This is a genomic window from Rhizobium sp. SL86 (assembly GCF_026672545.1).
GTDB lineage: Bacteria > Pseudomonadota > Alphaproteobacteria > Rhizobiales > Rhizobiaceae > Neorhizobium.
Window position 1 is genome coordinate 57,174 of record NZ_JAPPRJ010000006.1, and the last position, 115,343, is coordinate 172,516.

The following is a 115,343-nucleotide window of genomic DNA, read 5'->3' on the forward strand; positions in this document are numbered from 1 at the left end:
GGACGCTATCGAATACTCCAGCCGCGGGCGGCGTAAAAGTAGGCCACCTATTTATCTTCTGCGACGATTGCAGGAGGGCTGGGGATCTATACCGTGGAACTATATCTGAAGGTCCGTCTGGCGTGCTCGGAAGGCATGAGCCGGCGTCAGGCTGCAAAGCATTTCAACATTTCGCGCGACAGCGTTTCCAAGATGCTGTCCTATTCGACACCTCCTGGCTATCAGCGACAATCACCGATCCGGCGGCCCAAGCTGGATGCGTTCGTCTCGACGATCGATCACTGGCTTGACGAGGACGTGAAGGTGCCGCGCAAGCAGCGCCATACGGCCAAGCGGGTGTTTGACCGGCTTCGTGACGAGCGCGGCTTCACCGGCGGCTATACGATCATCAAGGACTACATGCGCGAGCGGGATCAGCGTCGCCAGGAGGTGTTCGTGCCGCTGGCGCATCCGCCAGGACATGGGCAGGCCGACTTCGGCGAGGCGGTGGTGGTCATTGGCGGCGTGGAGCAGAAGGCGTATTTCTTCGTGCTCGATCTGCCCCACAGCGATGGCTGCTACGTCAGGGCCTATCCGGCGGCGGTGGCGGAGGCCTGGGTCGACGGCCACGTCCATGCGTTTTCCTTCTTCGGGGCCGTGCCGCAATCGATCGTCTACGACAATGATCGTTGCCTGGTGGCGAAGATCCTGCCCGATGGCACACGCAAGCGCGCGACACTGTTCAGCGGGTTTCTGTCCCACTACCTGATCCGGGATCGTTACGGCCGTCCCGGCAAGGGCAACGACAAGGGGAATGTCGAGGGTCTCGTCGGCTATGCCAGGCGCAACTTCATGGTGCCGATCCCGCAGTTTGCGACCTGGGAAGCCTTCAACACCTGGCTGGAAGAGCAATGCCGCAAACGCCAGCGCGACAGGTTGCGGGGCGAGAGCGAGACGATCGGAGAACGGCTGCAGCGCGATCTGGCCGCCATGCGCCGATTGCCCGCGTCGCCATTCGATGCCTGCGACCAGACGAATGCCAGAGTCACGGCCCAGTCGCTCGTTCGCTACAAGACCAACGACTATTCCGTGCCGGTCGCTTATGGCCATCAGGATGTCTGGGTCAGGGGCTATGTCGACGAGGTGGTGATCGGCTGCCTTGGCGCGATCATCGCCCGTCATCCCCGGAGCTGGGAACGGGAAGACGTCGTCTTCGATCCTGTGCATTACCTGCCGCTGATCGAGCGGAAGATCAATTCTCTGGATCAGGCGGCCCCTCTCCAGGGCTGGGATCTGCCGCAAGAGTTCGCCACGCTGCGCCGCCTGATGGAGGGCCGCATGGCCAAACATGGCCGGCGGGAATATGTGCAGATCCTGCGTCTGCTGGAGACTTTTGAGTTCGCCGACCTGCATGCGGCGGTGACGCAGGCCATCCAGCTAGGAGCCATCGGCTTCGATGCCGTCAAGCATCTGATCCTGTGCAGGGTGGAGCGCCGGCCGCCGCGACTGGACCTGTCCATCTACCCCTACCTGCCAAGGACGACGGTCGAGACGACGTCGGCGAAAGCCTACATGCGCCTTCTGTCGCCGGATGCTGGAGAAGCGGCATGAGCACCGAAGTCCCGGAGATCTTGCTCTCCCATTATCTCAAGACCCTGAAGCTGCCGACCTTCCAGCGCGAGTATGGAATACCGTCGGCCAGATCGTCACGCTATTCGAGCCACAAGAATGCACCAACTACTTCAAATCCTGCGGATATGACCCCGAGTAAAGTGGACGCGCTCTAGATACCCCGGTGGTCCTTGTCGTAGGGCCGCGCCGGGCAGGCAAGACTACTCTTGTCCGAAAGATGGGTGAGGCTGGCCGGACGTATGTCACGCTCGACGATCAGACGGCGCTTGACGCCGCACGATCCGACCCAGCTGGTTTCATTCGCGGCCTCGATCTCGCGATCATCGATGAGATCCAGCGTGCGCCCGATCTGTTGCTCGCAATCAAGAAGAGGGTGGACGAGGACTATCGTCCCGGCCGCTTTCTCCTGACCGGCTCAGCCAACGTGCTCACCTTACCGCGCGTTTCCGATAGCCTCGCGGGCCGGATGGAGACAGTTCGGATGCTGCCACTGGCGCGCGCTGAAATTGGCGGCCACTCTCCAACTTTCCTGGAGCGCGTGTTTGCTGGGAAACTTCAGGGGCACCGAGCGGCAATTGTTGGCGACGATCTGGTCCAGCTCTTGCTGCTCGGAGGCTTTCCCGAGGCGATTAGTCGTCAAAGCGAACGGCGGCGGCAGGATTGGGCGCGATCGTATCTGACTTCCATTCTGACCCGGGACCTCAGAGACATCGCCGAGATCGAGAAGCTGACCGAATTGCCGAAGTTCGTTCGGCTGCTGGCTGAGCATTCCGGGCAGCTGGTCAACTACTCGCAGTTCGGGTCCAGCATCAATGTCAGTCACAAGACAGGCCAGCGCTATGTGGCGCTGCTGGAACAGGTGTTCCTCGTCTCGACATTGGCGCCCTGGTACACGAACGCGCTGAAGCGCATCGCCAAGACACCGAAGCTGCATTTTCTCGATTCCGGTCTTCTTGCCACAGCGCGGGGATTGACCTTCGATCGGATCAAGGCGGACCGCGGCATGTTCGGTACCCTCCTGGAAAGCTTCGTGTTCGCTGAAATTCTGAAGTTGATGGACGCATCCGACCTGCGGCTGACGCCATACCATTTTCGTGACCAGCAGATGCATGAGGTCGATATTGTCCTGGAGCGAGACGATGGCATGATTGTGGGAATTGAAATCAAGGCGTCAGCAACCGTGAAGTCTGCCGACTTCGCCGGACTGCGGACCCTGTCGGCAGCATGCAAGGATCGTTTCGCATATGGCGTGGTACTCTATGACAGTACCGACGTTGTGCCTTTTGGAGAAAGGCTGGCCGCAGCGCCGTTGTCCGCCTTGTGGGGCTGATGCCGATCGGTCAAATGCATCCGGCGAAAGCCCACCCAGCATCGTAAACTTAACGAAGCGTGGATGGCTTTGTGGGATAAAGGGCCATGACAGACCGTGATCTCCTCTACCGCCGCCACTGCTTTCCCGCTGAGATCATTGCCCACGCCGTATGGCTCTATTTCCGTTTTCCTCTGAGCCTCCGGATGGTCGGTAATCCTCCCTGTTTTAACGGGGTTCAGCGGTAGAACTCACGTGGCCATCTTCAGTTTCTGGGCGGGTGTGATGCCGCCGATCCCCAATTGGGCCGTTCATTGTTGTAGGTCCACAGCCACTGCGTGGCGACTTCCTGCGCCTCCTCGATGCTTTCGATGATGTATTGGTCGAGCCATTCATGCCGGACTGTGCGGTTGTAGCGCTCGACATAGGCATTCTGCCGCGGCTTTCCGGGCTGGGTGCGGCTCAAGGCAATTCCTTGCGTTGCTGCCCACTCCATCAGTTTGCCACTGACATACTCGGATGTTTATGAGGTATAGCAAGGTTATCTATAGCTTATAAAGTGGAACTGGCAGAAAAGCCGAGTGGCTAAATTTCCGGTATGACGCCGCAAGCCTGCTGAAGAGCAGTTCGCAGTTTTATCCCTTCGTAGCGGAGAAAGTCGGCTCCGGCTTCTCTTCCTGCCTCCCCGCGAGTCACTTGTACGATGATATCATATGCGCTACAATGATATCATTGTTGTATTAGTGAGGTCATGAAGATGCCGGCGGTTACCATTCGCAATCTTTCTGATGAAACCCACCGCGCGTTGCGTGTGAGAGCAACTCATCATGGCCGGAGCACGGAGGCGGAAATTCGTGCCATCCTCGAGGCTGCTGTTCGTCCGTCTCAGCGCGTAAAGCTTGGGTCATTGCTTGTGGATATCGGTCGGGAGGCCGACTTGTCCGAGAGTGATGTTGAATCCCTGCAGCAGCGTGGAACGGTACCAGCTGAGCCAATGACTTTCGAATGATCTTGATAGACACCAATGTGATATCAGAGCCCTGGAAGCCGGCTCCTGCAGCAGAGGTTATAGCGTGGTTGGATGCCCAGGCAATCGAAACGCTCTTTATCTCCGCGATATCAGTCGCGGAGCTTCGGTTTGGGATAGTATCAATGCCTGTCGGGCGGCGCCAAGCCACTCTACACACCCGTCTTGAGGATGAGGTGCTGCCTCATTTTGTTTCGCGTATTCTCCCGTTCACTGAAGGAACGTCGCGGTTCTATTCTGAACTAATGGCGGGCGCGCGAGTATCCGGTAAAGCCATCGGTATGGCCGACGGGTTGATTGCGGCGACAGCTGCAGAGAAGGGTCTCGTGGTGGCAACGCGAGACACAAGCCCGTTTAAGGCAGCCGGACTGAAAGTTGTTAATCCGTGGGATGGTAAGGACTTCGATTAAGAGGCCCTCGGTTCGAAGCTCTTCAAGAGCGTTTGTTACTTTGCTTTAAACCCATCAGATCTTCGAGCCGCAAGAATGCGCCAACTACTTCAAATCCTGCGGATATGACCCCGAGTAAAGTGGACGCGCTCTAGACCTTGCACAGGACATCCCTCCAGTAGCTGAAGCGTTCCGTGGGCCTGATCTCCGCCAAATCAAAAGATCTCACGTGCATGACCTCCTGTTCCGATTGGGCGTGCCGATCACAACCAACGCAAAATCCATGCCAGCGGAGAGCGTTGCCGCTCACCCCACGATGTCCAAGCCGTCGGCGCGAGTTTCATGGCTGGTCTGCATTGACCCGGTATGCTGTCCGCTTCAGCCTGTTCCAGGCCAAGAGCCGACTGAATTTGTTATCCCCTGCTACTCGCCGCGCATTTCACTGCGGAATGCGTGCGGCGTCATGCCCGTCGAGTTCTTGAATGCGCGGGTGAAATTGGCGTGGGATGAGAAGCCGGCAGCGATGGCGACGTCCGCGACGTTCCAGTTCGCATCCAGCAGTCTTTGCTTGGCGAGAGCCATCCGCTTGTCATTGACATAGGCATGCGGGCCTTTTCCCGTTGCCTGTTTGAACGCGCGGGCAAAATGGGCAACGCTCATGCAGGCGACGGCCGCGAGGTCGGCCACCGAAAATTCGTCGTCGAGGTGGAATTCGATGTAGTCCGTCACGCGTTTCATCCGGCGCGTGTCGAGCGCGTTCTCACCGTTGCGCTTGCTCGTCTGGCGGGACGAGGCCGTCGAATACGAGCGAACAAGACGCGCGGACAGGGAGACGGCCAGGGTCTCGATCAGCAATCGGCCGGCAGCACTTTCGGTCGACATTTCCTGCAGGATCTGTCCTGCGGCAAATTCGATGAAGGGATCCTGATCGATACTCTCATAGCGCAGTTCGATGGCCGCAGAATCGAGGTCGAATTCCTGCAGGATTGTCGAGGAGAAGGGTTGTCCCGGCAGGAAGAGATGCAGGCAGTCGTCCATCCGCTCCGTCACCGATATGAACTCCTCCTCAATGCCGGCAGGACAGAGCCAGATGGTGCCGCGCCTGGCGACCGTGTGCTGCCGCATGCCGCCGCCACGGCGATCCACAATGCTGCGTCCGCGCAAGAGGATGGCGATCTCCGTATCGTGCGGCACCAATGACGGCAGTTCGCCCGCTTCATGGCGCCAGCGTTCCGCCAGTATGTTGCGCCAGCCGCTCGCGTTGGAGGTCTCCAGCATCGTTCCGGTAATGTATTTGTCGACGGAATGACCAAGCATGGTTTTGCTCCAAGTTCCATTGTCCTGAGCCGAGAAGAAGCAAAATCCGGACCAAACCCGCAGATCGGCCAGTTTAGCAGAAATTGAATACACAAACGCAGTTTTTGCTAACGCCAACGCCTGCCCGTCACTCCACAGTGCCTAAACGTTGAAGCACAGCTTCTCAAAAGGCAGATCCGGGAGTTGAAAATGGCTCGCACTACCATCGTCGGCGCATGTCCGCATGACTGTCCAGACACCTGCTCCATCCTGACGACGGTCGAGGACGGAAAGGCTGTCGCCGTTCGCGGCAATCCTGACCACCCGTTCACGCGGGGGCGTCTATGCGTGAAGGTCAACAATTATCAGGATCGGGTCTACAGCGACAAGCGTCTGCTCTATCCCATGCGGCGCACGGGCCCGAAGGGCAGCGGCCAGTTTGAGCGCATCAGCTGGGATGAAGCGATGGCGGAGATCGCGTCGCGTTTCAAGGACATCATCGCGACCGATGGTGCGCAGGCCATCCTGCCCTACAGCTATCTCGGCACGCAGGGCATCATCAACGGGCTCAATGTCGGCGACCCGCTGTTCAACAAGCTCGGCGCCAGCGTCTGCGAGCGCACCTTCTGCGATTCCGGTTCCTGCACCGCCTATATGATGACCATCGGTCACACGCCGGGTATTGATCCGGAAGCCTTCATTCATTCGAAATACATCATCCTTTGGGCCTGCAACACGATCAGCACCAATTCGCATCACTGGCCTTTCATCGAGCAGGCGCGGAAAAACGGCGCCAAGCTGGTGGTGATCGATCCGGGCGCACCCGCACCGCGCGGCTGGCGGATTGGCACATTCCCATCCGTCCCGGCACCGATTGTGCACTGGCGCTGGCGATGATCCACATCATCATCAAGGAAGGGCTCATCGATCGTGACTATATCGATGCGCACACGGTCGGTTTTGCGGAACTGAGCGAGCGGGTCGAGCAGTACACGCCGGAATTTGCCTCTGCCGAAACGGGCATTCCCGTGGAGGACATCTATGCGCTCACCCGGGAATATGCGTCGACGACGCCGGCGGTCGTGCGCATCGGCGTTGCTGTGGAACGCCACGCCGGCGGTGGGCAGACCGTGCGCGCCATTGCCTGCCTGCCGGCCCTGATCGGGGCCTGGAAACATGTCGGCGGCGGTCTGCTGCAACTGCCGATCTGGGCCTTCCCGGTCAATTGGGGCGGGATGATGCGTCCCGATCTCCAGCCCGAGACGATGCGCGTCATCAACTCGTGGCAACTCGGACCTGCGCTCACCGGCGATTTGCCACTCGATCCGCCGATCCGCTCGCTGTTTGTCTACAACGCCAATCCCATGGCGATGGTGAGCCAGCAGGACAAGCTGGAGCAGGGGCTTGCGCGCGACGACCTCTTCACCGTGGTCAGCGAGCATTTCATTACCGATACGGCCCGCTATGCCGATATTCTTCTGCCGGCAACCACCCAGCTGGAGCAGAAGGACATCATGTTCTCCTGGGGGCATCTCTACCTCTCCTATAACAACCCGGCGATCGAACCCCTGGGCGAAGCGGTGCCGAATACCGAACTGTTCCGCCGGCTTGCCCGCGCGCTCGATATCGATGACCCGTTCTTCTATCGCTCGGACGACGAGATGATTGAGCAGTCGATGGACTGGGCAAGCCCGGTGATGGAGGGCCTCACGCTCGAGGCGCTGAAGGAAAAGGGCTTCCTGCGTCTTCAGGTGCCGGCGGCCGGCGACTGGGCACCGCACCGCGACGGCAATTTTCCCACGCCGACCGGGAAATGCGAGTTCAAATCGACGTTGGCCGAGACCGGAAACTTCGTGGTTCCGCTGTTTCGCCAGGGCTATAATGGCGATCAGGCGGGAGAGCCCGTGGATCCCCTGCCGCATTACATCAGGCCGAACGAGAGCCCGGCCAGCGCACCGGCACTGGCCACGAAATATCCGCTCAGCCTGATCTCGCCCAAGAGCCACGCCTTCCTCAATTCCAACTATGGCAATCTGCCGGCTCAACTTGCCCAGGCGGGTGAGGAGCAGGCGGTGCTTCTCCATCCGGACGACGCCACCGACCGGGGCATCGAGGAGGGGACGCCCATTCGTGTCTTCAATGATCGCGGTGTGTTCGAAGCCTTTGCAACCGTTTCGCAGGATGTGATGCGCGGCGTGGTGGTTGCGCCTGCCGGTTATTGGCAGCGTTCCAACCGTCGAGGCCCCACGGTTCATGTGCTGACGCCGCCCGCTTTTGCCGATCTCGGCCGCGCGCCGACATTTTCGGATGTGCTGGTCGAGGTCGCCAGGTCCTGACGGACCCATCATGGCTTGCTGAAGAGGTTTATCGAGAATGCCCTATGTCGTTACCGACCATTGCACCGGATGCCGTTACACGGAATGCGTGACGGTGTGTCCCGTCGAGTGTTTTCACATCGACGATGACATGACCTATATCGATCCCGACAATTGCATCGATTGTGGCGGCTGTGTTCCTGCCTGCCCGGTTGGCGCGATCCAGCCATCCTACCTCCTGTCGCCCGATCAGCAGAAATGGATCGAGATCAACAGGCGTCGCTCCGCCGAGACGCCTGTTGTCACCATGCGCCTGACGCCACTTGCCGGTGCAGACGAGCGCAAGAGGGCGCTGGGCCTATGACGACGGTGCCGCGCTACCATGTCGCCATCGTCGGCGCCGGCCCCAGCGGTTTTTATGCGGCCGAGGCACTGCTTCGGTCGGATAAGAACATCGCGGTCGATCTGTTCGAACGTTTGCCGGTGCCCTATGGCCTGGTCCGCTTCGGAGTCGCCCCGGATCATGCGAAGCTGAAGCAGGTGACAGCCGTCTTCGAGCGGATCGCGCAGATGCCGGGCTTTCGCTTTGTCGGCGGGGTGGAGATCGGCGTCGATATCGGGATTGACGATCTTCGTAGATCCTATCATGCCGTGATCCTGGCCACAGGAGCGGCGCTGGGTCGTGAGATGGGCCTGACGGGCGAAAATCTGCCCGGTACGCATCAGGCCAGCGATTTCGTCGGCTGGTACAACGGCCACCCGGATTACCGGGACCTGACCTTCGATTTCGGCGGCGAACGCGCGGTCGTCATCGGCCATGGCAACGTCGCCCTCGACGTGGCCCGCATCCTTGTGAAGACGCCCGACGAACTGCGCCATACGGATATCGCCGGACATGCTCTCGAAGCGCTGGCCGAAAGCCGGATTCGCGAGGTGCATCTGGTCGGGCGGGGCGGTCCGGACGGGACACGCTTCTCGGCCAAGGAACTGCAGGAATTCGGCACGCTGGGAAACTGCGATCCGGGCGTGGAGATGGGTGATCTCGCTATCGATCCGTTTGTCCCGCCCCAGGGCGTGGACCCCGAACGAAAGATCGCCATTGGCCTTCTCGATGCGTTCTCCCGCCGCGCATGGGAAAAAAGCAGGCGCTGCCTTTTCCGCTTCCATCTCGCTCCCGTCGGTTTCGAAGGACACGAGCGGGTCAACCGAGCCGTATTCCGTTGGAGCGCACAAGGCGAGGGACTGGAGCAAGATGTCGGGATCGACACCAACCTTGTCTTCCTGAGTGTGGGCAGGCGCAGCGCGCCGGTTGCCGATGTTCCCTATGATGCAGGCCGTGGCGTCCATGCCAATGCCGGTGGCCGTATCGGTGTGGAGGGAGAGGAGGTTCCCGGCCTCTATGTGTGTGGCTGGAGCAAGCGCGGCCCGCAGGGAACGATCGGCACGAACCGCGCCTGCGCGCTCGATACGGTGGAGAAACTTCTGGCCGATCTCGGCTCGCTGCCATCTCCACCTTCAACCGCAGCCGACAGTGTCGTCTCCTCAATCTGGCAGCGCCAGGGGCTGCGCCTCGATTTCGAGGCCTGGCGTGCCATCGACTTGGCGGAGGTGGCGCGAGGCCGCGTACTCGGCAAGCCGCGGGAAAAATTCGTCTCCGTTGAAGCGATGATTGCCGCGGCCAAGGGGAAGGATATTGCATGCTGATGGAAACCTCTCCCACCTGTGCGCTTGTCGACAGCTTCGGCCGCCGGGTGAGCTATCTCCGGCTGTCGGTGACCGACCGCTGCGATCTGCGCTGCGTCTATTGCATGTCGGAGAAGATGACCTTCATGCCGCGGCGGGACATTCTTTCGCTGGACGAACTGGCGCGCGTCGCTCGCGCCTTCATCCGCATCGGTGTGCGCAAGATCCGCATCACCGGCGGCGAGCCGCTCGTGCGAAAGGGTGTCATCGATCTTTTCCAGGACCTCTCGGCCTGCCTGAAGGGCGGTTCCCTGCAGGAACTGACACTGACGACCAATGGCACCCGGCTTGCTCATCATGCCAGGGATCTGGCGCTTGCGGGTGTGCGGCGGGTGAACATTTCCCTGGATACGCTCGATCCGCACCGTTTCGTCGCTTTGACGCGTGGAGGGTCTCTCGCCACCGTGCTGGACGGGATCGACGCCGCGCAGGAGGCCGGCCTTGCGGTCAAGATCAACACGGTTGCGCTCAGCGGTAGCACGGAAGACGAGATCGATGACCTGATCTCCTTCACCCACACGCGCGGCATGGGGCTAACGCTGATTGAAACCATGCCTCTTGGAGAAACGGGAGAGGATCGGCTCGATCAGTATCTGCCGCTGGACCGACTGCGTCGCCAGATCGAGGCGCGCTGGTCGCTTAAAGATATCGGCCTGCGCACCGGCGGTCCGGCGCGCTATGCGAGGGTCGCCGAAACCGGCGGCGTCATCGGCTTCATCACGCCGATGACGCATAATTTCTGCGAAACCTGCAATCGCGTGCGCGTGACCGCCGCGGGCGTGCTCCACACCTGTCTCGGACAGAACGATGCGGCGGATCTGAAGGCGGTCCTGCGTGCATCCGAGGACAACACCCTGCTGCTGGAGACGATTGCCCATGCTCTCCAGCACAAGCCCAGGGGGCACGATTTCGTTTTGGACCGCGCGTCGGTTCCGCAGATCGCCCGCCATATGTCGGCTACAGGGGGCTGAGAGACTGGACGAAATGGCTCTGCGCCATCATGCTTCCAACTGATGTCTCACAAAACGGGATCTGCCGCCTGTCCTGCAGACGATCGTGGCCCTCGACGCCTGGAACGAGATCGCCGTGCTCCAGCATGCACCCTGGCTCGGTCGACTGCTGGCCGCCTCGATCCTTCGTGAGGGTGGCGTCACCGCCGGCTCCCATCTCGCGGCGATCAATCTCGGGCTGAAGCCCATCCCAGTCGACCGGCGCCGGCACCGTGATCGCGAGACGCGGTTGCTGGCGATATCAAGAGCGCTGATGGTTGCCGCGGAGACGGGGCTGAAGGAACACGAACGGCTGGTGCTGGCGCGGCAGATGATGCTGCGTAAACTGGAGGGACGGCGGACGTCATCTCGCTTGCCGGAGCTTGTCGACCTTGTCATGGCGCGGCCGCTGGTCTCCGCCGGCATGGTCGCCAAGACGCTCGACGTCACGCCGCAAGGAGCGCGGCGCATCGTTCAAGAGCTCGGTCTTCGCGAGATGACGGGCAGGGGGAGGTTTGGGGCGTGGGGTATCTTGTAAGGTTCCAAAGCTGAACGTGGACAAACGGCGGGAGAAAGTAATGCTATCTCGCTCATCGACCCGGTCGCATCCGCCTGCGGATACCGCAAACCCCACCTGGCGAAGCACTGACTGAACATTGCGTTTAGGCGCGAACAGGTTGCATTCGAGTCTCGACTCCTCGCTTGGTGGCAGTATCATCGGGTCCGAAGGGGCGATGCATGAGGAAAAGCGGATGGCCGGGTGGGGCGTTGCAGGCGTGTTGGCGCTTGCTTGGCTTGTGACGTGCCCCCAGTAAACTGAGCCATTCGGAACTGGAATTTTCCATTTATGATCCCTGCGGAGCATTGCGCCAGGAAAATGAAGGCGTTATATGTAGACACGTTGCTACAAGGAGGTCTATATGGCCATGTTCAGTTTGACCAGCCGTGAATTGAATCACGATGTCGGCAGAGCAAAAAAAGCTGCGGAAGCAGGACCTGTCGTCATCACTGATCGAGGTAGACCTTCGCATGTGTTAATGACGTATGTGGAGTTCGAGCGTCTGACAGGTAAGCGTCGCAATATCGTGGATGCACTTTCAATGCCTGGATTGTCGGATATCGATCTTGATCCGCCTCGATCAGTCATTGCAACTCGAGAAGTTGATCTGTCTTGAAGTATCTGCTCGATACGAACGTTGTCTCTGAGCTTCGCAAGGTTGGCGATGGCAAAGCCGATCTGAACGTAACGGCTTGGTTAAGCGCGCAGGATTCCCGTGATCTCTACATTTCCGCTATAACGATCCTGGAGCTTGAACGCGGGATACTCAGCATTCAGCGGCGCGACATTGACCAGGGCGCTCGCTTACGAACTTGGATGGATAGCCGAATTCGTCCGGAATTTGCTCAACGCATCATTCCTATCGATGAGGCAATCGCGACGCGATGCGCCCAATTGCATATTCCAGATCGCCGGAATGAAGCTGATGCACTCATCGCGGCTACAGCGGCCGTGCACGGGCTTGTGGTCGTAACACGCAATATCAGAGACTTCGAGGGAGCTGGCGTGGTCCTCTTGGATCCATGGCGCGCCTGAGGGAAGGCACGTAGAGTGTCTCGAAATTGTTTATGCGAACCGCGGCAGGAAGACATAGTCGAGCCAATTGAGATGCAGAGGTAGGCGTTGCAGACCCGGTCAAGCGGAGACGCCGGTCATATGGCTGGCTCGCTATGCTCTGTTTTTTCAACGACCGCTTCGCGCCTTCATTCCGGACGTTCGAGGGTTCTCGACTCGCTATGCAAAGTTGCCGTTCATTGCGGGTCGAGCGAATACCTGTAGAGGGCGGAAAGCGGATGTTCGAGGGTTCCATCGCTAGACCCGATCCAACCGGTGACAGCGGCGTCGCGTTTGACGTGGGTGGACCTCGTCGCTCACGAGCCAAAAAAGCCGTTGTCATAGGCCAGCGCGGCAAAGTCTTGCGTCGTGCTCAGCGCCGAGCCCGGCTCGCCGAGGGCTTTCTGCATCCGGCTGTATTATAGCTGGTCGAAGGAATTCCTCGAAGCAGGCAAGAAGCGCCTTGCAGGCGACACCGCCCGCTCGGCGACCAGCGACGAGGTGAAGGCACTGCGCAAGGAGAGCCACGACTTGAAGGAAGCGCTGGCCGACCTCACCCTTGAAAACCGTCTGCGCAAAAAAAGCATGATCGCGGATGGGGGCGACGACGAATGAGATACGCCGCCACAGAGAAGCTCGAGGTCATCCGGCTGGTCGAGCAGTCGCATCTATCGATCAGGCAGACCCTCGACAAGCTCGGCATTCCACGACCGGCCTTTTATCGCTGGTATGACCGGTTCCAGACCCACGGTGTCGAGGGACTGGAAGACAGGACGTCCGCGCCGTCACGGGTCTGGAACCGCATCCCCGACGATATCAGGGGCAGGATCATCGAGATGGCTCTCGACCATGCCGATCTGTCGCCGCGCGAGCTGGCGGTGAAGTTCACCGACACGGAAAGCTATTTTGTCTCAGAGGCTTCGGTCTACCGCCTGCTCAAGGCCACGGCCTGATCACGCCGCCAGCCTATATTGTCATCAAGGCCAACGACGAGTTCAAGGACAAGACCACGCGACCGAACGAGGTGTGGCAAACCGACTTCACCTATCTGAAGGTCATCGGCTGGGGATGGTTCTACCTATCGACCATTCTCGACGATTATTCCCGATACATCATCGCTCGGAAGCTATGCACCAGCATGAAAGTCGATGATGTCACCGACACGCTCGACCTGGCGCTGGCTGCCTCAGGCTGCGACAGGGTCAAGGTCGAACATCGGCCACGCCTGCTGTCGGACAACGGCCCGTGTTACGTCGCTTCCGATCTCGGTGAATGGCTGGAGACATACAAGACCAGCCAGGTCCACGGCGCTCCCGGCCACCTGCAAACCCAGGGCAAGATCGAGCGCTGGCACCAGACACTGAAGAACCGCATCCTGCTCGAAAATTACTTCTTCCGCGAGGACCTCGAAGCTCAGATCGCCGTCTTAATCGAGCACTACAACCATCGCCGATATCACGAGAGCCTCGATAATCTCACGCCCGCCGACGTCTACCTCGGACGCGGCCAGACCATCCTGCTCGAACGCCAAAGGATCAAACGAGAAACCATCAGACAGCGCCGCTTGAACCATCACGCCAAAGCGGCTTAAATCGAACAGCAAACCGAGCCGGAAACTCCATTCTTCCAGAGCCCAAAAAGTCTCAAATCATTCGACGACGGACCGTGTCCCCGAGCGCACAGCTGCGGAATCGATGGCAAGCTTGGAAAGAATCACGTTCGCCAGGCCGTATGGAAAAATGCTGAAGGGTCAGAGCGCCGCAGGAGGCGCACTCTACTCAAGGTTTTTGACACTTTTGCGAATGATTAACTGATGCGCGAAATACTCAACTTCCGTTGTTATCTCATGGCCCTCGATCATACGGAGCAGGCAATGCATGGCGCGCTCCCCCATTTCCTCGGCGGGCTGAGCGATCGTGGTCAGCGCAGGATTCCAGATTCTTGAATAGCGGGTGTTGTCGAACCCCGCGATGGAGAGGTCTTCTGGAGCTGACAGGCCGCGATGGGTCAGCTCTCCCATCGCACCGAGCGCCATTTCGTCATTTGCACAAATGAGGGCGGAGGGTCTGTCCTTCAATGCAAGCAAGTCTGCCACTGCCCGTTGTCCACCTTCAACCGTTAGATATCCGTCCACCAACCAAGCGGGGTCAACCTCAAGGCCTGCTGCCTGCATAGCAGTACGATATCCTGTCTCGCGCGCATTCATCTTTAGGAGTGGAATCTCACCTCTCATGAAGGCGATCTTCTTGTGTCCGCATCTGATCAGGTGCTCTGTTAATTCCATCGCGGCCGCGTGACCATCAATCTGAAACCGCGGATATTTTAGAAGTTGCGGATCAGTAACTTCACCGCACACCACAATGGGGAGGTTATGCTCCGGCGAACTCCTGGATACCGTAGAGGGAAAGCGACCTGCGTGGCCTAAGACGATTATACCGTCCGCTTGGCGTAAACCAGTCCCGGCGCTCGAGCACAAAGCTCTCTGAACCGATGTGGTCCCTGTTCTTCGAACTGCATCCCGGCCCGTGGCCAATCAGGCCACATCAAGAGGCCTGACACACGACCGATAGAATTCCTCGTCCGCAGACAGTCGTTAGAAAATTCCTCTTGCCAAACCGGGGGCATCTACACACGCCCCGGTTTTGCCGGATTGGGCGAAATGCCTGCTTCGCGTTCAAAGAGCACTTTACGCTACGAAGCGCTTTAGATCTTCACTAAGCTATGTCTTTAGAGCAAAATCTGTCCTTTTTTGTTTCCGCATTGCGCATATCTGAGGCCTTCATTTTAAGGACTATTACACGATCGCATGCGATGCTGCGCTTATTATAGCTTCCGACAGCACTCTAATGTTGCGATTTCCCCGAAATCAAGACGGTCTCGAGCTGATGTGCATTGGAAGCAAGGTGAGTGCATTCGCCTGTAACCGCCGCAGCAGAATGAGTTTGCATGCTGGCCCATTCCAATAGTCCGAGAGGACAGGGAGCCGAGATCGAAGTAACGATGTCAAGTTTTGGGGTTGCAACTGCTGCAGCTTTGTCCCGCGGTTTCGTTTCTGCCGCTCTGACTGCGGTCTCTGTTCCGGCCTCCATTAGTGCTTGGCCCCGGCCTTGACCGATGATTTTGACACCATGCTTCACTCCATGTGGTGGAGATCATGATCCGTGGGTGTCTAACAAGCATGCCACTTTGTGATGAAAAGTCTAGCATCGACCTGATCGGTGGCTACGTCGATCATGCCCTCAAGGATTCTGCCGGACCGCGATACGAGTTGTTCCGCAAACGATCAGGACTTAATTGCATCGATCTCAATCGACAAATCGGAGATGAAGAAGATCATGGTTTCCAGCAATCTCGTCTTCCAAAGCATGAGGACCACCATGGCGATGCGAAACGTGCCGGATTGACAGCCCATATGTCGCATATAGTGTTGACATTCCTTGGCGATCGGTCGGGGAATATTGCGATTATGTCCGCCGCCGTGCTCGTTCTGATGGCAGGCATGGCCGGGCTGGTGGTTGACGTAGGAATGGCACGACTGGAAACGAACCTGCTTCAAACGGCGGCAGAATCGTCGGCGATCGCGGCGGCCCACCTGGCAGCCGATGCAAAGTGGAGCGAGGCACGCGAGGCCGCCAAACTCTATGCAGCGAAGAACAGGCCCGGCGTCGCCAACCTCGTCACAGATACGGAGGTCGAATTCGGCAAGTGGGAGAGCGCCGTCTTCAAAGCAGGGCCCGATATCAACGCCGTGCGCGTTACCGCTTCGCGCACAATCGCCAAGTCGAACGCGGTGAACACGATATTCGCTCATATGTTCGGCACGGAACACTGGGACCTGCAGGCAAGCGCCATTGCCATACTAGGCAGAACGCCGGTGTGCATCCTGGTTCTCAATCCCACCAGATCCGACGCGTTCGACGTTGATCCGGATGCGAAGATCGACGCACCCGAATGCGGAGTGCAGGTAAACTCCGCGGCCCGTGGCGCATTGGAACTCGGTTCGAGGTCTATCGTGAACGTAAAGAGCATCAAGGTCGTTGGCGGGGTCGATAAGAGCCCAAGCGCAATGGTCAGCCCCACACCGATTGTAGGCGCCTCGCCTATGGCCGATCCGTACCTGGCGCTCACTCCGCCGGCCAACAACAACTGCGGTGGTGTCAAGACGATCACGAACTCCACCGTTACCATCACCGCGACCAAGGCTTTCTGCAGCGGCTTGACCATCTCCAACGCAACGGTGACGTTTTCTCCAGGCGTCTACGTCATCAAGGGAAAGTTCGTCCTTGGCACCAACGCCCATATCAAGGGTGACGGCGTCCTCATCTACCTCGAGGGACAGGGAAGCGACATCTTTTTCTACAGCGGGTCGAGCTTTAATCTGAAGGCGCCGACCGCCGGCTTGTATGCCGGCATGGTTCTCTGGTCGGACAGAAAAAACACGGCCGACCACGACATCTACTCGAAATTCGGAGCTTCGGCGGAGGGAACGATCTATGCGCCGTCAAGCCAGGTCGAGTTCGAGAACAACGTCGTTTGGGAAGCGCCCTGCATCCGAATTGTCGTCGATAGGCTCGAACTCGATAATGCATCGATATACAGATCGTCGGACCCTCAGACCGAGTGTACCAATAACATCACAGACTCTGTCCGACTGGTGCGATGACCGCGGGGGACACCCCTTCACTCGCTTCAGTTTCACTGCAAACACCTTAGTGCGGGGTTCATGAAACCGGTAAAGAATAATCTCAACTCACAGAATGTTTGGCTTCGAACGTGGGGGATACCATGAGCAACACAAGCGATGATGTGCAAAATCCGAGCAGAAAACAAGTGGTTCGTGCAGAAAGGAGACGAGTCCTTAAAGCCGCTTATGCGGCATTTAACGGACTACATAGCGCAGTACCATGCACAATACGAGACATAAGCGAAAGTGGTGCCAGACTCAGCTTTGAGGTGGGCTGGGTCGTGCCTAAGGTGTTCACCCTGTTCGTTGAGTTAGACGGCTACAAGGTGGACTGTGAGAAGATGTGGCACAAGGGCCGAATCTACGGAGTACGTTTCACGAGTGCCAAAGAAATTACTAAGATTCGCCGCAAGCAGGTTTTGGAGATGTACGAGGAAAAGAATTTAATAACTTCTGCAGAAGAACCGCTCTTGCAGAGTGGTCTAAGATGTGGGACACGGCGTATATCATTCGGTAAACTGGGGACTTGATGACGCTCAACGTATGCGGATCAGGGAAGTGAACCGTTCCGGGTTTTCCGGAGGCCGTTTAGCTTAAGTTATGCGGCCATGGCAGGTTCGTCCAGCATGGCGTAGTATCGTTCTTCGGCCTCGGCGGGCGGAATGTTTCCGATGGGCTCGAGAAGGCGGCGGTTGTTGAACCAGATGCCGTAATGGGGCTCCGAGCCAATCGTCACTGTTCAGGCTTGTAGCGAAGGCGGAGGCGAGTTGTCGTTGTCCTTGGCGCGCGTAGCGTCTCAGCGGGGTCTTGCCATGAGGCCCCCCAGCTTTGTTCAATAACGAAGGACATCGACATGGACTTTTTTATCGGCCTCGACGTTTCACTGGCGAGCACCGCCATCTGCGTTTGAATGTCCACGGTAAGGTAGTTCGCCCTGAACAATTCGGAAGCCATTGAATTTGCGCGGTGTGATGGTACTGGCAAAGTATTGGTTTATGCGGTTCTGGTTTCTGCGTTGCGGATGGTGAGCAGGATCAAGGCACACCAGAAGGCGATTGCCTTGAGGATGAGGCGCAGATTGTGGGCTGCGGCCACGAGGGTGGCGTTGGCGGCATCGCCATCCTGTCCGATGAGAAAGTTTCTGTCGAGGCGCCCATCGGTTTTCATGTGACCGATGGTGGCCTCGATGGCGGATCGTCGCTTGAGCTCACGACGGATGGTGGGGGTGAGCCCGCGCTTCTGTCCGGCAAGGAAGACGGTGGCAGGCCCTTGATAATCGTGGCCGCGATAGCCCTTGTCGACATAGATGCGCTCTGGATCGACACCGCCGATCTCAACCGCCTGGGCCACCGTCCGATTGAGCGTGTGTCCGTCATAGGGGTTGTTCTCGAATGCGACAGAGGCCAGCACGAGCCCCTCGCGGTTGGTTGTTGCAATCCCGACCTTGGCCCCGAACTCGTAAGGAGTACGCGCTTTGCCCTTGGAGATGCACACGACTTCGGGCGCATGCAGCGCGTAGAGCTTGTGTCTGTCCTTGGGCTTTTGCGCCAGCAGTCGCTCGACAAGACCAAAGAGCCGGGCAAAGCGGGCCTGAAGATCGAGGTTTCCGGCGATCTTGCGGCCGATATCGCGATAGACGCGGCCCAGATAGGTGCGCAGCTTCTTCAATTCCCGGCGCATGCGGCGAAACTGCCTGGCATGGGCATAGCGGCCAGCTCTCAGCGCAGCGGCTTTCGCAAGCCGGGTGTGGCTCTGGCGAAGCTCGATGCCGAAACGCTTGGCCAGGCGCACAAGGGCCATGAGCGCCTTCAGGTAAAGCCGCCCGTCGGTCGGATAGGCAATCGCCTTGGGCTGCACTGTCGTGTCCACCGTGATACGCTCCAGCGAAGACGGTTTAACCGTTCCGGTATCAAGGGCGGCATCGACACTGGCTTTCAACATCTCGCTCAACCCATCCGGACTGATGCGCTTGCGCCAGCGCGTCATGGTGCTGGGATCGATCGGAAACTCGGTCTGGAAGAACTCGAAGCCCCAAAAATACTGCCAATAGGGATTTTCCACCCAACGCTCGACCGTCTCCTCGTCCGACAGGTCGTGCACGTGCTTGAGATAATGCAGGCCGACCATCAGCCGTGTCGGCTTCGCCGGTCTACCAACGGGCCGATAAAAGCCACCGAACGCCACATCGAAGCGCGACCAGTCCATCACCTTCGACAGCTTCACCAAGGGGTGGCTCATGTTGATCATCGCATCCAGACGTTCGCGGAAGAGATCATGTCTGCCGGAAGAAGGGCGTGTCGGGCGCATCGCAAAAACCCCGGAAAATCGAGCATCGGAACCTGATTTCCTGCAGTTTCCTATACTTCAATCTCCTTGGGAATCCCTGAAAACAAAAGAGTTTTTGGATTTTTCAGGGCGAACTAAGGTAGCGAAAGAAAGCAAGGTTGAGACCGAGCCAGAGGCGTTAGCTTCGTTTCTGCGCAATTTGTCGGGGACCGTGGTCGTTGTGGGACTGGAAGCCGGTCCGTTGTCACAATGGCTTTATAAGCCCCTTACCGAGGCTGGCTTCGAGGTCGTGTTGATGGAAACGAGGCAAGTGAAGGGCGCTTTGAAGGCGATGCCGATCAAGACGGACCGCCGTGACGCTGAGGGTATAGCCCGACTTCTGCAAATGGGTTGGTTCCGCCCCGTGCATTGCAAATCTGTCTCGGCTCAGGAGATGCGGGCAATACTGACCGCGCGTAAAGCAATTCAACAGTCGGCCATCGATCTCGAACTGTCGCTGCGAGGCGTTCTACGCAACTTCGGGTTAAAGATTGGACAGGTCGGCAAAGGGGGCTTCGAGGCTCGTATCCGCGAGCTGATTGAGGGCAATCTGATGCTCGAAGCAGCGGCGGCTCCAATCCTGCGGGCTCGTATGGAGTTGCGTAATGAGTTGGCCAGACTGGAGAAACAGCTGCGCGATTTGGCTAAGGCCGATCCCATTTGTCGACTTATGATGAGCATGCCGGGTGTCGGAGCAATCGTTGCGCTGACTGTGCGCTGTGCCATTGATGATCCCGATCGCTTCCGCTCTTCGAAGGATGTCGGCCCCTGGGCGGGTTTGACACCGAGGCGCAACCAGTCCGGTGAGCGAGATGTCATCGGCCAGATCACGCTGGCCGGAGACGCCGGCCTCAGAACGGCTCTCTATCAGGCTGCCACGGTGATGCTGAACCGCGGCCAACCCAACTGGCTGACAGCCTGGGCGTGGAAGGTAGCCCAGCGCCGCGGAAAGAAGCGTGCGACGGTTGGACTGGCACGGCGTATCGGCGTGGTATTGCACCGGATGTGGAGAGACGGAAAGGTATTTTGCTTCACCCGCGAGGCTGCCGTGGCCGCCGCAGCGTAGTTGCTCTTCACCGTTAGAGTTCTACCAGGAAGATTTAACAGGCGGCGCGTGTAGCGCTGGGTCTTCGAGGTCCCTCGCCGGGACGCGGTACCCGATGACGCCGATGGGTCGACCGTAGCCGAGCATAGCTTCGAGCACGCGAACCAGATGGGCGCGCGGGAACCGCTCTTGGACCAGGCATGGTGTGGCGGCTATAGCGCCGACCACGGACGGAAGCACCATCCCGGCTAGGGAAGATGACTTGGAAACCAGCAACCCGCGCTCGCCGCAGCAGAGGATTCACTGGCCCGCGGGCGGTCAACCGCATCGTGTTGCATACGTATGAGATCAGGGTACTTGACACCACCGCCCCATTACGGAAGTCGGCCCATTCGAGGGTGGCGAACTCCACGGCTTCGAAGTTGCGCCATGGTCCCCGGCGATGGATGACCTCGGCCTTGTAAAGACCGTTGATCGTTTCTGCGAGAGCATGGTCGTAACTGTCGCCGACGCTTCCGACAGACGGCTCGATGCCCGCCTCCGCCAGCCGTTCGGAATAGCGAATGGACACATATTGCGAGCCACGATCGGAATGATGAACCAGCCCGCCACGTTTGACGGGCCGCCGATCATGAAGCGCTTGGTTGAGAGCATCGAGGACGAATCCCGCGTGCGCCGTTCGGCTGGCCCGCCAGCCAACGATACGGCGGGCGAAGGCATCGATTACAAAGGCCACATAGACGAAGCCCTGCCAGGTCGCCAGTGGAGTAAGAAGCGCGGATGCGCTTCTCCTCCCCGAACCGTACGTGCACCTTTCAGCGCATACGGCTCTCTATTCAAGTTTGGCCCATGGCCATAACAACGTCATGGTAGTGCGACGTGACGGTACTGCGGTCTTCAAGCCGGAAGATGTATGGGTTTCCCTCCGGATTGCGCCACCGCAATTGCGCCTTGGGGCTTGAGACAAGCCGTTGCAGCGCTTTCCCGACAGGGTCGCCGCGTTCATTGCGACCAAACACGAGCCAGGTTTTCGCCTTGCCCAATTCCGGGACCCTGAACCATTTCCGCATCAATGGTTTGATGCGGGATCGGTACTTGTGTCCCAGCCAATGCGCCATTTTCCAGAACACGACATGGTCGATGCGCCGGAAGACATACGCCGTGAAGTCGGTGAACTTGTAGAACGCCGCCCATCCCGCCAATTGGCGGTTTAGGCCGGCGATCATGTCGACCGTGCTGACACTATGATTGCCGGAAAGGGTTTCGGTGAGCTTGCGGACAAACCCCTTGGCCTTTTCCTTGGGTATCGTCGTGACGATGGACATCCGTCCATGCGCCCCACGCTTGCGGATGATCCGGTGCCCCAGAAAGACGAAGCCGTCATTGACGTGTGTGACATGGGTCTTTTCCATGTTCAGCGTCAACTTCAACTCACCTTCCAGAAACGCCCGGCATTCTTTGGACTTGCCTCGGAAAAGTGGAGAGGTTTTCTTGAGTTGAAAGGAAACCGGAATGCCGAAGCAGAAGAATTTTACGAAGGAATTTGAGACCGAAGCGGTGCGGCTGGCGCAGACGAGCGGGCGGACTCAGCGTGAGATCGCACAGGACCTGGGCGTCGGCCTATCGACGCTGGTGCGCTGGATCGGCCGTAGCCGTGATCGGGCGATGGATGCGCCGGCGGTATCCGCTGCCACCGAGGACATGGCGGTCGAGTTGAAACGGTTGCGCAGGGAGAACGAAATCCTTCGGCAGGAACGTGAGATACTGAAGCGTGCCGCGACTTTTTTCGCCAAGGAGGGAAGTCGATGAAGTTCCGTTTCATCGACGAGGCGAAAGATGAATTCCCCGCACACCGCCTCTGCAAAGTTTTGGGCGTCAGCCAGAGTGGCTATTTCGCTTGGAAAGACCGGGCAGCAAGTCGTCGGCAGCGCGAGGACATGGTGATGCTCGCGCATCTGCGCTCGGCCTATGCGCTGTCTCACGAGACCTATGGCAGCCCACGCATGACGCGGGAATTGCAGGACAGTGGCTTTGCCATTGGTCGGAGGCGCACAGCACGGCTGATGCGAGACAATCGCCTGCATGCCCGGCAGAAGCGTCGGTTCAAGCGCACGACCGACAGCCAGCATGCTGTCCCGATTGCACCCAACATCATCGATCAGGACTTCGCCGCAATCGGCCCCAATCAGAAATGGGGTGTTGATATTCCCTACGGTGCGCCTCGCCCCAATCGGGGAGGCATATGACTGGAATGCAAAGAGAAGGGAGGATGTGAAGACTTGCCTGCTCCCTGCTGCGAGGGGGGCATGAGCCCAAGCGGCGGTGACTTGCCGTCAACTGGCAGGGTGACGTAGCCCGCAGGTAAAGGGGATTGAGGCGAAGCCGTTACGCCGAGATGGTTCCCTAGGCTGAAGTATTGGAAGGTTGAGGAACACGAACCGGTTAACCCGCATCTGAGGGCTGAAATGTCGCCTTCGCCTACACGGCTTAACAGGCGGAATGCTGATGAAGCTGCCGGACACGTAAGTCGGCGGCATCCGAATACGGGCGTATATGTAGGTCGCCCGCATGGGGTCATGGGGAGAATGCAGCCAGACCATGGCATCGGCATCGACTTGCGGAACGCAAGGGAAAAGACTGCGACCGGCAACCTCACCAATACGCTGACGTCCAGCATATGAACGAGGGAAGGCATGATGGAATGATAACGAAGTATTGCGTCGCAAGGGAGTTGACCCTGATGTCCATCATGTTGGCGGAGTTCTCGTAGTAGTTCGGGATGGGGAAAGCCCATCACATGGCGAAGGGGAACAGTTCAAACTGCTTGAAGTGCAAACTATCTGACCAAGCGAGGTGAAGACCTTTGATAATCAGTGAAATGCAGCACAAGCTCGCAACATGGGCCGAGAGCGATCCAAACCGACGGTTTGATCGGCTTCTTCGGCTGATTGCCAATAGGGAATGGCTTGCCGAGGCTGCTCGGATGGTTCTGGCGTCAAGCGGCGCACGAACGCCGGGCATCGACGGAATGGATAAGCAAAGGCTTCAGGTCAAACTGGATCAGCATCTGGACGACCTGCGGACAAGCCTGCTGGAGGAGACCTATCGCCCCCAGCCGGTCAAGCGCATCTATATCCCGAAATCAAACGGCAAGCTACGACCACTGGGTATTCCGACCCTGACGGATCGCATTGTCCAACGCGCCATGCTGATGGCCATGGAGCCAATCTGGGAGAGCGATTTCCATCGTTTATCCTATGGCTTCCGGCCGGAACGGAGCGTGCATCATGCCGTCCGCACCGTGAGGATACAGCTTCAGGATGGTGCCGACACGACGAGGGGCCGCTGGATCATCGAAGGTGATTTGGCCAGCTACTTCGACACGGTCCATCACCGGCTGCTTCTGAAATGCGTGCGGCGACGTGTGCAGGACGGACGGTTCGTCGATCTACTCTATCGGTTCTTGAAAGCAGGCCACATCGACCGTGGCCTGTTTACGGCCTCAAGCGAGGGTGTCCCGCAAGGTGGCGTTCTGTCACCGCTCCTGTCCAACATCATGCTCCACGAGTTTGATATCTGGCTGGAGGCGAAATACCTGAACAAGAAGGCCCGCAAGGATCGCTGGGCATGGAACTTCGGCATCCAGCAGGGCCGCCCCATCACGGTTCGCGAGAACCGGCAATGGAAACCGGCTGTTGCCTATTGCCGATACGCTGACGACTTTGTCGTGATCGTAAAAGGAACCAGAGCTCAGGCAGAGGAAATCCGCGAAGAATGCCGGGCGTTTCTGGAAGGTGAGTTGAAGTTGACGCTGAACATGGAAAAGACCCATGTCACACACGTCAATGACGGCTTCGTCTTTCTGGGGCACCGGATCATCCGCAAGCGTGGGGCGCATGGACGGATGTCCATCGTCACGACGATACCCAAGGAAAAGGCCAAGGGGTTTGTCCGCAAGCTCACCGAAACCCTTTCCGGTAATCATAGTGTCAGCACGGTCGACATGATCGCCGACCTGAACCGCCAATTGGCGGGATGGGCGGCGTTCTACAAGTTCACCGACTTCACGGCGTACGTCTTCCGGCGCATCGACCATGTCGTGTTTTGGAAACTGGCGCATTGGCTGGGACACAAGTACCGATCTCGCATCAAACCCTTGATGCGGAAATGGTTCAGGGTCCCGGAATTGGGCAAGGCCAAAACCTGGCTCGTGTTTGGTCGCAATGAACGCGGCGACCCTGTCGGGAAAGCGCTGCAACGGCTTGTCTCAAGCCCCAAGGCGCAATTGCGGTGGCGCAATCCGGAGGGAAACCCATACATCTTCCGGCTTGAAGACCGCAGTACCGTTACGTCGCACTACCATGACGTTGCTATGGCCATGGGCCAAGCTTGAATAGAGAGCCGTATGCGCTGAAAGGTGCACGTACGGTTCGGGGAGGAGAAGCGCATCCGCGCTTCTTACTCCACTATGGACCCGCGAGGGTTGGCTGTATCTTTCCGTCGTCATCGACCTGTTCTCTCGCCGCGTCGTCGGCTGGGCTGTGGGTGACCGGCTGCACCGCGAACTGGCACTCAATGCTCTTCGCAAGGCCATTGTCATGCGGCGTCCAAAGCCTGGCCTGGTCCATCATTCCGATCGTGGTAGTCAATATTGTTCTATCGACTATCAGGCGCTCCTGCGCAGCAAAGGCATTTTGATCTCAATGTCGGGAAAGGGAAATTGCTATGATAACGCCATGGTCGAAACGTTCTTCAAGACGTTGAAATCATAGCTGATCTGGAGGACGATCTATCAAACCCGAAACCAGGCCGAAAATGCCATTGCCCGCTATATCGATGGCTTCTACAATCCCACCCGTCGGCACTCGGCGCTTAACTACCTAAGCCCCGCACAGTTCGAGAGACTGGCCGCTTGATCTGAAAATGCCTCTCCACTTTTCCGAGGCAAGTCCAACAGCCGCGCCACGCTTGTGTCCATAACCTCCGTAATGGACACAAGCCTGCTAAACCCATCTCTGCGGCAAGACCTGAAAATCGCGCTTAGTGCGGCTGCAAAGCCGATGAAAGATAGTTGATGAAAGTTCAACACGGAGAAGAAGTGGCGAATCACTCTGACCCCGAGTCATGCGGGGCACATCGCGAGGTGTGCGTCGAAGCGTTGACAGGGGAAACCGGCAGGCCGGCCATTGAGCCGCGAAATGATCAATTCGGGATGCCGACGCTGTTAAGCGAAGCGGAAGGCAACACGGTGCATGGCGTCAATCGCAAGCCATGCCCCGATCCCGCGCGGTCGGAGACCCTGTGCATGCCGGGAAGTCTTTCATACGGAAGCAGCGAGATCTCATCAGTGTCCAGTGCGAAAGGACTGGACGGGACTGGGAAGGTCGTTGACCACAATCCAGTCGTCAACGCTTATGAGAAGTCGGATACGTCCATAGTACCGCAGAAGTTGCCGAACAAAGGAGATGATCCTGCGGAGGCAATGGAGGGAAGGGGTGTAATCGGAGGGAACGCCTTTGAGACTCCAGCGTGCCGGACACAGAGCCGGTTAAAACACGCTTCGATGGGGATCGAAGGTGTACGGGAAGCCGCCAAGCGGAACCCGAAGATGCGTTTCACGGCGCTGATGCACCACATCACTCCGGCGCTATTGGTGAAGAGCTTCCATGCGCTTCGCAAGCAGGCGGCGAGCGGTGTGGATGGCGTGACGTGGTACGACTATGAGAAGACCCTCGACGGGCGTGTGCACGAACTGCACCGGGAGATACAATCCGGTGCATATCGTGCACAACCCTCTCGACGGGTCTACATTCCGAAGAATGACGGAAGACTCCGTCCACTCGGCATTGCAGCGCTGGAAGAAAAAGTCGTGCAGATGGCCGTTACCACGGTCCTGAACGCGATCTATGAGCAGGACTTCCTGGGCTTCTCATATGGGTTCCGACAAGGAAGGGGACAGCATGACGCGCTGGACGCCTTGTGGGTTGGGATCGACAAACGGAAGATCAACTGGATATTGGACGCGGATATTCGCTCGTTTTACGATGAAATCGATCACGAGTGGATGCTCCGTTTCCTGTCGCATCGAGTTGGTGACCGCCGGCTGATACGTCTGATCTACAAATGGTTGAAAGCGGGCACGATTGAGGATGGCCGCCGCGTGGCATCGACGCGAGGAACTCCCCAAGGATCTGTAATTAGCCCCGTGCTATCGAATATCTATCTGCATTACGCATTGGATTTATGGGTCCAGCAATGGCGTACTCGACATGCCAAAGGCGACGTGATCATTGTCCGTTATGCCGACGACAGCGTGACACGGGTTCCAGTACGAAGGAGAGGCGCAGCGCTTTCTGCAAGCATTGCGGGAGCGGCTCGCTCAGTTCGGCTTGCAACTACACCCGGAGAAGACGCGGCTGATTCGCTTCGGGCGGTATGCCGCGCGACAATGCCGGGAACGTGGTATCCGCAAGCCAGAGACCTTCGACTTTCTGGAATTCACGCACTGCTGCGGCAGGCGGCGCAATGATGGAGGCTTCAAGATTGTCCGTCTGACAATCAAGAAGCGAATGCGCACGACGCTGACGGCCATTCGGGAAACGCTAATGCGACGGCGCCATGAACCAGTGGCAATAGTAGGTCGGTGGCTAAGGCAAGTGTTGCAGGGGTATTTGAACTACCATGCGGTGCCCGACAATCTGAGAAGATTGGGAGGGCTCCGCTGGGAAGTTGGTCGCGCCTGGCGACACGCTTTGATGCGTCGAAGCCAGAGACACCGGCTGCCTTGGGATCGATTCCAAAGGCTGCTTCGCAAATACCTGCCGCCATGTCGTCTGTTGCACCCGCATCCAGATGCTCGGTTCACCGTCACAACATCCGATAGGAGCCGTATGCGGTAGTGCCGCACGTACGGATCTGGCCGGGGGGCGATGGGCAACCATCGTCCCTACCGGGACCATCGATCATGACGTGGATAGGCCCGTTCTCAGGGACACGATCACCTGGCCGCTTGTCCGGAACTCTCCGCTTACTGGCCCGACGGCTCAGTGTCGTGTGATCGGGAACGGCGAGATCCAGGCCCATCAGTTTCAGTAGCGATGTCAGCAAATCCTCCGTCTGGCGCAGCCGCAGGCCGAACATAAGTCCCAGGGTCAGGGCAGTCTCAATCGCCAGGTCGGAATAGCGGGGCTGTCCACCGCGCGTCATCCGCTTCGGCGCCTGCCATGATGACAACGCCTCCGGCGTCACCCAAAGTGTCAGGCTACCGCACCGACGAAGTCCTGCCTCATACTCCGCCCAATTCGTCACTTTGAACTTCATCTTGCCGATACGATGGCGGCGGGACGCGTTGTGTTTGAAAGGCATCGTTGTGGGAGAGACCAATAATTGCGATGGCCGATCGCCTACGACACCGCCATTAACGATCCGCGCACCAACGCTGAAGGACGCGATACGAACGCAGCAATGGCAGACACAACACTTTCTGCCTCTTGCAGCAGACGGCACGGCTGAATCACCGGAGTTGGTACGAAAACTCTTTCAAATTTGATGCCTTCAGAACAGAGTTCTCACTCTGTTCTGAAATGTCGGACAGATTGGATACTTTCGTGTCGTGACGCCAGGAAGCGAAGATGAGACAAAAATCTCCGGGCCACAGAAATCGACGGCCGAGAAGACGATCAAGGACATCCGCCGCCCCACGCGCAAGCATCATTCGGCCGAGGACAAAATCCGTATTGTGCTGGAGGGCCTTCGCGGCGAGGACAGCATTGCAGCAATCTGCCGCCGCGAAGGGATCGCCGAGAGCCTCCGCGTGGCGGCGCGATTATGTCTTTGTTTACCATACTCTCATATTCCTTGGTTGAAGAAGACGGCCGGAGGCTCTCGGCTGGCAGGCGTTGCCCAACCACGGTGGGGCGAGCGCAGGCCGTCAGTCAGCCTGCAAGACGGCCGGTCGCCAACCTGCGGAGCGTGTCCTCGCATGACCACCCTGATTGCCTGGCGCAATCTCGTGCATGAGCCGGTTCGCTTCATCGCGACCCTGATCGGCGTTGTCTTCGCCGTCGTGCTCATGGCGATCCAGATGGGCATGCTGCTCGGCTTCTCCGTTACCACGGCCGGGCTCGTCGACAATGCGCGCGCCGACATCTGGATGGTGCCGCGCGGCACGACGAATGTCGACCAGTCCTCGCTCCAGCCGCAGCGCAGTGTGTTCCGAGCGCTGAAGACCGACGGCGTGGAAACCGTCAGCCGCCATATCGTGCGCTTCGTTTCCTGGAGGCGTCCGCAAGGCGGCGCGCAGCTCGTCATCATCGTCGGCTTCGACCCGCAGACTCGCATGGCCGGCCCCTGGAACGTCGTCGAGGGGGATGTCGCGGACCTTTCCGCGCCGAGCGCGGTCATGATCGACCGCCTTTACGCCGGCAAACTCGGCGTGTCCAAGATCGGCGACCGGGTTGAGATCAACGGTCGCAAGGCTGTCGTCGCGGGCTTCACGGAAGGCGCACGCACCTTCACGCAGGCGCCCTACGTGTTCACGACCTACAACAATGCGCTGCGCTACACGGATGTGCAGGATGGCGATGCGAGCTATGTTTTGGTGAAGGCGGCGCCGGGCGTGGCGATCGGCGACCTCGTCGCGCGCCTGCAAGCAACCTCGCCCGATACCGACATCATGACCGCGAGCGCCTTTGCCGACAAGTCCCGCAATTACTGGATTTTCACCACCGGTGCCGGCACCGCCCTGCTCTTGGGCGCCTCGCTCGGCGCCGTGGTCGGCGTCGTCATTCTTGCCCAGACACTCTACGCCGCGACGCTGGAGCGGATCGGCGAATATGCGACGCTGGCGGCCATCGGGGCGGGCCATGGCTACCTCAATGCGATCGTGCTGAAGCAGGCGCTGATCTGCGGCGGCGTCGGTTATGCGATCGCCGCCGTCATTGCGAGCGTCGTTGCGTTACTTGCGCGCAATTCGCCGGCTGCCATTCTCCTGCCGCCCACCGCGCTGGTCGGGCTGGGAATTGCCGCCTTGGTGATGTGCTGCCTCTCCGCCCTCGTCGCCATCCGCAAGCTGATGACGATCGATCCGACGAGTGTGTTCCGATGACCGGTTTCGATCGCTCCATCCGCGTGGAAAACGCTCACCTCTGGTATGGCAAGGGCGAAACGGGCACATATGCGCTGCGCGGCGTGTCGCTCGTTGCCGAACCCGGCGAGGTGCTGATGGTGCGCGGCCCCTCCGGCAGCGGCAAGACCACCCTGCTTCAATTGATGGGTGCGCTCAAGGTGCCGGACAAGGGCCGGGTGACGATCTGCGGCGAGACGACGGAAAATGCGTCGGAGAAAGACTTGCGCCAGTTGCGTCTGTCGCGCATCGGCTTCGTCTTCCAGTTCTTCAATCTTTTCCCAACCCTCACGGCATGGGAAAACGTCGCCATTCCCCTTGATATTCGCGGCGTGGACCGCCGCAGCGCAGAGCGGCGCGCGCGCGATCTGCTCGCCGAAGTCGGCCTCGCCGACCGTGCCGAACACAAGCCGGGGCAGCTTTCCGGCGGCCAGCGCCAGCGTGTCGCGGTGGCGCGCGCACTGATGAACGAACCCGACGTCATCCTGGCGGACGAGCCGACGGCGGCGCTCGACGGGGTGACGGGGGCAATGGTTGTGGATGCTTTCCGCCGGCTGGCCCGGGAGAAGAATCGTGTGGTGGTGCTCGTCTCACACGACCAGCGCGTGGAAAACCTCGTCGATCGCGCGATCACGATAGAAGACGGTCTTGTCGTATCCGAAGCTGGAACGGTGCGCGCGGCGGCGCCGGGCGAGAGTAGGAGTTTGCGTTGATTTTCACTGCGTCCCGGACCTCGGCGAGCTTCGCCGTCTTCTTCGTCACCACGGCGACGGCGATCGCCCTCTTTCAGGACGCGCCGGCCAGGCCCGGCATCGCGATCAATCCCGTCGTCACCGGCACGACAGTACCGGTCGATCCGCTGTTCGCCCAGGGAGACGGCGAGGAAGCGGCGCGTATCGTCGCGGGCCTCGGTGTCGTCGAACCCCTGACGGGTGCGACGGACGTCGCGTCGGGTATGGTCGGCGTGCTCGCCTCCGTCCTCGCCGACGAAGGCGACCGCGTCAGGCGGGGGCAGGTGCTAGCAGAGCTTTTCAACGACGACCTTAAAGCCCGTGTTGCGCAGGCCGAAGCGACGCTGCAGATCAAACGCGCCCAGCTTGCCATGATCGAAAAGGGGCCGCGCCAGCAGGAAATCCTCCAGGCGGAGGCCCAGGTGCGGGAAGAGGAAAGCAATCTGAAGCTCCTCAACCTGCAGTTCGAACGTCGCCGCACCCTGGCAGCCCAGGGTGCCGTTTCGCGCGAGGAAGTGAACCAGGTGGCGAGCTCCCTATCGGCCAGCCGCGAGCGGCGGGCCTCCGCGATCCAGGCGCTGCTGATCCTGCGCGACGGCTCGCGGCCCGAAGAGGTCGATGCCGCGCGCGGCGAGGTGGCCCTTGCCGAAAACCAGCTTGCCGAAGCCCGCGCTGCCGTCGAGAAATCCTATGTGCGTGCGCCGATCGACGGCATCGTCCTGCGTCGCTACCGCGAACCGGGCGAAGCCATTACCTCGCAGGCGGCCGCTTCGGTCATGCAGATTGCCGACATATCCCGCCTAATCGTCCGAACCCAGATCGACGAGGCCGATATCGCGGCCCTCGCGGTCGGTCAGACGGCGACGATCTCGGCGGCGGCCTTTGGCGAACGCAAGCTCACCGGTACCGTGCAGCGGATCAGCCCCCGGCTCGGTGCCAAGACAATCACGGCGGAAGGTCCGACTGAAAAGCGCGACACGCGCGTCCTCGACGTCATCGTCGCGCTGCCGGAAAACATCGTAGTCCCTATCAACCTGCGGGTCGATGTGCTCATCGACGTCTCGTCGGCGCCGACGACGATTAAGCCGGAGCTGCGCGGCACCCTTCAGGCGTCGCCGGAGACCCTGGCACTTTTTCAGGATATCGACCCCATCGACATGATCGAAGAGGAAAGCTGCGTGCCGGGCCACAAGCCCGAAGACGCGGCCCGTACCTGCCCCTTCGCCTCCGCGCCCACCCTTGTCGATCCCACGCAGACGGGCGCCATCCGCAAGCTCGCACGCCGCGACGAATAGGGCATTCGACTATTGATGCCCGTCCGGCGCCCCGATTGTGGCCGGGTGCTCGCGGCGGTGTCCTCCTGACGTTTTTCATCGCCATCGGGTTTCAGAAAGCTGACGCCCGCTCACCAACATACTACACCTCTCCAATCGAGGGTAGAAGCCGCGTGCGTCGAGCCATCCGGCTCGTCAGGGAGGATGAGCCGCCCAGACCGAGGCAAAGGCTTTGCTCTCGAACAGGAGTGACGGTTATGGGATTCATCCCGATCACCATCACGCTTAAGATAGGGAAAACCCGTACGGGCTGGCGAGCTTACGCGCAGGTTCAATCCCTAGTCTGAGCGAAGAGCTTCCGGCGGTTTACGCCATCGTAAGGACTCCTGAAAAATAACGCCGTCGCTCGCAGAATTCAAGACCGTTGCATGGGCGACGCCCGTTCGCGTTCGCGCGCCAAGCCCTTCAATGGAAGAACCGAGCAAGCGTTGCGGCATTGTCGCGGTTCAGAACGGCGAAATGATCGACGTCCCACGGGGCCTGGAGATCGGGCCGAGCGGATTTCGTTGTCCAGTAGGCTTCGCGGGACGGGTCCGGCGGAAGCTCGCCACGGCGCACCCGCAGGTAGACGAGTGGGGTTTCGACCGGCTGCGGAGCATAGGAGTGGGAGAGCCGCATGTTGTTGGCGACGACAGCCGTCACCCGCTGCTCCTGAGCCGGGTCGATCGGGGCGTCGGAGCCGGCGCGGTCGCGTTCGAGGCGGACGATGCGGGCAGCGGTGTGCTCAGCCATCTCCATGTTCCAGGCTTCACCTGCGGGCGAGGTATCGATCATCACCAGACGCTCAACCGTCTCGCCCATGGCTTCCAGCCGGCGGGTGATCTCGAAGGCGAGGAGACCGCCGAAGGAATGGCCGATCAGCGCGTAAGGGCCTTGCGGCTGGCAGGTACGGATGGCCGCCATGTAGCTCTCAACCATCGCATCAAGGCTTTCGGCCACGCTCTCGCCGGCATCGAGACCGGTCGCCTGGATGCCGTAGACGGGACGTTTGCCGGACAGCAGGTCGGCGATCCCCAAGTAGCCGAAGGGCGCGCCGCCGACGGGATGGAAGCAGAACACGGGGCGGCCGGGGCCATCGCCGAGCTTGATCAGCGGCCCGCCCGCTTTCAGCGCCTTGCCCGAGCGGATGTCATCGGCAAGCGTCCTGACGGTCTGGGCGCGGTAGAGGGCCGCGACGGGGAGGTCGATGCCGAGGTTCTTCTTGACGCTGGCAGAAAGCCGGAGCGCCTGTAGCGAATGGCCGCCGGCGGCGAAGAAGTTGTGGTCGATGCCGAGACCATCAAGACCGAGCAGCTCGCGCCACAGGCCGAGCAGCGTAGCGTCGAGGTCGTCGCGTGGCGGTGTCGCGGGTTCGGCGTCCGACGCAAGGTCGGCAGCCGGCAGGGCGGCGACATCGAGCTTGCCGTTCACCGTCATCGGCAGGGCATCGACGGCAACCAGAGCCACGGGCACCATATAGGCCGGAAGGCGCGCGGCAAGATGCGCACGCCAGTTCGCAGTGGCCTCCGCTGAGCCATCCGTGACGGCATAGGCCACGAGAACCGTCTCCTGGCTGCGTTTCGCGGTCACGACGGCAGCGGATCGGACGGCGGGATAGGCGCGCAGGGCAGCGGCGATCTCGTCGAGTTCGATGCGATGGCCACGGATCTTCACCTGGCTGTCGGCGCGACCGATGAACTCGATGGCCCCGTCAGCGCTCCAGCGCGCGAGGTCGCCGGTCCGGTAGAATCGGTCGTCCGGTCCACCGAACGGGTCGGGCAGGAAGCGGGCGGCGGTTTCCTTCGCGCGGCCGAGATAGCCTTCAGCGACGCTCGCGCCGCCGATGTAGATCTCACCCGTGATGCCGTGTGGAACGGGTTCCAACGCCGCATCGAGGATCAGCACGCGGTAGTTGGGAAGCGGCCGACCGATCGGCAGCGTCGCTGCCGTCTCCGTGCCCCGGAAACGATAGGCGGTCGCATCGATCACGGTTTCCGAGGGACCGTACATGTTGAAGATCTCGACACCGGGCAGGGCAGCGGCAATGCGCCGCGCGACGGCCGTCTGGAAGGCCTCGCCCCCCAGCATCAGGCGCCTGAGCGCCAGACCCGGCGGCACGGGCGCCTCGACCGCCGCATCCAGGAAGGTGGGGCTGAAATTCATGTGCGTGACGCCGTCGCGGGCAAGCGCTGCCCAGAACTCCGCACCCGAAAGGCCGGCCGGGTCATCCATGACGACGACGGTGGCGCCCGCCAGCAGCGGCGTGACGATCTGGCCGATCGAGACGTCGAAGCCGATCGACAGCGTTGCGGCGACCCGGTCGCCGGACCCGATCGGGTCGTGCGCGAGACGGGCCTCTGCAAGGCTGACCAGCGCGCCATGGCTGACGACCACGCCCTTGGGGCGACCGGTCGAGCCGGAGGTGTGGATGATGTAGGCCGGGTCGGCGGCGGTGATGGCGATAAGTCCGGCGCTCTCGACCGGATCGTGATCCGGCCCGTCCTCCCAGTCGAAGGCGTCGAGGTCGATGACAGGGCGCGCGCTCGTCCCTGCTGACGGCAGATGGGTGGCGCTGGCCTTGTCCGTGATGATCGTGGCGGGATCGGCGGTCTCGAAGACGCCCGCTATGCGCTCGGCGGGATTGCCCGGATCGAGCGGCATATAGACGCCGCCGGCCTTCATGACCGCGAGGGCCGCAACCGGCAGGCGCTCGTTGCGCCCGACGATGACGGCGACGGGCTGACCGGGGGCGACACCGAGACTGATCAGCCGATGGGCGAGGCGATTGGCCTTTCGGTTCAGCGCCGCGAAGGTCAGCGAGCGAGAACCATGGATGACGGCTAAGGCATCCGGTTGTGCCGAGACATGGCGCGCGAAGAGTGCCGGTATCGGTAGGCGGTCCACGGTGCGACTTTCGCCGGTCCCAAGCGCTATGAGAGCGGCGCGCTCCTCCTGGCTCAGCAGCGGCAGGCGGTGGACGCTGACGTCCGGCGCCTTCAGCGCGGCGGACAGCAGAGTGACGTAATGCGCGGCCATGCGTGCGACCGTCGCGCGCTCGAAAATGTCCGTCGCATAGGCAATCGCGCCGGAGAAGCCGTTTTCTCTCTCCGTCAGCACCAGCGTGAGATCGAATTTTGCGGTCGCCTCGGGAAGCGGAACGGCATGTGCCGTCAGATCGCCGAAGGCGAAATGCGAGGGTATGGCAGGCTGGAGCGCCACCATGGTCTGGAACACCGGATGCAGGCCGGGCTGGCGCGGCGGGTTTAGCGCATCTACCAGCTTTTCGAAGGGCAGGTCGGTATGGGCGAAGGCCTCGCCCATGCGTGCCGTCAGCCGTTCGGCCAGCGTCTTGAGGCCTGGTGCGCCGGAAAGATCGGCGCGCAGGACCATGGTGTTGACGAGGAAGCCGACAATGCCTTCGAGTTCCGGCGCGCCGCGATTGGCGGCAGGCGCACCGAAGACGATGTCGTCCTGCCCGGACCAGCGGCCCATCAGCGCGCTCCAGGCTGCGGCGAGCACGATGAAGGGCGTCGTCCCGGCGGTGCGGGCAAATGTTGCGACGGCGGCGGCCGCTTCGGGCGGCAGGCTGAGCGGGATGCTGGCGCCCGCGCTGCGGCGCACGGCCGGGCGGGGCCGGTCGAGCGGAAGCGCAAGGGCATCCGGTGCACCGGCGAGCGCGCCGCGCCAATGCTCGGCTTCGCTGGCGACGGCTTCGTCGGTCAGTGTCTTGCGCTGCCACAGCACGTAGTCGGCATACTGGACGGGGAGTGCCGGCAGATCGGGTGTCTCGCCGCCTGCAAATGCAGCGTAGGCAGCCGAGAGCTCACGCATCAGGATGCCTGCCGAAAGGCCGTCCGAGACGATGTGATGGGTGACAAAGACGAGCAGGTGGCTCTGAGGGCCGGCGGTCAGCAGTCTGGCGCGGATCAGGCAATCGCGGCTGAGATCGAACGGCCGGATGGCTTCGGCCTCAATCGCTACGTGGATTGCGCCTGCATCGGCGGGCTCATCGATGGTGAGGCGCATGCGGCGGTCGTCGTGGATGACCTGAACGGGCATGCCATCTATCTCGGCAAAGCCGGTTCGCAGGCTCTCGTGCCGTGCCACGATCGTGTCGAAGGCGCTGGTAAGGGCCGCGACGTCGAGCGCTCCGTCCAGTCTGAGCACGACCGGGATGTTGTAGGCCGCGCTCATCGGTTCCAGCCGGTCGAGGAACCAGAGGCGTTCTTGTTCGAAGGATAGCGGCAGGGGGGACGGCCGCTCGGATGTCGCCAGAAGGCGTGCAGCGCCAGCGGCGGCTGCGGGTACGCCGAGCAGCGCATCAATTCGGGCCGCCAGATCGCCAAGCCGGGGCGATTCAAACAGCATGCGCAAGGAGAGATCAATCTGCATCGTCTCGCGCAGTTTCGTCGCCATCTGCGTCGCCATCAGAGAATGGCCGCCAAGGGCGAAGAAGTGGCTGGCGGTGGTGACGTCGCCGACGCCGAGCAGGTTGGCGTAGAGGCCCGCAATCATCATTTCCGTCGGTGTCGATGGCGGGGTGCCGCCCTCGCTTGCGGCGGCTGTCGGATCGGGCAGCGCGCGCTGGTCGAGCTTGCCGTTTGCGGTGAGCGGCAGAGCCGCGAGGAAAACCACGGCGCTCGGCACCATGTGGCTCGGCAGGTGCGCGGAAAGATGGGCGCGCAGGGCTTCGCCGTCCTGTTGCTCGACCATTGCGGGCACGACATAGGCGATGAGACGCGGCTCGGCGCCGCCCTTGCTGCGGGCGATGACGGCCGCCTGCGCCACATCGGAATGCTGGTGCAGCAAGGCCTCGATCTCGCCGAGCTCGATGCGGATACCACGGATCTTCACCTGCGCATCGCGCCGGCCGAGGAAGCCGAGCGTGCCGTCCTCGTTCCAGGCGGCCCTGTCGCCAGTGCGGTAGAGCCGCCCCAGCACGGGATGCTCGACAAAGACCGCGTGGGTCAGGTCCGGACGATCCAGATAGCCCTCTGCCAGACTCGCACCACCGATGTACAGTTCACCCTCGATGCCGATGCCGACCGGTGCCAGCGCCGTATCGAGCACATGACCGGTGTAGTTCGGGAGCGGCCGGCCGATCGGCAGGGCGCGTCCGTCGATTGCGTCGCGGGCTGGACCGGCATCCGGAAACCGCCATGCGGTCGCGTCGATGCAGGTCTCGGTCGGGCCGTACATGTTCCAGACGGGAATGCCGAGCCTGTCCGAAAGCCGTGCGGCAAGTGCCGAAGAGAGGGGTTCGCCGCCGAGCATCAACTGTTTCAGCGCCGTCTTCTCCGGAGCGTCTGCGAGCATGGCCTCGAAGAGGGAAGGCACGGAATTGACATGAGTAACGTCGTGGCGAACCAGGAACGACCAGAACGTCGCGGCGGAAATGCCTCTGATGTCTCCGGCGACCACGACGACCGCCCCATGCAGTAGCGGGGTGAGCAACTGGCCGAGCGACACGTCGAACCCGATGGAGATGGCCGCCAGCACCCGGTCGCCGGGACTGATGGGGTCATGGTCGACGCGGGCGAAGGCGAGATTGGCAAGCGCGCCGTGGCTGACGGCGACACCCTTTGGCGTGCCGGAGGAGCCGGAGGTGTAGATGACATAGGCGCGCGAGGCTGCGCTGAGGCCACTCCGGTCGGGGGCCGGTGTGGCGGGTCCTGACAGAGGCCAGCCATTGGCGAGCAGAAGGTGCGGGGTCTCTTCGGGCAGTACGGCTTCGCAGGCGGCGTCGGTCAGGACCGCCACGACGCGGGCTTCGGCGATCATGCCGGCGATCCGTTCGGCCGGGTAGGCGGGGTCGAGTGGCAGGTAGACGGCGCCGGCCTTCAGGATGCCGATGAGCGCGGCGATGCTCTCGATCGACCGCTCCAGGCACACGCCCACCGAATCGCCGGGGACGATGCCCTGTTCGCGAAGCCGTGCGGCAACGCGGTTGGCCGCCTGGTCGAGGCCGGCGAAATCCAGTTGGCCGGTGTCGCTGACAGCCGCGATTGCCGCGGGATTGGCCGCCACCTGGCGTTCGAAGAGGTCCGGCAGGGTTGCGGAGGGCACAGCGAGGCTCCGTCCGGCTGACCATGCCGCAAGGGCGGCGCGTTCTTCGGCGGCCAGACCGTCCAGCGTGTCGAGGCGGCGATCGGGGTCCTCCAGGAGGGTAGCGAAGACGTTGTCGAGCACGTCGCGCAGGCGGAGCATGTCGGCGCATGACAGGATGTCCGGATCGTAGCCGAAGCCGATCGTCAGGCCGGCGCTGCCCGGCTCCTCGTCCACGTAGATGCCGAGCGGCGAGCGTTCGCGTTCGCGGATCGGCGCTGATGTCACCGGCAGGCTTCCGATCGTTACGGCCGGCCGTCGCAGGCCCGGCATGATGGTGACGGCGACGTCGAAGAGGTTGCGCTCCGGGCGCTCGTCGAAGGCGCCGGTGGCGGCAAGGGCCCGGCCGATGGCATCGACGGGAAGGCGCTGGTGGCGCAGATCCGCCTCCGCGTCCGCAGCGAATGCCGTGATGGCCCGTCTGAGCGTCGCGCCATGATCGATGCGGCAGCGCACGGGCAGGATGCCGGCCAGCATGCCGATCGTGCAGCGCGTCGTCGCCTCGCGCCGGTGCAGCGCCATGCCGATGGTGAAATCCTCGCGGCGGAAACGGCGCGCAAGCGCGATCGCGATCACCGCCAGCAGCGTGCGGTGCGTCGTCGTGCCAAGCGCGCGGGCCAGAGCGTCGAGGGCCGCGTGTTCCGTTGCGCCGAAGCGCAGCGGCGGGATGAGGTCTGCCGCCTGTCGGTCGTCCGGCGACGTCGCCTGCACGGCGAGGCCGTCCAGTACGAGACCGGGAAGCGGCGAGAGCCGGGCGGTCCAGTAGGCGAGGTCTTCGGCATGCCGGGGCGAGGCGGCATAGGCCTCGTCATCGGCAACGACGTTGCGATAGGTGGAGCGCGGCATGACCGCGTCGGTGCCGCCGCCATCCTCCTCGCCTTCGCCGCTGAGCGTGCGGTAGGCGTTCAGCCAGTGGGCCTGCGCAATGCCGAGTGCCACGCCATCGGCCACGAGATGGTGGGCGAGAAGCATCAGCTGGAAACGGTTGTCCGAAAGCTTCAGGAGATCGACGCGAAACAGCGGCTCGTCGCCGAGCGCAAACCCTCGACGGTGCATCGCCTCGACATGGGCGCGGGCAGCGGCTTCCGTATCGGCTTCATCCGTGAGATCGACGAGGCGGAAGGGCGGGCGCCCCGCAGCCTCGATGCGCTGGCGCGGTTCGTCGCGGTCGATCCGCAGGCGCAGCGCCTCGTGCCGTCCCGCCATCATACGCACGGCCTGGCGTGCAAGGTCCGGATCGATGGCGCTTTCGAACGTCACGACGCAGCCGACCTGATAGGCAGAGGGATCGTCGATCAGGCGCATGTCGAGCCACACCGCGCGCTGGGCGTGGCTGAGCCCGAACCAGTCTGCGGCATCGGTTGCGGGAATGCGGGAAAGGTTCGGCTGAGCGGTCATTGCGGTCACGCGGGCAGGGTTTCGAGGGACGGGCGGGTGCCGAAGACGGCGATGAGGCGGGCAAACAGCAGGGTAAGCCGCAGCAGGCTGGTGATGATGATTGCCTGCATGAGGCCGAGCACGCCATGGTCGAGCTTGAAGGCGAAGGCGGCGGCGAGCAGGACGGTCAGCACCATGCAGCCGACCTGGATCAGCGTCGGCAGGCCGATATCCTTGCGGGCGCGAAGGGCGGCAAAGACACCGTAGCTCATGCCGTCGAGCATCAGTACCAGACCGCTGATCGGCAGGAGCGACGTCATCAGCCCGGCGAGGGTCTCGTCGGGTGTGAAGTGGGTGGCGATGGTGCCGGGGAGTAAGAAGAGGATAGCCGTGAAGGGTGCGAGAACGATGGCGAGCGCCGCGAGATCGCGCCAGAGCCGCTTCGTTGCCTGTCCGGGTGCCGCCGATGCGGCGCGCATGGAGATTGCATCGCCGATGCCGGCGGCAAGCAGCAGGCCGGGCAGGTTCAGCACCCAGCCGGAGGCAAACGCCGCAAGTGCAGCCGTGCCAAGCCAGCCGGCGAAGACGGTTAGCCAGACGCCAAGCGCATGCATGCCGGCGGCCGTGCTCGCAGCACCGAGACTGAGTTTCAGGTGATCCCGCCTGCCGGACGCGGCGCGTGCCTTGTCAGGTTGATGCGCCCTGCGGAAGGCTGCGGGTCCTTCGATGCGGCGCAGAGCCATGACAAGTGCCACGGCAAGCGCGATGCGCACAAGCGTTGTCGCTGTCGCCGATCCTGCCGTACCCAGCGCCGGGATCGGGTCGAAGCCGCCGATCAGCAGGGCGTTCAGCCCGGCATTGGCGAGATTGGCCGCGATCATCCACCGGGCCACGAGCCCGGCGCGGCCGATACCTTCCAGATGCACGGCAGCGGCAAGCGCCACGAGGCCGGCCGGCAGGCCAGCGGCAAGGATGAGGATGACGGTGCCGGAGCGGGCGGACAGTGCTGCCTCCTGACCCGAGGCGGCGAGCAGCACACCGGCGAACGGTGCCAGGGCCAGAACGACAAAGCCGGCGAGCAGGGCTGCGGCCGTCGCACGATGCCAGACGGCGATGCGTTCGGCGGTTCTCTCCGGCAGGCGCGCCGCAGCGGTCAGCACCAGTGCGGCATGCAGGCCAGAAATGCAGATATCCACGATGCGGCCGAAAGTGCCGTCGGCAAGCGTGGTGGCCGCCAGTTCGCTCGATCCGAGGCGTGCGACCATGAGTGCGTCGACGATCGCCATGGCGGCGATGCCGGCGCGCGACAGAACCATGGGGGCGGCCTGCCGCAACAGGCCGGGGCCGGCCTCGTTTCCGAGACCGCCCGAACCTGCGCTGGCCGACCCGATGATGTCGGACCGCTGGCTACCGTTGTCTGCCGTGTCGCCCCCCGCCTGCTGCATGCGTCAGGCGGCCTTTGCGGGCTCGGCAGGCGCCTGCGCTGCGGCAGGCGTCTCGCCGGTCCGGGCGCCGGCAAAGGCGCGCATCACCACCTCGACGACGCCTGAGACGGAGCCCGCCTGGATCATCTGCATGACCGACACCGGGCGGCCGACCGTCTGCTCCAGCGCTTCGGCGAGTTCGACGGCCATGAGGCTGTCGAGGCCGAGTTCGGAGAGGGGCTTGGCAGGTTCGACCTGCGAGGCCGGCAGGCCGACGACGCGAGCGACATTGTCGCTGACGATCGTCAGCAGGGCTGCACGACGGTCTTCTTCCACCATCGCGGTCAGGGCTTCCGCCATCGAATTTCCGCCTTCCGCCATCATCTGCATGCCCTCGGGGATCAGCATGGAGAAGCGCGGGGTGCGGGCGCCGGGCAGGCTCTGGCCGAGACGCAGCAGGTTGAACTGCGCGGCCGAGACCGCCGTCGCGCCGGCCGCCATGAGACGGCCGAGTTCGCCAAGCACGACGCGGGTCGGGCTCGCCTCCATGCCGGCGCGCTGTTCCAGCATTTCCTCGACCTGCTGGTTGCGGGTGAGGAAGCCGGCATCCTTGATGGCGCCCCAGCCGGTGGCCAGCGCCGGCAGCCCCTCGACGCGGCGGAGTTCCGCAAGCGCATTGAGGAAGGCGTTGGCGGCAACATAGGTGCCCTGTCCGGGATTGCCGACCATGGCGCTCGAGGACGAGTAGAGCACGAATGCTTCCAGCGGATCCTGCAGCGTCAGTTCGTGCAGGTGCCAGGCGCCGAGCATCTTTGCCGACATCACCCGGTGCATCAGGTCCCGATCGACCTTGATCAGCGGTGCATCCTCGATGAGCGCTGCCGAATGCACAATACCGACGAGCGGCGCCATGCTCGTGCGAACCTCGGCTAGAACCTTTTCGAGGCCGGAGCGATCGGAGACATCGACGGCGAAGGCGCGCACCTTGGCGCCGGCGGCGCGGATGCGGGCGAGGCCTGCCTGGGCCTCCTCAGTCTGGTCGCCGCGACGGCTGAGAAGGGCAAGGGAACGTGCGCCGCTCGCCACCAGCCATTCGGCCGTTGCGAGGCCGAAGCCGCCGAGACCGCCGGTGACCAGCCAGGTGCCGTCCTTGCGGGCGACATCCGTGCCGGCGGCGACGATCGGCAGCGTCTCGTGCGGTTCGGCGTCGAGGCCGATGACGAGCTTGCCGACATGGCGGGCCTGCTGCATGGCGCGGAAGGCTTCCTCGGCGCGCGAGATCGGCGTGACGAGATGCGGGAGCGGGCGAAGCGCGCCCGTCTCAAGCGCGGCGATCACCTCGCCGAAGACGCGGGCGGCGAGCTTCGGTCGTTCGACCAGCAGCGTATCGGCGTCGATGCCGAAATAGCTGAGGTTCTGGCGGAAGGGACGCAGGCCGATACGGCTGTTGGCGTAGAGGTCGCGCTTGCCGATTTCGAGGAAGCGGCCGAAGGGCTTCAGCACCTGAAGACCCTTGGTGATCGCCTCGCCGGCGAGCGAGTTCAGCACAACATCGACGCCCTTGCCGCCCGTCAGACGCATCACGTCGTCGGCAAATTTCAGCGAGCGGGACGAGAAGACATGGTCGGCGCCCATGGCGGTGACCAGCTTCTGCTTGTCGGCCGCGCCGGCCGTCGCGATGACCGTCGCACCCTTCAGCTTGGCGATCTGCAGCGCGGCCAAACCGACGCCGCCGGCCGCGCCATGAATGATGACAGTCTCGCCCGGCTCGATGCGGGCCAGATGATCGAGCGCATACCAGGCCGTCACGAAGGCGGTCGGGATGGTTGCCGCCTCGGAGAAGCTCAGCGTCTCAGGGATCAGCGCGGCGCTGCCGGCATCCGTCGTCACATGGCTTGCAAAGCAGGAGGAGGCAAAGGCGATGACGCGGTCGCCGGGTTTCAGGTGGGTGACGCCCGTACCGGTGCGAACGACCTCGCCGGCGCACTCCATGCCGATGGTCGGGCCGGAGAAGCCCTTTTCGACGGCCTCTTCCGGCAGCATGCCCATGGCCCAGAGCACGTCACGGAAGTTGAGGCCGGCGGCGCGGATACGAATTTCGATCTCGCCTTCGCCGGGCGCACGGCGTTCGATCTCGCGCAGATGCAGCGAGTCGAGGCCGCCCGAGGGCAGGAAGTCGAGGCGGAAGGGCCGCGCGCCAGCCGTCTCGGCGAAACTCGCGATGCGCGTCTGTTCGGCGATCGAGGATTCGCGGACCCGGTGAACGTAGCGGCGGCCATCGACGAGAAGCGTTTCGGTTTCCTCGTCGCGGGCCAGCAGCGCCTCGGCAAGCACGGCAGCGGCCGTGGTATCGTCGGCTGCGGCATGCACGTCGATGAGGCGCATGCCGACGGCGACCTGCTCATTGGCGATGACACGCGCCGTGCCGGCAATGGTCGCCTGGAAAGGATCGAGCGGCCCGACCCCGCCGGGCGTCGCGTAGGCACCGCGCGTGACGATGGTCAGTGTCGGGGAGGGTGAGTCATCCGCGTCCTCCAGCGGTCGAAGTTCGATGGCGCGCGACAATGCGATGGCCGAAAGGCAGCGCATATCCTGGCGATCGAGGATGGTTTCCAGATTGTCGGACGTCTCTGCAAATCCGGCCAAATGGATGAACTCGCTCGCACCCGTCTCCTCCTTGACCAGCGCGGCGAAGCGCTCGTCGGAAAGATCGGCCGGGTCGAGGCTGCGGAGCCTGACCGTCTGGCCGGCCGCTTCCAGACCCGCCTTCAGGGCGAGGATGAAAGGATTGCCGGCTTCGGACGGACCCGTGACGAGAACGCGCACGGCCGGTGCGGCCTGTGCTGCCGGGGCAGGGACTGCCTGCACGGCCTGGGGACGGCGGGCGATCAGCAGCGCGAAGGGCGTTTCGGCACCGCCGGCAAGTGCGGCGTCGGAGAGTTCCGGACCGACATCGAAGCCGGCGGCGGCAAGCGACGCCTTGACCGCTTCGACCGGACGATGCGTGCCCACCGGATCGAGGAGCCGTGCGACCCGGCCGGGACGCGCCACGAGACGGATGGCGATGCCGCCGGCCGCCAGCGTCGAAAACAGCGCTTCGGCCGGAACGTCGGTAGCCGCAAGGGCAATGTCGAAGCCTTTTTCTTCAAGGGCTTCCGGTGCGATGGCTGATGTGCGCAGGAAGTGGTAGGCGCCAAAGCGGTTGCCGGCGCGCGTCGTCGCCTGCTCCGAGGCATCGACGAACAGATAGTCGCTGCGCGATGGCGGCAGGACCGGAAGTACCGAGGCCGTGAGGCCACCGGTTGCGCCGCCGAGTTCGACGACGCGGATGCTACGGCCCTTCGGCCAGGCGGCGACGAGGCTGCGGAGCGTTTCGGCTGCCATGCGGTTGTAGACGAGGCGGCGGGGCGCCGTGTCCTCCATGGCCTCTGGCATCGCGACGGCGGGGAAATCCTCGATATCGCCCGAAAGCCAGGCACCAAGCGCGCCGCCGGCACGGCCGAGCGCCACGATTTCGGCACTGTAGGCCGGATGGGCGAGCATGAGGTCGCGCCGGAGCGCTTCCGGATCGGGCAGGCAGGCCTCGCTCGTCCAGGCGTAGAGCGGTGCTTCCGCCGTCGCGCTCTTCAGCAGATGACCGTCGGCGGCCACCATATCCACGAAGGCTTGCAGCGCTTCCGTGCGCGCGGCCGGAACGCCGGCCTCGCGGGCAAGGCCTGCCACGGTGAACGGCTTGCCACCCGAAGACAGGGCGCGGAGGGCCTGCGCCGCATAGGCGCCGGCCAGCGCGTCGAACTTTTCGGCAGGACCGGCATAGTGCGTGGCACGGCTTGTCGCGTCCAGCGCGGCTTGAAGTGCAGGTGCGGCGGCGACGATCTCTTCCGGGGCCGGAAGGGCGAGCGGCGTGCCGTGGCGGACGATCCAGTTCGGGTCCGGGCGCCAGTCCTCGGCGGTGATCGGCAGCGTGCCGGGGCGGAACTCTACCTTCTGGAAACGGCCTTCCGTCATGGTCATCAGCACGCGGCCGTCCACGTCGGTCACGATCATGTCGGCGACGCCGGTTCGGCTGTTTTCGTGGGTGACGACGACCTTGCAGAACACATGCGCCGGCAGCGGCGCGAGGCTGCGGATGCGGCCGACCTGCACCGGAATGGTGGCGCAGTCGCGCGGGTCTGTCTGGGCGATCATCGAGATCAGCAATTGCAGGCAATTGTCGAAGACGGCCGGATGCGAGCGGTAGCCATCGAGCTTGCCGTCGAGATCGGCAAGGCGGATTTCACCGAGGCCGACACGCTCGCCGCTTGTCGGATCCGACATCTTCAGCGAGACGACGCCCTGGAAGGCGGGGCCATAGGCCATGCCGCGCCTGATGCAGCCGGCATAATGCTCGGCAGCGTCGATCTCGAAGGGAAGCGTATCGGCGAGTGCAGAAAGGTCGAGGCGCTCGTTGTCTTCCTCCGGCTTGTCGAGACGGCTGACGCGGCCTCGGGCGTGGTCGGTCCAGGCGGTGGCCGCCGTGTCGGGACGTGAGCGGATGGCGATCGTGCCATCGGTGGAGTCCATCGACACCTGCACGATCGGCTCGGCGCCTTCGCCAAGAACCATGGGTTTCAGGATTTCGAAGTTTTCGAAATCGATGGCGCCTTCACCGGCCGACAGTGCTGCGGCGAAAGTGAGTTCCATGTAACCGGCCGCCGGGAAGATGGCCGAGCCCTGCACGACGTGGTCGAGCAGATAGCCGGTGTGAACGGCCTGCATGGTGTTGGTCCAGAGACCTTCGGCGGCCGGCGTGCGGTGGCCGAGCAGCACGTGATCGCGCACCATCGGCGCGCTGGTGTCCGGCAGGTCCCAGCCGCCGCGCCAGTGCACGATGCGGTTCCAGGGGTAGGCGGGAAGGCGCATCGGCCGGGCCGGGCGGGCATAGAGCAGCTCGGGCGAACCGCCGCTGGCCGCGTGGATGGCGCAGACGGCGTTCAACAGCGTCTCGATTTCCGGTGCCGGCGTTGTGTCGCTCGGGCGGCGCAGGGTCTGCAGGGCCGTCACCGTGCTGCGGTCGGTGGTCTTGGCGGTCTGCAGCACGTAGTCGCGCAGGACCGGGTGGGGCCCAAGCTCGACGAAGACGTCGATGTCATGCTCGGTGATCGCCTTGCGCACGGCTGGCTCGAAGGCGACGGGTGCGCGGATGTTTCGCCACCAGTAGTCGGCATCCAGCGTCTCGCCGGCGGCAACATCGCCGGTGACGGTGGAGATGAAGGGAATGGCGCTTTCGCCGGGGGTGAGGGCCGTAAGCGCGGCGCGCAGCGGCGCCTCGATGTCGTCCATGGCAGAGGTGTGGAAGGCGTAGTTGAGCGGCAGCATGCGGGCAAAGCGGCCGTCATCGGTCAGCTGGTCGCAGAGATCCTGCAACGCATCCGGATCGCCGGCGATGGTGACGGCCTTCGGGGCGTTGACGGCGGCAAGCTCGATCCAGCCGTTGGCGCCGGCAATCGCCGCCTTGACTTCGTCCGGGCCGAGCGCAACGGCGGCCATGCGGCCGCGACCGGCGGTGCGGGCCTGCATCTGGCTACGATGGTAGATCACCTGCACGGCCTGTTCGCGGCTGAGCGCGCCGGACACATGGGCGGCGGCGGCTTCACCCACGCTGTGGCCGAAAACGAGGCGCGGCACGATGCCGGCAGCCTTGAGGGCTGCGGCGAGCGCCACCTGCTGCGAAAACAGCAGCGGCTGGGCAATCTCGGTCCTGTCGATCTTCACCGCGTCCTTGGGGCGGCTCATCATCTCGATCAGCGACCAGCCGGCAAGCGGCGCGAAAATGGCGTCGATGGCTTCCATCTCGGCACGGAACACGGCGTTGCCGGCCAGAAGCTCGCGGCCCATGCCCCACCATTGCGGACCATTGCCCGAAAAGACGAAGCCAAGGCGGCCGGCGCCGGCGGCGCGCTGGACGGTGAGGCCGGACACGGTTTCGCCAACCAGGTGGCGGTCAAGCTTCTCGGCGGCTTCGGCCGGGGTCGCGGCGTCGAGCACCAGACGGTGCTGCTGATGGGCGCGGGCGCGGGCAGCACTGGCGCGCCAGGCCTGCCAGTCACTTTCGGGCAGGGTGGCGAGCTGTTCGGCATGGCGCGAGGCCAGCACGCCGAGACTTTCGGTTGATTGGGCCGACAGCATCAGCAGCTTGGTGAAGCCCTGCTCTGCGATCCCGCCGGCGGTTGCCTCCGATGCGCTGGATGCGGGCTTCCGGTATTCGCTGAGAATGCAGTGAGAATTGGTGCCGCCGAAGCCGAAGGAGTTGATGCCGAAGATCAGCGGCGTATCGCTTTGCGGCAGGGGAAGGGGCTTATCGACGACGCTGAGGCGTCCGGCCTCGAAGTCGATCTTCGGGTTGGGCGTATTGAAATGCAGGTTGGCCGGGATTTCGCGGTGGCGGATTGCCAGCAGGACCTTTGTGAGACCGGCCATGCCGGCGCCGGATTCCAGGTGGCCGATGTTGGATTTGACCGAGCCGATGTGGCAAACGGAGCCGTCCTCGCGCGGCGCACCGAGCACGCGGGAAATCGCGCCGCATTCGATCGGGTCGCCGGCTGCCGTGCCGGTGCCGTGGGCCTCGACGTAGAAGACGTCCTCGGCGCGCACGCCGCTATCGGTGTAGATCTGGCGCAGCAGGGCTTCCTGCGCCTCGCCGCTCGGCAGCGCCATGCCCATGGTCTTGCCGTCCGAATTGACGCTCGTGGCGCGGATCACGGCGAGGATCTCGTCGCCGTCGCGCTCGGCGTCAGCCAGCGGCTTCAGGATGACGATACCGCCGCCTTCGGCGCGCACGTAGCCCTTGCCATCGGCATCGAAGCTCTTGCAGCGGCCGTCCGGCGACAGCATTGATGCCTGGGCGAAGCCGGCAAAGGGGCGCATGCTGGCGAGGATGTTGACACCGCCGACAAGCGCCATGCCGCAATCGCCGGCCGCGATGCTGCGGCAGGCCTGGTGCAAGGCAACGAGGCTCGACGAGCAGGCCGTGTCTATCGACATGCTGGGGCCGTGCAGGTCGAAGATGTAGGAAATGCGGTTCGAGGCGATCGACAGCGCGCTGCCGATATTGGTGTAGGCATCTGGATGGTGGCCGACCAGTGTCGCATAATCGTTGGCGGAAATGCCGACGAAGACGCCTGTGCGGCTGCCGGCGAGATCGGCGGGCACGATTCCGGCCGCCTCGAAGGCTTCCCAGGTCAGTTCCAGGAGCAACCGGTGCTGCGGATCGACCTGGCGCGCCTCGCGCGGCGACATGCCGAAGAACTCGGCGTCGAAGGTGTCGATCCGGTCGAGGAAGCCGCCTGCGGGTGTATAAATGCGGGCCGGTGAATGGCTGCCCTTCAGGTGGAAGCCGAGATCCCAGCGGCTGCCGTCAACCTCGCCGACGCAATCGACGCCATCCGTCAGATTTTGCCACAGCGCGTCGAGGTCCGGCGACTTCGGGTAGCGTCCGCTGACCCCGATGATGGCGATGGACGATGGCGCGCGCACGGAGGCGATCTCTGTGGCGAGGGTGGTCGGTGCCTTTGTGCTGACCATGATACAAATCTCCATGTGAAAGGACGCACGCGATTGCTGTGAGCGACCACGCTTGGTTCAGAACGGACCATGCCTCTGGCTTGCTGTGTAAATGGTTCACGGGGCACCGAACGAGACGATTTAGCGCGGCTTACATGAGGGTTTTCTCACTTATCATTAATTGAATACTACCGCGCCGCACCAACGGTGGCTCGCTGCCTCACGCCGGGCTGCGTCAAAGGGCGCATCGGACGTCAAAGCCTGATGTCGACGACAGTTTCCAGGCTCCGTCTGCCATTTCGCAGGTTCATGCTGACGGCCTGCTGTTCGGCGGGGTTGAGGCGCCGGAACAGTCTATCGCGGCCATTGCCCGCATGGCCGGCAATGTAGAACTGGGTTGTCAGGACACGCTCGCCATGGATGACGCGCACATGGATATGCGGCGTCCGTCCCGGATAGACGACCGGCTCGATGGTGCGGAACGTATAGATCCCGCGACGATCCGTGACGTCGAAGCCGAAGCCCTGGAACCCGTGGTCGCGGCGCCGGAAGCTGAATTCGCCGGTATGGATATAGCGGCCGCGCGCATCGCATTGCCAGATCTCCACCCGCGCGCCGCTCACGGGCTGGCCGTTGGAGTCCAGAACCCGCCCCGTCAGCATGAGGATGTTTCCCTCCGCCGTGTGGCGTCGGCCCGAGATGCGCACGAGATCGTTATCGACATCCTTCAGGCGCATCGAGGGGATCGGATAATAGGGACCTTCCGTGGCCTCCGGGGTTCTGACGGCAGCCAGCGCCGACCGCTGAACGAGCGCAAGGGCCGGCAGCAGGAACGCGGCCTGGAGAAGGTGGCGGCGCGCAAGAAAGGTCTTGCCATCGCCTTGTATTTCGTTCTGCATCTCTGTCGTCTCCTCTGCCGGTGGTTTCGGCTGTGCGGCTCATGGCCCAAGCCGAACGGCACGCTGGCGTTGCCGTCAACAATTAGGTGTGGGCGCCGTCATCGTTTAGCAAGGGTTGTCGCGGGATCCGGCTTCACCGAGGCCGTCTGCTAGGTGTCGATTTCGACCGGTCTACCGCTCGGTCCCGGCAAGCCTTTGCCGACCGAGACGTTCAGCGTGATATACTGCAAGGCCAGGTTGCGTCGGGCGCCAGCAAGGTCGGCCTGGGCCTGCTTGAGCTTCCGGTCCGCGTCAAGCGTTTCGAAGAGCGAGGACAGTCCTTCGCGTTCGATGGCCCGTGCCAAAGCGAGCGCCTTGCCGGCCCGCGCCACGCGCGCCGACGTGGCGGCCATGGCCTGCGTCTGGCGATTGTAGGATACCAGCGCGTTTTCCACGTCCTCGACCGCCTTCAGGACCGCCGCGCGCCACGCCGCTTCCTTTTCTTCCGCCTGGGCCTGCGCGATGCGGACATTGGCGCGCAACCGGCCGCCGTCGAAGATCGGTAGGCGGAGTTGCGGGCCAAAAGACCAGGTTGTCAGGCTGCCGTTCTTGGCGTTGGTATTGACGTAGGTCGGCGTCACCGAGCCCGAGAGGGTGATCGACGGAAAGAGCTGGGACCACGCGTAGCCGATATCGGACACGGCCGCCTCGAAGTCCATCTCCGCCTTGCGGATATCCGGACGATTGCGCAAGAGGTCGGCCGGTACGCCGGCATCGGCGCTGTAGGCGGGCGTGGGCTGTCGGCCGCTTCCCGCGAGTTCCGGAACGATATCGGCCGCCGGGCGGCCCATGAGCGTTGCAATTCGATGGGCTGAGCGCCGGAAATTGGCATCGTGCAGGGGGATTTCGGCCGCCGCCGCCTCACTCGCCTCCTCCGCGCGCGCAAGGTCGAGATCGGACGCGTTCCCCTCGCGCATGCGGGCGCGGGTCAGTTCCTCTGTGCGGCGCGTCGAGGTGAGACGCGATTCGGCGATGCTCTTCAGCGACTGATGGTATCGGGCATCGACATAGGCGCCGGCAAGGTCGGAGGCGAGCGCCAGACGGGCGACCGCCGAACCGGCGACGGCGACCGCGCGGCTGGCCTCGGCCGATCCGACCTGGGAACGGACCTCGCCGAAGAGATCGATGAGCCAGTCAGCCGAAAGACTCGCCCCCGTCGTGTTCACGGTTCCATCGACCGTCCGCATCGAGCCATTCTCCCGCTCGACAAGATGCTCCGCGCCGAATGTCAGCGAAGGCAGGCCCCCTGCACCGGCCGCCGTAATGCCGGCATCGGCCGCGCGGATGCGGGCTTCGGCCTGCACCAGATCGAGGTTGCCGACTGTCCCCTCGGCTATCAGGCGATCGAGAAGGGGATCGCGGAAAGCCAGCCACCAATCGTCGCCGGCACGCGGGGCACCGCTCGCGATCGATCCGGTGGTCTCGGAATAGGCGACCGGCAGCGGCGCCGGAGCTTTCTCCGGGACGCGCGGTCCGACCGAGCAACCGGCTAGCAGGGCAGCGGTAAGAAGGCAGAGAGTGGGCTTCATGATCACGGTTTCCGGGCGGTCTTGCCGCTGCGCGCAGCAGGCTTCGGTTGTCTCCCGGAGTATTAGGACGAAGAGAAAAACAATTCGTTAACCACAAAATACGGAGTACCTGCTTCGCGGTCTCGCCGGCACTCTATGCTGGTTCGGGAGGTCGAACGCGTTGATCACGTCAGGTGGGCGGACGGGGCCGGAAGGCGAGGGCACCGGCATGCCCGTCACCACAGTCGATCGCCACAAGCGTCCAGCCGCCGCCGACGTCGTCCGGGTCGCTTCCGACGAACACGGGCCGGAAGCTGCCTGCGTCGCTCGGACGGATCTCCAGCCGGCGCGGGTCGTCGAGGAACCCCCTGCCGAGCGCCTTGATCAGTGCTTCCTTGAGTGTCCACTGCGCAAAGAAGGCCGCCACCGCGGCGGCGCCCGAGGCCGCGATCAGCCGCGTCTCCCACGGCGTGAAGACCTGTCGGCCAATCGCGCCAAAGTCGATGCCGGCCCTGTGCTGCTCCACGTCGATGCCGACGGAGAGGTCGCGTCCGATCGCGGCGACCACACGGTCGCCGGAATGGGAAAGGTTGATGTCGATGCGCCGGTCCTGCACCGCGCAGGGTCGGCCGTGGGCATCGCGCGCCAGGATGATGGCATTGAGAGGTAGGGCGGTCTCAGCGGCGATGATGTCGCGCAGCAGCAGGCGGCCGACAAGGAAGCGGTCCCGGTCGTCCGGCCGCAGATAGCGTGCCGCCTCCGCCTGCTCGGCGGCCGGCAGGAGGAGCACGCGCTTTGCGAGAGTTGGGCGCTCATCAGAGAGACTTCTAACGACGACACGCGGTTGTTCACCATGCCGCATGTCCGGCCTCACTCGGCCGCATTCGCGGACTGGACGTCACCCTTTTCCGTCTCCCATGCCCGAAGGCGCATCTTTCGGAAGCGGTCGATTTGCTCTGTTGCGGGACGCTCGGCGGTTGCCGCCATCAGAAGGCTGGTGGCCTCCGGTGCCACGAAACGCGCGCAGACATGCTTGTGGCTGGCGTAGACGGCGGACAATGAGGCGCCGATGCGCGCATGCAGGTCCGGATCCCGGCGCTGCAGGCTCTCGATGGCGGGACGCATCATCTTCATGCGCGACACGAGCTCGCGGTGGTCGCGCGAGAGCACGCCCGAAAAGCCGGTCGGGAAATAGGGGGCGTCCATGCTGACCCGGATGCTGGCATTGTATCGCGCTGCCGGAAAATCGCCCGTCAGTTCCAGCGCCGTCGCGCTCGCCGTCAGGAGCACGCAGACGAGTTCACCGGTCTGGCGCGCGGTTTCGCCGTCGCCATCCACTTCCGCGCGTTTGAGGGCCTTGAAGACGAAGACGAGGGACTGGCAGAGCCCGGCGAAGATCTGGTGGCCACGCACCCAGCGGCCCCCGGAACAATCGGCCTCGTTCTGCCCCAGGGCATAGGTGCGCACCGTCAGGGCTGTCGGTCCGACGGCATTCGAGCCGACGGCGAAGGCGATCGTGCCGCGAAGCGCGCCGGCGAGGCCTTGCAGCCGTTCGGGAGCAAGGCTCGTCGGAGCCGATTTCAGTTCCGTGGCGAGAATGTGCAAGGTCTGGATCTGACTGGAGAGGAAGGCAGCGGCGGCGTTCGTTGCGCTGCGCCGGATGCGGAAAAAATGGTCGTGGCTATCGATGTCGCAGGCCTGCCCGGTGTCGATCATGAAGTGGATCCGGCCTGCCTCCACCCCTCGTGCCGCCGGCAGCGAAGCCTTGATGGCGGCCATCGTCCGGTGGAAATCCGGCTGCCCGTGACCGGCTTCCTCGGCGCACTCCGCACGGACGGCCGCGGCAACGTCCGCCCAGAACTGGGGACGGTCCGGAATGTCCTCCGGCATTGGCATGTCAGCCGGCTGCACGGCCCTGCGGGCGGCATCAAGCGGCGAAACGGCACGACCTGTCCCCGCCCGACGCGCAGCCACCGGGGCGACGTCGTCCGTCTCTGCAAGATCCGATCGCGCAGGCGCTGGGTCGATTCGTCCCGTCAAGTGCATGCCCCCATGATTGAGGGCGTTTATGACAAGCATCACATTAAATTTGTCTAAATTTAGGATTTCCGCCAATAAGAAGGTAAACAAACACCATGCACGCGACAGCGGCTTCCGCTATCGCTTGACGTGACGCGGCTTCCGCCAAGGTGGGTGGACCGGAAGAGTTGACGCCGATCCTTCCGGCGCTCGCCCTTGAGAGCGGCGGTGCAAAAACCTACCACGGTAGATGGGGTTGTCTAATCGCAGCTTGGGCGTCAAGCGTAAAGTCGTTGAGGCGGTGCTGCCGGGTGCATGGTTGTCTTCGCGGTCGACATCAGGCGCCGCATGATGGAGCTTCGCGGGACGAGCCTTCAATGTGGACGACGCATTCAACCATGCACCCGGCAGCACCGCCTCAACGACTTTACGCTTGACGCCCAAGCTGCGATTAGACAACCCCATCAGTTCAGACCCAGCCAGGCCATGAACTGACGCGGATTGCTCAAGCGCCTGAAGTCGCCGATCTCCGATACCAAGGTCACCGCCGAGATCTGTGCGACCCCGCGCAGGGCCTGGATTGCTTCAACGACCGGGTTAAGCGACCAGTTCGGCAGGAGTTCCACCATCTGCCGGGTCAGCCTGTCGCGCCGTTCCTCGATCTGTTCGATGGAATGAATGTATTCTTCCATGGCAATCTGCTGCGCTCGGTGATCAAATCGCTGCGCCGCCAGCCTGTTACGGTGAGCCTTGCTCCAATGGGAGCGGCCTTCGAAGACCCGGCCGTGCTCGAGCAGGAACGACAAGAGATGCTGGCGTGCACGGCGCAAATCCGAGACCGTCGTCTCCCTGGCCCGGCAGAGATCGCGCATCGCCTCATGCATCTCGGCGGGAACCCAGATGGACGACAGTTCACCAGCGCGCAACAGCGCCGCAAGCACCACAGCATCGCGACGGTCTGTCTTTACCTGAAGTACCGGACGGACTGGAACCAGCGATGGCGCAACCACGAGGCATTCATGGCCGAGACCGGATAGCTGGCGATACAATCCATAGCCCGTCGGGCCCGCTTCATAACAAAAGCACAAGCGCCCGTGACACCCCGCCAGCTTCTCGGCCAACTTGCGCACCGCGTCAGCACGGTTGGCAGTTTCGCCGTAGTAGCGGACCTCTCCCTTGCGGCCCGCTTCCGCAAGACCGACCGCGATTTTTTCCTTGCTCACATCCAAACCAACGTAAATTGCGATATCATCGACCACGGCTCGTCTCCTATGTTTGAGGCTCTGGCTCTGCAGCTAACCCTCGTTCTGAACATATTGCGAGACGAGCCGCCCAGCCGATCAAGGACATGGGGTCTCACTGGGACATGTTGAAGAAACCAGCTTCCGAACAGACGGCTCTCGAGATGGTGACGCTCGACAGCCTGGTGCCGAAAGATCATCTGCTTCGCAAGATCGAAGCGGTGATCGATTTCTCCTTCATTCATGATCGTGTTGCCGGCCTTTACTGCGTCGACAATGGCCGCCTGCCACTTGATCCTACCTTGATGTTTAAAGCGCTGGGCGCGGAGTACTGCGAGGCTTGATCATATCGTCCATCATCTCGGGCTTGCTTAGTACTACAGTTGTGTTTTGGGGTAAATCATGATTCCCTTCCGCTGGTTGGCGAATAGGGAGATACGCAATGTCTGTTTCATCCTGGGCGGGCGGGCTTGTCGATTGGCGGCGTACACTGACGGAAATAAAGAGGTTCATTGCCCCCCGCATTCAAGCGCATTGAGCAGAGGCAGACCGCTGGAATTTTCATCGATGGGCTTTTATCCCGCGCTGAACGTAAGACGGGCTGGATGCTGGCGGAAGAAGCCGGCCTGGATCGCCCCTATCGTATCCAGTCATTATTGGGAAGGTCCTTGTGGTCTGCGGATGAGCTCTGTGAACGTGTTCGCCATTATGTGATCGAGGCGCTGGGGGACCCTGACGGAGTTCTTGTCGTTGATGAAACGGGGTTCTTGAAGAAAGGCGATCAATCTGTCGGTGTCGCACGACAATATTCCGGGACAGCAGGTCGGATTGAGAACTGTCAGGTAGGCGTATTTGCCGGCTATGCCAGTCGTTTTGGTCATGCTCTCATCGATAGGCAACTCTACCTTCCCAAGGAATGGGCCGAAGATCCGGAGCGTCTGCAAAAAGCGAGCGTTCCGGAGGATCTTGCCTTTGCGACCAAGCCTACGATCGCGCGCATGATGATTGAACGGATTCTTGACGAGGGCGTCCCATGCGCCTTCGTGCTGGCGGATGCTCTTTATGGCTCGGACAGCAAATTCAGGAGTGCACTGGAAAGGCGCAAACAGCCTTATGTCCTCGCGGTTCGCTCGAACCATACACTGCGGATCTTTCGCGAAGAACAGCTCATCCTCACGGATACGGAAACGATGATCGATGAGTTGGATGCACAGGCATGGCAGGCACTGTCTGCGGGAGAAGGAACCAAGGGGCCGCGCCTTTATGAATGGACACGTCTGCCAATTGCCCGACCCAATGAAGATGGCTTTCAGCGCTGGCTTCTTGCGCGGCGTAGTCTGCGTAATCCAGACGCTATCGCCTACTACTTCGCAAACGCTCCTGCTGAGACGACATTGGCTGAACTTGCGGCCGCTGCCGGATTGCGCTGGACAATCGAAGAATGCTTCCTGCGCGCCAAGGATGATCTAGGTCTCGACCATTGCGAGGCGCGCTCCTGGCATGGGTGGCATCGTCATATGAGCCTGGTGATGGTTGCAGCTGCATTTCTCGTGAAGATCAGTGCTCAGCAACGCCGCCACGCATTCGGGAAATGGAACGAAACGAGTCCAGACGATCAGGTGATGGCTGTGGCGTGATCCATAGGCTCAAGCAGTCCTACACGACTACGGAAATACTGCATCTGACGGCGATGATTTTATCGCGATCGGTTTCCGTTCCACTCATCTGGCAATGGTCCCGATGGCGAAGACGCCATCAGTTGAAAGCGGCGATAGCTCATCGAAAGGGATTGCAACAACAAAAAATCCAACTGTAGTATTAGAGCGTTTCCCTTTCATATAGGATCATAGCCACATGATGTGAAGAAGTTTCGGGCCTCTTGAGGCCCGATGAGGTCGATGAGTTTCCCGATTCTGTCCCAAAGCCGTTCATCTGGAAAGCAAACCCGGACGACATCATTGCTGCCGTCAGGCGCGGGCACCAAACGTTGGAATCAATCCACTAGGTTCCAAACAGATTGGCATCGCTCAAGCTTGCATGTAAGTTTAAGAAGTAGCCGCGCCACCTACCAAAGGTTTGGTGAAATAGACGCCCAAAGCGCTTTAAATGAATTTTAAATAATATATTCGAATATTATGTTAAGCAATTTGGAAAGACAATGTTTGCTCGTTATGGCATTCATCCTTGACAGGCGGAGGCCGGATCAGGTGCTGCTTCAATGCGATGGCACCGATGATGGGACCAGCATAATTCGGGCGGAAATCCACTTGGCGAAACGCCAAGAGCTGGTTAGGCAATTCTAACAAAGTCCTTTGTGAAAACACAACAATATTTATAATCTACAATTTTAACGTAAAATTAATAGAATTCGTGATTTAATATGCTGATGATGGAGAATTGGCCTTGAATGCAGATCGCTATTCAATTTGTTGGTTCCGACATGCGCACGTCTGAAGATGCTATCCATTCTTACTTGAGAAACGGCGACGGCTCAAGCGCTGTCGAGTTTGCGCTGATACTCCCTGTCTTCGTGCTTTTCATTGCTGTAACCTTCACAGGAGGGATGTTGCTGTATGCGCATAGCACGATCAGCACCTACGCCCGCGAAGCGGCGCGCGGTCTAGCGCTCGGTTACATGACGCAGGCGGAGGCTCAGCAGTTTGCACAGCTCAATGTTTATAGTTCCCTAGGAGTTGATGTAAAAGTGTCGATCGACCCGGCCGTTGCCGATGACGAAAACGATCAGGACGTAATCGTGTCGATCTCAATCGACAAATCGGAGATCAAAAAGATCATGGTCTTCGGTGATATGATCTTTCAAGGCATAAGCGCGACCGTGACGATGCGCAGCATGCCGGATTAACCGCCCAGCGTCGATATTGATGCCGTCGAGGACCCAGCGAAGCTGCATGGTCGAAAGCGACTGATATCAACCGTCATTGATCAGAACCCTTGCGCCCATTTGCGTCTTGCGATCGACATGATCTTCCACTGTCGGTCCTGCAGGGTTCTCCAAGCATAGCAGCAGTGGTCGACGATATCGTCGTAGACCGTATGTTCGCACGGTGAAGGCAGCCCGCCTTCGTAGTAAGCAAGAAACGGCGGTCGCACCGGACGGGCCGGTGCCGAGCCCCATGCTTAAGCGAGGACGGACCGTGGACATGGATAGTGAACTTTTCATCGGACTGGATACATCGAAATTGAAGATCTCAGTGGCGGTCGCCGACGGTGGGCGGAACGGTGAGGTGAGGTTTTACGGAGACATCTCGTCGGACCCGGGATCGGTCGCCTCGATGGTGGAGAAGCTGGCGAAGCGAGCGTCTCGGTTGCATTTCTGCTACGAAGCGGGGCCGACCGGATACGAGCTGTATCGGCAGATCATTGAGCTTGGCCATGCTTGCGAGGTTGTTGCGCCATCGCTTATTCCCAGGCGATCGGGCGATCGGGCGATCGGGTCAAGACCAACCGGCGCGACGCCGTGAGCCTGGCGCGATTGCACCGGGCGGGGGAACTGACGGGAGTTTGGGTTCCAGACGAGACCCATGAGGCGATCCGCGATCTGGTCCGGGCTCGTGAGGCTGCAAACGACGCCCTGAAGAAATCCCGCCAGCAATTGCAGGCTTTCCTGCTGCGTCGCGGTCATATTTAGTTCGCCCTGAACAATTCGGAAGCCATTGAATTTGCGCGGTGTGATGGTACTGGCAAAGTATTGGTTTATACGCGTCCTCATTGATCAGAACCCATTCGCCCATTCCCTGCGTCCGATGGACATAATGCGCCAGGGCTGGCTTTCGAGTTTGCGCCAGGCATCACAGCAGTGGGCGACAATATCGTCATAGGATTTGAAGATCCGGTTTGACAACCAGTTCTCGCGCATTAAGTGCCAGAGGTTTTCGACGGGGTTGAGTTCGGGCGATTTCGGCGGCAGGGGCAGGATCGAGATGTTGCCAGGGATGACGAGATTATTGGACATGTGTGTTGGTTTCCACGCGGAACTGAGCCGGTTTTTCCACCGAGAAGTGAGCCACCTCTGAGTATGGTTTTCTGATCAGGCTTTGGTCAAGGGATTGGCCTTTTCTCCTCTCTTCTGTGCCGCTGCGGCCGAGCTGGCCTTGAAGCGGAAGCTGTCGTTTCCTGTTTCCAGGATGTGGCAACGATGGGTCAGACGATCGAGCAGAGCGGTGGTCATCTTGGCGTCGCCGAAGACGGTAGCCCATTCGCTGAAGCTGAGGTTGGTGGTGATGATGACGCTGGTGCGCTCGTAAAGCTTGCTCAACAGATGGAAGAGCAATGCCCCGCCTGACGCGCTAAACGGAAGGTATCCGAGCTCATCAAGGATCAACAGGTCGAGACGGACCAGGGCTTCGGCGATCTGACCGGCCTTGCCCTTGGCCTTCTCCTGCTCAAGAGCGTTGACCAGTTCGATGGTCGAGAAGAAGCGGACCTTTCGGCGATGATGCTCGATAGCCTGGATGCCGAGAGCGGTCGCGATATGTGTTTTGCCTGTGCCAGGGCCTCCGACCAGGACAACGTTCTGGGCTCCGTCCAGGAACTCACACCGATGCAATTGGCGCACGGTGGCTTCGTTGATTTCGCTGGCGGCGAAGTCATATCCGGAGATGTCTTTGTAGGCCGGGAAGCGAGCAGCCTTCATGTGATAGGCGATGGAGCGGACCTCGCGCTCCGCCATCTCGGCTTTCAGCAACTGGGACAGGATTGGCACGGCCGCATCGAAGGCTGGCGCTCCCTGCTCGATCAGATCCAGCATCGCTTGAACGTTTCGCCATGCTGACTTTCTCGCGCACGCTGGTTGCCTGGTACGAGGATGCAGTGGGTGTCACCGGCCTTAACCACCGCTGTGCTGCTATCCGGGTGCCGGATGTCAGCTTCCAGTCTGTCTCTACGGTGCAATATGAACTGGAGAATGAGATCGTGGCACTGGCGGAAACCACCGTCAGGGAAAACGGTGCCGACGTGCTGATCCTTGCCGGCGCGCCGCTGACCGGGCTTGCCCAGCGCATCGCGCATCGGGTGTCCGTTCCGCTCGTCGATCCGCTGGCAGCAGCCGTCAGCCAGGCACAGACGCTGGCCCGGATGAAGCCGCGTGCAGCGAGCGCCGGTCGTTTCGCCCGGCCAGGACCCAAATCCGCCGAGGGCCTGTTTCCGCCGCTGGCGGCCTGGATCGAGCACAAGCCCGCGCTTGCCTCCAGTCTGGCGGGCGCTCCTCCGCGGCTCATGTCCTGAAGCGGGCGAAAACCAAGTATATGAAGAGCCGCATTGTTCTCTTTAATCCCAACACCAGTTCAACGGTTACGGCCGACATGGTCGCCATCGCCAAGGAAAGCGCCGGCGAGTGGGCAGATATCCACGGCCATACGGCCGAATTCGGGGCACCGATCATCGTTAACGCTTGCGACCTCGAGACGGCCGGCCAGGCGGTGGATGCCTTTGCGGAGCGGATGCTCGATGCCGGCTGGCCTGCCGATGGCATCGTGATTGGTGCCTTTGGCGACCCCGGACTTGCCGCAATCCGGTCACAAGCGCCCGTGCCTGTAGTGGGCTTCGGTGAAGCCGCCATTGCCGCCGCCGCCGCCGGCGGGCGAGCGTTTTCCATCGTCACGACGACACCGCAGCTCAAATCCTCGATCCGGCAACAGGTCGAACAGTTCGGCGTCAACGAGAACCTGCGGTCGATCCGGATGACGCCGGGAGTGCCGGAAGAGGTGATGGCGGACGCGGACCGGCTGGACCGGGAACTCGTGCAATTGATTGACAAGGTGATGGCCGAGGATGGAGCGAAGGCCGTTTTGGTTGCAGGCGGTCCGCTTTCGGCTTCCGCACGCCGCTTGAGGCAGCGCTTTGCGCTACCCATCATTGATCCCGTGACGGCATCATTGAAGCGGCTGGGGCAGATGTTGCGCCAGGCGCAAAGAGAGGACATGTGTGATGACATCGTATGACACCATCATCAGTGGCGGGACGATCGTCACTCCTGCCGATCGCTACAAGGCCGACATCGGCATCAAGGAAGGGCGGATCACGACGATTGCCGCGGAATTGAGTGGTGCCGGAACGGTGATCGATGCGGCAGGCCTGCTGGTCCTGCCTGGCGGGATAGACAGCCATGTGCATCTGTCGCAGCCTTCGTCCGATGCCTCTGTCATGGCCGACGATTTTGAAAGCGGAACCCGCGCGGCCGCCGCCGGCGGCACGACATCCGTTCTTCCCTTCGCGTTGCAGAAGAAGGGGCAGTCGCTACGTGAGGCGGTGGCCGCCTATCATGCCGAAGCCGAGGGCAAATGCCATGTCGATGTGAGCTTTCACCTTATCATCTCGGATCCGACGCCTCAGGTTCTGGGGCAGGAACTGCCTGCCCTGATCGAGGCCGGGTATCGTTCGTTCAAGGTCTTCATGACCTATAACGATCTGGTGCTGAACGATCGGCAACTGCTGGAGGTCTTTGCCGTTGCAGGCATGCATGGCGCAACCGTCATGGTTCACGCCGAAGGATATGATGCCATCCGCTTCCTGTCGGAAAAGCTCGAACGGGAAGGCCATGTCGCGCCCTATTATCACGCAATCTCTCGGCCGGAGATCGTTGAGCGGGAGGCAACACACCGGGCAATCAGTCATGCTGAGATCACCGGCATCCCGATCGTCATCGTGCATGTGTCGGGCCGCGAAGCTCTAGAGCAGATCCGATGGGCGCGCGCACGCGGTTTGAAGGTGACGGCGGAAACCTGCCCGCAATACATCACGCTGACGGCGGAGGATCTGCACGATCTCAACATGGATTTTGACGGCGCAAAATATGTGTGCTCGACGCCGCCACGCGATGCTGCCAGCCAAGCCGCTATATGGCAGGGCCTGACAGATGGTACGCTGGAATTGTTCTCATCCGACCACTGCCCGTTCTTCTTTCAGGATGCGCAAGGTCGCGGCAAGGACACGCCCAAGGCTCGAACCTCCTTCCGCTGGGTTCCGAACGGCATTCCAGGCGTCGAGACGCGCCTGCCGATCCTGTTCTCAGAAGGCGTCAGCAAGGGGCGCATTAGCCTTGAGACCTTTGTTGCCCTGACCGCGACCAATCATGCAAAAACCTATGGCCTCTACCCCCGCAAGGGAACGATTGCCATCGGCAGCGATGCCGATTTGGTTCTGTGGGACGCCAGACACCAGGAAACCATCCGACAGGCGAACCTGCATCATGGAAGCGAACACACCTTGGGAAGGTTTCAAGGTTACCGGCTGGCCGGTTGCGACGATCCTGCGGGGCGAGTTGATCATGAAAGACGGCCATATATTAAATCGCCCCGGCGACGGTCGTTATCTCAGCCGAACGGTGGAGGTGTAAGGGGGCGGTTATCGGACTTGCGTAGGTGCTGGCCTTGCGTCGAACATAATGTGCTCCCGCCGCGTCAATCACCGATGCTGCCTTGACCTTCGTTTCGGGCGCGCAGGAGTTTCCGTCCAGCCATAGACTGCCCGGTTCGAGATGGGGGGCGCATGCGATGGCAGCCGCAAGCGCTTCGTCTGCCGTCACCAGCCAAATCACGAGACCGGCACCCGCGAGAGCCGATTTGGCATGATCGCGTGGCTCGACCCCGGCTTCCTCGCACCGAGCGTGGATGAGGTAACGCCTTTCGGGGTTTCCCAGTCCGCGATCATAGGTGCGAAGGCCGGACCGGCCGTTGTGGCGCCAGCTCCCCGCGATGACATGTGCGGCCTCGCCAAATCCGATCATGGCGATGTCTGGAAAGGCCGTCGAGTACTCCATCATTTCATCCTCCTGGCAGGCAATTCAACTTGGCAAATCCGACGTTCGAATTTCATCCGTTATAGCTCCAGCTTATGGGTTTTCGCTGCCTTTCGATTTGATCTCGACTGTTGATTGCCATTGAGAACTGGCTCTGACGCACTTTTGCTGACGTCAGATCCTACAATGCACCGATCAATCGTGCCTGCAGCAGATCGAGTTTGGCTCGCCCGTACATTTGGCGTTTGATAAGCTTCAATCGTGTGATCTGACCTTCCGTTTGTCCGTTCGACCATGGTGAGATGATTGCGTTTCTCACGGCGTCGAGGTCTTTTTCAACGCCACCGGCAAACGAGCCGATCAGGCTGCCCTTCGCAGTTTCAAGCCAATCATCGAGCTTCCGTGCGGTCTTGGAGCGGATCATGGATTGGAAGTCACCAATGGCCCTGCGGGCAACTATCAGTTCCGGAACGTTCACTTCGATAGCTGCCACCAGGATCGCTTCGGATTTTGCGAGGTCGTCGCGTGCGGTTGTCATCAGCCGGGCGATGACCCGTGCCGATGGCGTTCGCGCAAGCCCGCTCTGGTTGGCCTTCTCCGCAAGACGCCGCCGCTGTGCCCATTGCGAGACGACCCCGCTCTGGCCCGGAAAGCCCTTCGCTTTCATCTCTCGCCAGAGCGCCAATGCGTTTCTTGCGCCTTCGTCCCAGCGGCTGTTGAGCCACGGCAGCCAGCTATCCAGTGAACTGGGCCGTGTTCGAAAGACATCGAGGCGCTGGCCCCTCAAAACATCGCGGACAATCTTCCGGCTATGGCCGGTTTGCCGGACAATCTGTCGAATTGACGCTCCCTTCTTCGACAGCTCTCGGATCGCCTCGTTCGTCTCCTGGCGGCGCAGATACCCCTCGTACTGCAGTTTCTCAGCGTAGGTTAAAAGCTTGGGATCGACGACATTGCTGCCGACCGCCTGCCTGATCTGGCGCATCGTCTTGCCGACTGCATCGAGAAACGCCCGGCTGGAGTTTTCCATCAGGTGCCAACGATCAGCGACCTGCTCAGCATCAGGCAAGGCCTTGGCGATGGCCTCACCATAGCCACCGCCTCGGTCGCGAGCGACGATTGATATCGACGGATGCTCAGCAAGCCATGTCCTAGACGTGTCCAGCGCACGGTCCGGCAACAGGGTGACAGGCCTCCGCCGCTCCAGATCGCAAACGATCGTTCCGTAGGTCTGGCCGCGCCTGAAGGCAAAATCATCAATTCCTATGACGTTAAGTTCATGGTTTTGATCCTCGATCCGTCGACGGACCACCCGGAGCAACGTGTCGTTGCTCACCGGGACCATCAAACGATTGGCGAAGGCCGCAGCAGGTCTGCCGCCGAGCGCCAAGCCAAGGTGGTGGACAATTGTCTCTAGCCGCTGGGTCCGCCGACCATAACGAGCCAGCACGCTGTCATCGAACTGTTCGATAGCGTCCGTCAATCTGGTGTAAATTCGGGCGCTGGACCGGGCCGTCATGATCAGGCGGCTTTTGGTGTCATCTGAAGGGGCTTTTCCTCCTCAATTCTTGGTGTGTTGAGCTCTGCCATGCCCTCGATCTGCATGTAGCGGTGCTGAAGCTGCCATTCGTCGTTGGCTTCGAGGAGCACGGCTCCGATGAGCCGGACAATGCTGTCCTCGTTGGGAAAGATGCCGACGACATCAGCGCGGCGCTTCACTTCCTTGTTCAAGCGCTCCAGAGGGTTCGTGCTGTGGAGCTTGGTGCGATGCTGGGACGGGAACGCCATGTAGGCAAGTACGTCAGTCTCTGCATCGTCCATGAAGGCTCCGAGCTTCGGCCATCTGGCGCGGAGCTGGTCAGCGACATGCCGCCAGGTCTGAACGGCTCCGTCATGGTCAGGCTGGATGAAGGCTTGGCGGATCGCGGCGGCCACCATGGTGTGCTGTCCCTTGGGCACATAGGCGAGTGCATTGCGCATGGCGTGAACCCGGCATCTCTGCCACGTCGCGCCGAGCACACGGGTGATGGCGGCCTTCAATCCCTCATGAGCATCGGAGATGACGAGCTTGACGCCCGTCAGCCCTCGGCGCACCAGATCACGCAGGAAGCTCGTCCAGAACGGTTCGGCTTCGGAAGGGCCGATATGCAGGCCGACGATTTCCCGCTTGCCGTCCGTGTCGACAGCCACCGCGATTATTGCCGCGACAGAGACGATGCGTCCGCCTTCGCGCATCTTCAGATAGGTCGCATCTAGCCAGAGATACGGCCAGGCGCCGGAAAGTGGGCGTCTGAGGAAGGCGTTCACACGCTCATCGATATCCTTGCACAGCTTGGAAACGGAGGATTTGGAGATACCGGTCATCCCCATGGCCTGCACCAGCTCATCGACCTTGCGGGTCGATACACCATTGATCCAGGCTTCTTGAATGACGGCCACCAGCGCCTTCTCCACCGTCTTCCTCGGCTCCAGAAAGCCGGGAAAATAGCTGCCGGAGCGCATCTTCGGGATCTTCAGGTTCAAGGTGCCGAGCCGCGTGTCGAGCGTCCGGTCGCGATAGCCGTTGCGCCAGGTCTGGCGGCTTTCGCCACGCTCGTAGCGTCCGGCTCCGATCAGGCCGTCCACATCGGCCTCCATGATCATTTGCAGCACGCTTTCGGCAATCAATCGAAGAAAATCCGGATCGCCGCTCTTCGCGGCAAGCTCGGCAAGAGGTAATCTGTCGTCGGTCATCGGGTCTTCCTTTCGGTCAGGTTGAAGTCTCGCAACTCCACCTTCTCCGACGGGCCCGGTGCCCACCTGACGTCTCGCGGAAAACCAAAGCGAAATCTCCACCGCTTTCTCCACGAAAATCGCCCCCGAAATTACACCAGCTGCGCGGACGTTATCAACTGTTCGCAGAAGATGCGCCGTCCGCACAGGACAGCATCGCACCATAATCGACGCGCCACGATCGTCAACTCTACTCGCCGACCGCCAAGAGGCAGATCAGCGGGGCGCCGCATATATCTGCTTTGAACCCTCCGGCTTGGCCGCCCGCAGCCTGGACAAGTTGATGAGGGATAGCGTGATCGAAGCCAAACTTGGACGCGATCCCCGACAACCTTCACTTCATCTGCTACAAACCCGGGCGGCGTGAGACCGGTGCGCTGAAATCGATGCTGCATTGCTGATCCTCCGGTGATTCAGCAAAAGCATGGTCGGCAACAGCAGCAAATGTGAGTCAGAGCCAATTATCGGTGGAAACGCTGGGTCAGTTCTCAGTGGCAATCAACACACCTGCCGGTCTTCGAGAAAAGCGGAGGCGGCATCGTTGAGGATATAGTCCTGATAGCTGCCGCGCAGCAGGGCCAGGAAGTTCAGTCGCGACTTCGAAGACGTCGTGCGAAAGGCGGTGAAATGCTCGCCGCCAATATGCGTCGTATGAAAATTGCGGTTGGCGTGACGGGCACCGGTGTCGTCGACCGTCACAAAGGGCGCCGAGACGAGGCCGGCGTGGAGGACGGCAGCATCCTCGGCGTGGAAACCGTCCAGCCTCTCTGTCAGGAACCGCACCACCTGGCGTTTGGAGATCTCGACACCAACGTCGTTGAGCAACGTCGTCATTCGCTGCGTGGTGACCTGGCCATGCGCATGCAGCATCAGACAAAACCGCCGCAGATTGGGCCCAAAGCCACCTCGTATCCCCGCAGGCAACGGCGCGATGATGGTGTCTCCCTCCGGCGTCACCCAGCATTCCCGACGATAACGAACCACCTCGACCCTGAGCACCAGATCCCGGACGAAGCAGTCCTTGTAGCCCTTGAAGCGCGATCCAACCGGCACGCTGAAAGGCAGCACCTCTTCACGCGTCACCCGCTTCGTGTCGTTCTTCGGCCCTCGCGGCCGGGGTGCCGGATCCTTGCCGGTGGGCGGCTTGTCACCCGTTGCCTTTTCCATACCCGAGGGTCTGAAGGGCGGGCGCGGCGGCAGGTTTTTCAGCCGCGCAATCTCGTCGCACAGAAGCTGGTTGTCGACCTTCAGCCGGGTGTTCTCGAGCCTGAGCTGATCGTTCTCATCCCGCAGCCTTTGGTTTTCAGCTTCGAGCTTCTCAATCCGGGCGTCTGCCTGATCAGCCCGCTCCACCAGACCGGTCACGAGCTCTCGCAGCGCTTTCAGCGAAAGCGTGTCGGCATACTCAACCATGGGAAGGTGCCGCTTCGTCATGAAAGAAGAATCTCATGATTTGCAGAAAACAGGAATCCCTGATGCCACCGGATTTGCTCCAGGTACCTGCTGCGGGGTAAGCGGGGCTGATTGGGTGGCAGTGCCCGAAAGCAAGCCGATCCATCGGCAGCTGGTTGTCTGCCGAAGTGGCGATTGGCATGGTGTTGTTGACGATCAACAGGACAGTGGGCCGGAGCAAATGCGGCAAATCGATATCGACAGCCTTGACGAGGCAACCCTCACCGAACTCAAAGCGCGCATCGTCGAGCGTCTGCAGTATTCGCATCACCAGCGAACCACCGCAGCCCTTCAAGAAATCAGGGTCGGAAGCGGCGTTGAGTTTGAAGGCCCTGGCGGAGTTCTGGTTCGTGGTGTCGTCATCTGCCGCAACAAGAATACGGTGACGGTGCATGCCGATGATAACCGTCAATGGAATGTATCGCCGACCCTGCTGAAACCCACCGGCGTCCACGTGCTCGACACCGCGGCTCAGATCCAGTCCGACGACGGCAAGGTCGTGTCCTTCCCAAAGCCAGAGCGTCGGTGATGCGCTCAGGACCTGGCAGCGATCATGGTGGCAAGTGGAGGAATGGCTGGGTGCGATGTGCCGATCCCCAGCCGATCGCCGAGATAGTGCCAGAACGACAGGCCGAGCTTCTGGCAGGTCTTCGAAAGGCCCTGCATGCTGTCACATGCCGCCAACAATCCCCTCGTTGCGACAGCTCATAGCCGTAACAGAAGCCAAAACCGCATGAACTGATACGGCGTCTTTCTGATGCCGACTCTTTTGGCTTCCCAAAGCGCGATGAATCTGAATCTCTGGTGCAAACCGGAGGTTTCGGATGCGAACAGGAATTTCATTGCGGCCAGATTTTGATGCTGAAGGTCTTCGACGTCTGGCGCGTCAGAGCAAGCATGCGGGTCAGGCGCGCCGTCTTTTGGCACTCGCCGCGATCTATGACGGAGGCTCGCGTTCGGATGCGGCGCGGCTAGGCAATGTCACGCTCCAGATCGTGCGCGACTGGGTCCTGCGGTTCAACGAACGTGGTCCTGAAGGACTGATCGACGGCAAGGCTCCTGGCCCCAAGTCACTGTTGAACGATGTTCAGCGGGCGGCCCTGGCAAAAGCCATTGAACGGGGGCCGACGCCTTATCTTGACGGTGTCGTCCGATGGCGTCTGTGCGATCTGGTCCAATGGCTGTGGGCGGAGTTCCGTGTCTCGGTGAGCGAACAGACGCTCAGCCGGGAGGTGCGCGCCATGGGTTACCGCAAGCTCGCTGCCCGCCCGAAGCATCATGCGCAGGACCCTCAAGCCATTGAGGAATTTAAAAAAACTTTCCCGCCGAAGTGGCAGAAATCGCCGGCGGGGCCGCTCAAGGAAAACGCATAGAGATTTGGTATCAAGATGAAGCCCGGATCGGTCAGAAGAACAAGATTACCCGTCGTTGGGCAAAGCGAGGCTCAAGGCCATCCGCTCCACACGACCAGCGAACCTGCTCGGCCTACATCTTCGGTGCCATCTGCCCCAAGCAGGCCAAAGCGGCGGCGTTGGTCATGCCATGGTGCGACACCTACGCGATGACGCAGCACCTGGCAGAAATCTCCCGACACGTGGCCGATGACGCGCATGCCATCCTCATCATGGACCAGGCGGGATAGCACATGTCGAACCACCTTGTCGTGCCCACCAACATCTCGATCTTGCCACTGCCGCCGAAGTCGCCGGAGCTCAACCCGGTTGAGAACCTCTGGCTATTCATGCGCGAGAACTGGCTCTCCAACCGCGTCTTCAAATCCTACGACGATATTGTCGCTCACTGCTGCGATGCTTGGCGAAAGCTCGAAAGCCAGCCTTGGCGCATCATGTCCATAGGGCGAAGAGAATGGGCAAATGGGTTCTAGTCAGTGAGGATGCGTATGATACATTGGCAACACGATCAGGCCGCACAAAACCAACGCCTTCCGAGTTGTTGACAGCGGACGAATTAAATATTCGTCAAATAAATAATGCTAAATCTAGTTCCGCAAACTAGGAAGCTTCAGATGAAAATCTCGCTGATAATTGGAATAGGAACAGCCATCGCAGTGGGCGTCTGTAGCCTGGTGGCTGGACGGTTCATCTATCAAGATACCGTTGCATACCGCAATATAGCCACAGCAGAGCAGGCAACCCATGTTGCATTTGGTATTTTCAAGTATTCGACCAGGATGTCGCTGGAGCGTGGCCCCACCAACGGTGCAATGGGAGCACCGCTGCCTTTGCCTGAACCTCAGAAAAAGGCGCTTGACGCCGCTCGTGCATCGACAAACGACGCGGTAGCCGCTGCAAGAAGCTCCGTAGAAGGTCTTGTTCCATTGCATGCAGAAGCGATCAGGTCATCGCTCTCGAATGCTTCCGCGCAGTTCGACGAGAGCCGGGTCAAGGCTGATCAACTGCTCGGTCGTCCGAAGGGCGATCGCAGTGGCGCCAGTGTCACCGAAGTGGTCGATGGCCTTATTGCAGCGATTCCGCACCTCAACACTGGTCTGAACGCAACCGAGGCGATTATCGCCGAGGGCGATCCGAAGGTGCTTTCTTGGATCACGATCGGTCGCAGCGCAACGGAACTGCGGGACTATGCGGGTCAGATCGGTTCTGTTTTTACAGCTGCGCTAGCAGCAAATCGGCCGTTAAACGCTGCCGAACAGGCACGTTATGAACGGCTGCTTGGGCGCACAGACGCCCTCCTGCAACAGATTACTCTGGCAAAAGACAAGTTGGGCGGCGATCCTGAATTGGCCGCTGCTTTTGATCAAATTCAAGCGCGCTATCTGAGCCTTGGCCGCAACATGGCTGCTGAGATTATCGACAAGGCGCGCAATGATCAGGCCGCCAACATCAGTCCGGCTGATTTCGCCAAACTCTATGTACCGGAAATGGCCTCCATTGTCGATTTCCGCGATAGGGTCATGGAGCGTGCTTTGGACGTGTTATCCACTTCCGTTCGTGAAATGTACGCCAATCTCTTGCTGAAGATTGGCGTTGCTGTTCTGCTTGTTTCGATGGTGTCGTCGATAGCCGTCGTGTTCCGCATGCGAGTGTCGCAACCGATCGGGCGGCTGACTGCATGTATGCGTGCTCTTGCGGACGGCGATCACCACGTCGACATCCCGGTTTCTCGCAAGCATGACGAGATTACAGAAATGACCCACGCTGTCGAAATTTTCCGACAGGCCGCGATTCGCAACAGTGAGTTGGAAGCGGAAGCCGAAGTCAGCCGCCGTCGAGCCGAAGCTGAGCGCGAGGCTGTTCAGCGGAAGGCCGAGGAGGAGGCGGAGGCACGCTTGATCCAGGCGACAAGTTCTTTGGCCGCAGGTTTGCGCGCGCTGGCGTCCGGCAATATGCTGTGTGAAATTCAAACAGAGTTCGATCCGAAATTCGAAGCCCTGCGGACTGACTTCAACTCTTCGGTTCGACAGCTTCGTGAGGCGCTTCTCGCTGTGCAAGGAGCGGTTTCTAATGTCGCAGGCGGTTCAACTGAAATATCCAGCGCTTCTGATGATCTCGCCAAACGTACGGAGCAGCAGGCAGCTTCGCTAGAAGAGACAGCCGCAGCACTCGATCAGGTGACCGTCAACATCAAGAACACGTCGAACCGAGCCAACGAAGCGCGCCAGGTAGTCCGGAAAGCCCGACACCGCGCAGAGCATTCCAGTACTGTCGTGAACAATGCCGTGTCCGCCATGGGTCGAATTGAACAGGCTTCACATCAGATCAACCAGACTATTGGTGTTATCGATGAAATCGCATTTCAGACCAACTTGCTCGCACTGAATGCGGGCGTTGAGGCAGCGCGAGCTGGAGAAGCAGGAAAGGGTTTCGCGGTGGTCGCACAGGAGGTGCGTGAACTCGCTCAACGGTCTGCGAAAGCTGCGAAAGAGATCAAGGACCTGATTGGGAATTCTACAGTGGCGGTCAGCGAAGGCGTCAAACTCGTAGATAATACCGGCGAGGACCTGAGGGAAATCTCGGAAATGGTCCTGATCATCGATACCCACATGGATGCCATCGCTGTTGCCGCGCATGAGCAGTCCACTGGCATGCATGAGATCAACACTGCAGTGAACTCTATGGATCAAGCGACCCAGAGAAATGCCGCTATGGTGGAGGAGATGAATGCGGCCAGTGCCGGTCTCGCAGACGAGGGCGAAAAACTGTCTGCTCTCCTGAAGCAGTTCCAGATAGACAGGACGGGAATCAGACAGCCAACTTCGGCCCTTGAACCGAGCGGACGGACGGCACATCGAGGGCAGCTTCAGGTTGTCAATCGATAATCATTGTTGCCGCCTTCCGCTAAGGACAAGGCGAATCCTCCTGACCAACAAGGCCGTCACCTCGCTCAACGCGACCTGCTTGCGGATACGCCAGCAGGTCGCGTTATCCAGCATGGTCTGTCAACAAACTTTGCAGACTGCATCCACTCGGTGTCAACAAGACGGACATGAGAAACATGTGGCTGCAATCAAAGACAGCCTATGTGTCGGCTGTAACAGGTAAACCATATGCGCCAAGTGCTTCCCATGGCCTTGACTGAATCGTTTCGGCGGATTGTCTCCGGTAGAAAGTGGCTCGCGACAGGCAGAATTGGACCCAGCCTGTTGGTCTATTCAGCGTTTGCCGTCATATGCACGCTTATCCTTTCCGTCTCCGCTATATCCCGAGCAGCCTCGTCGGCCAGTACGGCAAGCATGAATGCCGAGCAGATCCGCATCTTGGCAGTCGTGCTTGATGCAGCCAACGCCATCTCGGCAGAGCGGGGACCCGCTAATGTCTACATGGCAGGACAATCCAACGATGGAAGTCCGTCAGCAGACCGCTGGGCTGCGGCTCAAGCGACTACCGATGCCGCCTTGCGGGCCGCGGCACAGGTCGGGGTACCAGCGAACTCACTCGCCGCCGTGCACTCACAGTTGTCCGTCAGCCGAAAGGCTGTCACCAGCGCCGCGCAAAAACCTATGGATACTCGCCGCTCCGACGAAATCCAGTTTGCGATCGACGAGATGTTTATGGCGTGGGACACTTATCAAACGGAGATCCTCGTTCCTACGGCCTTTGAAATCTCATCGCGTGCTCCGGAAACCAATTCCTCAGTCCTGAGGGCTACTACTCTTAACGACATCCGGGACAAGGCGGGTCGTATCGGATCGTACCTGATTGGCGCCATGGCCACACAGGAGAAGCTCAGCGACGTCAACCTTGAGAAGATCCGCCTACTGCGCCATCAACTGGACCTTTACTCGCGCGCCTTGGCACCAGCTATGCTCCACGCCACTAGCGATTTTTCTGTTCGGCAGAAGGTGTTTCATGGACCGGAGCATTTTTTCGCCCTCGCAATTCAGCTGGTGGACAGTGAGATCGCCCAAAGTGTGGAGAAAGGCCGATTTGCAATGGACGTGGAGGGCTTTACTGCCCGCTATGCCGGACTTCTTGAGCCTCTGAGCGAGTTGCGAAACGCGGATCTGGCACTAACGGTTGCCACCTATGATGCCGACAAGAGGCAAGCACATCAGGCACTTCTACGTGACAGCATCATCACTCTGGCTTTGCTCGCGCTTCTGCTCGGATTATTCTTCAACCTGAGAACTCGGCTGCTACGACCGCTTTTGCTTGGTGTTGAGGATGTGGTCGCCTTGTCCCAGGGACGCAGGGTTCAGACACGATTGCATCAGACCCAATTCGATGAGGTAGCCGACCTTTTTAAGGCGATTTCAGTTCTGAGGGAAAAGATCGAGGAACGAGCCGAGCTGATGCGGCAGGTGGAGCAATCTGCCAAAACAGACCAATTGACTGGCGTGTTGAACCGGCGCGGGTTTGAACAGCACTGCCGGGATATGTGTCCCGACGATCTATCCCCGCTAATCTTAATTGACATCGATCACTTCAAGGCAGTCAACGATCAATATGGCCACCCTGTCGGCGATCAAGTCCTGCGCCAGTTTGCCCAGACGATGGTTCAGATTGCAGGAGAGGATGTAATCGTCGGTCGCCTTGGCGGAGAAGAGTTTGCCATCATGTGCAAAAACCGGACCGCAGGCAGCGCTGTTCGTTTGGCGCGAAACCTCAAGAAGCGGTTCGAGCGCTATCCCCTTGACGTCGATGAACACCAAAGACTGAGGATCACGGCAAGTTTTGGTGTTTCGACCGACGTCGGCTTGGCTCTTTCCGCAGCGATGAAATGCGCAGATGAAGCGCTGTATCGGGCCAAGAGAGATGGGCGTAACCGAGTGCGAATCTCACGATCAGCCACGCCTCGAAATGCCTGCCTTTGACATAATCCCTCGACTGGCGCTTCAGCGTCTCGCTGTCGGTGGCTGTTGAGAACCGCGCATATTTGGTGCCGAGACGGGATTACGGCGAATCTGGACGCGGCGGACAGGGCCCTGAGATTATTGCAAAGGTTTTGATGGGGGAGATGAGCGCGGGATGTGGCGTCAGGAGCCCGGAGGGCGACTGAGGCACATCCCGCGCTGCGTCCGTCAATGATAGACTGGCGGAGCGCCGCAAACAGACATCGACCAAAGCTACCAGGCCAATTCGATGTCCAATCCCTCAGGCATCTGTGAGATGACGTGGCTGTCATCACGCAGGACTGCCGACTGGTTCACGGTGAGCGTCATTATAATGGTATTGGCGCATTCCGTCGAGCTTCTCCGATCAATCCCGACGGCGCTTCGAAAGGTGCGCCGCCGCGATGCAAACTGCTCGTTTCTTCCTCTGCGGGCGGTGTCGCGCGCAGGTTCTGCTTTGCCGCCATTGCGATCGGGGTCAGCGCTATTGCGGTTCTGCCTGCGCCCATGCGGCGCGCCGTGACAGCCTGCGGGCAGCCGGACGGCGCTACCAGAGCACCCGGCCGGGGCGCTTTGCCCATGCCGATCGCTCCCGCCGATATCGGCAGGCTCGCAAAAACGTGACGCATCACTCTCCACCCGTCGTTCCAGAGGGTTCACGACTGAAGGCGTCCACAAACGGCGGCATCGTTGCACCGGGCGATGGCACCGCTGGCGTGGTGTCATCGATCGAGCCGTGGTGCCGGCGCTGCGGCAGCTCTGTGCCGCTGTTCTTTCGCCGCGGCTTCGTGCGTCGCCGGGGGACACACGTGCGTCCATTCGACCATGGAGATCGAACCGATGACCATATCTGCCGAGAAGGAAGCGATGATCCTGCGCCTGTACCACGTTGAGAAGTGGCGCTGCGGCACGATCGCCAAGCAATTGCATTGCCATCACACCACCGTCTTCAGGGTCCTGAAGGACGCGGGCTTGCCTCGACACAGGCCGGTGATCCGCCCCGCCGAGATCGACCTGTACCTGCCGTTTATCCAGCAGACGCTGACCAAATATCCTGACCTGACGTCCAGCCGCCTTTACGGGATGGTGCAGGAGCGCGGCTATAAGGGATCGCCCGACCACTTCCGGCACATGGTGGCGCTGCACCGACCACGGAAGGCGGCGGAAGCTTATCTACGACTACGCACCCTGCCGGGTGAGCAGGGCCAGGTCGACTGGGGTCATTTTGGCCACATCGAGATCGGCAGGGCCCGCCGCCCGCTGATGGCCTTCGTCATGGTGCTATCCTACTCGCGCGACATCTATCTGCGCTTCTTCCTTGATGCCCGCATGGAAAACTTCCTGCGCGGCCATGTCGGCGCATTCAACGACTGGAACAGCCTTCCCAGAGTGCTGCTCTACGACAATCTGAAGTCCGCCGTCCTTGAACGGCAGGGCGATGCCATCCGCTTCCATCCGACATTGTTGGCCTTCGCGGCTCATTATCGCTTCGAACCCCGTCCTGTCGCGGTAGCACGGGGCAACGAGAAAGGCCGTGTCGAGCGCGCCATTCGCCACATCCGGGAAGCCTTCTTCATCGCCCGCACCTTCAAGGACCTCGACGATCTCAATGCCCAGGCCGAACACTGGTGCCGGACCCAGGCTGCCGACAGGCCATGCCCGGAGGACCGGGCAATGACGGTGCGTGAGGCGTTCTCAAAAGAACAGCCCATGCTTCTGCCCTTGCCGGCCAATCCCTATCCCGTCGAGGAGCAGGTGGCCGTGAAGGTTGGCAAGACACCCTACGTGCGCTTCGATCTGAACGATTACTCGGTCCCTCATACGCATGTCCAACGAACACTCACCGTTCGCGCCGATCTCGTCCAGGTCAGGATATTCGACGCCGCCACGATGATCGCCAGCCACCGTCGCAGCTTCGATAGGGGCCAGCAGATCGAGGATCCTCAGCACCTGAAGGCACTCGTCGCCGTCAAGCGCGAGGCACGCCAGCATCGCGGCCTCAATAGCCTGACGCGGGCCGTGCCGGCTTGTCAGAAGCTGATGATGCATGCCGCAGAACGTGGCGCCAATATCGGCGCAATCACCAACGCCATGCTGACGTTGCTCGACCTCTACGGCGCCCAGGAACTCCAGGCGGCCGTCGAAGACGCTTTGCGCGCCGGCGCCTCGCATTCCAAGGCGGTTCGATCAGTGCTCGAACGCCGCCGGATTGCGCGGGGCGCTCCGCCCCCGGTCGAAACCAGGCTGCCCGAGCATGTCCGCAAGAAGGACACGACTGTCATTCCCCACAAGCTCGACCGTTACGATCAACTCACATTGAAAGGAAACGACGATGAATAAGATCGACACCCTGTTCAATCGCGCCAGACAATTGCGCCTTTATGGCCTGACGGCCCATTGGGACGAGATCGCCACACAGGACTGGGTGCCGACCGTGATCCGGTGGGAAGAAGACGAGCGCTCCGACCGCTCGCTGCTGCGACGCATGCGCACCGCCAGGCTCGGCCACTTCAAGCAAATGGCCGACTATGACTGGAAGTGGCCGCGCCGCATCGACCGCGCCACCGTCGAGGAACTGATGACGCTGGCATTCATGAAGGATGCCACCAACATCGTCTTCATCGGTCCGAACGGCGTCGGCAAATCGACGCTCGCCCTCAACATCGCCTACCAGGCACTCATCCGGGGCCATTCGGTCCTGTTCCGCACCGCCAGCGAAATGCTCGGCGAACTCGCCGCCATCGACAGCGATTCCCTGCTGCGCCGCAAGCTTCAGTACTATGCTTCCCATGACGTCCTGCTGATCGACGAGATCGGCTACCTATCCTATTCCAACCGCCATGCCGATCTGCTCTTCGAGCTCATCAGCCGCCGATACGAGAAACGCTCGACCATCGTCACCACCAATAAACCCTTTGCGCAATGGTCGGAGGTCTTTCCGAACGCCGCGTGCGTCGTCAGCCTGGTCGATCGTCTCGTCCACCACTGCGAAGTCGTCGCGATCGAAGGAGATTCCTATCGCTTCAAGGAAGCCAACGAGCGCTCCATAGCCCAGCGTCAGCAACGCGCCAGTCACCAATCCGGCGAAACAGAGCCCGCATCATGACCGAAAAGACGCACCACTCTTCAGGTCTCAAGCGTGGCCTGCCAATCCTCATCAGTGCCGAATGGACCCCCGAGCAGGCATGGGCCGTCTTCGAACTCCTCGATGATCTGCGCGACGCCATCTGGAACCATTACGCCCCTGACATCCAGCACATGGTCCAAAACCAACAAGCTTCCGACGATAATCAAGATTAGCAACACTGAAGGCGGCTTCTTCAGCCGCTTTCAAAGTTCTCAATCCTCGGCACCATTTATCCGCGCTTTTGGACAGCCGCCAACACCATCGCCTCTCTCATCGAAACCTGCACGTGGGGGTTCCTTGCAGCACGTTGATGGAGGCTAAGCTGAGGAAATGAGAAAAGAGAAAGAACGATGGATCGCGCATCAGTTGTTCAGCAGCGGCTCTTCCTCTTTGTCCTCATGAGCAAGCACGTGATGGCGGCTTAGACGGCGACTGCGGCCGCCGCCATGTTCTCGATGGCGGCCTGCACCTCTGCGTATAGTTCGGCTGGGATCGTGCCGGCGTCGATTTCTACGACTAGCGCAAAGCGCGCGATAAGGTCATGGGGATTGGGGATGCTCTTCGCTTTCCACCATCCGGTCACGGGATGGACTGCAATCAGATTACGACGTGCAAGGTCCGAGGCGGCACATGTCAGTTGATCAATCTGCAGCGATCCGACATCGCGCCGGTTCGGTCCAAACATCCAGCCATCCGGTTCCTCGATCGCCCCCTCGTCGGTCTGTTCGGCAATCTTGCTGATCCGCTTGATGAAGGCTCCCTCCTTCTCGTTTGCCCGGTTCAGCTTGAACCGCAGATTGTGCGAGGCATAGCGGTATTTATTGCCGCGGGCTGGTTCCGACGGGTTCGGTGACATGAAGGTGCTGAGGCTGACGCGCAGCGTGACCTCGGTGCTGCCGAGCCGGCGCAACTCCTGGATCGGCCAGGGAAGCTCGAACAGCTTCAGTTCGTTGTGGACATGCTCGGCATTTTTTGTGGCACTCTTCTTGTAGGGCTTGATCGTGTCCTCGACGATCAGCGTTAGCGCATTCGACGCGCTACGCCTTGCCCGCTCCATATCCGGTACACCATAGCCATAGCGCCTGAAGAGGATCCCGAGATCCGTCTTCGACGGCTGCACCGGGACGTGGGCCAACATCTGGTTGGTCCATCGAGCCGAGGACACGAAAATCGCCCTCACGGTTTCCGGCCAGAGCTCAGGGTAATCCGACCAGAGTGCGGTGATGTCGCGTGAGGCGAGCGCTGTTGCCGCACTGGTTTCGGCGCAGGTGGTGAAGGCTCGCTGCGGATATTGGTGATCGGTAGTGAGCAACGCAAGGGCTGTATGCTTCATTGGCGGCGGTGCACCATGCAGGAACCAGTTACCGCCTTCGTAGACAACGTCCGGCTTGATCGGCCAGTAGGATTGCCAGCTTGCGGTGCGTGATGAAGGCGCTAGATCGCCCAAGGGCGCGACGCAAACACCGGGCTCACCCGGCGGCAGGGTCACCTTCTGCGTATAGGCTCCGACACTGATTGCATTCCATGCTTGCGCAGGCGATTCCAGCTCATTGTCTGGATGATCCGAGACGGCGAGGTAATCGCCACCCGTGAACGCATTTTGATCGCTGTTTCCCGCCGAGACCAGAATAAGCCGCTGTCGTTTCTGCAAACCCGAAGCGCCTGACGTGAGTTGATCGATCTCACTCGACCAGGAAGTCGGCGCTCCGTCATGCGGCGTATCGTCTTCCGTTGTGCTCGCCAAGCAGAAGGTCCGCCGCCTAGCCGCGTTCGCTTCCGCTGCATTGATGCCCTTGCGCGTCACGGTCCCAAGCAGATGGTGGGGATTGTGGCCAGTATCCGGCATTATCTTCGCCGATTCGAGCCGGTGACCGATCGTAATCGGCAAGGTCGTCTGCAATGCCGTGCTCAGATCGCCGAAAAGCGCTAGGCCGGCCAGCTGCGTTCCATGCCCGACAAAATCGTTGACGTCCCATGCCGGTTCCGCCGCATGCCTATCGACTGCTGCTAATGCTGGCTGAATCAGCGGATGCGCACGGCTTACGCCGCGATCAAGAAGCGTGACATAGTTCGGGTCCGCGTTTTCGGTGAAGGTTGTCCGGCTTGTCAGATCATCTACCCATTGGTGCTGTTCCTCGATCGGCATGGCATCGAAATCGTCCGCCGTACGGGTCGGCGTCGCAAGCGCCCGCACGCCGCCAAGGTTTCGGATGGCCGCCGCCAGCTCGACAGCGGTCGCAACCGCGATCGCCACCAGATCTTCCGGGAACTCCAGTCTATCCGTCCCGACAGCAACACCATAATCCGCAGCGTTGGTTAGGAATCTGGCCGCGTCCGCTTTTCCGAGCCACACTTCCCAAGCCTGCTTCTCGGGTCCGGTTGAAAACCTATCGGCAGGACTGCGCCACAAGGCTCGAAGCCCAGCCTCCGAAATCGCACGAATGCTTTGTACCAGGTCGGCATTCTTCGGCGGCTTGAAGCTTCCGTCTGGGTTGACCGGGAGATCACCGCCAAAATCCGCAATCTTCTTGCGAAGTTTCTCAATCCCCTTTTCGGTCGCAAAGACCGTCGCCTCCGCCGGTGCCCCGGGCGGCTTTTCGACCTTGAGAAGCGTCAGCCCACTGGCGTTCAGGCTTTTGGTGATCATCACCTCGTGCGGCCGGCCCTCGATCGCAAGATAGACACCCGGAAGATTGTTGTCGGGAATATTTGGAAGGTGATCGAGTGCTGTCAGCAGCGCCTGTGCATGCGCCTCACGGTGGTTGAGATCACTTGGATGTTTTTTCGACCCGCCGGTTTTTGCTGCGAAGGGGCGTGCTTTTCCGATCCCGCTCAGTGTGAAGTGACGCCGATCTCGAACCATGCTTGTCTGTTCCTATGCCTTGCAGGGAACGTCTCCGCTCCAGCGACGCCACCACAGTCGAAGTCTCGATGGCACCCGAATCGAGAATGACGGCGCGGCGCGCCGCGTCTTCAGCAGCCGCGATCACGTCGGCCGTCGACAGACCATCGGCGTAGCCGGCGATCTGACCCCAGTTGACCGCACCGACGTCGAAGCCGTGCAGTCGGCGGCGCATCGCCTTTTCGATCGCGTCCTCGTTCGGCAGATCGTAAGACAGGACCAAATCGAAGCGGCGCAAAACCGCGCGGTCGAGCAGTTCGGGAAGATTTGTGGTCGCGATGATGATCGACGGACCAGTGTCTTCGTCGAGGAACTGAAGGAACGAGTTCAGGACGCGTCTTGCCTCGCCGATATCGTTCTCGTTGCCGCGACTTGAGGCCAGCGCATCGATTTCATCGAAGAGGTAGACGCCGCGTGTCGTCTTGATCGCGTCGAAAACCATGCGAAGCTTCTGGGCAGTCTCGCCCATGAACTTCGTGATTAGCCCGTGCAGAAGAACGGTAAAGAGTGGATAGTGAAGTTCGGCGGACAATGCCGCAGCCGTCAGGGTCTTGCCGGTCCCCGGCGGGCCGGCCAGAAGCACCCGCCGCCGTGGCCGCAGGCCGCGCTCTTCGAGCCTTTCGGCATGGTGGATCTCGACGACCAGATGCCGAAGTTCGTCTTCGATAACAGGAGGCACGATCACATCGGCCATCCGGGCCGTTGGATAGCTGGCGCCCAAGAAACCCGACAGTTCACCGCGCGGGGCGGCAAGGGGCGTGAGGTTGGGTCGTTTCTGTTCCGGCGCGCTGGCGCCGGCCTCGGCCCACTGGCGAAGCTGTTCGGCAAGACGGCTGTGGCCCTTCTGGGATTCGGCGGCAGCCAACTGCATGGCAAGGTCGTAGAAACGATCCTTGTCACCTTCAGCATGGCTCTTCACGAGCCCTATGATCTGTTGTGCCGATGCCATAATCTTCACTCTAAGCGTGTTACCGGATTTAGGAAGTCCAGAACGATTATATAGAAACTTTCTGAACAGTTTTGCTTGGATCCTGCCCGACCCGGCTCGCCCGGACCTTACGATCCAGAAGGGGTCACCGGCATAACTGTCGGTTGGCAGTTAACCGTGAGAATGCGGCCGCTTTGAGCCAGATTGGCAGTTAACGTGAGAATCTTGCCGGGAAGATTCTCAGATTAGTTGCAGTTGAGATGACGCGGTTGATCGGGAGGTAGCCCTCATGATCTCGTTGATGGCACTGCTGAAACGCACCTTGTTCTCGCCCCTCATTTGTCCGCAAAGCATTTCGAGCATCTCTGGCCCTGAGCGCTCAACCATGGCTATTCCGGCCAGCAGAGCCGGCCGCAGGTACAGGGGCAGGATTGGGCATGACGACATTGGCAGACTCTGTCGATCAACGACATCATCGAGATCAGGTATGAGTGCGCCAAGTACCCGGTAACGCCATGGCTCATAATTTCCAAACGTGGGGTTCTTCACGCGGCGCATCAGCAAAAGTTGTGCAATCCTGGCCGGTGATACCCAGGTTCGAGCTTTTCGTGAGGCCTCATCGTGGAGCAGCCGTTCGCCGATGAGAGCCGTTGCGCTATAGTGACCGAAGGTTGAGGCGCAATTAGGCCCCGTGGGGCTCTGGAGCAGGTTGCCGCAGAGAGCACAGGTGATACGCCAGCCGAGAAGCTGACTTCGAAGAATGGCTTTCGGTTCCGTCTTTGCGGGATAACAGGTTGAGCATGACTGTATCGCATCCGTCGCAATCAGGCACCGCGACGACCGGACGATTTCTGTGAAGGTGGTGCGGCGGATCGTTGCCTCATCCACGCAGAGTATGTGCGCCAGGCGGAGGATCTGATTGTCGTTGAGATTAAGATCGGTGGCGCGCAGGGATGGCGTCTCTGGGAGGCAATGCCGAAGCATGGTCAGGGCAGGGACACCATAGAACACCGCATGCCGAGCAACCCACGACGACAGCAGCTCATCGGTGCAGGGAGCCAGTGTCACCGGCAACTGCTGGGGGGCTTGAAGGTCATGCGAAGGCGGCTTCCGCATCAAACTCCGGCTCCCATCTCTCGACAGCTGCGTCCGTAATTCTCTCTTGGCCGCTTTCGATGGCCTCGATGGCGAGTGTGTTTAAGATATGGAAGAGGTTTGCGGTGATGCCGTCGGATATCTGTAACATCCGCCGTAGCGATTTTGCGGTCAACACCGACGGCTGGCGTAGGGGCGTGTTGCGCAGGATCAAAGCGATCAGGATCTCGAACTGCTCGTTTGCAGCCCAGCGGCTTAGGGTAAACTGTTCAAAGCGGCGGGCCAATTGCACATCGCCACCGATCGCTTCGCGGGCATCATTGTCGGTGGCTGTTGAGAACCGCGCATATTTGGTGCCGAGACGGGATTACGGCGAATCTGGACGCGGCGGACAGGGCCCTGAGATTATTGCAAAGGTTTTGATGGGGGAGATGAGCGCGGGATGTGGCGTCAGGAGCCCGGAGGGCGACTGAGGCACATCCCGCGCTGCGTCCGTCAATGATAGACTGGCGGAGCGCCGCAAACAGACATCGACCAAAGCTACCAGGCCAATTCGATGTCCAATCCCTCAGGCATCTGTGAGATGACGTGGCTGTCATCACGCAGGACTGCCGACTGGTTCACGGTGAGCGTCATTATAATGGTATTGGCGCATTCCGTCGAGCTTCTCCGATCAATCCCGACGGCGCTTCGAAAGGTGCGCCGCCGCGATGCAAACTGCTCGTTTCTTCCTCTGCGGGCGGTGTCGCGCGCAGGTTCTGCTTTGCCGCCATTGCGATCGGGGTCAGCGCTATTGCGGTTCTGCCTGCGCCCATGCGGCGCGCCGTGACAGCCTGCGGGCAGCCGGACGGCGCTACCAGAGCACCCGGCCGGGGCGCTTTGCCCATGCCGATCGCTCCCGCCGATATCGGCAGGCTCGCAAAAACGTGACGCATCACTCTCCACCCGTCGTTCCAGAGGGTTCACGACTGAAGGCGTCCACAAACGGCGGCATCGTTGCACCGGGCGATGGCACCGCTGGCGTGGTGTCATCGATCGAGCCGTGGTGCCGGCGCTGCGGCAGCTCTGTGCCGCTGTTCTTTCGCCGCGGCTTCGTGCGTCGCCGGGGGACACACGTGCGTCCATTCGACCATGGAGATCGAACCGATGACCATATCTGCCGAGAAGGAAGCGATGATCCTGCGCCTGTACCACGTTGAGAAGTGGCGCTGCGGCACGATCGCCAAGCAATTGCATTGCCATCACACCACCGTCTTCAGGGTCCTGAAGGACGCGGGCTTGCCTCGACACAGGCCGGTGATCCGCCCCGCCGAGATCGACCTGTACCTGCCGTTTATCCAGCAGACGCTGACCAAATATCCTGACCTGACGTCCAGCCGCCTCACATCCCGATTGCCTTGCTGTCGCGTTTTGGTCGCCCGAACACTACAAATTTTGGGGGTGAATTGTTTACGAAGTGCTAAGCAATCGCTCGGCGACGATGTTAAATTCGAATATTTGCATGTTGCGGATGGAAACGCGAACTTTTGATTAACTAATGCTCTTTGAGGTTGTAAAGGTTTTATTTTAGCTGTCCTAGTGCGCGCTGGCCCGCTGCACAACCGCTGGGCCCCTCACACGCCCCTATCAGCGCGCCGATCGTGCCGCCGACCGGCAGCACGATGCCGATGAAGAAGGTGAGTGCCGCGCCCGGTCCGCGCTTTTTCGCGTCGGCATAATATCCGGCAGCATGGAGCAGGCACGAGCCAACCGAAGAGGCGCGTATAGGGCGTGTCCAACCGGTAGGAATGCACCGTGTTCGGCGGAACCTGCACGTAGTCTCCCGGATGCAGCCGCATGTCTTCACCCCATTCACCCACATAGTCAGTAAATCTTGTCTCAATCCCAGGATGGCGAGGTATCTGGAGGCGAGCATTGGATATCCTTTCTGTCGGACACTCACAACTTTTCAGACAGCAGGTGCAATCGATCTTTTGATGAAGGCAGTTACGCCAGCGATTAAATCTTGCGCGTCGAACTCCGGCGTCGCATGACCGGCATTCTGGACCAAACGTAACTCAACCCTCTCTCGTCCGGCAATTGATGCAATCCGGTCGGCGAGCACGATCGAATGCTGGACCGGGACGATCGGGTCCATCGGTGCGTGTGCAAGGAAAAATGGCGGGCAATCCCTGGTGACCCATGTGTCCGGAGCGGCCGCAATCACCTGTCCCGGAACTGTCGTGGGAACGCCTCCCAGGAGGCGGCTTTCCGGACTGTCAGGATTCAGGTGGTCTGCGTCGCCCGCGCCGGTCTGCAGAAGATAGCGATCCATCAAGTCGAGGCGGGTCGGGCCATAGAAGTCCACAACCGCCTGCACCTTGCTGTGCACCTCGGAATATCCCAGGCTCATGTCTTCCATGACCGGCACATCATTGGTCGTTCCCGCAAGGGCCGCCAGATGTCCTCCTGCGGAGCATCCCCAGATCGCGAAGCGCTCGCCGTCGAGCCCCCAGTTCTTCGCTCCGGCTCTAAGGTAGCGGATTGCAGCCTTCACATCGTAAATCTGGGCGGGAAACTGGGCCTCCCCCGAGAGGCGGTAATTGACGGAGGCGACAGCGAAACCTGCCTCGCGCAGCGTCAGCGGTGCGTTCAGCTGGATGTCTCGCTTGTCGCACATCATCCAGGCGCCCCCATGGATGAAGATCACCAGCGGCCATCCCGAGCCGGGCGGTTTGCCCTCGGGAAGGTAAAGGTCGAGTTTCTGGAAGGGACTGAGTGATGCATAGGCGAGGTCGAGATGCTTCTGACGAACATGGCCTATCTCAGCCATGGGCAGCACATAGATTCCGTTCGGACCGTTGGGAGAATTGGGATCCGCCATTTTCATACTGTCTTTCGTTTTGTCTTGGGAGAATTCTGCCAGGTATCGAAGCCTACCGCTGCCAGGAGGACGAGACCCTTGACGATATACTGGGCATAAGTGTTCAGCCCGATCAGCTGCATCCCGTTGCCGAGAACGCCGAGGATCAGAACGCCTGTCACCAGACCAAGCACTCTTCCCTCGCCGCCCTTGAACGATATGCCGCCGAGGACCGCAGCAGTAATTGCGGTGAACTCGGTTCCCGGTCCGGTTGAGGATGCGGCCGACCCTGAACGGGCGAAGAGCACAATGGCGGCGAGGGCCACGAAGAAGGAACTCAGCGCGTAGGTGACAACCTTGACTTTATGAACAGGGATGCCGCTCAGGCGCGCGGCTTCTTCATTTCCGCCGATGGCGTAGATCATCCGCCCGAAGGCGGTCACATTCAGGATGAAGGCTGCCGTCAGCGCGCAGGCCAGCATCAACAGAACGGATACAGGGATCCAGCCAAACACAAAGCCCTGGCCGATATATTTGAAGGAGGCGGGTAGGTTGATGATCGCCGACTGGTTCGAGATGATGTAACTGAGCCCCTGGTAAATGGTCAGCGTGCCAAGCGTGACGATCAGCGAATGGACCTTCAGGGTGATCGAGGCGATCCCGTTGGTCAGGCCCATGAGAACGCCGATCAGGATCGCCAGCGCGATGGACGGCGCAACCGGCATGCCAAACCACTTCATGAAGACTGCGCAAACAACACCGACGACGGACATCTGGTAGCCGATCGAAAGGTCAATTCCCCCTGAGATCATCACAAAAGACAGGCCTATGGCCGCGATGATCACATAGGCATTTTGCACGAGGATATTGGTGAGGTTCTGAACTGTGAGGAAATAGGGCGAGACCACACTGAACAGGACCAGAAGCAAGATGAGAACGAGGGGGATGATGAATCGCCGCACCAGCGGCATGAAGGCGGAGGAGGTCATGCTGCTTTATCTTCCTTGAGGCCCGATGCCAGCGAGAGCACGCGTTCCTGCGTTGCTTCTGCTCGGGCCAGCGTGCCGACGAGATGGCCATTGTGGAGCACGAGTATGCGATCGGACATGCCAAGCAGTTCTTCCATGTCCGATGTGATCATCAAGATTGCGATGCCCTCGGCGGCCAGTTCGGCCATTAGCGCATACACCTCGGCGCGGGCGCCAACGTCGATGCCGCGCGTTGGCTCATCGAAGAGGATGACGCGTGCGCGTGCCGCGAGGGTTTTTGCGATCACGACCTTCTGCTGGTTGCCGCCCGAGAGATTTCCCACCTTCTGTCCGAGGGAGGGTGTCTTTATCTTCAGCCTGTCGCGATAGGCCTCTGCCAGTTTTCTTTCGGCCGGGCGATTGATTGTCGTCCAGCGGGTCAGGAAGCGCAGCGCTCCGATCGAAATGTTCCAACGAATTGGCTTTTCGAGGAACGTGCCTTCTTCCTTGCGGTTTTCCGGGACGAGGCCGATGCCGGCGACAAGCGCATCCCTCGGAGAGCGGAAAACGACCTCCTTGCCATCAAGCCGCAAGACGCCGCTGTCTGCGGCGACCGCGCCGCAGATGGTCTTTGCGAGTTCGGTGCGGCCTGCGCCGACCAGTCCTGCCAGCCCGACGATTTCACCGGACCGCATGGACAAGGAAATGGGCGCATTGCCATTGCCCTCTAAGGCATCCAGTTCGAGGACGACATCTCCGGAACTTCCGGATCGTTCCGGATAGGTCCTGGTGAGCTCGCGTCCGACCATCATGCGGATCAGCGTGTCGCGATCCGTTTCCCCGGTTGCCAGCGTTGCGACATGCCGACCGTCGCGCAGCACCGTGATGCGATCGCAGATTGCGAAGATCTCGTCCATGCGATGCGAGACGTAGATGATGCATGTGCCGCGAGCCTTAGTCTTGCGGATCATGGCAAACAGGCTGTCGACTTCGGCGAGCGACAGCGGCGCCGTCGGTTCGTCCATGATCAGAATACGCGGGGATTTGGCGAGCGCCTTGGCAATTTCCACCAGTTGCTGTTGGGCCGATGGCAGTTCCCGCACCAATGTGTTCGGGGATATGTCGACGCCGAACTCTGCGAGCAGGTCGCGGGCCGTCTCGCGCATACGCTTGAAGTCGGGAAAGAAGTTGGTCGACAGTCCCATGCAGATGTTTTCCGCGACCGACAGCGTCGGGACGAGGTTGAATTCCTGGTAGATTACTTCGACCCCCTGCGCGCGGCTGAGGGCCGGGGTCAGATCCGCAAAGCTTCTGCCGGCGATTGTCACGGTCCCTTCGTCGGCGACGATTGCGCCGGCGATGGTCTTGATCAACGTGGACTTGCCCGCACCGTTCTCGCCAACGATGGCGTGAACTTCACCTGCCTCGAAGGAAATGGAAACCTCGTCGAGAGCGCGAACGCCGGGATAGGTCTTGCTGAGGCCCGAAAGGGCAAGGAAGGGCATGGCTGGATGCCCCTCGCTGATTGGTGCGGATGTCATGCGGCTTTCGGTCCGGCCTTCGCGATTGTGTCCTTGATCCAGGTTCCCCAGGGGGTTTCACCCTTCATCAAGGCTTCCATGACCTGCCATGTGGCAACTGGAAGATCGACCTGCTTGCCGTCCAGAACCGGTCCGACGATCTGGATCGTGCCGCGGAAGAGACTTTCGTCCTTTGCCGACATGTCGATGGTTTCCTGGACGGGCGGAGACCAGTCGCCTGAGAAGACGCCGAATTTCGGCCGATCCAGGCCAGCCTGTGCCATCATGTATTCGTTGACGCCCATGGCTGTGTCGGCATTGTAGGTGAGGACGATGTCGGTGTCCGGGTTCTGGAGCCAGAGGGTTTCCATGACCGTCGTTCCGGCCGCCGTTGATCGTGCTTCAGTCGCGGAAAGCACCAAGTTTCCCTTGCCCCAGGCAGTGATGGTGTCGATCATTCCCTGAGACCGGTTCTTGGCGTCTATGGTATCGGTCGCGGGAATGACGACGATCTTCGGAGCGTCGGCTCCCGTCGGCAGCCCGCCTTCCGTTCCATCGGTTGAGAAGGTCTTGACCATCCAGGCGATAGCCATTTCCGCGATCTGGACGCCACAATTCCGCTGATCGATGTTCATCATCACATCATAGACGCCGGTATCCGTGCCCTGCACCAGGATCTTGACACCCTGTGCCTGGGCACGCGCAATAATGTCCTGCACATTGTTGGGATCGACAGGCATGATATCGATGACCTTCACGCCCATGGCGATGAAATTCTCGATCTGCTCCATCTGACGCACGGGGCTTGCGCCGGCATCGGCGATCTCGAGGGTAATGCCCTTCTGTGCGGCGAGATCTTTCACTGATGTCGTCAACCATCCCAGAAATGGGTTCGTCGTGTCTGGAACAGAAAATCCGACCTGAACCGCGCCTTGCGCAATGGCGGTCATGGGGTGAAAAAGCGTCGATGCCGCAAGGGCACCGCTGGTTGTCAGAAAGCGACGGCGGTTCATGTTTTCCTCCCACGGAGCGGCTCTGCCGCAAAAACTTCGAGCATGTGGATCGCTTTATCATCGCGTGCGATACGCATTTGCCAACGATGCAAAAGTAGACATCCTCCGAAAGTCCACTTTTATTCGATCCGAATGGAACGTAGTCATTCCATTCGATGAGTGTCAAGGAGATTGATCCATATGGATCGAATTGTTGAAGAGCCCGTAGAAAACAAATCTGAGGCTCGAATTCTTCAGCTCCTGCGCGAGCAGGGTGAATCCAGCATTGCGGAGCTGTCGCGAATTTCTGGTCTGGGCAAGGCAACCGCGTCACGCGCGATCCAGTCGTTGCGTATGCGTGGCCTCGTTGAAGATACCGGCGATGAGTTTCGAAGGCTTGCCTCTGGTCGTCCGGGCAGGGCAGTGCGTATCCGCCCTGATGTCGGGCTCTATCTGGGTATCTCCTTGAGCGCTGGAGGTGTGACGGCCGTGGTCGCGGATGCCGCCAAGCGTGTTGTTGCTTGGGAAAGGCAGCAAGCCGATTCTCTCGACGGGACAGTTCCCAGAGCTACAAGCCTCGCGGACTTCGCGGAACGGATGCTCGAACGTGCGGGCTGTGACCGAAAGCGGCTTTATGGTGTCGGGGTATCGGTCGCAGGGCCGGTTGATCCTCGCACAGGAGAGGTGGGAAATTCGGTCATTATACCGCAGTGGACGGGATCCAGGCCGCATGAGGACTTGTCCGCTCACTTCGGTAAACCTGTCCTCCTCGATAATGATGCGAATTGCTCGGCCCTGGCTGAGCTTCTCTGGGGAGAATTGAACTGCAATACGACTGCTGTGTTCCTTCGACTGGACCAGGGGATAGGAGGAGCGATTGTCCACAACGGCGAGGTACTGCACGGACGTACCGGCAGGGCCGGCGATTATGGTCATGTCACATACGATCCGAATGGTCCAGAATGCCGCTGTGGTGGCTACGGCTGCTTCGAGCGCTACCTGTCGATCTCTTCCGTAGAGAGCGACTTGAGTGCCACGTTGGCGGAAATTCAAGTGCGGACGAGGTCCGGTGACGCTGCCGCGCTCGAGATTGTGCGTCATAAGGGGCAGATTCTCGGCTCGTTGGCCGCAGTAGTTTCCCGCACCGTCGATCCGGACAGGATCCTTATAGGCGGTGGACTGCTCGCGCTTGGACCAGGGCTCCTGGATGCCGCCAATGAAAGGCTGCATGCGATCAATCGCACTGCGTCGAAAATCGAAACGGCAAGTGCCGCAACAGTGTTAGAAGATGGTTCCCTGCATGATGAACCGGCACTCGGAGCAATTGGGCTTCTCATCCGGCAGGAGAGATCGATTGCTTAACAATGGAGTATCTCGGGCCTGTCGCTAACTTTCGGGTTTATCCGTATGTTGCCCATAGGCATGGAAATTGCCGCTCCGTTTGTTGCGGAGCGAGCCATGATTCTGAATACTATTGGCGAGTGTTGGCGGCTGTCCAAAAGCGCGGATAAATGGTGCCGAGGATTGAGAACTTTGAAAGCGGCTGAAGAAGCCGCCTTCAGTGTTGCTAATCTTGATTATCGTCGGAAGCTTGTTGGTTTTGGACCATGTGCTGGATGTCAGGGGCGTAATGGTTCCAGATGGCGTCGCGCAGATCATCGAGGAGTTCGAAGACGGCCCATGCCTGCTCGGGGGTCCATTCGGCACTGATGAGGATTGGCAGGCCACGCTTGAGACCTGAAGAGTGGTGCGTCTTTTCGGTCATGATGCGGGCTCTGTTTCGCCGGATTGGTGACTGGCGCGTTGCTGACGCTGGGCTATGGAGCGCTCGTTGGCTTCCTTGAAGCGATAGGAATCTCCTTCGATCGCGACGACTTCGCAGTGGTGGACGAGACGATCGACCAGGCTGACGACGCACGCGGCGTTCGGAAAGACCTCCGACCATTGCGCAAAGGGTTTATTGGTGGTGACGATGGTCGAGCGTTTCTCGTATCGGCGGCTGATGAGCTCGAAGAGCAGATCGGCATGGCGGTTGGAATAGGATAGGTAGCCGATCTCGTCGATCAGCAGGACGTCATGGGAAGCATAGTACTGAAGCTTGCGGCGCAGCAGGGAATCGCTGTCGATGGCGGCGAGTTCGCCGAGCATTTCGCTGGCGGTGCGGAACAGGACCGAATGGCCCCGGATGAGTGCCTGGTAGGCGATGTTGAGGGCGAGCGTCGATTTGCCGACGCCGTTCGGACCGATGAAGACGATGTTGGTGGCATCCTTCATGAATGCCAGCGTCATCAGTTCCTCGACGGTGGCGCGGTCGATGCGGCGCGGCCACTTCCAGTCATAGTCGGCCATTTGCTTGAAGTGGCCGAGCCTGGCGGTGCGCATGCGTCGCAGCAGCGAGCGGTCGGAGCGCTCGTCTTCTTCCCACCGGATCACGGTCGGCACCCAGTCCTGTGTGGCGATCTCGTCCCAATGGGCCGTCAGGCCATAAAGGCGCAATTGTCTGGCGCGATTGAACAGGGTGTCGATCTTATTCATCGTCGTTTCCTTTCAATGTGAGTTGATCGTAACGGTCGAGCTTGTGGGGAATGACAGTCGTGTCCTTCTTGCGGACATGCTCGGGCAGCCTGGTTTCGACCGGGGGCGGAGCGCCCCGCGCAATCCGGCGGCGTTCGAGCACTGATCGAACCGCCTTGGAATGCGAGGCGCCGGCGCGCAAAGCGTCTTCGACGGCCGCCTGGAGTTCCTGGGCGCCGTAGAGGTCGAGCAACGTCAGCATGGCGTTGGTGATTGCGCCGATATTGGCGCCACGTTCTGCGGCATGCATCATCAGCTTCTGACAAGCCGGCACGGCCCGCGTCAGGCTATTGAGGCCGCGATGCTGGCGTGCCTCGCGCTTGACGGCGACGAGTGCCTTCAGGTGCTGAGGATCCTCGATCTGCTGGCCCCTATCGAAGCTGCGACGGTGGCTGGCGATCATCGTGGCGGCGTCGAATATCCTGACCTGGACGAGATCGGCGCGAACGGTGAGTGTTCGTTGGACATGCGTATGAGGGACCGAGTAATCGTTCAGATCGAAGCGCACGTAGGGTGTCTTGCCAACCTTCACGGCCACCTGCTCCTCGACGGGATAGGGATTGGCCGGCAAGGGCAGAAGCATGGGCTGTTCTTTTGAGAACGCCTCACGCACCGTCATTGCCCGGTCCTCCGGGCATGGCCTGTCGGCAGCCTGGGTCCGGCACCAGTGTTCGGCCTGGGCATTGAGATCGTCGAGGTCCTTGAAGGTGCGGGCGATGAAGAAGGCTTCCCGGATGTGGCGAATGGCGCGCTCGACACGGCCTTTCTCGTTGCCCCGTGCTACCGCGACAGGACGGGGTTCGAAGCGATAATGAGCCGCGAAGGCCAACAATGTCGGATGGAAGCGGATGGCATCGCCCTGCCGTTCAAGGACGGCGGACTTCAGATTGTCGTAGAGCAGCACTCTGGGAAGGCTGTTCCAGTCGTTGAATGCGCCGACATGGCCGCGCAGGAAGTTTTCCATGCGGGCATCAAGGAAGAAGCGCAGATAGATGTCGCGCGAGTAGGATAGCACCATGACGAAGGCCATCAGCGGGCGGCGGGCCCTGCCGATCTCGATGTGGCCAAAATGACCCCAGTCGACCTGGCCCTGCTCACCCGGCAGGGTGCGTAGTCGTAGATAAGCTTCCGCCGCCTTCCGTGGTCGGTGCAGCGCCACCATGTGCCGGAAGTGGTCGGGCGATCCCTTATAGCCGCGCTCCTGCACCATCCCGTAAAGGCGGCTGGACGTCAGGTCAGGATATTTGGTCAGCGTCTGCTGGATAAACGGCAGGTACAGGTCGATCTCGGCGGGGCGGATCACCGGCCTGTGTCGAGGCAAGCCCGCGTCCTTCAGGACCCTGAAGACGGTGGTGTGATGGCAATGCAATTGCTTGGCGATCGTGCCGCAGCGCCACTTCTCAACGTGGTACAGGCGCAGGATCATCGCTTCCTTCTCGGCAGATATGGTCATCGGTTCGATCTCCATGGTCGAATGGACGCACGTGTGTCCCCCGGCGACGCACGAAGCCGCGGCGAAAGAACAGCGGCACAGAGCTGCCGCAGCGCCGGCACCACGGCTCGATCGATGACACCACGCCAGCGGTGCCATCGCCCGGTGCAACGATGCCGCCGTTTGTGGACGCCTTCAGTCGTGAACCCTCTGGAACGACGGGTGGAGAGTGATGCGTCACGTTTTTGCGAGCCTGCCGATATCGGCGGGAGCGATCGGCATGGGCAAAGCGCCCCGGCCGGGTGCTCTGGTAGCGCCGTCCGGCTGCCCGCAGGCTGTCACGGCGCGCCGCATGGGCGCAGGCAGAACCGCAATAGCGCTGACCCCGATCGCAATGGCGGCAAAGCAGAACCTGCGCGCGACACCGCCCGCAGAGGAAGAAACGAGCAGTTTGCATCGCGGCGGCGCACCTTTCGAAGCGCCGTCGGGATTGATCGGAGAAGCTCGACGGAATGCGCCAATACCATTATAATGACGCTCACCGTGAACCAGTCGGCAGTCCTGCGTGATGACAGCCACGTCATCTCACAGATGCCTGAGGGATTGGACATCGAATTGGCCTGGTAGCTTTGGTCGATGTCTGTTTGCGGCGCTCCGCCAGTCTATCATTGACGGACGCAGCGCGGGATGTGCCTCAGTCGCCCTCCGGGCTCCTGACGCCACATCCCGCGCTCATCTCCCCCATCAAAACCTTTGCAATAATCTCAGGGCCCTGTCCGCCGCGTCCAGATTCGCCGTAATCCCGTCTCGGCACCAAATATGCGCGGTTCTCAACAGCCACCGACACGAGGTATCTCCCCTTGGATGCCTTGCGCACCACAAGGTTTTGAATGACGCCATTGGCGAGGATCGAGGCCGACAGGCTCTCGATGCTCTCCTTGGTGTAAGTCTTCCGGACGTTCTTCGGGTCTGCGTCCAGCTTGTTCAATGCTATCGCGATGATGTCGCTCATGGTCTCTTGCTCCAGTTTTTCCCGTTTCCCTTGGGAGCAAGCCCCGCTAGTGGGCGAAGCCTCTGCCTTCGTTTTCGAAGGATGTGCCCCCACATCCGGCGGAACGAAGGGGGAGGGCTTGAGCCCGCTCCCGTTAGGACGCGGATCGGGTCATGGGGCGGGAGGAAGGAAAAACGGAAGGTTTGCCGGCTTGACGGCGAAAACCGTTTTTCCTGACGAGCGACAGCGCTTGCGCGCTTGCCCATTGGCGCGATCGGCGACCTATCGTAAGAGCGGTACAGGGTAGGGTCGATGCGCGGCCGATCCCGGCCGCTCCTTGTGGATGCGAACCGGCGACGCCGGTTCTCCGTCTTCTGAACCAGGTTATAAAACGACGGATCCGCCCGCTGCGCTCCGAGTGATGAGCGCTCCGCTCCTCGGGCAGCTCTCCATTTCAACTTGATTAAACATGTCGATAGCGGCAGCAGCCGCTCGGCTCGGATTGATCGGCGCCAGTCCGAGATCCGAGAAGGACAATGAAGAACATCGGAGCTTTCAGCATAGATGGGCTAATCGGCTTCGTGCCCCAGCTCATCCGCCCGGAAGAAGGAGCTGCACCGCACTGCCGATGATACAAGTGGCCGGTCGGAAACCAGGCACAACCATCTTGCAGGGAGCGCAACCATGAAACACTATGTCGGCCTCGATGTCTCGGTCAAAGAGACGAGCGTCTGTATCGTCGATGAAAACGGAAAGCTATGCCGGGAACGGAAGGTGGTCTCCCACCCTGATGACCTCGTTAGCATCCTGAGCGATCCGGCATTCAGCTTGGAGAGGGTGGGCGTTGAGGCTGGCCCTTTGTCCCAATGGCTGTTTGAAGGGTTGGCAAAAGCTGGCCTCCCGGTATTCTGCATCGAGACGCGCCATACCAAGGCATTCCTGGACGCCCTGCAGCAGAACAAAAGCGACAGGAACGATGCACGCGGCATCGCCCACATGATGCGGGTCGGCTTGTTCAAGGACGTGCATGTGAAGACGCTCACCAGCCAGAAGCGCCGCGCCTTGCTAACGGCCCGATCGTTGCTGCAGGAAAAGGCGATCGATTTGGAGAACGAGATGCGCGGGCTCCTGCGCAACTTCGGACTGAAGGTCGGTCAGGCCTCGGGCGGCATGTTCGAGAGAAGGATTCTCGAACTTGTCGAACACGACACTGAGCTGGCGGAAATCATGGAGCCACTGCTCGCCGGGCGGCGCAAGTTGCGCGAAGGTCTTGCCAAACTTGAAAAGAGGGTCCTAGCCGAAGCGAAGCAGGATGAGGTTTGCAGGCGATTGATGACGGTGCCTGGCGTTGGACCGATCGTCTCGCTCGCCTATGTCTCGACGATCGATATTCCCAGCAGGTTTCGTCATTCCCGATCGGTCGGAGCGATATTGGGCCTCACCCCTGTCCTGAAACAATCCGGCGAAGTGAGCCGTGTCGGCCACATCTCTCTACGCGGGGATGCCATGATGCGGCGACTGCTCTATGAGGCCGCCCAATCGATGATGACGCGCGTGGTGAAATGGTGCTGGCTGAAGGCATGGGCCATGAACATTGCCAAGCGGCATGGCAGCAAGAAGGCCAAGGTCGCACTGGCCCGCCGTCTCGCGGTCGTCATGCATCGCATGTGGGTGGATGGCTCGGAATTCCGCTGGACAAGGGAGGACACCGTCTCAACGGTCGCGGCATGACAGTCAGCCACAGAGGCAATCGAAAGGTTCGAATTCAAGGTTCCGCGTAGCAGCGTAGCGGCGGAAGACGTCCTTCGCGGACGATGGTGATGTGAGCTCGTGGCGGCGTTTATTCCGATGATCAGTCATCAGGATGCAGCATAGATTGGGCCACATCATCTACTGGACCCCATCATGGGAGGGCCGAGTGCCGATCCCGGAGAGAAGCGCGGGCCGCGAAAAGACGTTGAATGCCGAGAACCAGTTCGACACGGGTTGACCCTCCGCAGCCTCTGGGGCATGTATGCAGACTATGAGCAATTTGACAGCACCATCAATGAAGAAAGGCCGCATCCTGCGGAATATCTTCGTGTGCGTGTTCGGCGGACGAGGTCTTCGCGTCCAGTCGTGATGCCGCGCGTTTATGCGCGAACGACTGGACGTAAAACTTCACCTCATCCTTCAGTGGCTACCAGGAGAGTAAGCCATGCTCAGCATTCTCAACGTAAATTCGCTCGTGCATTGGGAGGAACGCGAAATCCTTCGGCGCGAGGAGTTCATCCGCCATTTCTCGGAAGAGGTCAGGGCCTTCCTTCGTTCCATCAATCCCGCCTGGGACATGCGCCGGGTCGAGGCACCAACGCTCATCCCACGCCATATGATCTCCGACGCCTATGAAAACGCGGACATATGGGTTCAGGAAAAGATCACCCTGACAGAGACCGAGCTTGTCCTCCGACCGGAGACAACGCCATCAACCTACGCATACATGAACCACCTTCTTGACGGCCACTCAGGGACGAAGCTGCCACTTTGCGTCTGGCAGGCCGGCCGCTCCTATCGTCGAGAGCAGGAGCAGACCACTGCCCACATGCGCCTGAAGGAATTCTGGCAGATGGAGTTCCAGGCAGCGTTCACCGCGGACACGGGCATGGACTATCACGCGGCATGCTTGGAACCCGTCCGAAAGATGATTGCATCGATAATCAACCTTCCAACCCGGATCGTTGAATCCGATCGGCTGCCGAGCTATTCCCAGGTCACGATGGACGTTGAGATCGACAACGGCTTCAAGTGGATGGAGGTCTGCTCGATCTCACGTAGGACAGACTTCCCCCGCAAGTTCGTCTCCCGTTCAAAAGGCGGCGTAACACGAGAGCACGATGTCCTCGTTCTTGAGATTGCTATCGGTCTCGATCGGTGCCTCCACAATTGGGCGATTGCAGCAGATCGCGCATAGGGGGACTATAGCTCAGGTCGTCTCGGCCAAGAGCTGAGGCGACCGCCGAAATATGAGATAGACGCTTGACCTAACCCCGCCGATTAGAGAAGCGCCGCGAAGCGGAAGCCGGGACCGACTTCCCCCGCCAAAACCGTTCCGTTAGATTCGACAGTGACAGGAGAGGTGATCCCATGACCAATGCTTTTGACCAGGCACTGCAAAAGGCAACCGGCGGCTACCCAGTCGATACGCTGATCGTAACCAAAAACGAGGATGGCGAACCCGAAGTGTCCATGTTCGTCCTTGATGCGGACAATCAGCTGCTTCACGTCTCATATGACCCCGAGGGCGGTATCATATTTAAAACCGCTCAACAGGACGACTTGGTTTTCTCACGCCAACTCCTTGAGCGGATCGCGAAGATACAGGTTTTGGCGGACCGAAGATGGAAAGAGATCCAGCGTCATTGGGTGGACGACAAGGCGACCTGGGAGGGCTTTGAACATCTTATTGATACACCAAATATTCAATAAAACGGCCGCACCTGCGAATGTCTCCTAACTGCCGGATTTGAAAATGCCGCCGTACAAGCAAATGCAGCCACAAAGCCCTTTTTTGCAGTTGCGGCAACGGGAGACGATTACAATGTTAGGCCATCAGAACAGCAAGTTCACGACGACCTTGGCCAGAAGAGTGGACCTAATCTGATCAAGCCACACCCACATTAAGGTTTCGGTGCAAGCGGAGCAGCGGCTCCTAGAAGCGCAGAACGCCACGCCGCATCGACAGTTTATAAAGTAGAATCATGAATTTAATAAAAGCGGCATAGTCAGAATTATGGAACAATCACTGCAACTAAAGCTGGCCAAAAAGTTTTCTCCGGCCAGCGCGGATTACCGTTAGTTAGACCCATATGCTGCATATACAGCAGCCTGTGACTCACGTCATGCCACCTCAAAAATGATCTTGTGGGCACCCTCCCATAGGACCTTGTTGCCGAGGATCGGCAGCTTGTCGAGGTTGGAGGTGATCGTGATGAAGTGATTGCCTGCAAGCTGGCCCATCTTCGAGGAAAAGTCGACGCCGCCGTAGGCCAGCAGAATTTCCGTTTCGCTGATGCCACCCGGATAGAGAATGATGTGACCCGGTGCAGGGTGGCTGGTATGGTTTTCGTAGCCGACCCCGAAATTGTAGTCGCCGAGCGGGATCCACACGCCCTCGCCGGACCAGCGGACATGCACGATCTGGCCTTCATAGGGCAGGCGTTCGGCAAAGGCCTTGCAGGTTTGGGGTGCCTTTTCGGTTTCCAGTACCGCGTCGAAAACGAAGGGGCCGGCGGTAATCTTCAATTTCATGATGCTTTATCTCCAGTGGATTCAGGTTGAGGGGACGGGCCGTGTGCGGGCCGGCCGATAGCGGCCCTGGCCCTTGCGGCCCAAAAGTTCTCCGTCGCGGATCATGACGTGACCGCCGAGGATGACCGTCGTCGGCCATCCGGTCACCTCGATCCCCTCATAGGGCGAATAGTCGGCACCGTCATGCAGATCGGCGTGACGGATCCTGCGGGTCAGGCTGGGGTCCCAGATTGCGAGATCGGCATCGGCGCCGATGCCGATCGTGCCCTTCTGCGGATAGAGGCCATAGGTCTTGGCATGGTTCGTGGCGGAGAGCGCGACGAAGCGCGGCAGATCGATCCGCCCCTTCATGACGCCTTCCGAAAACAGGATCGGCAGGCGCGTCTCGACGCCCGGAATGCCGTTCGGAATGTGGCGGAAGCTCTGTCTGCCCTTCGCATTCAGCTTGCCGCGCTCGTCCTCGTAGCGGAACGGGCAGTGATCGGAGGAGAAGAGATCGAAGACGCCGGTCTCGATGCCGCGCCAGCAGTCGGCCTGCGCCGCCTTGTCGCGCGGCGGCGGCGAGCAGACGAACTTCGCCCCCTCCCAGTCCATACCGTCGAGATCGTCGGCCGTCAGCATCAGATATTGCGGGCAGGTTTCGCCCACCACCTTCAGGCCCCTCGCCCTAGCCCGCGAAATCTCCTCCATTGCCTCGCCGTTCGAGACATGCACGATGACGATCGGAACATCGGCAATTTCGGCGAGCGTCAGCGCGCGATGGGTGGCTTCGCGCTCCACGGCGACCGGCCGGGTCGCGGCATGCGCCCGCGGCGCCACGTCGCCGGCGGCTTCATGGCGGGCGATCAGGAAGCGGATCGCATCCTCGTTCTCGCAATGGACCATCACGGTCGCGCCGGTCGATCGCGCCACATCAAGGGTCTTCAGGATCTCGGCATCGTTGAGGCGCAGGCCTTCATAAGTCATGAAGACCTTCAGCGAGGCATAGCCATCAGCGGCGAGCGCCGACAGTTCCTGGCCGAGCAGCGTGTCCGTCGGATCGGAGACAATCAGATGAAAACTGACATCCGTGTAGCAACTGCCCTCGGCCAGAGCATGGTAGGCGTTGAGCGCCTCGCGCATCGGCCGGCCCTTTTCCTGCAGGCAGAAGGGCATGACGGTCGTATTGCCGCCGAAGATCGCCGAGCGCGTGCCGCTTTCGAAATCGTCCGCCATCACGATGCCGTCGCCGGAGGGCTGCGAGATGTGCACATGACTGTCGATCCCGCCGGGCAGGACATATTTGCCGGTGGCGTCGATCACCGGACCGTCGCTGGCAAGCCGTTCGCCGATCTGGACGATCCGGCCGTCACGGATGCCGATATCGGCTTGAAAGACATCGGAGGCGGTCGCAATCGTGCCGCCGCGGATCATCAGATCGAAAGTGGTCATCCCTGTGTCCTCAATGATGCAGGATCTTGCTGAGAAAGGCCTCGGCGCGCGGATTGCGGCCTTCGGTGAAAAATGCCTCCGTCGGCCGGTCCTCGACGATCTCGCCCTGGTCGATGAAGATCATGCGGCTCGCGACGCGGCGGGCAAACCCCATTTCGTGGGTCACGACCATCATGGTCATTCCCTCGCAGGCAAGGTTCGTCATCACATCGAGCACTTCCGAAATCATTTCCGGATCGAGCGCCGAGGTCGGCTCGTCGAACAGCATAGCCTTTGGGTTCATCGCGAGCGCGCGGGCAATCGCCACGCGCTGCTGCTGGCCGCCGGACAGCTGGCCCGGATATTTCTGCGCATGCCCGCTCATGCCCACCCGGTCGAGCAGGGTCATCGCCTGCTTTCTGGCGAGGCTTTCGGAGCGGCCGAGCACGATGCGCTGCGCGATCATGATGTTTTCCTCGATGCTGAGATGCGGAAACAGCTCGAAGTTCTGGAACACCAGGCCGACGCGCGAGCGCAGATCCGGCAGGTTGGTGGCCGGGTCGTTGACCTCGATGCCATCGACCTTGATCGAACCCTGCTGAATGGGCTCGAGCGCGTTCACGCACTTGATCAGCGTGGATTTGCCCGAACCAGACGGCCCGCAGACCACCACCACTTCGCCTTTCGACACATGCGTCGAGCAGTTCTTCAACACCGGATAGGTGCCGTAATACTTCGTCACGCCCGTGATTTCGATCATCATCGTCCTCCTTGGAAGCGGTGGATGGAAAAGGCCGACAGATCCCGCCCGGGATCGCGGCCGAGAACGAGCGCTGCGGTCAACTGCCCGACAATCGGCCCCAGCGTGTAGCCATTGGATGTCACGGCAGTGAAGACGCTCGGCATGGCCGGATGTTCGCCGAGGATCGGCGCCCCATCAATATTGATGTTCATGGCGGCCCAACTGCGGATCACATGCAGCTTGCGCAGCCCCGGAACGACATGCTGTGCCACCCAGAGATTGCCTTCCAGGCTGGAAAATAGCGGACGCGGATGACTGTGCACGGGATCGAGCCCGGCCGTCCAGCCACCGCCGATCAGAAAGTTCCCGTTGGCGGCCTGCTTGAGCGTTAGATGCCGATCGGCATGCGCGACGAGGTGGGAAATGGCGGGCGCGGCGGCCTCCGTTACCACCATCTGCAACGGCGCCCCGAACACGGGGATGTCGAGGCCGAGCATGGCGCCGATGCGCCCCGCAAACGCACCCGCGGCGTTGACGATGCGCCCTGCCCTCAGCCGGCCGCGCGACGTGACGATATCGAAGCCACGCACCTGCGCCTTGATGTCCAGGACCTCCGCTCTATCGAAAATGCGGGCGCCGGCCGCAACCGCGCCCTCCAGCATATGCCGGGTGGCGACGAGCGGATTGATCTTGCCCTCCATCGGGCAGTAGGCTGCGCCGATCATGGATTCGGAGAGAAGTGGCTCGAGCCGTCGCAACTCAGTCTCGCCAATGACATGACATTCGATGCCGTTTTCCCGCTCCACCCGTGTCTTTTCCTCAAGGAAGCGCAGATGGGCCTCCGTCTCGGCCACCATCAGGCCGCCAGTGATCTTCATCTCGAAATCGCGTCCGAGATGCGTTTCCAGCTGCTGCCAGAGGTCGATCGAATCCCGCTGCAGGGCAAGCGTCTGAGCGGCGGCCCCGCCGCCGCCTTCAGCCCGGGCGCCGTGATCGAAAGACAGAAGCTGCGCATGCAGGCTTCCCGCATTGCCGCCGGAGGCCAGGCCGCCGGGATAAGCGCGCTCCAGAACCACCACGTCCTCGCCGGCTTCCGCCAGAAACAGCGCCGTGGAGAGCCCCGCGATCCCCGCGCCGATCACCACGGTCGCGGCCTCGGAAAGTGGCAGCGGCGCAGGCGCGGGCAAGGGCTGGCGGTCCGGCAGCAGCGCCCGCTTGTGGCCGCCCCATTCGGGCTTCTCCACCGCCAGCGCCGCAAGGGGAACGGGCCGCAGCGGCATTTGCGGCGCAAGGAAGTCGGTCGTTTCGCTGCGTATCGGTTCGCCCAACGTGCGTTCGCCTCGGGCCGTTTCGACCAGCGCGGCGAGCGTGCGGCCGCAGTACCGGCTCTGGCAGCGGCCCATGCCCGCCCGCGTCAGGCGCTTCAGTGTGGCGATATCCGGTCTGCCCTGCCGGGTGACCTCAACAAGCGCGCCGGCCGCCACGCTTTCGCAACGGCAGACGATGGCCGTTTCCGGGATGGTGGAGGCTACCGCCGCCGGCGCAAAGAGATCCCACAGCGCCGCCTGGAAGGCTCTGGCACGGGTGAGCCGTCGCATCGCCGCCGGATCGGCGGGTGCCGTAAGCCCGAGCTTTTCGCCAATCGCAAGCCCGGCAAGCCGGCCTTGTGCCAGCGCCACCTGCGCGCCGCCAAACAGCCGCGCCTCCCCCACGATATGGACCGCGGCGAGCGAACTCTCGCCATTCTCGCGGCAATCCGCGACGAGCGTCCCGCCCCGCCCGACGGAATGGGTGCAACCGAGTAGGCGCGATACCTCGTTGGCAGGCGCGAAATCGCCGCCGATCAGCACGGTGTCGGCTTCGATCGTCGTTTTGATGCCGCCGCTCAAGAGAGTGACCGAGCGCACCCGGCCAGTTCCCGCGATGGCGTGAAGCTCGCTTTCGAAGGCCAGTTTCACGCCCGCCCGCTCCAACCGCGCGAGATCCTTCATCCCTTTCCATGCCAGCGCGGGATCGTGCCGCAGCAGCGCCGCGGCCTGGCGCGGCCGCTGCCATGGGGCGGGCGCCCTCTCCGCCAGACAGAGAACCTGTCCCCCCGCCTTCAGGATTTCGCCCGCGATCTGAATGTTGAGCGGACCATTGCCCGCGATGACGATCCTGCGGCCCGGCAGCACGCCATAGCTGCGTAGAAGCGTCTGCGCCGCTCCAGCCGTCATCACGCCCGGCAAGGTCCAGCCCGGCACGGGGGCCGGTCGTTCGAAGGCGCCCGTGGCGATCACCAGGAAGCGCGGATGGCAATAGAAGGCGCCTTCCGGGCCGAGGCAGGCGATAACCGGTTGTCCATCCTCTCCACGCGACGCGCCCCAGACGGTGACGGCGTGCAGGAAGCGGATACCAAGCGCAACGGCACGGCCAATTAGTGCGGCCCCTTCGCCGGCCTGCGCATCGGCCTGAAGCGACAGCCGGGCGGGCGCCGTCGCCGGCTGCTTGTAATACTGTCCGCCGGCCTTGGGGCGCTCATCGAGAACGGTGACGGATGCACCGGCGGAAGCGGCCGCAACCGCTGCCGCCAATCCCCCCGGCCCCGCGCCGATCACCAAGAGATCCATGGCGCGCGCCTCGATCCGATCGGGAAGAGGCTGCAAGGGGCCAAGCCCGGCATCGGCGATATCCGGCCGCGCCTGCTGCCGCTCAATGCACATGCCGTCGGTAACGGCACTCAGACAGGCACGCTGGCTGGTGCGCCCATCGATCGTCACCAGACAATCGTGACAGACGCCCATGCCGCAAAACTGGCCGCGCACCTCTCCCGCCGCATCCATGGAAAAGTCTGGGCGATCAAGCGATGCCATCAGCGCCGCAACGGAAAGGCCCAGCGCACAGCGATGCGGCTTTCCGTCGACATAAACCGTCGCTGTCGTGTCTTGCGGCGCGGAGACTGGCATCGTCAGGGCTCCGGATCAGTGTGCAAAGCGAAGACCGAACCGCTCGACCAGCGCCTGCATGGCGGCATCCTGTGCCGGCGGCAGGGGAAGGCGCGGCGGCAGCGGGGCGCCCGCCGCAAAACCCATATGGCCGAGCAGCGCCTTCGAGCCCGCCACATAGGCCTGCCCGCCGACCGCTTGAATGATCGGCAGCCATTCGAGATAAAGGGCGCGCGCCTCCTCGTAGCGCTTCTCGTCGGCAGCGAGTTCGAAGATCCGCGCCATCGGTCCCGGTGCGACATTCGAGGCCACGGCGACCCAACCCTGAGCCCCCATCACAAAGGATTCGAAGCCCAGGATCCCGCCGAACGGCGTCATCTTGTCACCGGCAAGGCGGACGATGTCGCGAATGCGGGTTACCTCCAGCGTCGACTCCTTGACGTAGTCGCAGCCATCGATTTCGGCGATGCGGGCCAAAAGGTCCGGCTTCATGTCGACATTGGAGGTGGCCGGATTGTTGTAGACCATGATCGGAATGGAAATCGCCGCAGCGATCTGGCGATAATGCTCCACCAGTTCGTCGTCGGTGGGCGTCGAATAGAAGGGCGGGATAATCATCACGCCGTCCGCGCCCATCTCCTCCGCCTTGCGGCTCAACCTCACCGCCTCGCGCGTGTCTTCGGCGCCCGTTCCGATCAGAACCGGCACACGGCCGGCGGCCGTTGCGATGACCGTGCGGGCGACCGCCTCCCAGTCTTCCGGTGACAACGACAGGAATTCGCCGGTGGAGCCGAGCGGGATCAGGCCATGCACACCCTCGCGGATTTGCCAGTCGGTGAAGGCTTCCAGTGCCGGCAGGTTGACCTTTCCCTGTTCGTCGACCGGCGTGATCATCACGGTGAAGACACCGCGAAATGGCTTGGACATGCGATTTCCCTTTTATGAATTCAGCGTTTTTCGGTGAGGCTGGCTACGGCGGTGGACTGACCGAAGTCCCGTTCGATACGGCGTTGCACGAAATCCCAGACCGAGGTGAGAAGGAGATAATAGAACGCGGCGACCGCGAAGAGTTCCAGCACCATGAACTTCTCCTGGATCAGCACCTGCGTGCGACGCAAAAGTTCTTCCATGGAGATCACCGAGGTCACGGAGGTCGTCTTGAGTAGACCGTTGACGGAATTGCCGAGCGGCGGAATGATGACCTTGAAAGCTTGCGGCATCACGATGTGGCGCATGATCTGGCGTTCCGTCATGCCGAGCGCGCGGGCCGCGCGCGACTGCCCGTCCGGGACGGCCTGAATGCCGGCGCGGATGATTTCCGCAAGATAAGCAGCCTCGTTCAGTGCAAGGCCGATCAGAGCCGCCTGGACGACGGAGAAGCGGATGCCCACCTGCGGCAAGGCCGTGTAGATGACGATCAGTTGCACCAGAAGCGGCGTGCCGCGAAACAGCCAGACATAGAAGACGCCGAGACTTCTGACGAGCCCGAGCTTGGAGCGGCGCATCAGGGCGATCAGCAGGCCGAGCATCAGACCGAAGACCAGCGAGACGGCGGTCAGCCAGATGGTGGTCAGGACGCCACCGAGAATGAACGGATTGACGAGATAGTCAAAGAAGCCGGACCAGCTCCAGAACGACATGAGGAGGCCTTTCTTGCCGCGGTGGATGGTGCCGGTCAAACACCGGCACCAGGGGGGCGTTCGCTGACGGATCAGCGGCCCGGTCCCTTGACGGAATAATCACCGGCCACCATCGGCAGGCCGTAACTGTCGAACAGCTTGGCAAGCGAGCCGTCCGCCTTCATCTCCTTCATCACGGCGGAGACGGCATCCGCCAGCTTCGGGCTCTTGAAGGCGACGGCCACCGGCGCTGGAAAGAGCCCGCTGACTGCACGGCGGAAATCGCCGCGCGTCTCGTATTCCTTGGCCACGCCGTCGATCGACACCACCCCTTCGACCTGACCGGCGCGCAGCGCCTGAAAGGCCAGCGCGAAGTTGTCGAAGGTCTGGATCGTCAGTCCCTTTTTGCCGGCAGCCTTCAGCTCGGCATCGAGCGCGCGCGTCTTCGTTTCCTCAAAGCCGCCGAGTTCGACGCCGACGCGAAGCCCGTCGAGCCCGTCTTTGTCCTTGATGCCGGTCTTGCCAACGGGAACCGATACGCTGATAGCCTGATCCTCGTAAGGGATCATCTGCATGATCTTGGCCCGCTCCGCGGTGAAGAAGATGCCGGTGTTGATCATGTCCCAGCGACCGGCCTGCAGGCCCGGAATCATCGCCGAGAATTCGATGCGGATATATTCCGGCTTCAGGCAAAGGCGCTTGGCGATCTCCTTACCGAGTTCAACGCGCATGCCCTTCAACTCGCCGGAGGAGTCAACGAACTGCAGTGGCGGTAGGGTGGGATTGGTGGCCATGACAAGCGTGCCGGGTTTGATCAACTCGGCTGCGTCGACCTTCGGCGCACAATCCTCGGCGAATGCGGCGGCCGCGCTGGCGACAAGCAGCGCGGAAGCAATCGAAAAAATGCGAAATGACATGGGGACCTCTGGCGATTTTTTGATCTTGTTTGAAACCAAGGAAGGATGCTTGCGCAATCGCATTCAATTGGTATACCAATTACATACACAAACAGCCGATCCTCCGCAAGCCCCTCTTTCGAGCCTGCCGCATGAACCAAAACGGACAGGAATACAGTCCCTCCCACGCCTTAATAGGAAGCGAGCACGTTCTGCCGCGCCTGCTCCAGATGCAGCGTCATCGCCGCGCGAGCAGCCTCTGCGTTTCGCGCCTTGAGCGCCCGCAGGATGGACTGGTGGTCGGACAGGCCGGGCTTGCGCTGTGCAAGCTTGCGCTGGCGCTCGAAGATCGTCGTGTAGCGCCGCATCTGAACAATAGTATCGGCCAGAAATGGATTGCCGCTCGCCTCGCCGACGCCCTGATGAAGTGCATGATCGAAGGACCAGACGAAGGCCGGGTCAGGATCGGGATCGGCCGCAATGGCATCGAGCATGGCCTCAAGGTCAGCAATGCGGGCGTCGTCGATGTGTTCGCAGGCCAGCGCGGCCGCACTCGGCTCAATCAGCAGACGCATGGCCATGCTGCACAGATAGTCGGCAAGCGTGATAACCCTGACCGTCAGCACGCCCTTGGCATTGCGTACCAAAAGTCCCTGCCCTTCCAGACGGCCAAGGGCATCGCGCATCGGCGAGCGGGAAACGCCGAGCCGATCCGCCATACGCCGCTCCTGCACGACGGAACCGCCGGTGAGTTGGGTCGAAAGGATCTCGTCCAGAAGCGTTCTGTAGGTTTCGTCGGCTAGACTCTTGTCTGTGCCTCGGCTCTCATCCATAGATCGCGGCTCCCCGTCCATCATCATGGTGCCTGCCATGGACTGAGGCAAAGGGCAAGAAAAGGCCATCGCGCACAGACGCGAAACATTGAATAATCCATGGCGGGAGCACAGACATGACACAGCCAGACACAGACATAGAGACCGACAGACCCGCACGGGTCAGCCACAAGCTTGCGGCCCAAGCTTATAATGCCGTGTCAGAGATGATCCGTCATCGCCGACTCGGCGGCGGCCATGTCATCGTGGAAGCACGGCTTGCCGAAACGCTCGGCATTTCCCGCACGCCGCTGCGCGAAGCGCTGCAGCGGCTGGAAGGCGAAGGTCTGGTGCACAAGGGAGACGGTCGTAATTATGTGGTGCGCCATGTGGATATTGGCGAATATATCCAAAGCCTGAAGCTTAGGCTGCTGATCGAGCCGCAGGCGGCAGTGGAGGCCATGGACAACATTCCAGGTCGCAAACTGATCGAAGTTCGCCGCGAAATCGACGAACTGATGGGCGCCACAATCTATCACACCGATGCCCACTGGTTCTCGGACGATCACCTGCACAACCTCATCATCGATTACTGCGGCAACGAGGTGATGGCCAAGGTGCTGCGTAACCTTCGCGCAACCACGCGCCTGTTCGAAATCGGCCGCCTGAAGGATCGGCTCACCCCTGATTCCACCGAGCATCTGCTGATTATCGACGCCCTCCAGCGCAAGAACGCCGAAGCATGCTACAGTGCCGTTGCCGCCCACATAGAAAGCCTGACCGCCTTCGCCAGAAGGCATATCAAGATGAACGAGTGATGCTATGGCGATCCACTCACCCGGAAGCCTGAGCCGCATTGATGGCTCTTGGAGGGCGTTGGTGCAGCGATCGAGTCTGGAGTTGAAATCGGCTTCAATGCGTGGATCGTCACTCGCAACGGCTTAGGAGATCGGCAATCGCGCAATAGCCGGTCTTCGGGAACAACCCCTCTCAAACGAAAAACTGCCCGCCGCAATCGGATTTGCAAGATGAACTCCAAGGCGACGAACTGGCCGGAATACGAAGTCGACCGGCGTCTGCTTGAAAGTCGGATGCTGTGGATGACACTTGAGGCAGTGTCGCCCTGGACAGGGCCTAAGCGGAAAACGCTCGGCGGCCATGCGACGTGCGTCCCCAGGAGAGCCCAACTTCGATCCACGCTTCCGCCAGCGAGGCGACGTCATCCGCCAACACCTGCAGACATTGGCGAGCGTTTAACCGAAGGCGGCCATCACTGCCGCATCACACCCGTGATGGTGTTCAGCAAGACATTCTAACATCCAATGGTAGCCCAAACGCTCTTGCTCTGGGTGTAGGAATTGAGCGCATCCATGCACTTGTCGCGTCCGTTGCCGCTCTCCTTCCAGCCACCAAATGGAAACTGCATATCACCGTTCATATAGCTGTTAATATAGACCATGCCGGCTTCCACATCGCGTGCGAAGCGGTGCGCCTTGCCGAGATCGGCTGTCCAGATGCCTGCAGCAAGCCCGAAATTGGTATCGTTGGCAGTAGCAATGGCCTCTTCAAAGCTGTCAAAGGCAATGATGCTTGCCACGGGGCCAAAAATTTCCTCGCGGGCGATCGCCATGTCGTTGCTCACATTGGCGAATATGGTCGGCGCGACGAAGGCGCCGCCTTCGAGACCCGCCGGAATGCCGCCACCGGTAATACAGGTCGCACCTGCCGATCGCCCGATATTGATGTAGTGCAGCACGCGCTCCTGCTGTTTCACATCCACCAGCGGCCCCATGCCGGTCGCGGCCAAAAGCGGATCTCCGGGCCGGTAGGAAGTTTCTGCCCGGGAGCGCAGCAATTCGATGAACTCGGGCAGGATTTCGCGCTGCACTAGGATACGGGAACCGGCACAGCAGACCTCGCCCTGATTGCCGAAAATGCCCATGGCCGCCCAGTCCGCCGCCATTGCCAGATCGGGCGCATCGGCCATAATAACATGCGGCGATTTTCCACCGCATTCGGTCGTTACCTTCTTCAGATTGGACTGCCCGGAATAGGTCATCATCAGCTTGCCCACCTCGACCGAGCCTGTGAAGGCAATCTTGGCAACGTCTGGGTGCAGCGCCAGCGCGCGCCCTGCATCCGGCCCATAGCCATTGACTACGTTGAACACGCCGGATGGCCCGCCGGCCTCTATAAAGAGGCGTGCCAGCAGCAGTGCGGAAAGAGGGGATTGCTCGGCTGGTTTCAAGACCACCGAATTGCCGGCGGCAAGTGCCGGTGCGATTTTCCAGACCGTCATCAGAAGCGGGTAGTTCCAGGGCACGATGCACCCTACCACGCCGAGCGGCTGATGGATGACATAGGACAGAACATCGTTCGCCGTTGCCCCGACGCTGCCTTGCAGTTTGTCGATGCATTCGGTGGTAAAGCGAAGGCAGGCAAGGGCAAGCGGCACGTCCACCGTAAGCATTTCGGAAATCGGCTTGCCCATGTCCAGCGTGTCGAGCAGCGCAAATTCTTCCGACTGCGCCTCGATGAGATCCGCAAAGCGGTAAAGCACCGCCATGCGCTGGCGCGGGATCATGCGCGACCATACACCAGCGCGAAAGGCTTTTGCGGCGCTTCTCACCGCGCGGTCTACGTCGTCGCTGCCGCCGCGTGCGACCTCTGCCAGCACCGCTCCGGTAGCGGGATTGATGCTTTGGAACACCGCCCCCGAGACGGCCGCAGAAAAATCACCGTCGATAAAGAGGCGACCCTCCGGCTTCAGGGAATGGGCCTTGTCGTGCCAGCTATTGAACTGCGCATTGATGGACATGGATAACCTCCTCAGTGGGCCAGGATCTTCTGACAGGCGCGCTCGGCAAGCATAATGGTCGGAGCGTTGAGATTGCCCGACACCATGATCGGGATGGCCGAAGCATCGGCCACGTAGAGCCCTTCAAGGCCGTGTACCGCCATGCTTGCCGGATCGGTCACGGCCATAGCGTCCACGCCCATGCGGCAGGTGCTGGACGGATGATAAAGCGTCGTCATGTGGCCGCGAATGTAATCTTCGAGTTCCGCGCCGGAATGGCATTCCGCGCTTGGCGTCAGTTCGTAGTCCACCAGATCGCGAATGGGAGACGTGGCAAGAATTTGCCTGTTGATGCGGATACCCCTGACCAGTGTCGCAAGATCGCTGCCATCAGGATCGGAGGCAAAGTACCGCGGGTCGATGGCAGGATGCTCGGTCGGGTCGGCGGATCGCAGGCGGATCTCGCCGCGGCTCTTGGGGCGCTGCAGCACGCAGTGCGCGGTGATCCCGGAGCGTCCGCCGAGAAAGCGGGCATAGTCCCGGTGCGGCGAGATGGCGCCATATAATTGCAGGTCCGGATCGATGCCGGGTTGGCTGCAAACATGCGCACCCGCCGCCACCCAGGGCGAGGTGCGGATACCTGTCCTGTGGTCGCACCACTGGGCGAAGCTGTCGGATAAAACATCCTCCGTCCATGCACCAATCCCCATGGGCTTGCGGGTATAGACTGTGATGGGAATATTGATATGGTCCTGCAGATCCTTTCCAACACCTGGCAGGTCATGGCGGGGCTGCACACCGACTTCATGCAACTCGTCTGCAGGACCTATCCCTGAGAGCATCATGATCTGACATGTTCCGATAGCACCCGCGGCCATGACGACTTCACTGTCGGCATATGCGGTATGCGCCACCCCATTGGCCAGATAGCGCACGCCGGTGATCCGGCGCCCTTCGAGGACGAGGCCGGTCACCAGGACACCCTTATGGATACTCAGGTTCGGCCGTTGCATGGCCGGGTGCAGATAGGCCTTGGCTGCTCCCCACCGCTCACCATCGCGGATCGTGAACTGGAAGAGCCCGGCACCTTCCTGGCTTTCACCATTGAAATCTTCATTGCGGCGATAACCGGCCGCCTCCGCTGCATCCAACCATAGCCGCTCATGCCGATCGACATGCGTGACGTTTTCCACATGCAGCGGCCCGCCGGTGCCGTGGTGCGGATTGTCTGGAAAATTTGCATTGTCTTCGCTGGCGATAAAGGCGGGTCGTACATCCTTCCATCCCCAACCCGCACAGCCGGCCGCCTGCCAGGCATCGTAATCGCTGGGCAGACCCCGAATATAGATCATCGCGTTCAATGCGCTGGAACCGCCCACCATCTTCCCGCGCGGCCAGAAGATGCGCCGGCCACGGCAGCCCGCCTGCGGCTCTGTGTGGTAGCCCCAATCGGCCCGCGTGTTGAACATGGTCACCCAGTCCGAGGGGATATCGGAGGCGAGCGGCGCATCCTGGCCTGCCTCGAGAACAAGCACACGGCGACCTGGATCGACGCTGAGCCGCAGCGCCGCAACGCAACCGGCAGACCCTGCGCCAACGATGATGGTATCGTAAATGGTCATTGGCCACTCCTTCAGGAAAACAGGCCGGCAGCGTCGGGCTGCCAGCCTGCTGCTCACGGTCTGGCGGAGGTCTCCAGTGCTGTGACAAGCGTCACAGGTCCATCGAGAATGGGCTGGACGCGATCGAAGAAGGCCGCCACAGCCGAAGATGCGTTATGCCTGTCCATCGCCGCCTGGTCCGTAAAACGCTCATAGGTGGTGAAGACGCATGGATCCGTATCACCCTGGGCAATGAAGAATCCCATCGTGTCCGGTTCGTGTGCGTGGACATAGTCTGCCACTGCCTGCAGCGCATCGCGCATCCCGGCTTCCTGTCCTGCCTTCACCCGAATGATGGCCGTGATCGTTCGCATCAGAAGGTTTTCCAGTCGCCATCCGCCTCAAAGGCGCTGGCCGCCTGATAGATCGTGGCTTCCGCATAATCCTTGCCGATCAGCATCAGGCCAACCGGCAGCCCGTCCGACAGTCCGCAGGGGATCGACATGGCAGGATGACCGGTCACGTCGAAGGGGCTTGTGGAAGCGGTCATCTCGAAGGCGCGGGTCACGACCTCCGCAAGCGGGGCATCCTTGCCCGGGAGCGGTGTGGAAACGCAGGGAAGCGTCGGCATCAACAGCAGGTCGTATTCGCCGAATACGGCATCATAGGCAGCCTTCGCAGCGATGGCGATGTTGCGGGACTTGGCATAGTAGCGGCCCCGATAGTGAGACAGGCCCCACTGGCCCACCAGCATGGTCAGCTTCAGTGTCTGGGAAAGATCGTCGGCCTTCTGCCGCCAACCCGCATGCGCATCCAGAAGGCCAACGTCATAGAGGCCCTTCCAGTTGAAGCCCATGCCGTTGCCATGCATCATCTGCATGACGAAGCCTTCGAGTGTGATGGGGTTCCAGGCCGCCAGCGCCGTCAGGTGCGCCGGAATAGAAACCTCTGTTACCTTCGCCCCCATGGCCGCAAAACGCTCGGCCCCGGCGCGAACCTTTGCCTCGACTTCCGGCTGAAGATTGGGCAATTGGAAGCCTTCCTTCAGAATACCAATCTTCAAACCCTCGACGCCCTTGCCGAGCGCCTGCGTGTATGCAGAAACCTGCGGTGAATACTGGCGCGGATCCAGCCCGTCTGCACCGGCCAGCACCTCCAGCAGCAGGGCATTGTCGGCAACGGAGGCCGTCATCGGGCCGGTATGGTCGACGGTCGATTCAATCGGCATCACGCCGGTGTAGGGAACGAGGCCGTGTGTCGGCTTCATGCCGTAAATGCCGCAATAGGAGGCGGGAATGCGGATCGAGCCGCCCTGATCGCCACCGATTGCCATGTCCACTTCGCCAGCGGCCACCAGCGCCGCCGAGCCGGAGGAGGAGCCGCCTGCCGAATAGCCCATGCGCCAGGGATTATGCACCGGACCCGGATCGGAAGTATGGCTGCCGCCGGAGAGGCAGAAATGTTCGCAGACCGCCTTGCCGAGAATGGTAGCGCCCGCGTCCAGCATGCGGGTCACGATGGTGGCGTCAGCGGCGGGAATGAAACCCTCAAGCGTGGTTGAGCCGTTCATCATCGGCACGCCTGCCAGCGCCACATTATCCTTGAGCACAACCGTCTTGCCTTTAAGCTTGCCTTCGGCTGCACCCTTGACTTCGCTTTTGATCGCCCATGCGCCAAAGGCATTGTCTGCCGGTTCCGGTTTCGCGCCTGGGGTGCGCGGATATTTCACCGGCGGCACAGGGTTGGGCAGAGCATCGATGATGTCGTATGCATCGAACATGCCGCCCATCAGCCCCTGATATTCGGCGGCCTCCTCCAGTGACATGGTCATGTGAAGACTTGCAGCGAGATCTGCAACATCCTCAATGGTCGGGCGTGTAATGGACATGGGTTATCCTTTCCTGTTGTGACAAGAGTGTTGAACGTCAGTGATGGGGTGGAGCGGGAGAGCGGACCTCCCGCGCGGGCTCAGGCCATGGCGCCCATGCCGACCTCTCCGGCCAGAAGGGCTTGCCTGTCCAGTTCGCCGGTCATGCGACCTTTCTGGATATGCAGGATGCGATCACACAGAGAGGTGATGAATTCGAGATTCTGCTCAACGACCACCAGCGAAAGCTGCCAGCGTTGCCGCAGAGCCAGAAGCGTCTCGATCATTTCCTCAATGATCGAAGGCTGAATGCCTTCCGTGGGCTCGTCGAGAAGGATCAGGCGCGGACGGGTGCAAAGGCAGCGCGCCAGCGCCAGAAGCTGCTGCTCCCCGCCGGAGAGCGCGCCGCCGCGCCGGTCAAGCAGGCGAACCAGCCGTGGGAAATCCTGCAAGACCATGTCGATCATCGCCTTGTCTTCCTTAGGTGCCGAAGCGAGGCCCATGCGCAGATTGTCGATGACGCTGAGGTCTGGAAAGATCTCACGTCCCTGCGGCACCAGCCCTAGGCCGAGGCGCGAGCGTTCGAACGGCTTCATCTGGGTCATGGGTTTGCCCTGAAACTCCACCGAACCGGCAGTGGCTGGCAGGTGCCCCATCAGGGTACGCATCAGCGTCGTCTTGCCCATGCCATTGTGGCCAAGAATGCCCAGATACTCGCCTTGCGCCATCGTCATGTCGATGCCAGCGAGGATCGGAATGCGTCCGTAACCGGAGCGTAGGCCCTTCACGTCAAGCAGCGTCGTCATGCGGCAACCTTCTTTCCGAGATAGACATCACGCACCCGCTGGTCGGCCAGAACCGTGTCGACGGTATCCTCGATCAGAACGCGCCCCTGGTGGAACACCGTCACCGTCTTGGCGATCAGCCGGATGAAAGCCATATCGTGCTCGACCACGACAATGGCGCGCGACTGGTTGATGTCGCGGATAATATCGGCAGTGCGGAGCGTTTCCTCATCAGTCATGCCTGCTGCCGGTTCGTCGAGCAGAATGAGGTCCGGTTCGGCTGCCAGCACCATGCCGATTTCCACCCATTGCCGCTGGCCATGCGAAAGCGTGGCGACGATCCGTTCGCTTTCCGGTGTTAGCCGGATCAAGTCCAGAACGCTTGCCACGAGTTTTGGCAGACCGTTGGGAGTGGCCTTGCGGCGGGCGGCAAGCCAGATGTTTTCGCGCACCGAAAGACCGTTGAAGACATTGGGCACCTGCGTCTTGATGCCGATGCCCATGCGGGCGATTTCGTGCGGAAGCTTGCCAGTGATCGGTTGCCCTCGAAACGCGATGGTGCCGGAGGTCGGTGTCTGCTGGCCGGTCAGCGATTTGAAGAAGGTACTCTTTCCCGCTCCGTTCGGGCCGATCAGGCAGCGCAGCTCCATTTCCTGAAGCGTGAAGCAGATATCGTCATTGGCAACGACGCCACCGAACCGCATGGTGAGGTGTTCCGTTTTCAGAAGAGGTGTCAGTTCAGCCATGTGACGATGCTCCTGCCGGGTGTAAATTGCCGGGGGCCGCAGTCAGCCCGGCTGTGACGCCGCTCCCGGCTTGCGGCTTTTTAGCCATCAGCCGCAGGATCAGATCGCGAATGGTGGGAACGAGCCCCTTGGGTAGCAGCAGAACAAAGACGATCAGGACTGCACCGAGAACCAGGTTGGAATTGAAGGTCTGCTGCGAGCCGATGCTGGCAACGATGTACTGGATCAGGAAACATCCGAGCACTGGCCCAAGCAGTGTTCCAAGGCCGCCGATGGTGATCCAGATGATGATTTCCGCCGATAGCGACAGGCTGAAAATGGTCGGTCCGACAAAGGCACCCCAATTCACGTAAAGGGCGCCTGCGAGTCCAGCCACCGCCCCGCCGATGATAAAGCTGATGAGCCGGATCATACGCGGATCGTAACCCAGCAACGAGGCGCGTGTTTCATTTTCGCGAACGGCCACGACTACCCGCCCGAACGGGCTTGCCAGCAACAGGCGAAGGCCCAGATAGACGATGAGAAGAATGCTGCCGGTCGCCCACCACGATGCTTCCGGCGAGAGCGGACTTTCGGGATCGAAGGGCATGTTGAAGGTGGGAACCGCCGGAATGCCGTTGAAACCGCCAAGCATGGCCGTGCCGATGTGGTATTCGTCGCCGGATGTGGAGTTGATGACGTTGAACAGGATCAGCGTGACAGTCAGCGTTATGACACCGAGATAGACATCGGAAATGCGGCCATAGAAGACGAAGTAGCCCAGGATGGCGGCAAAGACGCCGGGAATGAAGACGGCCAGCAGGATTCCTTGTGTGGAATCCTGAAAGTTGATGGCCGCAATCGCATAGGTATAGCCGCCAAGGCCGAAGAAGGCTGTCTGGCCGAAGGAAAGGATTCCGCCATACCCCCAGATGAAGGCAAGGCTGAGCGAAAGCACCGCCATGGCGGCAAAGAGCGTGACTTGCATCAAGGTGAAGATTTCCAGGTAACCCGGCGCAAGCGCGATGCCGATTGCCGCGATTGCGACCGCAAGCGCCTGCGCAATGAGGCTGAGACGGTGAGTCATTACAGATTCCCCTTCAAGAACCGGCCCGATATGCCTTGAGGCAGAAGGCGAATGAGAACGATGGCGGCTGTAAAGACAATGACCTCGCCATAGACAGGGGTGGTGAAATAGGCACCGATCTGGTTCAGCGAGCCGAACAGCGTGGATGCAGACAGCGTGCCGGACAGCATGGCTGCACCGCCGCCCACCACCGTGATGAATGCCTTGGCCACATAGGCCCCGCCCATGACCGGCGTGATGCCGGAAACCGGCGCAAGCAGACCGCCCGCAAGCCCCGTAACCGCAGCCCCGGCTGCAAACGTGCCCATGTAGACGCGGGCCGGATTGATGCCGAGCGTATTGGCCATGGCCGGGTTCTGCATGGTGGCGCGGGCAATGAGGCCAAGCCTCGTATGTCGCATCACGCCATAGACGATCGCCATCATCACCAGCGCCATGGCAAGCAGAAACAGCGTGTAGTAGCTGGACCGGTAGCTGCCGATGGAAAAGCCACCGAGCGGTGTCGGCACCCCCTGGATCGTATTGCCGAAAACCGTCGTCACAATGCCGATGATAAGCAGGCTCAGGCCCCAGGTGGCCAGCATCGAATCCACCAGCCGTCCGTAGAGGAAACGGATGAGGCAGCGTTCGATCAGCAATCCCACCAGCCCGACGAAGAGCGGTGCGATCAGCAGCATGGCGATCCAGATATTGATCCCGGCATTGGTGGAAATGACTGTGGCGTAAGCGCCTAGCATGATGAACTCGCCATGAGCGAGATTGATGATCTTCATCATGCCGAAGATGATTGCGAGACCGAGGCAGAGCAGAAACAGCGATGCCGTGCCGTTGATCACGTCAAGCAGAAGAATGAGGTAGATCTCCATATCGACCCTTCGCCTCCTGGAGCAGGGATGGGAGGCGGCGCACATCGCGCCGCCCGTTGGATCGCGATTAGAGATTGATGACGTACTGCTTGGTGTCGTTGGGGTTCTTCACCAGATCGCAGACGCTGGCCGTATCGAGCGGCTTCACATCCGGGTAGCTCTCGAGCACCGACCATTTGCGATCCTTGACCTCGGCCAGAAACGCATTGCGGGTCGTATGGTGCGTTGCCTTGTCGATCAGTACTTTGCCGCTTGGGCCATCGAAGGAAATGCCTCCTTCCAGCGCCTCGATCAGCTTCATCCGGTCGATCGACTCGGCTTTCTTTACGCCAAGCGCCCACAGGTGCACGCCCTCATAGGTGGCCGCAGCCAGTTCGCTGATATAGGGGGTGTTCGGTTGCGCCTTCTTGATTTTCTCGACGAAGGACTTGCTGGCCTGCGTATCCAGTTCCTCGAAATAGCCATAGGCACCGAGAATGTTCTCGCTCTCGGCGGCGTCCAGCGTCGAAGGTTCGTTGACGAGGCCGAAGGTGGTGGAGGCGATCGGGATCTGGCTCTTCATGCCTGCCGAGGCCCACTGCCGGTAGAAGGCTGTGTGATTGCCGCCAACCAGCGCCGAAAGGATCAGATCCGGCTTGGCTGCCTGGATCTTGGAGATCGTCGGGCCGAAATTCGTGACATCCAGGGGGAAAAAGTCGATCGAAAGAACCTCGCCGCCATTGTCCTTGACGTATTTCGTCATCCACTTGGCGGTAATCTGGCCGTAATTGTAATCGGCTGCGATGATGTAGGCCTTCTTGCCGGCCTTCTTCATGGCGCTGGGAACGAGCTTTTCAACCGTCTGTGCAGGTGTGGTGCCGGTGCAGAACGTGTTGCGGTCACAGACCCCGCCCTCATACAGCACGTTATAGAAATACGGCACCTTGAAGCGGTCGAAGGTCGGGCGGACAGCCTCGCGCGAAGCGGAGGTGATCCCGCCATGCACGACGGCCACCTTGTCCTTCAGCGCCAACTGCTGCGCATACTGCGAATACATCTGGATGTTCGATTGCGTATCGTAATGAATGACCTTGACCGGACGCCCGATCAGGCCGCCCGCCGCATTGATTTCCTCCACAGCGAGATTGAGTGCATAGACCATCGGCGTGCCGGATGCAGCAAGCGGGCCGGACTGGTCGTGCAGCGCGCCAAGGAGAATGGGATTGTCGGCGGCCAAGGCGCTGTAGCGCATGATGGCGGGCGCGCCGATCAGCGCGGCGGAGGTCAGGGCGGAGCGATGCAGGAAGTGGCGGCGCGACAGGATCATGGTTTAGTTCCCCTTGGTTATAATCACCATAGGGTTATTTAATATTGCAATATTTGAAAAAGCAACTAGTTTTATTAAAGTCCCGTCATGATCGAAAATTGGTAGCCATCCAAGCGCGCCACATGCACGGGATGACGGCTGCCAACGGCTGGCGTGGTTTCAAGACCGCGGGCCGTCTTGCGCATCGGAACGCGGCCAAACAGCTTTTTCAGAAGCCGCACATCGAAGCTTCCGGCTTCCTCGACCATGGCAGCCAGTGAGTAGATCCCCTCGTAGCAGGATTGGCCGAAA

Annotated in this window: 80 protein-coding genes and 20 pseudogenes (1 of these 100 only partly in view); 45 read left to right on the top strand and 55 right to left on the bottom strand. The window is 60.8% G+C overall.

Annotated features, from left to right (window positions below; genetic code table 11):
* The first annotated feature begins 93 nt into the window (after positions 1 to 93).
* The 4 genes and pseudogenes from istA (OU993_RS19200) to OU993_RS19215 all read left to right on the top strand — a co-directional run.
* Complete coding sequence (gene istA / locus OU993_RS19200; protein WP_268160211.1) at positions 94 to 1,590, top strand: IS21 family transposase; 1,497 nt, start codon at positions 94 to 96, stop codon at positions 1,588 to 1,590.
* Positions 1,587 to 1,766 carry a hypothetical protein gene (locus OU993_RS19205; protein WP_268160402.1) on the top strand — a complete coding sequence of 60 codons (180 nt, stop codon included), beginning with the start codon at positions 1,587 to 1,589 and terminating at the stop codon, positions 1,764 to 1,766. The genes istA (OU993_RS19200) and OU993_RS19205 overlap by 4 nt, the downstream gene beginning before the upstream one ends.
* An 8-nt stretch (positions 1,767 to 1,774) precedes the next feature.
* Positions 1,775 to 2,941: an ATP-binding protein gene (locus OU993_RS19210; RefSeq protein ID WP_268160213.1), complete on the top strand. Its 1,167-nt coding sequence runs from the start codon at positions 1,775 to 1,777 to the stop codon at positions 2,939 to 2,941.
* Between the two features lie 86 nt (positions 2,942 to 3,027).
* A pseudogene (locus tag OU993_RS19215) lies at positions 3,028 to 3,132 on the top strand (IS6 family transposase); the annotation flags it as partial.
* Between the two features lie 39 nt (positions 3,133 to 3,171).
* On the opposite strand, the pseudogene OU993_RS19220 reads toward OU993_RS19215, so the two are convergent.
* Positions 3,172 to 3,437 (bottom strand): annotated as a pseudogene (locus OU993_RS19220) (integrase core domain-containing protein); the annotation flags it as partial.
* 240 nt (positions 3,438 to 3,677) lie between these two features.
* Here OU993_RS19220 and OU993_RS19225 point away from each other — a divergent pair.
* Together OU993_RS19225 and OU993_RS19230 are read left to right on the top strand one after the other, a co-directional pair.
* The gene (locus OU993_RS19225) at positions 3,678 to 3,929 is read left to right on the top strand and encodes a FitA-like ribbon-helix-helix domain-containing protein (RefSeq protein WP_268160385.1); all 252 of its coding nucleotides are present in this window, start codon (positions 3,678 to 3,680) and stop codon (positions 3,927 to 3,929) included.
* The gene (locus OU993_RS19230) at positions 3,926 to 4,357 is read left to right on the top strand and encodes a type II toxin-antitoxin system VapC family toxin (RefSeq protein ID WP_268160215.1); all 432 of its coding nucleotides are present in this window, start codon (positions 3,926 to 3,928) and stop codon (positions 4,355 to 4,357) included. Before OU993_RS19225 ends, OU993_RS19230 begins: the two co-directional genes overlap by 4 nt.
* Positions 4,358 to 4,759: 402 nt before the next feature.
* Here the strand turns inward: OU993_RS19230 and OU993_RS19235 are convergent, their stop codons facing one another.
* A complete protein-coding gene (locus OU993_RS19235) occupies positions 4,760 to 5,653 on the bottom strand; it encodes a helix-turn-helix domain-containing protein (protein ID WP_268160217.1) in 894 nt (297 codons plus the stop codon).
* Between the two features lie 189 nt (positions 5,654 to 5,842).
* On the opposite strand from OU993_RS19235, the pseudogene OU993_RS19240 reads away from it, so the two are divergent.
* The 8 genes and pseudogenes from OU993_RS19240 to OU993_RS19275 all read left to right on the top strand — a co-directional run.
* Positions 5,843 to 7,968, top strand: a pseudogene (locus tag OU993_RS19240) (molybdopterin-containing oxidoreductase family protein).
* 37 nt (positions 7,969 to 8,005) lie between these two features.
* On the top strand, positions 8,006 to 8,311 hold the full coding sequence (locus OU993_RS19245; protein WP_268160219.1) for a ferredoxin family protein: 306 nt from the start codon (positions 8,006 to 8,008) through the stop codon (positions 8,309 to 8,311).
* Positions 8,308 to 9,651 (top strand): FAD-dependent oxidoreductase, encoded by a 1,344-nt coding sequence (locus tag OU993_RS19250; RefSeq protein ID WP_268160221.1) that lies wholly within the window; start codon positions 8,308 to 8,310, stop codon positions 9,649 to 9,651. The genes OU993_RS19245 and OU993_RS19250 overlap by 4 nt, the downstream gene beginning before the upstream one ends.
* Complete coding sequence (moaA, locus tag OU993_RS19255) at positions 9,645 to 10,661, top strand: GTP 3',8-cyclase MoaA (protein WP_268160222.1); 1,017 nt, start codon at positions 9,645 to 9,647, stop codon at positions 10,659 to 10,661. The genes OU993_RS19250 and moaA overlap by 7 nt, the downstream gene beginning before the upstream one ends.
* Positions 10,662 to 10,716: 55 nt before the next feature.
* Positions 10,717 to 11,217 (top strand): annotated as a pseudogene (locus OU993_RS19260) (RHE_PE00001 family protein); the annotation flags it as partial.
* Positions 11,218 to 11,599: 382 nt separating this feature from the next.
* Entirely contained in the window at positions 11,600 to 11,854 is a 255-nt protein-coding gene (locus OU993_RS19265; RefSeq protein WP_268160224.1) for a type II toxin-antitoxin system prevent-host-death family antitoxin, read from the top strand.
* Positions 11,851 to 12,273, top strand: coding sequence for a type II toxin-antitoxin system VapC family toxin (locus OU993_RS19270; protein WP_268160226.1), 423 nt, complete (start codon positions 11,851 to 11,853; stop codon positions 12,271 to 12,273). The genes OU993_RS19265 and OU993_RS19270 overlap by 4 nt, the downstream gene beginning before the upstream one ends.
* 432 nt (positions 12,274 to 12,705) lie before the next feature.
* Positions 12,706 to 13,882: pseudogene (locus OU993_RS19275) on the top strand (IS3 family transposase); the annotation flags it as partial.
* 183 nt (positions 13,883 to 14,065) lie between these two features.
* Here the strand turns inward: OU993_RS19275 and OU993_RS19280 are convergent.
* Positions 14,066 to 14,824 carry a substrate-binding domain-containing protein gene (locus OU993_RS19280; RefSeq protein ID WP_326493855.1) on the bottom strand — a complete coding sequence of 253 codons (759 nt, stop codon included), beginning with the start codon at positions 14,822 to 14,824 and terminating at the stop codon, positions 14,066 to 14,068.
* 645 nt (positions 14,825 to 15,469) lie between these two features.
* Between OU993_RS19280 and OU993_RS19285 the strand changes: the two genes are divergently transcribed.
* Positions 15,470 to 16,954, top strand: coding sequence for a TadG family pilus assembly protein (locus OU993_RS19285; protein WP_268160230.1), 1,485 nt, complete (start codon positions 15,470 to 15,472; stop codon positions 16,952 to 16,954).
* Positions 16,955 to 17,076: 122 nt separating this feature from the next.
* Positions 17,077 to 17,505, top strand: coding sequence for a PilZ domain-containing protein (locus OU993_RS19290; RefSeq protein ID WP_268160232.1), 429 nt, complete (start codon positions 17,077 to 17,079; stop codon positions 17,503 to 17,505).
* Between the two features lie 68 nt (positions 17,506 to 17,573).
* Here the strand turns inward: OU993_RS19290 and OU993_RS19295 are convergent, their stop codons facing one another.
* Both OU993_RS19295 and OU993_RS19300 read right to left on the bottom strand, forming a co-directional pair.
* The gene (locus tag OU993_RS19295; protein WP_268160404.1) at positions 17,574 to 17,711 is read right to left on the bottom strand and encodes a hypothetical protein; all 138 of its coding nucleotides are present in this window, start codon (positions 17,709 to 17,711) and stop codon (positions 17,574 to 17,576) included.
* A gap of 257 nt (positions 17,712 to 17,968) precedes the next feature.
* The gene (locus OU993_RS19300; RefSeq protein WP_268160234.1) at positions 17,969 to 19,282 is read right to left on the bottom strand and encodes an IS5 family transposase; all 1,314 of its coding nucleotides are present in this window, start codon (positions 19,280 to 19,282) and stop codon (positions 17,969 to 17,971) included.
* Here OU993_RS19300 and OU993_RS19305 point away from each other — a divergent pair.
* Positions 19,212 to 20,366, top strand: a complete 1,155-nt coding sequence (locus OU993_RS19305) for an IS110 family transposase (protein ID WP_268160236.1) — start codon at positions 19,212 to 19,214, stop codon at positions 20,364 to 20,366. The two genes, OU993_RS19300 and OU993_RS19305, sit on opposite strands and share 71 nt — an antisense overlap.
* Before the next feature lie 352 nt (positions 20,367 to 20,718).
* Here OU993_RS19305 and OU993_RS19310 read toward each other — a convergent pair.
* Together OU993_RS19310 and OU993_RS19315 are read right to left on the bottom strand one after the other, a co-directional pair.
* Positions 20,719 to 21,114 (bottom strand): annotated as a pseudogene (locus tag OU993_RS19310) (DDE-type integrase/transposase/recombinase); the annotation flags it as partial.
* 67 nt (positions 21,115 to 21,181) lie between these two features.
* Positions 21,182 to 21,775: a group II intron maturase-specific domain-containing protein gene (locus tag OU993_RS19315; protein WP_268160237.1), complete on the bottom strand. Its 594-nt coding sequence runs from the start codon at positions 21,773 to 21,775 to the stop codon at positions 21,182 to 21,184.
* A gap of 82 nt (positions 21,776 to 21,857) precedes the next feature.
* Here OU993_RS19315 and OU993_RS19320 point away from each other — a divergent pair.
* The 4 genes and pseudogenes from OU993_RS19320 to OU993_RS19335 form a co-directional block, all read left to right on the top strand.
* Positions 21,858 to 22,558 (top strand): annotated as a pseudogene (locus OU993_RS19320) (IS3 family transposase); the annotation flags it as partial.
* A gap of 665 nt (positions 22,559 to 23,223) precedes the next feature.
* A complete protein-coding gene (ltrA, locus tag OU993_RS19325; protein WP_442793011.1) occupies positions 23,224 to 24,738 on the top strand; it encodes a group II intron reverse transcriptase/maturase in 1,515 nt (504 codons plus the stop codon).
* Positions 24,739 to 24,811: 73 nt separating this feature from the next.
* Positions 24,812 to 25,261 (top strand): annotated as a pseudogene (locus tag OU993_RS19330) (IS3 family transposase); the annotation flags it as partial.
* Positions 25,262 to 25,419: 158 nt separating this feature from the next.
* A complete protein-coding gene (locus OU993_RS19335) occupies positions 25,420 to 26,874 on the top strand; it encodes a reverse transcriptase domain-containing protein (RefSeq protein WP_442793012.1) in 1,455 nt (484 codons plus the stop codon).
* 419 nt (positions 26,875 to 27,293) lie between these two features.
* Here the strand turns inward: OU993_RS19335 and OU993_RS19340 are convergent.
* Positions 27,294 to 27,710: pseudogene (locus OU993_RS19340) on the bottom strand (transposase); the annotation flags it as partial.
* A gap of 277 nt (positions 27,711 to 27,987) precedes the next feature.
* Here OU993_RS19340 and OU993_RS19345 point away from each other — a divergent pair.
* The 4 genes and pseudogenes from OU993_RS19345 to OU993_RS19360 form a co-directional block, all read left to right on the top strand.
* Positions 27,988 to 28,155, top strand: a pseudogene (locus tag OU993_RS19345) (IS3 family transposase); the annotation flags it as partial.
* A 171-nt stretch (positions 28,156 to 28,326) separates the two neighbouring features.
* Positions 28,327 to 29,451 (top strand): ABC transporter permease, encoded by a 1,125-nt coding sequence (locus tag OU993_RS19350; protein ID WP_268160387.1) that lies wholly within the window; start codon positions 28,327 to 28,329, stop codon positions 29,449 to 29,451.
* Complete coding sequence (locus OU993_RS19355) at positions 29,448 to 30,182, top strand: ABC transporter ATP-binding protein (RefSeq protein WP_268160239.1); 735 nt, start codon at positions 29,448 to 29,450, stop codon at positions 30,180 to 30,182. Before OU993_RS19350 ends, OU993_RS19355 begins: the two co-directional genes overlap by 4 nt.
* The gene (locus tag OU993_RS19360) at positions 30,179 to 31,495 is read left to right on the top strand and encodes an HlyD family secretion protein (protein ID WP_268160241.1); all 1,317 of its coding nucleotides are present in this window, start codon (positions 30,179 to 30,181) and stop codon (positions 31,493 to 31,495) included. The genes OU993_RS19355 and OU993_RS19360 overlap by 4 nt, the downstream gene beginning before the upstream one ends.
* 444 nt (positions 31,496 to 31,939) lie before the next feature.
* Here OU993_RS19360 and OU993_RS19365 read toward each other — a convergent pair whose 3' ends face one another.
* The 8 genes from OU993_RS19365 to OU993_RS19400 all read right to left on the bottom strand — a co-directional run bounded on the left by OU993_RS19365 (position 31,940) and on the right by OU993_RS19400 (position 53,685).
* Positions 31,940 to 39,016 (bottom strand): amino acid adenylation domain-containing protein, encoded by a 7,077-nt coding sequence (locus OU993_RS19365; RefSeq protein ID WP_268160243.1) that lies wholly within the window; start codon positions 39,014 to 39,016, stop codon positions 31,940 to 31,942.
* Between the two features lie 5 nt (positions 39,017 to 39,021).
* Positions 39,022 to 40,440, bottom strand: coding sequence for an MATE family efflux transporter (locus OU993_RS19370; protein WP_268160245.1), 1,419 nt, complete (start codon positions 40,438 to 40,440; stop codon positions 39,022 to 39,024).
* 3 nt (positions 40,441 to 40,443) lie between these two features.
* Entirely contained in the window at positions 40,444 to 47,982 is a 7,539-nt protein-coding gene (locus tag OU993_RS19375; protein WP_268160247.1) for a type I polyketide synthase, read from the bottom strand.
* A 233-nt stretch (positions 47,983 to 48,215) separates the two neighbouring features.
* A complete protein-coding gene (locus OU993_RS19380) occupies positions 48,216 to 48,860 on the bottom strand; it encodes a dioxygenase family protein (RefSeq protein ID WP_268160249.1) in 645 nt (214 codons plus the stop codon).
* Between the two features lie 149 nt (positions 48,861 to 49,009).
* A complete protein-coding gene (locus tag OU993_RS19385; RefSeq protein WP_268160250.1) occupies positions 49,010 to 50,428 on the bottom strand; it encodes an efflux transporter outer membrane subunit in 1,419 nt (472 codons plus the stop codon).
* Between the two features lie 169 nt (positions 50,429 to 50,597).
* Positions 50,598 to 51,269 (bottom strand): 4'-phosphopantetheinyl transferase family protein, encoded by a 672-nt coding sequence (locus tag OU993_RS19390; protein ID WP_268160251.1) that lies wholly within the window; start codon positions 51,267 to 51,269, stop codon positions 50,598 to 50,600.
* 8 nt (positions 51,270 to 51,277) lie between these two features.
* A complete protein-coding gene (locus tag OU993_RS19395; protein ID WP_268160252.1) occupies positions 51,278 to 52,381 on the bottom strand; it encodes a hypothetical protein in 1,104 nt (367 codons plus the stop codon).
* Between the two features lie 509 nt (positions 52,382 to 52,890).
* Complete coding sequence (locus tag OU993_RS19400) at positions 52,891 to 53,685, bottom strand: IS110 family transposase (protein WP_268160253.1); 795 nt, start codon at positions 53,683 to 53,685, stop codon at positions 52,891 to 52,893.
* Positions 53,686 to 53,792: 107 nt separating this feature from the next.
* On the opposite strand from OU993_RS19400, the pseudogene OU993_RS19405 reads away from it, so the two are divergent.
* From OU993_RS19405 to OU993_RS19420, 4 genes and pseudogenes are all read left to right on the top strand, one after another.
* Positions 53,793 to 53,999, top strand: a pseudogene (locus OU993_RS19405) (IS5/IS1182 family transposase); the annotation flags it as partial.
* Positions 54,000 to 54,109: 110 nt separating this feature from the next.
* Positions 54,110 to 55,304 (top strand): annotated as a pseudogene (locus OU993_RS19410) (IS701 family transposase).
* Between the two features lie 770 nt (positions 55,305 to 56,074).
* Positions 56,075 to 56,530, top strand: a complete 456-nt coding sequence (locus OU993_RS19415) for a TadE/TadG family type IV pilus assembly protein (RefSeq protein WP_268160255.1) — start codon at positions 56,075 to 56,077, stop codon at positions 56,528 to 56,530.
* A 298-nt stretch (positions 56,531 to 56,828) separates the two neighbouring features.
* Positions 56,829 to 57,313, top strand: a pseudogene (locus OU993_RS19420) (IS110 family transposase); the annotation flags it as partial.
* An 87-nt stretch (positions 57,314 to 57,400) separates the two neighbouring features.
* On the opposite strand, the pseudogene OU993_RS19425 reads toward OU993_RS19420, so the two are convergent.
* Both OU993_RS19425 and istB (OU993_RS19430) read right to left on the bottom strand, forming a co-directional pair.
* Positions 57,401 to 57,661: pseudogene (locus tag OU993_RS19425) on the bottom strand (transposase); the annotation flags it as partial.
* A 54-nt stretch (positions 57,662 to 57,715) separates the two neighbouring features.
* Entirely contained in the window at positions 57,716 to 58,435 is a 720-nt protein-coding gene (gene istB / locus OU993_RS19430) for an IS21-like element helper ATPase IstB (RefSeq protein WP_268160257.1), read from the bottom strand.
* A gap of 17 nt (positions 58,436 to 58,452) precedes the next feature.
* Between istB (OU993_RS19430) and OU993_RS19435 the strand changes: the two genes are divergently transcribed.
* The 3 genes and pseudogenes from OU993_RS19435 to hydA (OU993_RS19445) all read left to right on the top strand — a co-directional run bounded on the left by OU993_RS19435 (position 58,453) and on the right by hydA (OU993_RS19445) (position 61,021).
* A complete protein-coding gene (locus OU993_RS19435) occupies positions 58,453 to 58,911 on the top strand; it encodes an aspartate/glutamate racemase family protein (RefSeq protein WP_268160259.1) in 459 nt (152 codons plus the stop codon).
* Positions 58,912 to 58,931: 20 nt separating this feature from the next.
* The gene (locus OU993_RS19440; RefSeq protein WP_268160261.1) at positions 58,932 to 59,627 is read left to right on the top strand and encodes an aspartate/glutamate racemase family protein; all 696 of its coding nucleotides are present in this window, start codon (positions 58,932 to 58,934) and stop codon (positions 59,625 to 59,627) included.
* Positions 59,614 to 61,021: pseudogene (gene hydA / locus OU993_RS19445) on the top strand (dihydropyrimidinase). The gene OU993_RS19440 and the pseudogene hydA (OU993_RS19445) overlap by 14 nt, the downstream one beginning before the upstream one ends.
* On the opposite strand, the gene OU993_RS28920 reads toward hydA (OU993_RS19445), so the two are convergent.
* The 5 genes and pseudogenes from OU993_RS28920 to OU993_RS19465 all read right to left on the bottom strand — a co-directional run.
* A complete protein-coding gene (locus OU993_RS28920) occupies positions 60,971 to 61,447 on the bottom strand; it encodes an NAD(P)-binding domain-containing protein (protein ID WP_442793014.1) in 477 nt (158 codons plus the stop codon). The pseudogene hydA (OU993_RS19445) and the gene OU993_RS28920 overlap by 51 nt on opposite strands.
* A 157-nt stretch (positions 61,448 to 61,604) precedes the next feature.
* Positions 61,605 to 62,891, bottom strand: a pseudogene (locus tag OU993_RS19450) (ISL3 family transposase); the annotation flags it as partial.
* A 53-nt stretch (positions 62,892 to 62,944) separates the two neighbouring features.
* The gene (locus OU993_RS19455) at positions 62,945 to 64,156 is read right to left on the bottom strand and encodes an IS256 family transposase (RefSeq protein ID WP_268159800.1); all 1,212 of its coding nucleotides are present in this window, start codon (positions 64,154 to 64,156) and stop codon (positions 62,945 to 62,947) included.
* A 131-nt stretch (positions 64,157 to 64,287) separates the two neighbouring features.
* Positions 64,288 to 64,590 (bottom strand): transposase family protein, encoded by a 303-nt coding sequence (locus OU993_RS19460; RefSeq protein ID WP_268160263.1) that lies wholly within the window; start codon positions 64,588 to 64,590, stop codon positions 64,288 to 64,290.
* Positions 64,591 to 64,702: 112 nt separating this feature from the next.
* Positions 64,703 to 65,629, bottom strand: a pseudogene (locus tag OU993_RS19465) (IS66 family transposase); the annotation flags it as partial.
* On the opposite strand from OU993_RS19465, the gene OU993_RS19470 reads away from it, so the two are divergent.
* On the top strand, positions 65,628 to 66,176 hold the full coding sequence (locus tag OU993_RS19470) for a hypothetical protein (protein ID WP_268160266.1): 549 nt from the start codon (positions 65,628 to 65,630) through the stop codon (positions 66,174 to 66,176). The pseudogene OU993_RS19465 and the gene OU993_RS19470 overlap by 2 nt on opposite strands.
* A 5-nt stretch (positions 66,177 to 66,181) precedes the next feature.
* Here OU993_RS19470 and OU993_RS19475 read toward each other — a convergent pair whose 3' ends face one another.
* Positions 66,182 to 66,313 carry a hypothetical protein gene (locus tag OU993_RS19475; protein ID WP_268160267.1) on the bottom strand — a complete coding sequence of 44 codons (132 nt, stop codon included), beginning with the start codon at positions 66,311 to 66,313 and terminating at the stop codon, positions 66,182 to 66,184.
* A 158-nt stretch (positions 66,314 to 66,471) separates the two neighbouring features.
* Here OU993_RS19475 and OU993_RS19480 point away from each other — a divergent pair.
* From OU993_RS19480 to OU993_RS28925, 3 genes and pseudogenes are all read left to right on the top strand, one after another.
* A pseudogene (locus tag OU993_RS19480) lies at positions 66,472 to 67,532 on the top strand (IS630 family transposase).
* A 141-nt stretch (positions 67,533 to 67,673) separates the two neighbouring features.
* A complete protein-coding gene (locus OU993_RS19485) occupies positions 67,674 to 69,944 on the top strand; it encodes a methyl-accepting chemotaxis protein (RefSeq protein ID WP_268160268.1) in 2,271 nt (756 codons plus the stop codon).
* Between the two features lie 1,473 nt (positions 69,945 to 71,417).
* Positions 71,418 to 71,843: pseudogene (locus tag OU993_RS28925) on the top strand (GGDEF domain-containing protein); the annotation flags it as partial.
* A 34-nt stretch (positions 71,844 to 71,877) separates the two neighbouring features.
* Here OU993_RS28925 and OU993_RS28930 read toward each other — a convergent pair.
* Positions 71,878 to 71,964 (bottom strand): annotated as a pseudogene (locus tag OU993_RS28930) (IS6 family transposase); the annotation flags it as partial.
* 833 nt (positions 71,965 to 72,797) lie between these two features.
* Between OU993_RS28930 and istA (OU993_RS19495) the strand changes: the two are divergent.
* From istA (OU993_RS19495) to OU993_RS19505, 3 genes are read left to right on the top strand one after another with little or no spacing between them, the layout of a single operon-like run.
* On the top strand, positions 72,798 to 74,297 hold the full coding sequence (istA, locus tag OU993_RS19495; protein ID WP_268154920.1) for an IS21 family transposase: 1,500 nt from the start codon (positions 72,798 to 72,800) through the stop codon (positions 74,295 to 74,297).
* Positions 74,290 to 75,063: an IS21-like element helper ATPase IstB gene (istB, locus tag OU993_RS19500; protein WP_268154921.1), complete on the top strand. Its 774-nt coding sequence runs from the start codon at positions 74,290 to 74,292 to the stop codon at positions 75,061 to 75,063. The genes istA (OU993_RS19495) and istB (OU993_RS19500) overlap by 8 nt, the downstream gene beginning before the upstream one ends.
* A complete protein-coding gene (locus OU993_RS19505) occupies positions 75,060 to 75,257 on the top strand; it encodes a hypothetical protein (RefSeq protein ID WP_268155107.1) in 198 nt (65 codons plus the stop codon). The genes istB (OU993_RS19500) and OU993_RS19505 overlap by 4 nt, the downstream gene beginning before the upstream one ends.
* A 248-nt stretch (positions 75,258 to 75,505) precedes the next feature.
* Here the strand turns inward: OU993_RS19505 and OU993_RS19510 are convergent, their stop codons facing one another.
* The 4 genes from OU993_RS19510 to OU993_RS19525 all read right to left on the bottom strand — a co-directional run bounded on the left by OU993_RS19510 (position 75,506) and on the right by OU993_RS19525 (position 80,295).
* Positions 75,506 to 77,731, bottom strand: a complete 2,226-nt coding sequence (locus OU993_RS19510; protein WP_268160271.1) for a S8 family peptidase — start codon at positions 77,729 to 77,731, stop codon at positions 75,506 to 75,508.
* Positions 77,732 to 77,852: 121 nt separating this feature from the next.
* Complete coding sequence (locus OU993_RS19515; protein ID WP_268160274.1) at positions 77,853 to 78,935, bottom strand: AAA family ATPase; 1,083 nt, start codon at positions 78,933 to 78,935, stop codon at positions 77,853 to 77,855.
* Positions 78,936 to 79,154: 219 nt separating this feature from the next.
* Positions 79,155 to 80,030 carry a TniQ family protein gene (locus OU993_RS19520; protein ID WP_268160275.1) on the bottom strand — a complete coding sequence of 292 codons (876 nt, stop codon included), beginning with the start codon at positions 80,028 to 80,030 and terminating at the stop codon, positions 79,155 to 79,157.
* On the bottom strand, positions 80,008 to 80,295 hold the full coding sequence (locus OU993_RS19525) for a hypothetical protein (RefSeq protein WP_268160277.1): 288 nt from the start codon (positions 80,293 to 80,295) through the stop codon (positions 80,008 to 80,010). Before OU993_RS19525 ends, OU993_RS19520 begins: the two co-directional genes overlap by 23 nt.
* An 860-nt stretch (positions 80,296 to 81,155) precedes the next feature.
* Between OU993_RS19525 and OU993_RS19530 the strand changes: the two genes are divergently transcribed.
* The gene (locus OU993_RS19530; RefSeq protein WP_268160279.1) at positions 81,156 to 81,539 is read left to right on the top strand and encodes a helix-turn-helix domain-containing protein; all 384 of its coding nucleotides are present in this window, start codon (positions 81,156 to 81,158) and stop codon (positions 81,537 to 81,539) included.
* Between the two features lie 418 nt (positions 81,540 to 81,957).
* Here OU993_RS19530 and OU993_RS19535 read toward each other — a convergent pair whose 3' ends face one another.
* From OU993_RS19535 to OU993_RS19550, 4 genes are read right to left on the bottom strand one after another with little or no spacing between them, the layout of a single operon-like run.
* Entirely contained in the window at positions 81,958 to 82,878 is a 921-nt protein-coding gene (locus tag OU993_RS19535) for an alpha/beta hydrolase (RefSeq protein WP_268160280.1), read from the bottom strand.
* On the bottom strand, positions 82,875 to 83,822 hold the full coding sequence (locus tag OU993_RS19540; protein ID WP_268160281.1) for an ABC transporter permease: 948 nt from the start codon (positions 83,820 to 83,822) through the stop codon (positions 82,875 to 82,877). The genes OU993_RS19535 and OU993_RS19540 overlap by 4 nt, the downstream gene beginning before the upstream one ends.
* Before the next feature lie 14 nt (positions 83,823 to 83,836).
* On the bottom strand, positions 83,837 to 85,360 hold the full coding sequence (locus OU993_RS19545) for a sugar ABC transporter ATP-binding protein (RefSeq protein ID WP_268160283.1): 1,524 nt from the start codon (positions 85,358 to 85,360) through the stop codon (positions 83,837 to 83,839).
* Entirely contained in the window at positions 85,357 to 86,352 is a 996-nt protein-coding gene (locus OU993_RS19550; protein ID WP_268160284.1) for a sugar ABC transporter substrate-binding protein, read from the bottom strand. Before OU993_RS19550 ends, OU993_RS19545 begins: the two co-directional genes overlap by 4 nt.
* Positions 86,353 to 86,532: 180 nt before the next feature.
* Here OU993_RS19550 and OU993_RS19555 point away from each other — a divergent pair, with 180 nt between their 5' ends.
* Positions 86,533 to 87,693 (top strand): ROK family transcriptional regulator, encoded by a 1,161-nt coding sequence (locus tag OU993_RS19555; RefSeq protein ID WP_268160286.1) that lies wholly within the window; start codon positions 86,533 to 86,535, stop codon positions 87,691 to 87,693.
* Positions 87,694 to 87,898: 205 nt separating this feature from the next.
* On the opposite strand, the gene OU993_RS19560 is transcribed toward OU993_RS19555, so the two are convergent.
* From OU993_RS19560 to OU993_RS19575, 4 genes are all read right to left on the bottom strand, one after another.
* On the bottom strand, positions 87,899 to 88,096 hold the full coding sequence (locus tag OU993_RS19560) for a hypothetical protein (protein WP_268155107.1): 198 nt from the start codon (positions 88,094 to 88,096) through the stop codon (positions 87,899 to 87,901).
* Complete coding sequence (gene istB / locus OU993_RS19565) at positions 88,093 to 88,866, bottom strand: IS21-like element helper ATPase IstB (RefSeq protein ID WP_268154921.1); 774 nt, start codon at positions 88,864 to 88,866, stop codon at positions 88,093 to 88,095. The genes OU993_RS19560 and istB (OU993_RS19565) overlap by 4 nt, the downstream gene beginning before the upstream one ends.
* Positions 88,859 to 90,358 (bottom strand): IS21 family transposase, encoded by a 1,500-nt coding sequence (istA, locus tag OU993_RS19570; protein WP_268154920.1) that lies wholly within the window; start codon positions 90,356 to 90,358, stop codon positions 88,859 to 88,861. The genes istB (OU993_RS19565) and istA (OU993_RS19570) overlap by 8 nt, the downstream gene beginning before the upstream one ends.
* A 673-nt stretch (positions 90,359 to 91,031) precedes the next feature.
* The gene (locus tag OU993_RS19575; RefSeq protein ID WP_268160288.1) at positions 91,032 to 91,349 is read right to left on the bottom strand and encodes a ParB/RepB/Spo0J family partition protein; all 318 of its coding nucleotides are present in this window, start codon (positions 91,347 to 91,349) and stop codon (positions 91,032 to 91,034) included.
* Between the two features lie 663 nt (positions 91,350 to 92,012).
* Between OU993_RS19575 and OU993_RS19580 the strand changes: the two genes are divergently transcribed.
* The 3 genes from OU993_RS19580 to OU993_RS19590 all read left to right on the top strand — a co-directional run bounded on the left by OU993_RS19580 (position 92,013) and on the right by OU993_RS19590 (position 94,793).
* The gene (locus tag OU993_RS19580; RefSeq protein WP_268155362.1) at positions 92,013 to 93,059 is read left to right on the top strand and encodes an IS110 family transposase; all 1,047 of its coding nucleotides are present in this window, start codon (positions 92,013 to 92,015) and stop codon (positions 93,057 to 93,059) included.
* A 466-nt stretch (positions 93,060 to 93,525) separates the two neighbouring features.
* On the top strand, positions 93,526 to 94,278 hold the full coding sequence (locus OU993_RS19585; RefSeq protein ID WP_268155360.1) for an aminoacyl--tRNA ligase-related protein: 753 nt from the start codon (positions 93,526 to 93,528) through the stop codon (positions 94,276 to 94,278).
* A 173-nt stretch (positions 94,279 to 94,451) separates the two neighbouring features.
* On the top strand, positions 94,452 to 94,793 hold the full coding sequence (locus OU993_RS19590) for a hypothetical protein (protein WP_268160290.1): 342 nt from the start codon (positions 94,452 to 94,454) through the stop codon (positions 94,791 to 94,793).
* Between the two features lie 411 nt (positions 94,794 to 95,204).
* Here the strand turns inward: OU993_RS19590 and OU993_RS19595 are convergent, their stop codons facing one another.
* From OU993_RS19595 to OU993_RS19630, 8 genes are all read right to left on the bottom strand, one after another.
* On the bottom strand, positions 95,205 to 95,615 hold the full coding sequence (locus tag OU993_RS19595; protein WP_268160291.1) for a DUF3830 family protein: 411 nt from the start codon (positions 95,613 to 95,615) through the stop codon (positions 95,205 to 95,207).
* Between the two features lie 21 nt (positions 95,616 to 95,636).
* Entirely contained in the window at positions 95,637 to 97,046 is a 1,410-nt protein-coding gene (gene hydA / locus OU993_RS19600; RefSeq protein WP_268160292.1) for a dihydropyrimidinase, read from the bottom strand.
* Positions 97,047 to 97,056: 10 nt separating this feature from the next.
* On the bottom strand, positions 97,057 to 97,785 hold the full coding sequence (locus OU993_RS19605) for an amino acid ABC transporter ATP-binding protein (protein ID WP_268160294.1): 729 nt from the start codon (positions 97,783 to 97,785) through the stop codon (positions 97,057 to 97,059).
* Positions 97,785 to 100,712 carry an FAD-dependent oxidoreductase gene (locus tag OU993_RS19610; protein WP_268160296.1) on the bottom strand — a complete coding sequence of 976 codons (2,928 nt, stop codon included), beginning with the start codon at positions 100,710 to 100,712 and terminating at the stop codon, positions 97,785 to 97,787. Before OU993_RS19610 ends, OU993_RS19605 begins: the two co-directional genes overlap by 1 nt.
* Positions 100,713 to 100,727: 15 nt before the next feature.
* Entirely contained in the window at positions 100,728 to 101,618 is an 891-nt protein-coding gene (locus OU993_RS19615; protein ID WP_268160298.1) for a dihydrodipicolinate synthase family protein, read from the bottom strand.
* A gap of 20 nt (positions 101,619 to 101,638) precedes the next feature.
* Positions 101,639 to 102,331, bottom strand: a complete 693-nt coding sequence (locus OU993_RS19620) for an amino acid ABC transporter permease (RefSeq protein ID WP_268160300.1) — start codon at positions 102,329 to 102,331, stop codon at positions 101,639 to 101,641.
* A gap of 71 nt (positions 102,332 to 102,402) precedes the next feature.
* The gene (locus tag OU993_RS19625; RefSeq protein WP_268160301.1) at positions 102,403 to 103,227 is read right to left on the bottom strand and encodes an ABC transporter substrate-binding protein; all 825 of its coding nucleotides are present in this window, start codon (positions 103,225 to 103,227) and stop codon (positions 102,403 to 102,405) included.
* Positions 103,228 to 103,397: 170 nt separating this feature from the next.
* Positions 103,398 to 104,039, bottom strand: coding sequence for a GntR family transcriptional regulator (locus OU993_RS19630; RefSeq protein ID WP_268160303.1), 642 nt, complete (start codon positions 104,037 to 104,039; stop codon positions 103,398 to 103,400).
* A 116-nt stretch (positions 104,040 to 104,155) separates the two neighbouring features.
* On the opposite strand from OU993_RS19630, the gene OU993_RS19635 reads away from it, so the two are divergent.
* Positions 104,156 to 104,836, top strand: coding sequence for a GntR family transcriptional regulator (locus OU993_RS19635; protein WP_268160305.1), 681 nt, complete (start codon positions 104,156 to 104,158; stop codon positions 104,834 to 104,836).
* A gap of 494 nt (positions 104,837 to 105,330) precedes the next feature.
* Here the strand turns inward: OU993_RS19635 and OU993_RS19640 are convergent, their stop codons facing one another.
* The 10 genes from OU993_RS19640 to OU993_RS19685 form a co-directional block, all read right to left on the bottom strand.
* A complete protein-coding gene (locus OU993_RS19640; protein WP_268160307.1) occupies positions 105,331 to 106,836 on the bottom strand; it encodes an aldehyde dehydrogenase in 1,506 nt (501 codons plus the stop codon).
* An 11-nt stretch (positions 106,837 to 106,847) separates the two neighbouring features.
* Positions 106,848 to 108,431: a GMC family oxidoreductase gene (locus tag OU993_RS19645; RefSeq protein WP_442793016.1), complete on the bottom strand. Its 1,584-nt coding sequence runs from the start codon at positions 108,429 to 108,431 to the stop codon at positions 106,848 to 106,850.
* Between the two features lie 59 nt (positions 108,432 to 108,490).
* Entirely contained in the window at positions 108,491 to 108,790 is a 300-nt protein-coding gene (locus OU993_RS19650) for a putative quinol monooxygenase (protein WP_268160311.1), read from the bottom strand.
* Positions 108,790 to 110,304: an amidase gene (locus tag OU993_RS19655; RefSeq protein WP_268160313.1), complete on the bottom strand. Its 1,515-nt coding sequence runs from the start codon at positions 110,302 to 110,304 to the stop codon at positions 108,790 to 108,792. Before OU993_RS19655 ends, OU993_RS19650 begins: the two co-directional genes overlap by 1 nt.
* Positions 110,305 to 110,384: 80 nt before the next feature.
* Positions 110,385 to 111,089, bottom strand: a complete 705-nt coding sequence (locus tag OU993_RS19660; RefSeq protein WP_268160315.1) for an ABC transporter ATP-binding protein — start codon at positions 111,087 to 111,089, stop codon at positions 110,385 to 110,387.
* Positions 111,086 to 111,814, bottom strand: coding sequence for an ATP-binding cassette domain-containing protein (locus OU993_RS19665; protein ID WP_268160316.1), 729 nt, complete (start codon positions 111,812 to 111,814; stop codon positions 111,086 to 111,088). Before OU993_RS19665 ends, OU993_RS19660 begins: the two co-directional genes overlap by 4 nt.
* Positions 111,807 to 112,880, bottom strand: coding sequence for an ABC transporter permease subunit (locus OU993_RS19670; RefSeq protein ID WP_268160318.1), 1,074 nt, complete (start codon positions 112,878 to 112,880; stop codon positions 111,807 to 111,809). The genes OU993_RS19665 and OU993_RS19670 overlap by 8 nt, the downstream gene beginning before the upstream one ends.
* The gene (locus OU993_RS19675) at positions 112,880 to 113,746 is read right to left on the bottom strand and encodes a branched-chain amino acid ABC transporter permease (RefSeq protein WP_268160320.1); all 867 of its coding nucleotides are present in this window, start codon (positions 113,744 to 113,746) and stop codon (positions 112,880 to 112,882) included. The genes OU993_RS19670 and OU993_RS19675 overlap by 1 nt, the downstream gene beginning before the upstream one ends.
* A gap of 67 nt (positions 113,747 to 113,813) precedes the next feature.
* A complete protein-coding gene (locus OU993_RS19680) occupies positions 113,814 to 115,052 on the bottom strand; it encodes an urea ABC transporter substrate-binding protein (protein WP_268160322.1) in 1,239 nt (412 codons plus the stop codon).
* A gap of 74 nt (positions 115,053 to 115,126) precedes the next feature.
* A protein-coding gene (locus OU993_RS19685) for a substrate-binding domain-containing protein (RefSeq protein WP_268160324.1) crosses the window boundary here: on the bottom strand, positions 115,127 to 115,343 show its end. It continues 827 nt past the right edge of the window; 217 of the gene's 1,044 nt are visible here — the last part of the coding sequence; its start codon lies beyond the right edge, outside the window — the gene reads right to left on this strand; its stop codon occupies positions 115,127 to 115,129.

Excerpts from the sequence above, each read along its gene's own strand:
- istA (WP_268154920.1), bottom strand. The coding sequence starts at position 90,358 with ATGACCATATCTGCCGAGAAGGAAGCGATGATCCTGCGCCTGTACCAC.
- OU993_RS19665 (WP_268160316.1), bottom strand. The coding sequence starts at position 111,814 with ATGGCTGAACTGACACCTCTTCTGAAAACGGAACACCTCACCATGCGG.
- istB (WP_268154921.1), bottom strand. The coding sequence starts at position 88,866 with ATGAATAAGATCGACACCCTGTTCAATCGCGCCAGACAATTGCGCCTT.
- OU993_RS19440 (WP_268160261.1), top strand. The coding sequence starts at position 58,932 with ATGAAGAGCCGCATTGTTCTCTTTAATCCCAACACCAGTTCAACGGTT.
- hydA (WP_268160292.1), bottom strand. The coding sequence starts at position 97,046 with ATGACCACTTTCGATCTGATGATCCGCGGCGGCACGATTGCGACCGCC.
- OU993_RS19250 (WP_268160221.1), top strand. The coding sequence starts at position 8,308 with ATGACGACGGTGCCGCGCTACCATGTCGCCATCGTCGGCGCCGGCCCC.
- OU993_RS19640 (WP_268160307.1), bottom strand. The coding sequence starts at position 106,836 with ATGTCCATCAATGCGCAGTTCAATAGCTGGCACGACAAGGCCCATTCC.
- OU993_RS19535 (WP_268160280.1), bottom strand. The coding sequence starts at position 82,878 with ATGAAAATGGCGGATCCCAATTCTCCCAACGGTCCGAACGGAATCTAT.
- OU993_RS19510 (WP_268160271.1), bottom strand. The coding sequence starts at position 77,731 with ATGATCACCAAAAGCCTGAACGCCAGTGGGCTGACGCTTCTCAAGGTC.
- OU993_RS19585 (WP_268155360.1), top strand. The coding sequence starts at position 93,526 with ATGCTCAGCATTCTCAACGTAAATTCGCTCGTGCATTGGGAGGAACGC.
- OU993_RS19660 (WP_268160315.1), bottom strand. The coding sequence starts at position 111,089 with ATGACGACGCTGCTTGACGTGAAGGGCCTACGCTCCGGTTACGGACGC.
- OU993_RS19350 (WP_268160387.1), top strand. The coding sequence starts at position 28,327 with ATGACCACCCTGATTGCCTGGCGCAATCTCGTGCATGAGCCGGTTCGC.
- OU993_RS19205 (WP_268160402.1), top strand. The coding sequence starts at position 1,587 with ATGAGCACCGAAGTCCCGGAGATCTTGCTCTCCCATTATCTCAAGACC.
- OU993_RS19680 (WP_268160322.1), bottom strand. The coding sequence starts at position 115,052 with ATGATCCTGTCGCGCCGCCACTTCCTGCATCGCTCCGCCCTGACCTCC.
- OU993_RS19675 (WP_268160320.1), bottom strand. The coding sequence starts at position 113,746 with ATGGAGATCTACCTCATTCTTCTGCTTGACGTGATCAACGGCACGGCA.
- OU993_RS19505 (WP_268155107.1), top strand. The coding sequence starts at position 75,060 with ATGACCGAAAAGACGCACCACTCTTCAGGTCTCAAGCGTGGCCTGCCA.
- OU993_RS19455 (WP_268159800.1), bottom strand. The coding sequence starts at position 64,156 with ATGACCGACGACAGATTACCTCTTGCCGAGCTTGCCGCGAAGAGCGGC.
- OU993_RS19385 (WP_268160250.1), bottom strand. The coding sequence starts at position 50,428 with ATGAAGCCCACTCTCTGCCTTCTTACCGCTGCCCTGCTAGCCGGTTGC.
- OU993_RS19365 (WP_268160243.1), bottom strand. The coding sequence starts at position 39,016 with ATGACCGCTCAGCCGAACCTTTCCCGCATTCCCGCAACCGATGCCGCA.
- istB (WP_268160257.1), bottom strand. The coding sequence starts at position 58,435 with ATGCTGGATCTGATCGAGCAGGGAGCGCCAGCCTTCGATGCGGCCGTG.
- OU993_RS19610 (WP_268160296.1), bottom strand. The coding sequence starts at position 100,712 with ATGCCAGTCTCCGCGCCGCAAGACACGACAGCGACGGTTTATGTCGAC.
- OU993_RS19335 (WP_442793012.1), top strand. The coding sequence starts at position 25,420 with ATGAAAGTTCAACACGGAGAAGAAGTGGCGAATCACTCTGACCCCGAG.
- OU993_RS19305 (WP_268160236.1), top strand. The coding sequence starts at position 19,212 with ATGTTGATCATCGCATCCAGACGTTCGCGGAAGAGATCATGTCTGCCG.
- OU993_RS19265 (WP_268160224.1), top strand. The coding sequence starts at position 11,600 with ATGGCCATGTTCAGTTTGACCAGCCGTGAATTGAATCACGATGTCGGC.
- istB (WP_268154921.1), top strand. The coding sequence starts at position 74,290 with ATGAATAAGATCGACACCCTGTTCAATCGCGCCAGACAATTGCGCCTT.
- OU993_RS19550 (WP_268160284.1), bottom strand. The coding sequence starts at position 86,352 with ATGAACCGCCGTCGCTTTCTGACAACCAGCGGTGCCCTTGCGGCATCG.
- OU993_RS19520 (WP_268160275.1), bottom strand. The coding sequence starts at position 80,030 with ATGCGGAAGCCGCCTTCGCATGACCTTCAAGCCCCCCAGCAGTTGCCG.
- OU993_RS19540 (WP_268160281.1), bottom strand. The coding sequence starts at position 83,822 with ATGCCGCTGGTGCGGCGATTCATCATCCCCCTCGTTCTCATCTTGCTT.
- OU993_RS19555 (WP_268160286.1), top strand. The coding sequence starts at position 86,533 with ATGGATCGAATTGTTGAAGAGCCCGTAGAAAACAAATCTGAGGCTCGA.
- OU993_RS19650 (WP_268160311.1), bottom strand. The coding sequence starts at position 108,790 with ATGCGAACGATCACGGCCATCATTCGGGTGAAGGCAGGACAGGAAGCC.
- OU993_RS19380 (WP_268160249.1), bottom strand. The coding sequence starts at position 48,860 with ATGCAGAACGAAATACAAGGCGATGGCAAGACCTTTCTTGCGCGCCGC.
- OU993_RS19615 (WP_268160298.1), bottom strand. The coding sequence starts at position 101,618 with ATGTCCAAGCCATTTCGCGGTGTCTTCACCGTGATGATCACGCCGGTC.
- OU993_RS19560 (WP_268155107.1), bottom strand. The coding sequence starts at position 88,096 with ATGACCGAAAAGACGCACCACTCTTCAGGTCTCAAGCGTGGCCTGCCA.
- OU993_RS19590 (WP_268160290.1), top strand. The coding sequence starts at position 94,452 with ATGACCAATGCTTTTGACCAGGCACTGCAAAAGGCAACCGGCGGCTAC.
- OU993_RS19670 (WP_268160318.1), bottom strand. The coding sequence starts at position 112,880 with ATGACTCACCGTCTCAGCCTCATTGCGCAGGCGCTTGCGGTCGCAATC.
- OU993_RS19225 (WP_268160385.1), top strand. The coding sequence starts at position 3,678 with ATGCCGGCGGTTACCATTCGCAATCTTTCTGATGAAACCCACCGCGCG.
- OU993_RS19655 (WP_268160313.1), bottom strand. The coding sequence starts at position 110,304 with ATGTCCATTACACGCCCGACCATTGAGGATGTTGCAGATCTCGCTGCA.
- OU993_RS19475 (WP_268160267.1), bottom strand. The coding sequence starts at position 66,313 with ATGCAGGGCCTTTCGAAGACCTGCCAGAAGCTCGGCCTGTCGTTCTGG.
- istA (WP_268154920.1), top strand. The coding sequence starts at position 72,798 with ATGACCATATCTGCCGAGAAGGAAGCGATGATCCTGCGCCTGTACCAC.
- OU993_RS19470 (WP_268160266.1), top strand. The coding sequence starts at position 65,628 with ATGAAAGAAGAATCTCATGATTTGCAGAAAACAGGAATCCCTGATGCC.
- OU993_RS19300 (WP_268160234.1), bottom strand. The coding sequence starts at position 19,282 with ATGCGCCCGACACGCCCTTCTTCCGGCAGACATGATCTCTTCCGCGAA.
- OU993_RS19595 (WP_268160291.1), bottom strand. The coding sequence starts at position 95,615 with ATGAAATTGAAGATTACCGCCGGCCCCTTCGTTTTCGACGCGGTACTG.
- OU993_RS19545 (WP_268160283.1), bottom strand. The coding sequence starts at position 85,360 with ATGACATCCGCACCAATCAGCGAGGGGCATCCAGCCATGCCCTTCCTT.
- OU993_RS19625 (WP_268160301.1), bottom strand. The coding sequence starts at position 103,227 with ATGTCATTTCGCATTTTTTCGATTGCTTCCGCGCTGCTTGTCGCCAGC.
- OU993_RS19485 (WP_268160268.1), top strand. The coding sequence starts at position 67,674 with ATGAAAATCTCGCTGATAATTGGAATAGGAACAGCCATCGCAGTGGGC.
- OU993_RS19370 (WP_268160245.1), bottom strand. The coding sequence starts at position 40,440 with ATGCAGCAGGCGGGGGGCGACACGGCAGACAACGGTAGCCAGCGGTCC.
- OU993_RS19245 (WP_268160219.1), top strand. The coding sequence starts at position 8,006 with ATGCCCTATGTCGTTACCGACCATTGCACCGGATGCCGTTACACGGAA.
- OU993_RS19355 (WP_268160239.1), top strand. The coding sequence starts at position 29,448 with ATGACCGGTTTCGATCGCTCCATCCGCGTGGAAAACGCTCACCTCTGG.
- OU993_RS19290 (WP_268160232.1), top strand. The coding sequence starts at position 17,077 with ATGAGCAACACAAGCGATGATGTGCAAAATCCGAGCAGAAAACAAGTG.
- OU993_RS19375 (WP_268160247.1), bottom strand. The coding sequence starts at position 47,982 with ATGGTCAGCACAAAGGCACCGACCACCCTCGCCACAGAGATCGCCTCC.
- OU993_RS19530 (WP_268160279.1), top strand. The coding sequence starts at position 81,156 with ATGACCATATCTGCCGAGAAGGAAGCGATGATCCTGCGCCTGTACCAC.
- OU993_RS19635 (WP_268160305.1), top strand. The coding sequence starts at position 104,156 with ATGACACAGCCAGACACAGACATAGAGACCGACAGACCCGCACGGGTC.
- OU993_RS19230 (WP_268160215.1), top strand. The coding sequence starts at position 3,926 with ATGATCTTGATAGACACCAATGTGATATCAGAGCCCTGGAAGCCGGCT.
- OU993_RS19435 (WP_268160259.1), top strand. The coding sequence starts at position 58,453 with ATGCTGACTTTCTCGCGCACGCTGGTTGCCTGGTACGAGGATGCAGTG.
- OU993_RS19575 (WP_268160288.1), bottom strand. The coding sequence starts at position 91,349 with ATGAGCGACATCATCGCGATAGCATTGAACAAGCTGGACGCAGACCCG.
- OU993_RS19460 (WP_268160263.1), bottom strand. The coding sequence starts at position 64,590 with ATGCAGCATCGATTTCAGCGCACCGGTCTCACGCCGCCCGGGTTTGTA.
- ltrA (WP_442793011.1), top strand. The coding sequence starts at position 23,224 with ATGCAGCACAAGCTCGCAACATGGGCCGAGAGCGATCCAAACCGACGG.
- OU993_RS28920 (WP_442793014.1), bottom strand. The coding sequence starts at position 61,447 with ATGATGGAGTACTCGACGGCCTTTCCAGACATCGCCATGATCGGATTT.
- OU993_RS19515 (WP_268160274.1), bottom strand. The coding sequence starts at position 78,935 with ATGGCATCGGCACAACAGATCATAGGGCTCGTGAAGAGCCATGCTGAA.
- OU993_RS19415 (WP_268160255.1), top strand. The coding sequence starts at position 56,075 with ATGCAGATCGCTATTCAATTTGTTGGTTCCGACATGCGCACGTCTGAA.
- OU993_RS19620 (WP_268160300.1), bottom strand. The coding sequence starts at position 102,331 with ATGTCGTTCTGGAGCTGGTCCGGCTTCTTTGACTATCTCGTCAATCCG.
- OU993_RS19605 (WP_268160294.1), bottom strand. The coding sequence starts at position 97,785 with ATGATCGAAATCACGGGCGTGACGAAGTATTACGGCACCTATCCGGTG.
- OU993_RS19580 (WP_268155362.1), top strand. The coding sequence starts at position 92,013 with ATGAAACACTATGTCGGCCTCGATGTCTCGGTCAAAGAGACGAGCGTC.
- OU993_RS19285 (WP_268160230.1), top strand. The coding sequence starts at position 15,470 with ATGCCACTTTGTGATGAAAAGTCTAGCATCGACCTGATCGGTGGCTAC.
- moaA (WP_268160222.1), top strand. The coding sequence starts at position 9,645 with ATGCTGATGGAAACCTCTCCCACCTGTGCGCTTGTCGACAGCTTCGGC.
- OU993_RS19390 (WP_268160251.1), bottom strand. The coding sequence starts at position 51,269 with ATGCGGCATGGTGAACAACCGCGTGTCGTCGTTAGAAGTCTCTCTGAT.
- OU993_RS19630 (WP_268160303.1), bottom strand. The coding sequence starts at position 104,039 with ATGGATGAGAGCCGAGGCACAGACAAGAGTCTAGCCGACGAAACCTAC.
- OU993_RS19235 (WP_268160217.1), bottom strand. The coding sequence starts at position 5,653 with ATGCTTGGTCATTCCGTCGACAAATACATTACCGGAACGATGCTGGAG.